The organism is Pantoea sp. EABMAA-21, from assembly GCF_030053335.1.
In the GTDB taxonomy this organism is placed as follows: Bacteria; Pseudomonadota; Gammaproteobacteria; order Enterobacterales; family Enterobacteriaceae; genus Pantoea; species Pantoea communis.
Genome location: NZ_JASGBX010000013.1, coordinates 57,672 through 164,294 on the forward strand (window position 1 = coordinate 57,672; position 106,623 = coordinate 164,294).

At 53.8% G+C, this 106,623-nt stretch carries 94 protein-coding genes (1 of these 94 cut by a window edge); 40 read left to right on the forward strand and 54 right to left on the reverse strand.

Annotated features, from left to right (window positions below; genetic code table 11):
• The 12 genes from QMZ65_RS18315 to serC form a co-directional block, all read right to left on the reverse strand.
• Positions 1-649: the 5' portion of a YcbJ family phosphotransferase gene (locus QMZ65_RS18315; protein ID WP_160832433.1), read on the reverse strand. 245 nt of this gene lie to the left of the window's left edge; only the first 649 of its 894 coding nucleotides appear in the window; it begins with the start codon at positions 647-649; the stop codon falls past the left edge of the window.
• 110 nt (positions 650-759) lie between these two features.
• Positions 760-1,509 carry a 3-deoxy-manno-octulosonate cytidylyltransferase gene (kdsB, locus tag QMZ65_RS18320; RefSeq protein ID WP_283216472.1) on the reverse strand — a complete coding sequence of 250 codons (750 nt, stop codon included), beginning with the start codon at positions 1,507-1,509 and terminating at the stop codon, positions 760-762.
• Positions 1,506-1,688: a Trm112 family protein gene (locus QMZ65_RS18325; protein ID WP_007887424.1), complete on the reverse strand. Its 183-nt coding sequence runs from the start codon at positions 1,686-1,688 to the stop codon at positions 1,506-1,508. Before QMZ65_RS18325 ends, kdsB begins: the two co-directional genes overlap by 4 nt.
• A gap of 94 nt (positions 1,689-1,782) precedes the next feature.
• Positions 1,783-3,000 (reverse strand): winged helix-turn-helix domain-containing protein, encoded by a 1,218-nt coding sequence (locus tag QMZ65_RS18330; RefSeq protein WP_283216473.1) that lies wholly within the window; start codon positions 2,998-3,000, stop codon positions 1,783-1,785.
• Between the two features lie 23 nt (positions 3,001-3,023).
• Entirely contained in the window at positions 3,024-4,025 is a 1,002-nt protein-coding gene (gene lpxK, locus QMZ65_RS18335; protein ID WP_097119322.1) for a tetraacyldisaccharide 4'-kinase, read from the reverse strand.
• Positions 4,022-5,770: a lipid A ABC transporter ATP-binding protein/permease MsbA gene (gene msbA, locus QMZ65_RS18340; RefSeq protein ID WP_097119323.1), complete on the reverse strand. Its 1,749-nt coding sequence runs from the start codon at positions 5,768-5,770 to the stop codon at positions 4,022-4,024. The genes lpxK and msbA overlap by 4 nt, the downstream gene beginning before the upstream one ends.
• A gap of 34 nt (positions 5,771-5,804) precedes the next feature.
• Positions 5,805-8,063, reverse strand: a complete 2,259-nt coding sequence (locus QMZ65_RS18345) for a DNA internalization-related competence protein ComEC/Rec2 (protein WP_283216474.1) — start codon at positions 8,061-8,063, stop codon at positions 5,805-5,807.
• Positions 8,064-8,263: 200 nt separating this feature from the next.
• A complete protein-coding gene (gene ihfB / locus QMZ65_RS18350; protein WP_003849360.1) occupies positions 8,264-8,548 on the reverse strand; it encodes an integration host factor subunit beta in 285 nt (94 codons plus the stop codon).
• A gap of 86 nt (positions 8,549-8,634) precedes the next feature.
• On the reverse strand, positions 8,635-10,308 hold the full coding sequence (rpsA, locus tag QMZ65_RS18355; RefSeq protein ID WP_034820570.1) for a 30S ribosomal protein S1: 1,674 nt from the start codon (positions 10,306-10,308) through the stop codon (positions 8,635-8,637).
• A gap of 122 nt (positions 10,309-10,430) precedes the next feature.
• Entirely contained in the window at positions 10,431-11,111 is a 681-nt protein-coding gene (gene cmk, locus QMZ65_RS18360; RefSeq protein WP_034820574.1) for a (d)CMP kinase, read from the reverse strand.
• A 197-nt stretch (positions 11,112-11,308) separates the two neighbouring features.
• Entirely contained in the window at positions 11,309-12,595 is a 1,287-nt protein-coding gene (gene aroA, locus QMZ65_RS18365) for a 3-phosphoshikimate 1-carboxyvinyltransferase (RefSeq protein WP_283216475.1), read from the reverse strand.
• Positions 12,596-12,676: 81 nt separating this feature from the next.
• The gene (gene serC, locus QMZ65_RS18370; RefSeq protein ID WP_097119326.1) at positions 12,677-13,762 is read right to left on the reverse strand and encodes a 3-phosphoserine/phosphohydroxythreonine transaminase; all 1,086 of its coding nucleotides are present in this window, start codon (positions 13,760-13,762) and stop codon (positions 12,677-12,679) included.
• A 313-nt stretch (positions 13,763-14,075) separates the two neighbouring features.
• On the opposite strand from serC, the gene ycaO reads away from it, so the two are divergent.
• The 4 genes from ycaO to pflA all read left to right on the forward strand — a co-directional run bounded on the left by ycaO (position 14,076) and on the right by pflA (position 20,302).
• Positions 14,076-15,836, forward strand: coding sequence for a 30S ribosomal protein S12 methylthiotransferase accessory factor YcaO (gene ycaO / locus QMZ65_RS18375; protein ID WP_097119327.1), 1,761 nt, complete (start codon positions 14,076-14,078; stop codon positions 15,834-15,836).
• A 354-nt stretch (positions 15,837-16,190) separates the two neighbouring features.
• Positions 16,191-17,051, forward strand: coding sequence for a formate transporter FocA (gene focA, locus QMZ65_RS18380; protein WP_283216476.1), 861 nt, complete (start codon positions 16,191-16,193; stop codon positions 17,049-17,051).
• Positions 17,052-17,118: 67 nt separating this feature from the next.
• Positions 17,119-19,401, forward strand: a complete 2,283-nt coding sequence (gene pflB, locus QMZ65_RS18385; RefSeq protein ID WP_097119328.1) for a formate C-acetyltransferase — start codon at positions 17,119-17,121, stop codon at positions 19,399-19,401.
• Between the two features lie 160 nt (positions 19,402-19,561).
• The gene (gene pflA / locus QMZ65_RS18390; protein ID WP_097119329.1) at positions 19,562-20,302 is read left to right on the forward strand and encodes a pyruvate formate lyase 1-activating protein; all 741 of its coding nucleotides are present in this window, start codon (positions 19,562-19,564) and stop codon (positions 20,300-20,302) included.
• A 48-nt stretch (positions 20,303-20,350) separates the two neighbouring features.
• Here the strand turns inward: pflA and QMZ65_RS18395 are convergent, their stop codons facing one another.
• Positions 20,351-21,502, reverse strand: coding sequence for an MFS transporter (locus tag QMZ65_RS18395; RefSeq protein ID WP_058961785.1), 1,152 nt, complete (start codon positions 21,500-21,502; stop codon positions 20,351-20,353).
• Here QMZ65_RS18395 and QMZ65_RS18400 point away from each other — a divergent pair.
• The gene (locus QMZ65_RS18400; protein ID WP_176505802.1) at positions 21,450-21,677 is read left to right on the forward strand and encodes a hypothetical protein; all 228 of its coding nucleotides are present in this window, start codon (positions 21,450-21,452) and stop codon (positions 21,675-21,677) included. The genes QMZ65_RS18395 and QMZ65_RS18400 overlap by 53 nt on opposite strands.
• Positions 21,678-21,814: 137 nt before the next feature.
• Here the strand turns inward: QMZ65_RS18400 and serS are convergent, their stop codons facing one another.
• From serS to lrp, 5 genes are all read right to left on the reverse strand, one after another.
• Complete coding sequence (gene serS, locus QMZ65_RS18405; RefSeq protein ID WP_058961786.1) at positions 21,815-23,107, reverse strand: serine--tRNA ligase; 1,293 nt, start codon at positions 23,105-23,107, stop codon at positions 21,815-21,817.
• A 96-nt stretch (positions 23,108-23,203) separates the two neighbouring features.
• A complete protein-coding gene (locus QMZ65_RS18410; RefSeq protein ID WP_283216477.1) occupies positions 23,204-24,550 on the reverse strand; it encodes a replication-associated recombination protein A in 1,347 nt (448 codons plus the stop codon).
• Between the two features lie 7 nt (positions 24,551-24,557).
• Positions 24,558-25,169 (reverse strand): outer membrane lipoprotein periplasmic chaperone LolA, encoded by a 612-nt coding sequence (gene lolA / locus QMZ65_RS18415; RefSeq protein WP_097119331.1) that lies wholly within the window; start codon positions 25,167-25,169, stop codon positions 24,558-24,560.
• Positions 25,170-25,344: 175 nt separating this feature from the next.
• Positions 25,345-28,812 (reverse strand): DNA translocase FtsK 4TM domain-containing protein, encoded by a 3,468-nt coding sequence (locus QMZ65_RS18420; RefSeq protein ID WP_097119332.1) that lies wholly within the window; start codon positions 28,810-28,812, stop codon positions 25,345-25,347.
• 119 nt (positions 28,813-28,931) lie between these two features.
• Complete coding sequence (gene lrp, locus QMZ65_RS18425; RefSeq protein ID WP_006118610.1) at positions 28,932-29,426, reverse strand: leucine-responsive transcriptional regulator Lrp; 495 nt, start codon at positions 29,424-29,426, stop codon at positions 28,932-28,934.
• A 520-nt stretch (positions 29,427-29,946) separates the two neighbouring features.
• On the opposite strand from lrp, the gene trxB reads away from it, so the two are divergent.
• From trxB to infA, 5 genes are all read left to right on the forward strand, one after another.
• The gene (gene trxB / locus QMZ65_RS18430) at positions 29,947-30,912 is read left to right on the forward strand and encodes a thioredoxin-disulfide reductase (RefSeq protein ID WP_045834092.1); all 966 of its coding nucleotides are present in this window, start codon (positions 29,947-29,949) and stop codon (positions 30,910-30,912) included.
• Positions 30,913-31,058: 146 nt separating this feature from the next.
• Positions 31,059-32,828 carry a heme ABC transporter permease/ATP-binding protein CydD gene (gene cydD, locus QMZ65_RS18435; protein ID WP_283216478.1) on the forward strand — a complete coding sequence of 590 codons (1,770 nt, stop codon included), beginning with the start codon at positions 31,059-31,061 and terminating at the stop codon, positions 32,826-32,828.
• On the forward strand, positions 32,828-34,558 hold the full coding sequence (gene cydC / locus QMZ65_RS18440; RefSeq protein ID WP_283216479.1) for a heme ABC transporter ATP-binding protein/permease CydC: 1,731 nt from the start codon (positions 32,828-32,830) through the stop codon (positions 34,556-34,558). Before cydD ends, cydC begins: the two co-directional genes overlap by 1 nt.
• A gap of 33 nt (positions 34,559-34,591) precedes the next feature.
• The gene (gene aat / locus QMZ65_RS18445) at positions 34,592-35,284 is read left to right on the forward strand and encodes a leucyl/phenylalanyl-tRNA--protein transferase (RefSeq protein WP_034820657.1); all 693 of its coding nucleotides are present in this window, start codon (positions 34,592-34,594) and stop codon (positions 35,282-35,284) included.
• A gap of 349 nt (positions 35,285-35,633) precedes the next feature.
• Complete coding sequence (gene infA, locus QMZ65_RS18450) at positions 35,634-35,852, forward strand: translation initiation factor IF-1 (RefSeq protein WP_002211347.1); 219 nt, start codon at positions 35,634-35,636, stop codon at positions 35,850-35,852.
• An 87-nt stretch (positions 35,853-35,939) separates the two neighbouring features.
• On the opposite strand, the gene clpA is transcribed toward infA, so the two are convergent.
• Together clpA and clpS are read right to left on the reverse strand one after the other, a co-directional pair.
• Positions 35,940-38,219 (reverse strand): ATP-dependent Clp protease ATP-binding subunit ClpA, encoded by a 2,280-nt coding sequence (gene clpA / locus QMZ65_RS18455; RefSeq protein WP_283216480.1) that lies wholly within the window; start codon positions 38,217-38,219, stop codon positions 35,940-35,942.
• A 55-nt stretch (positions 38,220-38,274) separates the two neighbouring features.
• Positions 38,275-38,595, reverse strand: coding sequence for an ATP-dependent Clp protease adapter ClpS (gene clpS, locus QMZ65_RS18460; protein WP_034820663.1), 321 nt, complete (start codon positions 38,593-38,595; stop codon positions 38,275-38,277).
• 322 nt (positions 38,596-38,917) lie between these two features.
• Here clpS and cspD point away from each other — a divergent pair, with 322 nt between their 5' ends.
• Positions 38,918-39,139, forward strand: coding sequence for a cold shock-like protein CspD (gene cspD / locus QMZ65_RS18465; RefSeq protein WP_038647847.1), 222 nt, complete (start codon positions 38,918-38,920; stop codon positions 39,137-39,139).
• 89 nt (positions 39,140-39,228) lie between these two features.
• Here cspD and QMZ65_RS18470 read toward each other — a convergent pair whose 3' ends face one another.
• Positions 39,229-40,869 (reverse strand): ATP-dependent nuclease, encoded by a 1,641-nt coding sequence (locus QMZ65_RS18470; RefSeq protein WP_283216496.1) that lies wholly within the window; start codon positions 40,867-40,869, stop codon positions 39,229-39,231.
• Between the two features lie 135 nt (positions 40,870-41,004).
• Between QMZ65_RS18470 and QMZ65_RS18475 the strand changes: the two genes are divergently transcribed.
• The 3 genes from QMZ65_RS18475 (at position 41,005) to ltaE (ending at position 44,801) form a co-directional block, all read left to right on the forward strand.
• Positions 41,005-41,901: a LysO family transporter gene (locus QMZ65_RS18475; RefSeq protein ID WP_166936476.1), complete on the forward strand. Its 897-nt coding sequence runs from the start codon at positions 41,005-41,007 to the stop codon at positions 41,899-41,901.
• A 110-nt stretch (positions 41,902-42,011) separates the two neighbouring features.
• Positions 42,012-43,733, forward strand: a complete 1,722-nt coding sequence (gene poxB, locus QMZ65_RS18480) for a ubiquinone-dependent pyruvate dehydrogenase (RefSeq protein ID WP_097119338.1) — start codon at positions 42,012-42,014, stop codon at positions 43,731-43,733.
• Positions 43,734-43,802: 69 nt separating this feature from the next.
• Positions 43,803-44,801 (forward strand): low-specificity L-threonine aldolase, encoded by a 999-nt coding sequence (ltaE, locus tag QMZ65_RS18485; RefSeq protein ID WP_166936479.1) that lies wholly within the window; start codon positions 43,803-43,805, stop codon positions 44,799-44,801.
• 229 nt (positions 44,802-45,030) lie between these two features.
• On the opposite strand, the gene QMZ65_RS18490 is transcribed toward ltaE, so the two are convergent.
• Both QMZ65_RS18490 and QMZ65_RS18495 read right to left on the reverse strand, forming a co-directional pair.
• On the reverse strand, positions 45,031-45,855 hold the full coding sequence (locus QMZ65_RS18490; protein WP_160832419.1) for an N-acetylmuramoyl-L-alanine amidase: 825 nt from the start codon (positions 45,853-45,855) through the stop codon (positions 45,031-45,033).
• Entirely contained in the window at positions 45,855-46,175 is a 321-nt protein-coding gene (locus QMZ65_RS18495) for a heavy metal-binding domain-containing protein (RefSeq protein ID WP_038647859.1), read from the reverse strand. Before QMZ65_RS18495 ends, QMZ65_RS18490 begins: the two co-directional genes overlap by 1 nt.
• Positions 46,176-46,272: 97 nt before the next feature.
• Between QMZ65_RS18495 and QMZ65_RS18500 the strand changes: the two genes are divergently transcribed.
• The 6 genes from QMZ65_RS18500 to artJ (QMZ65_RS18525) all read left to right on the forward strand — a co-directional run bounded on the left by QMZ65_RS18500 (position 46,273) and on the right by artJ (QMZ65_RS18525) (position 50,837).
• A complete protein-coding gene (locus QMZ65_RS18500) occupies positions 46,273-46,812 on the forward strand; it encodes a lipoprotein (RefSeq protein WP_097119341.1) in 540 nt (179 codons plus the stop codon).
• A 239-nt stretch (positions 46,813-47,051) separates the two neighbouring features.
• Entirely contained in the window at positions 47,052-47,780 is a 729-nt protein-coding gene (gene artP, locus QMZ65_RS18505) for an arginine ABC transporter ATP-binding protein ArtP (protein WP_097119342.1), read from the forward strand.
• Positions 47,781-47,795: 15 nt separating this feature from the next.
• Entirely contained in the window at positions 47,796-48,527 is a 732-nt protein-coding gene (gene artJ, locus QMZ65_RS18510; RefSeq protein WP_034820697.1) for an arginine ABC transporter substrate-binding protein, read from the forward strand.
• Between the two features lie 6 nt (positions 48,528-48,533).
• Entirely contained in the window at positions 48,534-49,247 is a 714-nt protein-coding gene (artQ, locus tag QMZ65_RS18515; protein WP_097119343.1) for an arginine ABC transporter permease ArtQ, read from the forward strand.
• A gap of 3 nt (positions 49,248-49,250) precedes the next feature.
• Entirely contained in the window at positions 49,251-49,919 is a 669-nt protein-coding gene (gene artM / locus QMZ65_RS18520) for an arginine ABC transporter permease ArtM (protein ID WP_283216481.1), read from the forward strand.
• Between the two features lie 186 nt (positions 49,920-50,105).
• The gene (gene artJ, locus QMZ65_RS18525; protein WP_097119345.1) at positions 50,106-50,837 is read left to right on the forward strand and encodes an arginine ABC transporter substrate-binding protein; all 732 of its coding nucleotides are present in this window, start codon (positions 50,106-50,108) and stop codon (positions 50,835-50,837) included.
• Between the two features lie 63 nt (positions 50,838-50,900).
• Here artJ (QMZ65_RS18525) and rlmC read toward each other — a convergent pair whose 3' ends face one another.
• From rlmC to QMZ65_RS18575, 10 genes are all read right to left on the reverse strand, one after another.
• The gene (gene rlmC / locus QMZ65_RS18530; RefSeq protein WP_283216482.1) at positions 50,901-52,037 is read right to left on the reverse strand and encodes a 23S rRNA (uracil(747)-C(5))-methyltransferase RlmC; all 1,137 of its coding nucleotides are present in this window, start codon (positions 52,035-52,037) and stop codon (positions 50,901-50,903) included.
• 48 nt (positions 52,038-52,085) lie between these two features.
• Positions 52,086-52,550: a YbjO family protein gene (locus QMZ65_RS18535; protein ID WP_034820707.1), complete on the reverse strand. Its 465-nt coding sequence runs from the start codon at positions 52,548-52,550 to the stop codon at positions 52,086-52,088.
• A gap of 73 nt (positions 52,551-52,623) precedes the next feature.
• Positions 52,624-53,469: a putrescine ABC transporter permease PotI gene (gene potI / locus QMZ65_RS18540; RefSeq protein WP_283216483.1), complete on the reverse strand. Its 846-nt coding sequence runs from the start codon at positions 53,467-53,469 to the stop codon at positions 52,624-52,626.
• Positions 53,466-54,422, reverse strand: coding sequence for a putrescine ABC transporter permease PotH (gene potH, locus QMZ65_RS18545; RefSeq protein WP_034820712.1), 957 nt, complete (start codon positions 54,420-54,422; stop codon positions 53,466-53,468). Before potH ends, potI begins: the two co-directional genes overlap by 4 nt.
• A 9-nt stretch (positions 54,423-54,431) precedes the next feature.
• Positions 54,432-55,565, reverse strand: a complete 1,134-nt coding sequence (potG, locus tag QMZ65_RS18550; protein WP_156102820.1) for a putrescine ABC transporter ATP-binding subunit PotG — start codon at positions 55,563-55,565, stop codon at positions 54,432-54,434.
• A 119-nt stretch (positions 55,566-55,684) separates the two neighbouring features.
• Positions 55,685-56,794, reverse strand: coding sequence for a spermidine/putrescine ABC transporter substrate-binding protein PotF (gene potF, locus QMZ65_RS18555; protein ID WP_097119349.1), 1,110 nt, complete (start codon positions 56,792-56,794; stop codon positions 55,685-55,687).
• A gap of 373 nt (positions 56,795-57,167) precedes the next feature.
• Positions 57,168-57,647 (reverse strand): type III secretion system chaperone family protein, encoded by a 480-nt coding sequence (locus QMZ65_RS18560; protein WP_283216484.1) that lies wholly within the window; start codon positions 57,645-57,647, stop codon positions 57,168-57,170.
• A gap of 86 nt (positions 57,648-57,733) precedes the next feature.
• Entirely contained in the window at positions 57,734-58,636 is a 903-nt protein-coding gene (gene rimK / locus QMZ65_RS18565) for a 30S ribosomal protein S6--L-glutamate ligase (protein ID WP_038647884.1), read from the reverse strand.
• Between the two features lie 17 nt (positions 58,637-58,653).
• Entirely contained in the window at positions 58,654-59,376 is a 723-nt protein-coding gene (nfsA, locus tag QMZ65_RS18570; protein ID WP_211728157.1) for an oxygen-insensitive NADPH nitroreductase, read from the reverse strand.
• A gap of 12 nt (positions 59,377-59,388) precedes the next feature.
• Positions 59,389-59,640 (reverse strand): DUF1418 family protein, encoded by a 252-nt coding sequence (locus QMZ65_RS18575; protein WP_097119351.1) that lies wholly within the window; start codon positions 59,638-59,640, stop codon positions 59,389-59,391.
• A 261-nt stretch (positions 59,641-59,901) separates the two neighbouring features.
• On the opposite strand from QMZ65_RS18575, the gene QMZ65_RS18580 reads away from it, so the two are divergent.
• A complete protein-coding gene (locus QMZ65_RS18580; protein WP_034820748.1) occupies positions 59,902-60,165 on the forward strand; it encodes a GrxA family glutaredoxin in 264 nt (87 codons plus the stop codon).
• A 33-nt stretch (positions 60,166-60,198) separates the two neighbouring features.
• On the opposite strand, the gene ybjM is transcribed toward QMZ65_RS18580, so the two are convergent.
• A complete protein-coding gene (ybjM, locus tag QMZ65_RS18585) occupies positions 60,199-60,570 on the reverse strand; it encodes an inner membrane protein YbjM (protein ID WP_034820751.1) in 372 nt (123 codons plus the stop codon).
• A 255-nt stretch (positions 60,571-60,825) separates the two neighbouring features.
• Here ybjM and QMZ65_RS18590 point away from each other — a divergent pair, with 255 nt between their 5' ends.
• From QMZ65_RS18590 to ybjG, 3 genes are all read left to right on the forward strand, one after another.
• Entirely contained in the window at positions 60,826-62,514 is a 1,689-nt protein-coding gene (locus tag QMZ65_RS18590; protein ID WP_097119352.1) for an aspartate:alanine antiporter, read from the forward strand.
• A gap of 202 nt (positions 62,515-62,716) precedes the next feature.
• Positions 62,717-63,478 (forward strand): phosphatase PAP2 family protein, encoded by a 762-nt coding sequence (locus tag QMZ65_RS18595; protein ID WP_409566167.1) that lies wholly within the window; start codon positions 62,717-62,719, stop codon positions 63,476-63,478.
• Positions 63,459-64,064, forward strand: coding sequence for an undecaprenyl-diphosphate phosphatase (gene ybjG / locus QMZ65_RS18600; RefSeq protein WP_097119354.1), 606 nt, complete (start codon positions 63,459-63,461; stop codon positions 64,062-64,064). The genes QMZ65_RS18595 and ybjG overlap by 20 nt, the downstream gene beginning before the upstream one ends.
• A 37-nt stretch (positions 64,065-64,101) precedes the next feature.
• Here ybjG and QMZ65_RS18605 read toward each other — a convergent pair whose 3' ends face one another.
• Entirely contained in the window at positions 64,102-65,307 is a 1,206-nt protein-coding gene (locus QMZ65_RS18605; protein ID WP_160832412.1) for a serine hydrolase, read from the reverse strand.
• Between the two features lie 276 nt (positions 65,308-65,583).
• Between QMZ65_RS18605 and QMZ65_RS18610 the strand changes: the two genes are divergently transcribed.
• Positions 65,584-66,240 (forward strand): HAD family hydrolase, encoded by a 657-nt coding sequence (locus QMZ65_RS18610; RefSeq protein ID WP_034820768.1) that lies wholly within the window; start codon positions 65,584-65,586, stop codon positions 66,238-66,240.
• Position 66,241: 1 nt separating this feature from the next.
• Here the strand turns inward: QMZ65_RS18610 and QMZ65_RS18615 are convergent, their stop codons facing one another.
• The 3 genes from QMZ65_RS18615 to QMZ65_RS18625 form a co-directional block, all read right to left on the reverse strand.
• Entirely contained in the window at positions 66,242-67,375 is a 1,134-nt protein-coding gene (locus QMZ65_RS18615; RefSeq protein ID WP_283216485.1) for a PQQ-dependent sugar dehydrogenase, read from the reverse strand.
• 105 nt (positions 67,376-67,480) lie between these two features.
• Positions 67,481-68,137, reverse strand: coding sequence for a DUF3313 domain-containing protein (locus tag QMZ65_RS18620; RefSeq protein WP_283216486.1), 657 nt, complete (start codon positions 68,135-68,137; stop codon positions 67,481-67,483).
• A 117-nt stretch (positions 68,138-68,254) separates the two neighbouring features.
• Positions 68,255-68,890, reverse strand: a complete 636-nt coding sequence (locus QMZ65_RS18625) for a carbonic anhydrase (RefSeq protein WP_058961964.1) — start codon at positions 68,888-68,890, stop codon at positions 68,255-68,257.
• Positions 68,891-69,220: 330 nt separating this feature from the next.
• On the opposite strand from QMZ65_RS18625, the gene rimO reads away from it, so the two are divergent.
• Positions 69,221-70,546: a 30S ribosomal protein S12 methylthiotransferase RimO gene (gene rimO, locus QMZ65_RS18630; protein ID WP_039336388.1), complete on the forward strand. Its 1,326-nt coding sequence runs from the start codon at positions 69,221-69,223 to the stop codon at positions 70,544-70,546.
• Here rimO and QMZ65_RS18635 read toward each other — a convergent pair.
• Complete coding sequence (locus QMZ65_RS18635; RefSeq protein ID WP_097119358.1) at positions 70,543-70,992, reverse strand: DUF4385 domain-containing protein; 450 nt, start codon at positions 70,990-70,992, stop codon at positions 70,543-70,545. The two genes, rimO and QMZ65_RS18635, sit on opposite strands and share 4 nt — an antisense overlap.
• A 114-nt stretch (positions 70,993-71,106) precedes the next feature.
• Between QMZ65_RS18635 and QMZ65_RS18640 the strand changes: the two genes are divergently transcribed.
• Positions 71,107-72,774, forward strand: coding sequence for a methyl-accepting chemotaxis protein (locus tag QMZ65_RS18640; protein ID WP_283216487.1), 1,668 nt, complete (start codon positions 71,107-71,109; stop codon positions 72,772-72,774).
• A gap of 140 nt (positions 72,775-72,914) precedes the next feature.
• On the opposite strand, the gene gsiD is transcribed toward QMZ65_RS18640, so the two are convergent.
• The 5 genes from gsiD to QMZ65_RS18665 form a co-directional block, all read right to left on the reverse strand.
• Positions 72,915-73,820, reverse strand: a complete 906-nt coding sequence (gene gsiD, locus QMZ65_RS18645) for a glutathione ABC transporter permease GsiD (RefSeq protein ID WP_160832408.1) — start codon at positions 73,818-73,820, stop codon at positions 72,915-72,917.
• Positions 73,821-73,830: 10 nt separating this feature from the next.
• Positions 73,831-74,751 carry a glutathione ABC transporter permease GsiC gene (gsiC, locus tag QMZ65_RS18650; protein ID WP_034820789.1) on the reverse strand — a complete coding sequence of 307 codons (921 nt, stop codon included), beginning with the start codon at positions 74,749-74,751 and terminating at the stop codon, positions 73,831-73,833.
• A gap of 49 nt (positions 74,752-74,800) precedes the next feature.
• Positions 74,801-76,336, reverse strand: a complete 1,536-nt coding sequence (gene gsiB / locus QMZ65_RS18655) for a glutathione ABC transporter substrate-binding protein GsiB (RefSeq protein ID WP_200570683.1) — start codon at positions 76,334-76,336, stop codon at positions 74,801-74,803.
• 64 nt (positions 76,337-76,400) lie between these two features.
• Positions 76,401-78,257 (reverse strand): glutathione ABC transporter ATP-binding protein GsiA, encoded by a 1,857-nt coding sequence (gene gsiA, locus QMZ65_RS18660; RefSeq protein WP_097119361.1) that lies wholly within the window; start codon positions 78,255-78,257, stop codon positions 76,401-76,403.
• Positions 78,258-78,266: 9 nt separating this feature from the next.
• Complete coding sequence (locus tag QMZ65_RS18665) at positions 78,267-79,232, reverse strand: isoaspartyl peptidase/L-asparaginase family protein (RefSeq protein ID WP_097119362.1); 966 nt, start codon at positions 79,230-79,232, stop codon at positions 78,267-78,269.
• 228 nt (positions 79,233-79,460) lie between these two features.
• On the opposite strand from QMZ65_RS18665, the gene moeA reads away from it, so the two are divergent.
• Positions 79,461-80,696 (forward strand): molybdopterin molybdotransferase MoeA, encoded by a 1,236-nt coding sequence (moeA, locus tag QMZ65_RS18670; RefSeq protein ID WP_283216488.1) that lies wholly within the window; start codon positions 79,461-79,463, stop codon positions 80,694-80,696.
• Positions 80,696-81,451, forward strand: a complete 756-nt coding sequence (gene moeB, locus QMZ65_RS18675) for a molybdopterin-synthase adenylyltransferase MoeB (protein ID WP_097119364.1) — start codon at positions 80,696-80,698, stop codon at positions 81,449-81,451. The genes moeA and moeB overlap by 1 nt, the downstream gene beginning before the upstream one ends.
• A 64-nt stretch (positions 81,452-81,515) precedes the next feature.
• Here the strand turns inward: moeB and QMZ65_RS18680 are convergent, their stop codons facing one another.
• From QMZ65_RS18680 to mntR, 8 genes are all read right to left on the reverse strand, one after another.
• A complete protein-coding gene (locus tag QMZ65_RS18680) occupies positions 81,516-83,108 on the reverse strand; it encodes an ABC-F family ATPase (RefSeq protein ID WP_097119365.1) in 1,593 nt (530 codons plus the stop codon).
• Positions 83,109-83,293: 185 nt separating this feature from the next.
• The gene (locus tag QMZ65_RS18685) at positions 83,294-83,695 is read right to left on the reverse strand and encodes an H-NS family histone-like protein (RefSeq protein ID WP_034820857.1); all 402 of its coding nucleotides are present in this window, start codon (positions 83,693-83,695) and stop codon (positions 83,294-83,296) included.
• Positions 83,696-84,129: 434 nt separating this feature from the next.
• A complete protein-coding gene (locus tag QMZ65_RS18690) occupies positions 84,130-85,611 on the reverse strand; it encodes a sugar porter family MFS transporter (RefSeq protein WP_283216489.1) in 1,482 nt (493 codons plus the stop codon).
• Between the two features lie 268 nt (positions 85,612-85,879).
• Positions 85,880-87,397: an efflux transporter outer membrane subunit gene (locus tag QMZ65_RS18695; RefSeq protein WP_283216490.1), complete on the reverse strand. Its 1,518-nt coding sequence runs from the start codon at positions 87,395-87,397 to the stop codon at positions 85,880-85,882.
• 1 nt (position 87,398) lies between these two features.
• Positions 87,399-88,967, reverse strand: coding sequence for a DHA2 family efflux MFS transporter permease subunit (locus QMZ65_RS18700; RefSeq protein WP_283216491.1), 1,569 nt, complete (start codon positions 88,965-88,967; stop codon positions 87,399-87,401).
• Positions 88,964-90,094 carry an HlyD family secretion protein gene (locus tag QMZ65_RS18705; RefSeq protein WP_058961954.1) on the reverse strand — a complete coding sequence of 377 codons (1,131 nt, stop codon included), beginning with the start codon at positions 90,092-90,094 and terminating at the stop codon, positions 88,964-88,966. The genes QMZ65_RS18700 and QMZ65_RS18705 overlap by 4 nt, the downstream gene beginning before the upstream one ends.
• Before the next feature lie 187 nt (positions 90,095-90,281).
• The gene (locus QMZ65_RS18710; protein ID WP_283216492.1) at positions 90,282-91,391 is read right to left on the reverse strand and encodes an SLC13 family permease; all 1,110 of its coding nucleotides are present in this window, start codon (positions 91,389-91,391) and stop codon (positions 90,282-90,284) included.
• A gap of 21 nt (positions 91,392-91,412) precedes the next feature.
• A complete protein-coding gene (mntR, locus tag QMZ65_RS18715; protein ID WP_034820884.1) occupies positions 91,413-91,871 on the reverse strand; it encodes a manganese-binding transcriptional regulator MntR in 459 nt (152 codons plus the stop codon).
• 265 nt (positions 91,872-92,136) lie between these two features.
• Between mntR and QMZ65_RS18720 the strand changes: the two genes are divergently transcribed.
• From QMZ65_RS18720 to QMZ65_RS18735, 4 genes are all read left to right on the forward strand, one after another.
• Positions 92,137-92,331 (forward strand): hypothetical protein, encoded by a 195-nt coding sequence (locus QMZ65_RS18720; RefSeq protein WP_045814029.1) that lies wholly within the window; start codon positions 92,137-92,139, stop codon positions 92,329-92,331.
• 305 nt (positions 92,332-92,636) lie between these two features.
• A complete protein-coding gene (locus tag QMZ65_RS18725) occupies positions 92,637-93,365 on the forward strand; it encodes a gluconate 2-dehydrogenase subunit 3 family protein (RefSeq protein WP_058961952.1) in 729 nt (242 codons plus the stop codon).
• Positions 93,365-95,143, forward strand: coding sequence for a GMC family oxidoreductase (locus tag QMZ65_RS18730; RefSeq protein ID WP_283216493.1), 1,779 nt, complete (start codon positions 93,365-93,367; stop codon positions 95,141-95,143). Before QMZ65_RS18725 ends, QMZ65_RS18730 begins: the two co-directional genes overlap by 1 nt.
• An 11-nt stretch (positions 95,144-95,154) precedes the next feature.
• Positions 95,155-96,423: a c-type cytochrome gene (locus QMZ65_RS18735; RefSeq protein ID WP_441339655.1), complete on the forward strand. Its 1,269-nt coding sequence runs from the start codon at positions 95,155-95,157 to the stop codon at positions 96,421-96,423.
• A 59-nt stretch (positions 96,424-96,482) separates the two neighbouring features.
• Here the strand turns inward: QMZ65_RS18735 and ompX are convergent, their stop codons facing one another.
• Positions 96,483-96,995 carry an outer membrane protein OmpX gene (gene ompX / locus QMZ65_RS18740; protein WP_045834179.1) on the reverse strand — a complete coding sequence of 171 codons (513 nt, stop codon included), beginning with the start codon at positions 96,993-96,995 and terminating at the stop codon, positions 96,483-96,485.
• Positions 96,996-97,401: 406 nt separating this feature from the next.
• On the opposite strand from ompX, the gene rhtA reads away from it, so the two are divergent.
• The 6 genes from rhtA (at position 97,402) to ybiO (ending at position 104,009) form a co-directional block, all read left to right on the forward strand.
• On the forward strand, positions 97,402-98,283 hold the full coding sequence (rhtA, locus tag QMZ65_RS18745) for a threonine/homoserine exporter RhtA (protein WP_502921536.1): 882 nt from the start codon (positions 97,402-97,404) through the stop codon (positions 98,281-98,283).
• A 294-nt stretch (positions 98,284-98,577) separates the two neighbouring features.
• On the forward strand, positions 98,578-99,081 hold the full coding sequence (dps, locus tag QMZ65_RS18750) for a DNA starvation/stationary phase protection protein Dps (RefSeq protein ID WP_038647945.1): 504 nt from the start codon (positions 98,578-98,580) through the stop codon (positions 99,079-99,081).
• A 320-nt stretch (positions 99,082-99,401) separates the two neighbouring features.
• Positions 99,402-100,148, forward strand: coding sequence for a glutamine ABC transporter substrate-binding protein GlnH (gene glnH, locus QMZ65_RS18755; RefSeq protein WP_038647947.1), 747 nt, complete (start codon positions 99,402-99,404; stop codon positions 100,146-100,148).
• Between the two features lie 85 nt (positions 100,149-100,233).
• Positions 100,234-100,893, forward strand: coding sequence for a glutamine ABC transporter permease GlnP (gene glnP / locus QMZ65_RS18760; RefSeq protein ID WP_038647949.1), 660 nt, complete (start codon positions 100,234-100,236; stop codon positions 100,891-100,893).
• Complete coding sequence (gene glnQ, locus QMZ65_RS18765) at positions 100,890-101,612, forward strand: glutamine ABC transporter ATP-binding protein GlnQ (RefSeq protein ID WP_038647952.1); 723 nt, start codon at positions 100,890-100,892, stop codon at positions 101,610-101,612. Before glnP ends, glnQ begins: the two co-directional genes overlap by 4 nt.
• 162 nt (positions 101,613-101,774) lie before the next feature.
• Positions 101,775-104,009, forward strand: coding sequence for a mechanosensitive channel protein (gene ybiO, locus QMZ65_RS18770; RefSeq protein ID WP_283216498.1), 2,235 nt, complete (start codon positions 101,775-101,777; stop codon positions 104,007-104,009).
• A 96-nt stretch (positions 104,010-104,105) separates the two neighbouring features.
• On the opposite strand, the gene rlmF is transcribed toward ybiO, so the two are convergent.
• Complete coding sequence (rlmF, locus tag QMZ65_RS18775) at positions 104,106-105,032, reverse strand: 23S rRNA (adenine(1618)-N(6))-methyltransferase RlmF (protein ID WP_160869720.1); 927 nt, start codon at positions 105,030-105,032, stop codon at positions 104,106-104,108.
• A gap of 234 nt (positions 105,033-105,266) precedes the next feature.
• Between rlmF and QMZ65_RS18780 the strand changes: the two genes are divergently transcribed.
• Entirely contained in the window at positions 105,267-105,896 is a 630-nt protein-coding gene (locus QMZ65_RS18780) for a flavin reductase family protein (protein ID WP_034820918.1), read from the forward strand.
• The last annotated feature ends 727 nt before the right edge of the window (positions 105,897-106,623 follow it).

Sequence of the window (106,623 nt, forward strand, 5' to 3'; positions counted from 1 at the left end):
TCGCTACCAGTTGGTCACTGCGTGCATCTTTCAGCATGCTGGATAAACGCAGGTTGCCGTGCATCAGCACGCAGGGATCGTCGAAGTCTTTGAAGAGATGAGTTAACTGCTGTCGGCTGCGGTACAGGATCTGCCGATCTTCCAATGTGAAAAATGGCGGTGACAGATAGCCCAACGTGGCCCACAGCACCTCGATGCGCTGGCGATACCAGGCTGGCCAGTTGTTTTCCTGGACACTATCAACCCTTCCCACTAATCCGTGGCTGTCGATACGGTGCCAGCCGAGTACACCCTCGACAATTTGCTCACACAGTTGCTCCCAGCGCACGGCGGTGCGCGCTGGCGCTTCGGCGGAGACGCCATTGAATCGCGCCATCAGTAGCATTTCATGTACCGGCGGCTGCTGACTCAGCACCAGGCCAAAAACCGCAGGTACTGTGACCAGTCCCTCATGGCCCAACATGGTGAGTTTTTTGGCTTCCAGCGCCGCACGGCCTTGATGACGAAAATACTTCGCCACCAGCGGCATCGGTTTACCGTCGTTGTCATAGAGTGCGTACAGCCGCGACTGCGCCTGTTCGCTAATGGTTTCGAGGCGGCTGATACCTTCACCCAGTATCAACGCCAGTTCTGAACGGAGCTGTTCCATGCGTTATCCTCCGCAGTCAATTGACTTCACTATCCTGGAGGTCATGGTGGCGCGAAACTTAGCGCCAGATCAAACTTTATGGCCAGCGCGAGCGGCTGGCCGGTCGGGCTTTACCCCTGCATGGCCGCACGAACACGGACCAGATCCTCTGGTGTGTCCACGCCAACACTTGGCACGGTTTGCGCTACGGCAACGTGAATCTTCTCGCCGTACCACAGCACGCGCAACTGCTCCAGCAATTCAATGTGCTCTAGCGGGCAAGGTTCCCACGCAATGTAACGACGGATAAAGCCAGCGCGATAGGCGTAAATGCCAATGTGACGCAGCAAAGTGTCACCAATCTGTTCGCGCGATTTCGCATAGCGCTCGCGATCCCATGGAATGGTGGCGCGTGAGAAATAAAGCGCATAGCCTTTCGCGTCCATCACCACTTTAACCGCATTGGGGTTAAACGCTTCTTCAGTGTCGGTAATCGGCACGGCTAATGTCGCCATCCCTGCATCAGCCTGCGCCAGATTATCGGCGACCTGACGTACGATTTCTGCCGGAATCATCGGCTCGTCGCCCTGCACGTTGACGATAATGGTGTCATCGGCAAACTGATATTTCTCAATCACTTCTGCCAGGCGCTCGGTGCCCGACTGGTGATCCGCGCGCGTCATGCACACTTCGCCACCGGCAGCGGTTACCGCTGCAGCAACCTCGGGGTGATCGGTCGCCACAATTACGCGATCGGCGCCCGACTCGCGTGCGCGCTCCATCACGTGTATCACCATCGGTTTACCGTGAATATCCACCAGCGGTTTGCCGGGCAGGCGCGTTGATGCATAACGCGCCGGAATGATGGCGACGAAACTCATGGATGGATCTCTTCAACAGACAGCGTACGCGCTTCCACTTCGAGCAATACCGGAATGCCATCGCGCACCGGGTAAGCCAGGCCGTCTGGTTTACAAATCAGCTCCTGCTGCTCTTTGTTGAAATACAGTTTTCCGTTGCAAACCGGACAGGCAACAATCTCAAGTAAACGGTGATCCATAATTTTCTCCTTTCAGCACCGATTTGTCAGGCGCCTAGCATACCATAGCGCACCCGAAGCACAGTGCGCCGGGCGCGGCATTATTACGATGAACTCAATCGTTGATAACCCAACGATGCGTCCAGGCAGCAAGCAGTTCGGCTGGGACATTTTCAACGATGACCTCATCGGCACCTTGCCACTGTGCAAAGCGACTGATGGCTTTTTGCACATCATTCATAAAGGCCTGGGTAACACGCACGCCGGGCTCAAGCCAAAATGCACGAATAATCAGCTGCTGTGCCTGGCGGTCCATCTTTGCATCAATACGCGCTTTGAGTGCACCTCGGTGTAACACCGGCAGAACAAAGTAACCATAGACGCGCTTCTCAGCAGGGGTATAGCACTCAATGCGGTAATCGAAATTAAACAACTCCAGAGCGCGCCGGCGATCCCATACCACCGGATCGAACGGTGACAACAAGGCCGTGTGGGTGGCGCTGGGCATTTTATCCAGCAGAGGTAACAAGCTCTTATGCAGCCACATCTCACCGAGCTGTTCTACCTCAACGCACACGATTTCGCCTTGTGCTTCGGCATCCTTAATCCAGGATTGCAGGGGTGCACGCTTCAGCCGATAGTAATCGGCCAACCAACTGGCACGAAAAATACCGAGACTGCGGGCACTGTGTCGTAGCATCGCCAGTACCGCATCAGATTCACTCACTGCATGCTGTTCGTCATCCCAATCAGGCATCACGCGGGTGCGCAGATCGTACACCCGCTGGAAGTTACGTCGTTCGACCACCATTAACTCACCTGCGCTGAACAAGTTTTCCAGATGCCGCTTGTAGGGTTTCCAGGCCCACCAGCCGGGTTTAGTGTGCTTATCACTGGTAAAATCAGCCGCGCGTACCGGGCCATTTTCGGCGATGTGATTGAGTAAGGCAGCGATTTCCTGCTGATGTTCGTTTACCCACTGCTCGTTATATTTCCATCCCAGCCGCTGCGGCTCCAGCATGCGATGGCGTAGCAACGGGTAATCTTCGAAGGGGATGAAACAGGCTTCGTGCGCCCAATACTCAAAAAGCGCACCGGAGGCCAATGTTTCTTCCAGCCACTGTGTGGGATAAGCGCCAAGGCGGCTGAACAGCACCAGATAAGGGCTACGGGCGACGACATTGATGGTGTCGATTTGCAGTAATGACATCTGCCGCACGCAGGCATGGATATCGGACAGGCGGGCGCGGCGGCTCGGTGGGCGTAACAACCCCTGAGCAGCCAGGTGTAAATGACGAGCAGTTTGGAGTGAAAGGGAAGATGTTGTGGTCATGACTCGATTCCCTTTGAGCAGGTTTAGCGCGAACGGGTGTCGCGCGCAGTCGTGCAGAGTTGGGTCACATCGGCGAGTAAAGCATCCAGGGACGCCCCCGACAGATCGGCATCAACCGGTAGATACCACCAGTTGTCACGTGCAAAACTACGGCATTTCACTGCGTCTTTTTCGGTCATCAGCAGGCATTGATGAGTCTGCGTCAAACGCTGTAACTCTTCTTTGCTATAAGCATGGTGATCGGCAAACGCGATTTCTGCCACCGGCTGGATGCCTTGCTGTTGCAACGTTTTGAAGAACCGCGGCGGATGCCCAATGCCGGCCATCGCCACCGTTTCTGGCAATTGATCGAGGTTGGCTGTCTCACCGTTCACCAGATTGATCGCCTTGCCGGGACGCAACGTCATGGCGATCTCACCGGCTTGCGCCTCTCCACCATTGACGATGATGGCATTGACGCTTTGCAGCCGGGATGCGCGCTCACGCATCGGACCTGCGGGCAGCCACCAGCCATTACCGAAGCGACGGACACCATCCACTACCACAATTTCACGATCGCGCTGCAACGCGTAATGTTGCAGCCCGTCGTCGGTAATAATCACATCCAGTTCCTGTGCGGCCAGCAGTCCTTCTACCGCCATACGGCGTTGAGGCGCGACGGCTACCGGCGCCTGAGTACGCTGCGCGATTAATACCGGCTCGTCGCCGGCTTGTGATGTCGGGGTATCGGCCGTCACCAGCAGTGGATAACGCTCAGCCTTTCCACCATAGCCGCGTGAGACAACGCCAACGCGCAGGCCACGCTGTTGCAGTGCCTGAACCAGCCAAATCACCACCGGCGTTTTACCGTTGCCGCCAGCCGTCAGATTACCTACCACAATCACCGGACAGGGCGCACGCCAGCTTTTACGCCAGCCACGCTGATAGCTGAGGCGAATCAAACTGCTGATTGCGCCATACAGCAAACTCAGTGGCCACAATAGCAGCCACAGTGGCGAGCGCCCGCTCCAGATGCGTTCAATCATTGACCAAACTGCAGTTTGTGAAGCTGTGCATAGGCACCCTTTTCGGCCAGCAACACGCTGTGCGTACCGCGTTCAACGATACGACCATCCTCAACGACCACGATTTCATCGGCTTTTTCGATGGTCGACAGGCGGTGCGCAATCACTAGCGAAGTGCGGTTTTTCTGCAGCTCATCCAGTGCGGCCTGAATCGCGCGCTCGGATTCGGTATCCAGTGCTGAGGTCGCTTCATCAAGGATCAGAATCGGGCAATCACGCAGCAATGCGCGCGCGATGGCGATACGTTGACGCTGGCCACCTGACAGCAACACGCCGTTCTCACCAATCACGGTATCCAGACCGTTATCCATCTTCTTAATAAAGTCCATGGCGTGCGCCATAGTCGCTGCCTGTTCAATCTGCTCGCGGGTGTATTCTCCATTGCGTGCATAAGCAATGTTATTGGCAATGGTGTCGTTGAACAGATGAACATTCTGAGATACCAGCGCCACCTGATTACGCAGCGAACGCAGGGTGTATTCACGCAGATCGTGGCCATCCAGCAGAATTTCACCGGAGTCGATATCGTAGAAACGGGTCAATAGGCTCGCCATGGTCGATTTACCCGATCCTGAGCGTCCTACCAATGCCACGGTTTTGCCCTCGGGCAGTGACAGATTGATATCACGCAGCGCCGGGACTTCACGGCCAGGATAGGTAAAGGTCACATTGCGGAATTCGACATCGCCTTTGGCACGCGTGATTTCACGCTTGCCATTATCGATTTCCTGTTCGCTATCCAGAATTGAGAACAAGGTCTGACAAGCAGCCATACCGCGCTGGAACTGGGCATTGACGTTAGTCAGCGACTTCAGTGGACGCATCAAGGCAATCATCGATGAGAACACCACAGTGATGGTACCGGCGGTGAGAGTTTCCATCACGCTGGGGAAACTGGCGGCGTAGAGCACAAATGCCAGTGCCAGAGAAGCAATCAGCTGAATGACCGGATCGGAAATGGAAGATGCCGAAACCAGTTTCATGCCCTGCTGGCGCATTTTGTTGCTCACCTGGGAGAAACGCTGTGCTTCAACATCCTGACCACCAAAGATCAGCACCTCTTTGTGCCCTTTCAGCATCTGTTCAGCACTGGTGGTGACTTGTCCCATGGTGTTCTGCATGTTTTTACTGATGCTGCGGAAGCGTTTGGACACTGTGCGAATCGCAAAGGAAACAATTGGCGCAAGGACAATCAAAATTAATGACAGCTGCCAGCTGTAGTAGAACATCATGATAAACAGGCCGATGATCGAGGCGCCTTCACGTACGACCGTCACCAGTGCACTGGAAGAGGACGAAGCAACCTGCTCGGAATCATAAGTGATGCGTGACAGCAATGTGCCGGTTGATTGCTGGTCAAAGAACGCCACGGGCATGCCCATCATGTGACCAAACAAGCGGCGGCGCATATTCATGACCACGTTGCCCGATACCCAAGAGATGCAATAACTGGAGATGTAGCTGGTCACGCCACGCACCAGCATCAGGCCAATCACCACCAGTGGCATCCAAAGCATGACGGAGCGGTCGGCCTTGCCGAAGCCATCATCCAGTAAAGGTTTCAACAGCGACAGCATTAAGGTATCGCCGGCCGCATTGAGAATCAGCGCCACCGCAGACACAAACAGTCCTGCTTTGTGCGGCGCAATCATCGGCCAGAGTCGGCGGAACGTCTGCCACGTTGAGAGATCTTTGTCTTGATGCATTATTTATTCACGCTGTTTGAAATAGCCGCTCATTCTACCTGGATTCACGTTTGACGCCAAACCACTGATGATACCAGCGAGGTTTTATTTGCTCCCTCAATCCCTTAATCTGCCATTCACCCTGCCGAATACCAATGTGGACCTGCCCGGATTGTGCCGTGTCATACCAGAGATAGCCCTGCTGGCGATAGCGTTCAACCACCGCTACGGCAGGCATGCGCCAGGCGTTATAGCGCGCCACCGACGCCACCGCGCCCTTTCCTGCAACACTACGTAACAGTAAAGGCCCCGAAGAGGTTCGGCTACCATGATGAGGGACCTGCATTAACGTGCTGGTGAGCTGGGTTTTCTCTAATGCCACCAATTTTCTTTCTGCTTCTGACTCAATATCCCCGGTGAGCAGCAGGCTGACAGCTCCATCGTCTACGCGTACGACACAAGAGTCATTATTTTGCCCTTGCGTATTCCCTGCGGGCGGCCAGAGTGCCGTAAAGGTCAGTTTGCCCCATTGCCACTGCTCTCCTCGCTGACAGGGTAAATGTCCCGCTTCACCCAATGCACTGCGGATCATCATATTGGGATTTGCCTGATGCAGTGAATTCAGCCCACCCCGATGATCCAGATGCTTATGACTTACCACCACCGTGTTTAGCTGTCGTCCCTTATACAGTAACCATGGCAGTATCACACGCGCGCCCGCATCATCTTCATTCCAGCGTGGACCCGCATCGTACAACACCACTTCATTACCCTGTGTAATCGCGATCGCCAGACCATGGCCCACATCCAGCACATCAATCTGCCAGTCATCTTGTTCAGACTGATGACGCCATAACAGAAATGCCAGTGCGCAGCCGCAGCAAAGCATCAGCGTGTTATTCAGCAAACCACTGCGCCACATAAATAAACCGCCCCATAGCAGGGCCACTGCCGGCAAGGCATCATTTAACGGCCACCATCCTGCTGGCAAGTATGCCAGGCCCTGCATCACCTGATTGACAGAAAAATCCGCCAACCGCCACAGTACCGAAGCGATGGGTTGTATGGGCAGCAAAAGCGCCAGCAGTATCAATGGCACGGTGAAAAGCGATACCACAGGCACCGCGATGAGGTTAGCGGCCAGTGCACTGAGGCTGATTCCCTGAAATAAAAAAATCTGCAGAGGAGCCATCAGTATCATCATGCCGAGCTGTAAGTGCAGCAATCTCAGCGGCAGCCAGCGCCAGGCCTGACGGTATCGATCCGGCAAGGCAAACCACTGGAACCAGATGATTAACATGGCGACGGCAAGAGCAGAGAGCCAAAAGCTTTCAGATAAGACGGTGAGGGGATCAAGCCAAAGCAGTACACCCATGCACAGTGTCCAAATCTGCCAGCCTGTTAACTGCCAGCCAGCGATTCTTATCGTTGTCCACATTAGTAGCGCGGCCAGCGCGCGCTGTGCTGGTGCATGGCTGCCCGACAGCCAGCAGTAGATTGTCGCGGTAATGATGCTCCCCATCAGTGGCAGCAGATAACCGATGGTGTGCGCAGGCTGCAGCAGCTGCAAGCCACGTACTATCATCCAGCCAACGCTGGCCGCTAGCGCAATATGCATACCGGAAATCGCCATTAAGTGTGCGGTTCCGGTCTCACGTAATAATTGTCGCTGGGTTTTGGTCATGTTCTCACGTTCGCCAAAAGCCAGCGCCTGCAAAATGGCCGGTTGTTGCAGGTGTTCAAAAAGAGGTTGATGATGGCGCATAACCTGCGTTCGCAAATTACAATCTACCGATTCCGCCAGCTGGTTAATGATTCTCCCCTGCAAAGGTGTGTGGTTTGCCAGCGCAAAACGTTGGGCATCAAACCCGCCTTCATTCAAGCGACCATGCACTGCACGCAAGCGTAAGGTCATTTTCCAGCGTTGCCCTGCACAATACCCCGATTCACCTGGCTCCGCATTGATACTGACAAACAACGGCGGGAACTGATATCGCTCACCCACACGGATAATCTGGGCTTTAAATTGCTGTTGATTTTCCTTCACATCAACAATACGCAGCGTCACTTCGGCTGGCGCCATTGAAAGCTGGTCAATCACATTCAGCATCTGTCTCGCTTCCAGTAGCGCCCACGCCAGAAGCAGGATACCCATGCCAATAAGACGCAGCCCATCCCAAGGCAGGGATGCCACAATAAGTGCTAGTAGCACCATCACAGCGATCATTTCCATGGTCGGTATTTGAGGTAACAAACCCAATGGTAGCGCCGCCAGGATCATGATTCTGGCTACTGCAATCCCTGTTATACGCATCACTTTTCTCCCGCAATGGGCACCAGTTTGCGTGCAATTGGCAGGAATAGCTTTCAGGAATGGGGAGAGCTGGATTGCGGATGCCAAACAATCGAAGTGGCTTTCATTGTTGATGTGGGTTTAGGAATCAGATTCACAACAACGAATTTTGAGCAAAAAAAACGACACCCAGAGGTGTCGCTTTGTCGTTCGGTAACGGCTTAGCCGTAGATATTTGCACGGTCACGCAATTCTTTGCCCGGCTTGAAGTGGGGAACGTATTTACCTTCCAGATCCACTTTATCACCCGTTTTCGGGTTACGACCAGTGCGCGGTGCGCGGTAGTGCAAAGAAAAGCTGCCGAATCCCCGGATTTCAATGCGCTCGCCCTGTGCCAACGTGGTGGCCATGTGCTCGAGCATCTCTTTAACTGCATCCTCAACGACTTTCGCCGGAATATGAGTATGCTGTCCAGCAAGTCTTTCAATAAGTTCTGACTTGGTCATGTAACCTCCGGTTAATCCTTAATGGGAAAGGTATGACAGCTTTTACCGAAACCGGACGACTTACATCGTCCGGTGCCTCGGGTCGATTACTCGCCTTTAGCCGCTTTGAACGCTTCAGCCATAGCGCTAGAGAAGTTGCTTTCTTCCTGTTTGGTGTTAACAGTGTTGATAGCTTCTTTCTCATCAGCCTGGTCTTTAGCACGAACAGACAGGCTTACAACGCGGTTCTTACGGTCAACGCCGGTGAACTTAGCTTCAACGTCGTCACCAACACTCAGAACCAGAGTTGCGTCTTCGATACGGTCCAGTGAAGCTTCTGAAGCGCGCAGGTAACCTTCAACGCCATCAGCCAATTCTACTGTAGCACCTTTAGCGTCTACTGCAGTTACTTTACCGTTAACGATAGCGCCTTTCTTGTTCAGGGTGATGTAGTTGTTGAATGGATCTTCAGCCAACTGCTTCACGCCCAGAGAGATGCGCTCGCGCTCTGCATCAACCTGCAGTACAACAGCAGCGATTTCGTCGCCTTTTTTGTACTCACGAACGGCTTCTTCGCCAGTCGCGTTCCAGGAGATGTCTGACAGGTGAACCAGACCGTCGATGCCACCGTCCAGGCCGATGAAGATACCGAAGTCAGTGATTGACTTGATTTTACCTTCAACGCGATCGCCTTTGTTGTGGGTCTCAGCGAACTGCTGCCATGGGTTGTTTTTGCACTGCTTCAGACCCAGGGAGATACGACGACGTTCTTCGTCGATGTCCAGAACCATAACTTCAACAACATCGCCCACGTTAACAACTTTAGATGGGTGAATGTTTTTGTTGGTCCAGTCCATTTCAGAAACGTGTACCAGACCTTCAACGCCTTCTTCGATTTCAACGAAGCAGCCGTAATCAGTCAGGTTGGTTACACGGCCAGTCAGCTTGGTGCCTTCTGGGTAACGCTTAGCGATAGCAACCCATGGATCTTCGCCCAGCTGTTTCAGGCCCAGAGATACACGAGTACGCTCGCGGTCGAACTTCAGCACTTTAACAGTGATTTCGTCGCCCACGTTGACGATTTCGCTTGGATGCTTAACGCGTTTCCAGGCCATATCGGTGATGTGCAGCAGGCCGTCAACGCCACCCAGGTCCACGAATGCGCCGTAGTCAGTGAGGTTCTTAACGATACCTTTAACTTCCATGCCTTCCTGCAGGTTTTCCAGCAGCTGATCGCGTTCAGCGCTGTTTTCAGATTCGATAACTGCGCGGCGAGAAACCACCACGTTGTTACGTTTCTGATCAAGCTTGATAACTTTGAACTCAAGCTCTTTGCCTTCCAGGTGCAGAGTATCGCGAACCGGACGAACGTCAACCAGTGAACCTGGCAGGAACGCACGAATACCGTTCAGCTCAACTGTGAAGCCACCTTTAACTTTGCCGTTGATAACACCGGTAACAGTTTCAGCTTCTTCGTAAGCTTTTTCCAGCGTGATCCAAGCTTCGTGACGCTTAGCTTTCTCACGGGACAGCAGGGTTTCACCGAAGCCGTCTTCAACTGCGTCAAGCGCAACGTCAACTTCGTCGCCAACCTGGATTTCCAGTTCGCCGGCTGCGTTCTTGAACTGCTCTGCAGGAATTGCAGACTCAGATTTCAGACCCGCATCAACCAGGACTACGTCTTTATCGATAGAGACAACAACGCCACGAACGATGGAACCCGGACGGGTTTCGATTTCTTTCAGTGATTCTTCAAATAGTTGAGCAAAAGATTCAGTCATATTGATAATCTTAGGATTCTTCAATTTAACGTCCACCTGACGTCATTGTCGGATGGGGTTGTTTCACATGCCCAGCACCGGATCCGTGGTACAGGGTTACTACAATTCAGTTACCGAATAGATTAAATGCCCAGCTTTTGGCGGGCATAATCAAGTGCCTTTTCAATCACTTGCTCAATGGACATACTGGTTGAATCCAGCACCAGAGCATCAGCGGCAGGCACTAAAGGCGCAATTGCACGATTACGATCGCGGTCGTCGCGTTCCTTTATCTCGGATAAAAGGCGATCAAAGTTAACATTAAAGCCCTTCTCCTGCAACTGTAGCATACGACGGTGAGCACGCTCTTCCGAACTTGCATCCAGGAAGATTTTTACCGGTGCATCGGGGAATACCACGGTGCCCATATCGCGGCCATCCGCAATCAAACCCGGCTCTTCACGGAATGCTCGCTGGCGACGCAGCAGCGCTTCACGCACGCGTGGGAAAGCAGCAACCCGCGAAGCCGTATTGCTCACCTCCTGCGTACGGATTTCACCGGTCACATCCTCACCTTCCAAAATGACCTGCATTTCGCCTTCAACAGACAAGAAACGCACGTCGAGGTGAGCCGCCATAGGCACTAATGCTTCTTCGGATTCAATATCCACCTGATGATGAAGTGCAGCCAATGCAAGTACGCGATAAATGGCACCAGAATCCAGCAAGTGCCACTGCAATGACTCCGCCATCGCTTTACACAAAGTCCCTTTACCTGCGCCACTTGGGCCATCAATGGTAATTACCGGGGCGATTGCCGTCATTGTTCTCTCCTGTTGCTGCGTGCTTATTATCAGCCTTCTTGGCTGTTTGAATGCGCGGCATTATACGCTGCCCGCGTCAGGTTAGTTACCCTTTAGCGTAGACAGCGCCAGAATTTTCGACAGATTCAGAAGAATTTCCGCCCAACAAGACCAGAAGAGAGCGAGGAAACCCGGCACAAGCGTACCGGGTAGCGTGATCAAGAGGTCTGGCTGATTTTCGCCAACTGCTGGAAGTAATCCGGGAAGGTTTTCGCCGTGCAGCCGGGATCAAGAATGGTGACAGGCGTGTCCGATAACGACACCAGCGCAAAGCACATCGCCATGCGGTGATCGTTATAAGTGCCAATATCCGCATGCTGAAGCTGAGCCGGTGGAGTGACACGAATAAAATCGTGACCTTCTTCTACTTCCGCACCCACTTTGCGCAATTCGGTCGCCATCGCCGCTAAGCGGTCAGTCTCTTTCACACGCCAGTTGTAGATATTTCGCATCAAGGTGGTGCCTTCCGCGAACAACGCCGTGGTGGCAATGGTCATCGCCGCATCTGGAATATGGTTCATGTCCATATCAATCGCGGTCAGAGAACCTCGTGTGCAGGCAATATAGTCATCACCCCACTCGATCACCGCACCCATTTTTTCCAGCACATCAGCAAAGCGGATGTCGCCCTGAACGCTGTTGCGGCCAATCCCGGTTACGCGAACCGTTCCACCTTTAATGGCGGCGGCGGCGAGGAAATAAGAGGCAGAAGAGGCATCGCCCTCCACCAGATAATCGCCCCGAGATTGATACTGCTGCTGGCCTTTCACCACAAAGCGCTGGTAGTTCTGGTTATCGACTTCGACACCAAAACAACGCATCAGGTGCAGTGTAATATCAATGTACGGCTTAGAAACCAGATCACCTTTGATGGTAATCACAGTGTCTTTCGGTGCCAGCGGAGCGGTCATTAGCAATGCGGTCAGGAACTGGCTAGAAACACTACCGTCCACACTGACATCGCCACCTACAAACCCGCCGTTCAGACGCAGCGGCGGATAATCCGTCTGCTCCAGGTAATCAATTTTGGCTCCGCCCTGACGCAACGCATCCACCAGATGACCAATTGGGCGCTCTTTCATGCGAGGTTCGCCAGTCAGCACAATCGACTGTTGACCCAGGCATAGTGCGGCAGCCAGCGGACGCATAGCAGTACCGGCGTTGCCCAGAAAGAGTTCCAGGGCCTGGTCACTGTGCAGCGGACCTGCATTTCCCACCACTTCGCACACGGTACGATCGGCAGAGAGCGTGTAATTGACGCCCAGCGCCTTCAGCGCATTCAGCATGTGTTTAACGTCATCGCTGTCCAGCAAATTGGTCAGGCGAGTCGTGCCGTTGGCCAGCGCGGCCAATAACAATGCACGGTTAGAAACGCTTTTTGAACCCGGTAAGTTTACCGTGCCGTCAACGCGAGCAATCGGTTGTAGAGTCAGGGAGTCCTGCATGTGAAACCAAATCTCCAGAAAAGACAAAACCCCGTTGTTTAACGGGGCCAGTGGCCAGCCAGGCTGGCCGATGATGAGTAATTAGCCGTGACGACGTTCGAAGTCGATCATGAACTCAGTCAGGGCTTTCACCCCTTCCAGCGGCATCGCATTGTAGATCGACGCACGCATACCGCCAACCACGCGGTGTCCTTTCAGTGCATGCAGGCCTGCCTGCAGAGACTCGTCCAGAAACACTTTGTCCAGCGCGGCATCAGCCAGCTGGAACGGCACGTTCATACGTGAACGGTTCGCAGCGGCAACATCGTTACGGTAGAAGCTGCTGTTATCAATGACGCCATAGAGCAGGTCTGCTTTCGCCTGATTGACCTTATCCATCTCAGCAACACCGCCCTTCTCTTTCAGCCATTTGAATACCAGACCAGAGAGGTACCAGGCAAAAGTCGGCGGTGTGTTGAACATGGATTCGTTTTCAGCCAGCACCTTGTAATCAAGGATAGAAGGCACATAACGCTGCGCTTTGCCCAGCAGATCCTCACGCACCACCACCAGCGTTAATCCCGCTGGACCGATGTTTTTCTGTGCGCCTGCGTAGATCACACCGTAACGGCTGACATCGATTGGGCGAGACATAATGGTTGAAGAAAGATCAGCCACCACGACTTTGTCACCAAAGTCAGGCTCTTCATCGATAGCAATACCATCAATGGTTTCATTCGGGCAGAAATGCACATAGGCAGCATCATCGTTGAGCTGCCATTCACGCATCGGTAACAAAGCACGTTTACCGTTAAGCGTGGTTTTGACGTCGATGGTGTTCGGGGTGCAATATTTTTCAGCTTCTTTGATCGCGCTGTGTGCCCAGTAGCCGCCATCAATATAGTCAGCGGATTTCGCATCACCTAACAGGTTACCCGGGATAGCTGCGAACTGCGCGCGAGCGCCACCATGGCAGAATAAAACTTTGTAGTTCGATGGGATCTTCAGCAGATCTCGAAAATCCTGTTCTGCGGCTTCAGCGACAGCAATGAACTCTTTACTGCGATGGCTGATCTCCATTACAGAGGTGCCTAATCCGTGCCAGTTTGTCAGTTCTTGTTCTGCACGACGGAGCACTTCTACCGGCAGCATCGCTGGGCCGGAGCTAAAATTATAAACCTGCGTCATTTCCCCTCACCACTGTCATATCGAACGGTTATGAATACCGTATCGGTTTTATCATTGCCTCCGAATGGCTGCAATCATTAATCCGATAGCGATCACAATTCCGGGGCGGGCTCCACCGCAGCTTATGTCATAAATGCAATAAGCCACGGAATTTTGTGAGGGAGATTCCCGATGTAAAATCAGAATGCTGCCAGGTGATGAAATAGCCATGACAATACCGCGATAAATTTAGACCACTGAATAGCGAAGCAGGCGCAAAACCCGTATCATTGCGCGCTTTACGCCCACCCCATCGACTTGAGAGAGCGCCAACATGACGCAAACGTTTATTCCAGGAAAAGACGCCGCACTGGAAGACTCCATCGCACGTTTCCAGCACAAACTGCAGGACCTGGGCTTCAACATTGAAGAAGCCTCCTGGCTGAACCCGGTTCCACACGTCTGGTCTGTGCATATCCGCGATCGCGACTGCCCGCTGTGCTTTACCAATGGTAAAGGTGCCAGTAAGAAAGCGGCACTGGCTTCGGCGTTAGGCGAATATTTTGAGCGTCTCTCAACCAACTACTTCTTCGCCGATTTCTGGCTCGGTCAGTCCATCGCCAACGGCGATTTCGTTCACTACCCGAATGAGAAGTGGTTCCCATTGACCGACGATGACAGTTTACCAGCAGGGATTCTGGATGCGCGTCTGCAGAAATTTTACGATCCAGAAGATAGTCTGAGCGCCTCAGATCTGATTGACCTGCAGTCAGGTAATGTTGACCGTGGTATCTGCGGCCTGCCATTTACTCGTCAATCCGACCAGCAGACGGTGTACATCCCGATGAACATCATCGGCAACCTGTATGTTTCTAACGGCATGTCTGCCGGTAACACCGCGAATGAAGCGCGTGTACAAGGCCTGTCTGAAGTCTTTGAGCGCCACATCAAAAACCGCATTATCGCTGAGTCAATTAGCCTGCCAGAAATTCCTGCTGAAGTGATGCAGCGTTACCCCGGCGTGATTGAGGCGATTGAACGTCTGGAAGCCGAAGGTTTCCCGATCTTCTCCTACGATGCTTCACTGGGCGGCAAGTACCCGGTTATCTGCGTAGTGTTGTTTAACCCGGCCAACGGCACTTGCTTTGCTTCATTCGGCGCGCACCCTGACTTTGGTGTGGCATTGGAACGTACCGTTACTGAACTGCTCCAGGGCCGTGGGCTGAAAGACCTGGATGTCTTCACCCCACCGACCTTTGATGATGAAGAAGTGGCTGAACACGCCAACCTGGAAACCCACTTTATCGATTCCAGTGGTTTAATCTCCTGGGACATGTTCAAAGATGATGCGGATTATCCTTTCGTCGACTGGAGTTTCTCAGGCAGCACGCACGAAGAGTTTGATACGCTGATGGCTATCTTCCGCGCGGAAGATCAAGAGGTTTACATCGCGGATTATGAGCATCTGGGCGTTTACGCCTGCCGTATCATCGTACCGGGCATGTCAGATATTTATCCGGCAGAAGACCTGTTATTGGCCAACAACAGCATGGGCGCGCCGCTGCGTGAAACGTTGCTGGCGCTGCCAGCCAGTGAGTGGGAACCGGAGGCGTATTTGAACCTCATCGAGCAGTTGGATGAAGAAGGTCATGACGACTTCACTCGCGTCCGTGAGCTGCTGGGTCTGGCGTCAGGTAAAGACAATGGCTGGTACACCCTTCGTATTGGCGAGCTGAAAGCCATGCTGGCATTGGCGGGCGGAGATTTGGATCAGGCTCTGATCTGGACGGAATGGACCATGGAGTTCAACCAGTCAATCTTCAGCGCTGAACGCGCCAACTATTACCGTTGCCTGCAAACCCTGCTGTTGCTCGCCATGGAGGAAGAACGCGATCCTCTGCAATATCATCGTGCCTTTGTGCGGATGTATGGCGAAAACGCCGTTGATGCCGCTTCTGCAGCGATCAGCGGTGAAGCACCATTCTACGGCCTGCAAGCGGTAGACCTGGATCTGAAAGCCTTCCCGGCTCATCAGGCCCTGCTGGCCGCCTACGAAAAACTGCAGGCAGCAAAACGTAACTATTGGTCAAAGTAATATTCACGGGCGCTTAGCGCGATATTTTTGCTAACGTTGAGAATGGCACTGATTAATCCCGGTGCCATTTTTTTTGCCTCAAATTGTCATACTCAACATTGAATATTGATAATTAACAATTCAGTTTCATTGATTAAACTGAATTAACATTAAGTCAATTTCAAAGACCCCCATTAAACTTATTTTGCATAAATTAAAAATTTTTTAGTTGTTATAATTCAAATTTTTACATGAAAATTCCTTAGCTTAACGCCTCGCTTACCCCGTACCTCCCTGCCATTTATGATCCACATCAATTCCTGACCTATACTCCTTTGTTAGTATCTTTACAGACAATTTCAGGAGAGCGTTAGTGTGAAAGCTGACAACCCTTTTAATGCATTATTACCCGCGGCCATGGCGAAAGTTGCTGAAGATGCCGGCGTCTATAAAGCCACTAAACATCCTTTAACCACCTTCTTCTTAGCCATCACTGCTGGCGTATTTATTTCTATCGCATTTGTTTTCTACATTACTGCCACCACCGGTAGTGGCGCGATGCCCTATGGTATTGCGAAACTGATTGGCGGTATCTGCTTCTCTCTGGGTTTGATGCTGGTTGTGGTATGTGGCGCGGACCTTTTCACTTCGACGGTTTTGATTGTGGTGGCGAAAGCCAGCGGGCGCATCACCTGGATGCAACTCGGTCGTCATTGGCTGAATGTCTATATCGGTAACCTGTTTGGTGCGCTGTTCTTTGTCGCGCTGATTTGGTTAGCAGGTGAACATATGGTTGCCAACGGTGCGTGGGGGTTGAACGTCCTGCAAACCGCCGATCACAAAATGCATCACACGTTTATTGAGGCCGTTAGCCTCGGCACACTGGCTAATCTGATGGTTTGCCTGGCCGTATGGATGAGTTACTCCGGCCGCAGTCTGTTTGACAAAATGTTTGCCATGATATTGCCGGTCGGGATGTTCGTTGCCAGCGGATTTGAGCACAGCATCGCCAACATGTTTTTAATCCCTATGGCCATTGTCATTCGCGACTTCGCCAGCCCGGAATTCTGGCAACTGGCCGTCTCCAGCGCCGCACAGTTCCCCTCTCTCAGCGTTGGCGACTTTATTGTTAACAACCTTATTCCCGTGACAATCGGCAACATTATCGGCGGCGGATTGTTAGTCGGTTTGACCTACTGGGTCATCTATCTTCGTGGTGATGAGCCGGTTCACTAAGCAATTGATACGGGCGTGCTCAAGGGCACGTCATCGTCAGAGTCTCCCTAAATAAGGCAGGTATATCATGTCCGAACTTAACGAAAAAATGGCGTCAGCCTGGGAAGGATTTAGCGCCGGCGAATGGCAGAACGGTGTCAACGTACGTGACTTTATCCAGAAAAACTACACCCCCTATGAAGGTGACGAATCTTTCCTCGCAGGCGCCACACCCGCCACCACTAAACTGTGGGACAGCGTGCTGGAAGGTATTAAGATTGAGAACCGCACCCATGCACCGGTTGATTTCGATACCGACCTGGCTTCTACCATCACGTCACATGATGCGGGTTATATCAATAAATCGCTGGAGACCATCGTAGGTCTGCAGACTGAAGCTCCACTGAAACGCGCCATTATACCGTTTGGCGGCATCAAAATGGTCGAGGGCTCTTGTAAGGTTTATGGCCGTGAACTCGACCCAGCCCTGAAAAAAGTCTTTACCGACTATCGTAAAACTCATAACCAGGGTGTGTTCGATGTCTATACCCCTGATATTCTGCGCTGCCGTAAATCCGGTGTCTTAACCGGTCTGCCAGATGCTTATGGTCGTGGTCGTATCATCGGTGACTATCGCCGCGTGGCGCTGTACGGCATCGATTATCTGATGAAAGATAAAGTGGCGCAGTTCAATTCACTGCAAAGCGATATGGAAAATGGTGTCAATCTTGAAGCCACCATCCGCCTGCGTGAAGAAATCTCCGAGCAACACCGTGCGCTTGGCCAGATTAAAGAAATGGCTGCCAAATACGGCTCTGATATTTCTCTGCCCGCTACCACAGCGCAAGAGGCTGTACAGTGGACCTACTTCGGCTATCTGGCCGCGGTGAAATCACAGAACGGCGCCGCGATGTCATTCGGTCGCGTATCCACCTTCCTCGATGTTTATATCGACCGTGATATTAAAGCGGGCAAACTGACTGAAGAAGGCGCGCAGGAGTTAATTGACCACCTGGTGATGAAACTGCGTATGGTACGTTTCCTGCGCACTCCAGAATATGACGAACTATTCTCAGGTGACCCAATCTGGGCAACCGAGTCTCTGGCCGGTATGGGTGTCGATGGCCGTACTTTAGTCACCAAAAGTACCTTCCGCTTCCTGAACACCTTGTACACCATGGGCCCATCACCGGAACCTAACATGACCATTCTGTGGTCAGAAAAGCTGCCGGTTAACTTTAAGAAATATGCGGCCAAAGTCTCTATCGATACGTCTTCATTGCAGTATGAGAATGACGATCTGATGCGTCCTGACTTTGATAACGATGACTACGCGATCGCCTGCTGTGTGAGCCCAATGATTGTCGGCAAACAGATGCAGTTCTTCGGCGCCCGCGCCAACCTCGCTAAAACACTGCTGTATGCAATCAACGGTGGCGTGGACGAAAAACTGAAAATGCAGGTTGGCCCGAAAGAAGCGCCAATCACTGATGAAATTCTGGATTTCGACACGGTGATGGCACGTCTGGATCACTTCATGGATTGGCTGGCTAAACAGTATGTCACTTCATTGAATATCATCCATTACATGCATGATAAGTACAGCTATGAAGCTTCACTGATGGCGCTGCATGACCGTGACGTCTATCGCACCATGGCGTGTGGTATCGCAGGCTTGTCAGTGGCGGCGGATTCCCTGTCTGCCATTAAATATGCCAAAGTAAAAGCCGTGCGTGATGCGGATGGTCTGGCCGTAGATTTCGAGATTGAAGGCGAGTATCCGCAGTTTGGTAACAACGATTCACGCGTCGATGATATGGCGTGTGACCTGGTTGAACGTTTCATGAAGAAAATTCAGAAACTGCAAACCTATCGTAATGCAGTACCTACCCAGTCGGTGCTGACCATCACCTCTAACGTGGTGTACGGTAAGAAAACCGGTAACACCCCTGATGGTCGTCGTGCAGGTGCGCCATTCGGTCCAGGTGCTAACCCTATGCACGGTCGCGATCAGAAAGGTGCCGTTGCCTCACTGACCTCTGTTGCCAAACTGCCGTTTGCTTACGCGAAAGATGGTATTTCCTATACCTTCTCCATCGTGCCAAATGCACTGGGTAAAGATGACAACGTGCGTAAAACCAACCTTGCGGGCCTGATGGATGGTTACTTCCACCATGAAGCCAATATCGAGGGCGGTCAGCACCTTAACGTCAACGTCATGAACCGTGAGATGCTGCTGGATGCGATGGAACATCCGGAGAAATATCCACAGCTGACCATTCGTGTTTCCGGTTATGCTGTGCGCTTTAACTCGCTGACCAAAGAGCAGCAGCAGGATGTGATTACCCGTACGTTCACTCAGTCCCTGTAATCCTCCCCTGAAATGTAAAGGCTCCTGCGGGAGCCTTTTCTCCACAAGTCTGTTTTGCCAGTTTGCTTTCGCTGGCAGCCTGGCAAAATCGACTTTAATCCAAGAGCACAACACAGATTGTGCCGCCTGTTGTTAAGGCTAACCCGGAGAATACATCGCAATGTCAACCATCGGTCGTATCCACTCATTCGAATCCTGCGGCACCGTTGACGGTCCCGGCATCCGTTTTATCACCTTCTTTCAGGGCTGCCTGATGCGCTGCCTCTACTGCCATAATCGCGATACCTGGGACACGCATGGAGGTAAAGAAGTCACGGTGGATGACCTGATGAAAGATGCGTTGTCGTATCGCCACTTTATGAATGCCTCTGGCGGCGGTGTGACAGCATCTGGAGGGGAAGCGATCTTACAGGCCGAGTTTGTGCGCGATTGGTTCCGTGCCTGCAAGGCGGAGGGCATTCATACTTGTCTGGATACCAACGGCTTTGTACGTCGTTACGATCCAGTGATCGACGAACTGCTGGATGCCACCGATCTGGTGATGCTCGACCTAAAACAAATCAATGATGATGTGCACCAGATTCTGGTTGGCGTCTCTAATCATCGCACCCTCGATTTCGCGCGCTATCTGCAGAAGAAAGGCAAACGTACCTGGATTCGCTTTGTCGTGGTGCCTGGCTATTCCGATGATGATGACTCTGCCCATCGCCTCGGCGAATTTACGAAGGATATGGAGAACGTCGAGAAGATTGAGCTGCTACCCTACCATGAACTGGGCAAGCACAAATGGATTGCCATGGGTGAAGAGTACAAGCTGGATGGGGTAAAACCACCCAGTAAAGAGACCATGGAACGGGTCAAAAGTATTCTGACAGGATATGGTCACGAAGTGATGTACTGACAAAAAAGGGAGCTTAACGCTCCCTTTTTTCATTTGTTCATTCAGATATTATGCATGTGCAATTGGCGTGGCGTGCTGATCGGCCTTACGCAGCAGCATCACCAGATACACTAACGCGACGGCCGCAATCATCACAAACAGCAATCGGTCAGAGTAATTTTGCATCAGCATCGATGTCATACCCGGCCCGACCAGGCTGCCGATGGTGTAGCTAAACAGCAGCGCCTGATTCATCGCAACCAGTTCATGGTGCGCAACGGTTTCACATGCCCATGACATCGCCACTGGATAGAGCGTGAAGCCAGCCAGCCCCAGCACAAACAGCGCAGGCGCCATGGCAGTATCGCCCAACATGGCAATCGCCCCTAAAATGACCACAAACACCTGAACGCGCAACACCATCAGACGGCCAAAGCGGTCGGCAAGACGTCCCACTGGCCATTGACCGACGATGCCTGAACTCACCAGCAACGCCATCCAGTAACCGACGTTAGCATCACTCATTCCCCGATGGGACAGATATAGCGGCATCAGTCCATACAGTGAGCCCAATACAATACCGGAAATAATGCAGCCGTTAATGCCCAGACGTGAGCTGCGACGGCGCAACATGGTCCAGATGCGACCGGTAGAAGCCTCTTCAGTCGCGGAGCTGGCATTAACACGCAGGAAGACCACCGGCAGCACGGCACAGACGATCAGCGCGGTAACCCATGGGATCACCTGCAGGAGCTCAGTCGAAACGCGACTCACCAGCAACTGACCCGCTACCGTGCCGAGATAGTAGATGATCATATAGGCAGCCAACAGTTGACCGCGATTACGCACTGTACCGCTGCACAGCAACGCACTCTCCACCACCACCCAGATCAGCGCGCAACCAACACCCGCAACAAAACGCAGCGCAGTCCAGCTGTAGAAGCCTTCTAACAACACCATTCCCATGGTTGCGACGGCAAACAGGGCGCTGGCCAGATAGAAACAGCGATTAAAGCCATAGCGGTTGATTAACCAGCCCGCCAGCAATGTCCCCAGCAGATTCCCGGTGTAATAGGCTGAGCTGGCCATACCCACCTGCCATGTCGGCAGTTGATCGTGAGTAAGCCAAAGCGGTACCAGCGTATTAAGCACAGCAATAGACACCGTCATGAGCATTAAGCCGCAGAGCAGCAACACGACGGGGCGTGACCAGGTAGACATAGGGATTAAAAACCAAAGAAATGGAGATAATTGCGCGCAGTTTGCCATTCGCTATTTTAAAGTCAACGGGCAAAAAATCACCACAGCACAATTTGCTGCTGAACAATTTATTATTTTTATCTTCAGCAGCTTAGAGGAGATATATCATCACCATAACTCATCGCTATCTTCATGAATTTATGGATTTTAGTGTTTTGAGAGACTCTGCTGACGATGACGTTTATTTCTGATTAATTCTTACTAAAAAATAATCGCTCGCTCCTGAAAATAAAAAACCCGGCATTGCCGGGTTTGACTATCAGAAAGCTGGGGTTAACCAATGATTTCCAATCCGCCCATATAGGGACGCAGCACTTCTGGTACTTCGATACGGCCGTCAGCCTGCTGGTAGTTTTCCAGCACCGCCACCAATGTACGTCCAACTGCCAGGCCTGAACCGTTCAGCGTATGCACCAGGCGAGGCTTCTTGTCGGTTTTACTGCGGCAGCGAGCCTGCATGCGACGCGCCTGGAAATCCCACATGTTGGAACAAGAAGAGATCTCACGATAGGTATCCTGCGCCGGCAGCCACACTTCCAGATCGTAGGTTTTGGCGGAACCAAAGCCCATATCACCAGTACACAGCAGCACCTTACGGTACGGCAGGTTCAGCAACTGCAGGACTTTCTCAGCATGACCAACCAACTCTTCCAGTGCGTCCATTGAAGTCTCAGGCGCAACAATGTGCACCATCTCAACTTTGTCGAACTGGTGCATACGAATCAGACCACGCGTGTCGCGTCCGTAAGAACCTGCTTCAGAGCGGAAGCACGGCGTGTGCGCGGTGAGTTTGATCGGCAGATTTTCTTCTTCCACGATCTCATCACGCACCAGGTTGGTCAGCGGCACTTCCGCCGTCGGGATCAGTGCGTAGTTGCTGCTGCCCGCTTCTTCACCCAAAGGCTTGGTGTGGAACAAGTCTTCACCAAACTTAGGTAATTGGCCCGTACCAAACAGCGTCTCATGGTTGACCAGATACGGCACGTAGGTTTCCAGATAACCGTGCTGTTGAGTGTGCAGATCAATCATGAACTGGCTGAGCGCACGATGCAGGCGAGCGATCTGCCCCTGCATCACGATGAAACGTGAACCGGTCAGTTTCACTGCAGCGGCAAAATCCAGCCCTTTAACGGCTTCACCCAGCTCAACGTGGTCTTTTACCGGGAAATCGAACTGGCGCGGCTGGCCCCAGCGGCTGACTTCCTGATTCTCGCTATCGTCTTTACCCAGCGGCACTTCATCGACCGGCAGGTTAGGCAGCGAGAGGGCAAAATCGCGGATGGTGTTTTGCAGTGTATCCAGCTCAACCTTCGCCGCATCCAGGCGTTCGCCTAGCACGTTCACTTCCTGACGCAGTGGCTCGATGTCTTCCCCACGCGCTTTGGCCTGACCGATGGATTTGGATCGGGAGTTACGCTCTGCCTGCAGATTTTCAGTTTCTACCTGCAGTACTTTACGACGCTCTTCGAGCGAACGCAGCGTTTCCACATCCAGTTTGAATCCTCGGCGTGCCAGTTTTTCAGCGACTGCGTCTGGCTCATTACGCAGCAGATTGGGATCGAGCATGCTTATCCTGTGTAATTAAGGTTGGTTGAACGAATGAAGGGATGCATCCCACTGGAATGCATTGAAATACTTGCTCACCTTACCGTAAGGCGTTTATCAGCGGTAGCGTTTTATCGGGCTATTTTGATCCTGTTCAGCCAACCAGGCGAGTTTTTCGCCGATTTTCCCTTCAAGCCCCCGATTGGTGGGTTGATAGTAGCGCGTTTGCGCCATTTCAGGTGGGAAGAACACCTCTCCGGCAGCGTAAGCATTGGGTTCGTCATGTGCATAACGATACTCTTTGCCCAGCCCCATCTCTTTCATTAATTTGGTGGGCGCATTGCGCAGGTGCTCTGGCACATCATAATCCGGGAATTCTCGTGCGTCGCGCATGGCCGCCTTGAACGCCGTGTAAACCGCATTACTTTTGGGCGCGCAGGCCAGATAGACGATCGCCTGTGCGATGGCGCGCTCACCTTCTGCAGGCCCGACGCGAGTGAAACAGTCCCAAGCCGAAATAGCCACCTGCATACCGCGTGGATCGGCGTTGCCCACATCTTCCGAAGCGATCGCCAGTAAACGGCGTGCAACATACAGCGGATCACCCCCGGCCGTGATGATGCGGGCATACCAGTAGAGAGCGGCATCTGGCGCCGAACCGCGCACGGATTTATGCAGCGCCGAAATCAGATCGTAGAAACGATCGCCTTTATTATCAAAACGCGCCGCCCTTTCTCCCGAGACTTCATTCAGCAGCTGTGGCGTCAGCTCACGCTGACCTTGCGCGTTGCTCTCTGCCATATCCGCCATCATTTCCAGCGTATTCAGCGCACGACGTGCATCGCCGTAAACCAACTCAGCAATCATGCGCCGGGTGTTTTCTGGGAGCAGAATGTCGCTGTTACCGTAACCCCGCGCACTATCCTCCATCGCCTGGGTGAGCACCTGTTCAATATCTTCCGTGGTGAGCGATTTCAGCAGATAGACACGAGCACGCGATAGCAGTGCCGAGTTGAGTTCAAACGATGGATTCTCGGTGGTCGCACCGATAAAGGTAATGGTGCCATCTTCAATATGGGGCAGGAATGCATCCTGCTGGCTTTTATTAAAACGATGAACCTCATCCACAAACAGGATGGTACGGCGGCCCAGTTGACGATTCTGCCGCGCGCGCTCGATGGCTTCACGGATCTCTTTCACGCCGGATGTCACGGCAGAAATTCGCTCGACATCCGCCTTGCCATAGTGCGCAATGATCTCTGCCAGTGTTGTTTTCCCTGTTCCTGGCGGCCCCCACAAAATCATTGAGTGCAAATGCCCGGCTTCAATCGCGCGCGGCAGCGGTTTACCCGCCGCCAGCAGATGCTGTTGCCCGATATACTGCTGCAATGTGCCTGGCCGCATACGCGCGGCCAGCGGCTGGAACTCATTTGAAGAGGCGAAATCCAGGGACAGGTTACTCACCGCGACCTCACTGACGTTGATCGTCCACCGTTACCCCTTTTGGCGGTGTAAAGGTGAACTTATCTGGGCTAATCGCACCGTTTTTCTGGCTCTTCAGCTGATAATCACTGTGTTGACCATCTTGCTCAATCGCACTGAATTTGTTGATGGTGCCGGATGTAGAGACGTTGATGGTGAATTGCTTCAGGTTGCCATCGCTGCTTTTTGGCGTCAGTTCGAAATTATCACCCTGCTGCTTGATGTTGTACTGCTGCCAGTCGCTTGGCTGATTTCGGGCAATCAGCATGAATGGCGTATTGCTGGTGGCGTTCTGCAGCAGGCTAACGCTGGCTTGCTCGACGAACGGATTATAGAACCACAGGTTTTTACCGTCGGAGATAATCACGCTTTCGTCTGGCGCGGTCATATGCCAGTTGAATAAGCTTGGGCGTTTAACCCACAGCTCACCTTCACCATCCTGTACATTTGCACCGCTGCCATCTGTCACTTTCTGGCTAAAGCTGGCATGGAAGCTGTTCACTTTGTTCAGACGCTGCTGCAAATCGCTCGACGCATCCGCCAATACCGACGAAGAAACAAAACCGGCCAGCAGGCCGCAGGCAATAACGCGTAATTTCATCTGATTCGATTCCTTATTCATGGTTTCCCGACACTTACTGCATTAAACGTAGTTGCCGCTCTGTCTGTTCGACAGAAGAAAAAGCCGAAAGCTCCCAACGATATGGGGATCGTTCTGCAGATAAACAACGGGCCAGTGTTAACTGGCCCAGAAGTAAGTCATGGCGTGCGCTAGATTACATCTCATGCGGCGGCGGTGATAGCACCTCGCGGTTACCATTATGGCCCGGTTCAGAGACAATACCCTGCGCTTCCATCTGTTCAATGATGCGCGCTGCACGGTTGTAACCAATACGGAACTGACGCTGAACCCCGGAGATAGAGGCGCGACGTTTCTCGACCACAAATGAGACCGCCTGATCGAACAGCGGATCAAGCTCTTCATCACCATCAAGACCGCCCGCTGTGCTCTCGCTCTCTTCACCCGCGGTAATGCTGTCGATGTATTGCGGACGTCCACGTGCTTTCCAGTCCTGCACCACCGCATGCACTTCCTGATCGCGCACGAAGGCACCGTGGACACGCACCGGCATTGAGGAGTTAGGCGGCATGTACAGCATGTCACCCATCCCCAGCAGTGATTCCGCGCCGCCTTGATCAAGAATGGTACGTGAGTCAATTTTACTGGACACCGTAAAGGCGATACGCGTTGGGATGTTGGCTTTGATCAAGCCGGTAATCACATCCACCGACGGACGCTGGGTTGCCAGCACCAGGTGAATACCCGCCGCACGCGCTTTCTGTGCCAGGCGAGCAATCAACTCTTCAACTTTCTTGCCCACCGCCATCATCAGATCGGCGAATTCATCGACCAACACCACGATATACGGCAGTTTTTCCAGCACTGGCGGCGTAGTGTCCATGCTGTCACCCGGCTTCCAGAACGGGTCTGGAATTGGACGCCCCATGGCAGCAGCCTGCTCAATTTTCTCGTTGTAACCGGCAAGATTACGCACGCCCAGCGCAGACATCAGTTTATAGCGGCGTTCCATCTCACCCACACTCCAGCGCAGCGCGTTCGCTGCATCTTTCATGTCGGTGACCACCTCAGTCAGCAAATGCGGAATGCCTTCGTAGACGGAGAGCTCCAGCATTTTCGGGTCGATCATGATAAAGCGCACTTCTTCTGGTGTGGCTTTATACAGCATGCTGATGATCATGGTGTTCACACCAACCGACTTACCGGAACCGGTCGTACCGGCAACCAGCAGATGCGGCATCTTCGCCAGATCGGCCACCACCGGCTGGCCCGAAATGTCTTTACCCAGCACCACTGACAACGGTGACGGGTTATCACGGAACTTGTCGCAATCCAGCACTTCGCGCAGATACACGGTTTGGCGATGTTTGTTCGGTAATTCCAGGCCGACGTAAGGTTTGCCTGGAATCACTTCCACCACACGCACCGCGACGGCAGAGAGCGAACGGGCCAAATCGCGCGACAGGTTAGAGATACGCGCGGCTTTCACGCCAGGAGCAAGATCCAGCTCAAAGCGGGTGATAACCGGGCCAGGCGAGATGCCCACCACCTCAGCCTTCACACGATAATCGGCCAGACGCGCTTCAACCAGACGTGCTGTCTGCTCAAGCGCGAACATATCCACCGGTTCCTCTTCCGAAGGCGGAGAGGTCAGCAAATCAAGCGTCGGCAGCGGCGTAGAAGGCTTTTCCAGCGGACGTTCATGACGAACCAGGAACGGATGGAACAGGCTATCTTGCGCAGGTGCGACCGGTTGAGGCGCTTCTGCTGGCGCAGCATAGCTTTCGGTCTCGGGCGATGACCATGGGCTATTGTGCTCATTCAGCGATGGCATGGCTTCCGGCTGGGGTGCTGCAGGTTGTTGCCACTGCGCAGGTGCTTCAGATTGCGGTGCGGCAGGCTGCTGCCACTGCGCAGGCGCTTCAGGTTGCCGTGCGACAGGCTGCTGCCATTGCGCAGGCGCTTCCGGCTCAGGCGTGGCAGCGATGGTAAACAATGGCTCGCTTGGGCCGTCATCGACCAAATCTTTCATTGGCGAAAAATCAAAGGCTGATGAAGTATCAAGGTTAAATACTGGGCCTTCATTGGTTTTTGATTGCTGATAGCGTTGTTGCTGCTGAGCGGCAAACTGATTAGCCAACTGCGCCTGATGTAAAGCCTCTTCATCTTCTTCGACTTGATGCTGTCCGGTCTCTGCATAACGCTGCTGTTGCTGAGACGCAAACGCTTCACGCAGTTGGGCTTCCTGCAACGCGGCATCCTCTTCATGATCCTGTAACGGTTCATGATAGGTCGCGGTCATTTCAGGCAGTTGCTGTTCGGCTTCTTCTCGCGCTTTGTCTTCCGCCATACGCTGTGACGGCAACTTAATGCCGTAAGAAGCCAGTTCACGACGTGTTGGCAGTTTAACTTTGTTCGGACGCGGCAATTCAGGGCCAATACCCTGCTTCACCTGCGGGTTGTAATCGCGCTCCGGCACCACATCGAAAGCGGGTGTATACGCAGAAGCCGTTTTCGCTGCAGCTGCCCCCACTGCTGCGGCTGCCGCAGTGTTCAGAGAAGCAGATGATTGAGCGGCATCCTGCCAGTTCCCCATGCGTGGCCCTTCATCGTCATCAACGGGTGAAAACGCTGAAGGTGCAGGTTCGCCCGGAACTTCAAAGCGATACAGCGGCGGTGCTGGTTGAATAACCGGTTCAGGCGCAGGCGGTACCGCAACAGGTGCTTCTGCCGCTCGCACTTCCGGGGTATGAACAACAGGTGCCGCTTCGGCTGGTGCATTGAACACGGGGGAAGGCACAACTGGCGCCTGGTGTGCTGCTTCGGCGGTCACAGCAATGGCTGCAGCTGTCGCGGCACTGGCTTTGGCTAGCAGAGGATCATCCGGCAGCTGTTCGGCGATAGGCTCAGCCACCTTACGTGGCTTAGCCAGTAGAACGTCATCATCGTCATCATGCGATTGCGCAGCACGCAGTTGAGGCGCAGCATGTTCGGCATGCTCTTCCTCTTCTTCGTACTCATCTTCTTCCTGCCAGGGTTCGTCATGACGAGAGCGGTTGCTGGCGAAGGTCAGCACGCCCATCACCACGCTCCCGATTTTTTCGGCGATCGTCAGCCACGACCAGCCTGTGTACAGGGTTATGCCTGCCGCCCAGACGCAGATCAGCGTTAAAGTACCGCCGGCAGAACTAAACCAGGGTGCCATCGCATTACTGACGAGGCTGCCAATCACACCGCCCGAAGCAAAGTACCAGATGTCATCGACGTTCAGCGCGGCTAGACCACAAGTGGTCACCACCAGCGCCAGCACGCCAATCAGGCGTAAGCCCACCGCAAAGTAATCGATGTAATCCTGGCGATCGCGCTGACGGAATGTAATCCAGCACAAACCAATGATGACCGGAGGTATGGCATACGCCATCACGCCGAAAATGAATAAGAGCGTATCCGCCAGCCATGCGCCGACACTACCACCCAAATTATGGATCGGTTCATGCCAGGCGGTCTGAGACCAGCTGGGATCGGAAGGGTTGAAGCTAACCAGCGACACCATCAAATAGATGGCGAACAGGGCCACAAGGATGAGCAACGCTTCCAGCAGCCTGCGTCCACTGCTCAGCGGTTGTAACGAAACGTCTTTATCTTCTGTATATTCCTGGCTCAAGAGAACTCTCCAGGTGCCTGTAAATTAAGAAGGCAACAGCGCCGGGCAAGCCCGACGCTGGTCCTGTATGAATTCACAGGAGTGTACCGAATTCCTGCAAGTTTTGCACCTGCCCTGCATTACCGGGTTTTGATCACCAGACGATTGCTCTGTTTGACCTCTTCCATCACCACGTAAGTACGGGTGTCGTTAACGCCCGGCAGGCGCAGCAAGGTTTCACCCAAAAGCTTACGGTAGGCGGACATGTCCGGTACACGGGTTTTCAACAGGTAGTCAAAGTCACCGGAAACGAGGTGACACTCTTGAGTTTCCTCAAGTTTTTGCACAGCGGCGTTAAATTGTTCAAACACATCTGGCGCACCACGATTCAGAGTAATCTCAACAAATACCAGCAGTGAAGCATCCAGATAATGTGGGTTCAGTTGTGCGGTGTAACCCAAAATGAAGCCCTGACGTTCCAGGCGACGCACACGCTCAAGACACGGCGTAGGTGATAAGCCAACACGTTTTGAAAGCTCAACATTAGAAATACGACCGTCTTTTTGCAATTCATTCAGAATGTTTCTGTCGATACGATCCAGATCTTTTCCGGGGCGTTTCTTATTGTCTACCATTATTATTGTCTCTCTTAATTCCTTCCCTTTACCTGCCACACCCTGAAAACGCTCATTGTTCAGGGCCTTACTGAAGTGAAGACGATAAGTCTGTGCAGTAACGCTTCCATCCGTATGACGCATGTTGTCTGTCCACATCATGCGTCATTACCAATGTCAGACTGAGTTTATCCGGCAAAAACGTGCAAAACAGAAATGAAATTCTGTTTTGAACCGCTAAATATTCTCCGCTTCTGGTAATGTTTTCGCAAAACAGCAGGCGATTGTCAAAGTAAAACATCCAAATTCAGTACAAGATGCCAGATAGAGTTCTGGGTTGCTGTTTTTAAATGAGAATTTTTATGCTGCTGCACCAGAATTTGCCGAGCATTGCCCCCTTTTGGCGCAATCGACGTGCAGAATTTGCACTCATCGACTACGCCGCTTGCAGCGATTGTTATCAAAATTGCTGAAACCTTTTTTTGCTGCGCTAATTTCCCTACAATCAAAAACTATGTTGTCGCAAAAAACTGAGGAACGCATGAGTACGGCCAAACACAGTAAGCTGCTCATTTTAGGCTCCGGCCCTGCCGGATATACTGCGGCAGTCTATGCCGCCCGCGCTAACCTGAATCCGGTATTGATTACCGGGCTGGAAAAAGGCGGTCAGCTCACCACCACAACTGAAGTGGAGAATTGGCCAGGCGATCCGAACGATCTGACAGGCCCGGCGTTGATGGAACGTATGCAAGAGCATGCCGAGAAATTCAACACCGAAATTATTTTCGACCATATTCATACGGTAGATTTGCAGAATCGCCCGTTCCGTTTAACGGGGGACAGTGGCGAATACACCGCTGACGCGCTGATCATTGCTACTGGCGCCTCCGCACGTTATCTCGGCCTGCCCTCTGAAGAAGCGTTCAAAGGCAAAGGCGTTTCCGCCTGTGCGACCTGTGACGGTTTCTTTTATCGCAATCAAGAAGTCGCGGTGATTGGTGGCGGTAATACCGCGGTGGAAGAGGCCCTTTACCTGGCAAATATCGCGGCGAAAGTCCATTTGATTCACCGTCGTGATAGCTTCCGTGCGGAAAAAATCCTGATCGATCGTCTGATGGATAAAGTGCGCAACGGCAACATCGTACTGCACACTGATCGCACACTGGAAGAAGTGGTCGGCGATCAGATGGGTGTCACCGGTGTGAAACTGCTTTCCACCAAAGGTGAAGAGCCGGAAACGCTGGATGTTGCCGGGCTGTTTGTGGCGATTGGTCATAGCCCGAATACTGCCATTTTCGACGGCCAGCTGGCGCTGGAAAACGGCTATATCAAAGTGCAGTCCGGTCTGCAGGGCAATGCGACCCAGACCAGCATTCCTGGCGTGTTTGCGGCGGGTGACGTGATGGATCATATTTATCGCCAGGCGATCACCTCTGCCGGCACCGGCTGTATGGCGGCGCTGGATGCAGAACGCTATCTTGACGGGCTTGTTAAAACCGATCTGTAACTTGTTAATAAGCTGATCATAATTGCAAAGAGGCGACCTGTTTAGGTCGCCTTTTTTATTGCCTGCATGCTAAAGTTCATGCGCTTACTATTTCCGGATACTTTATCCGGTTTTGCCTCTCTCCATCAGTGATCAAACGGCTTCGCATGGAAAAATCACGGCAGCAACATCTTCTTCGCTGGCTCCGCCAGCAACGTCTTCATGGCGCACGAAGTTTACGTGCCGCATCGCTATTCGGTTTTGCCGGTGCACTGGTGATTATTGCTCAAGCCTGGTTGCTGGCCTCGCTGCTGCAGAATCTTATTGTCGCCCAACAACCGCGCGGTACCCTGCTGACTGATTTCATCCTGCTGCTGTTGTGCTTTGCTCTTCGCGCAGGTCTGCACTATGCACGAGAAATGGCGGGTTACCGTGCTGGCGTTGCCATCCGTCGCGCTCTGCGCAAGCAGGTACTGGATAAGCTGAATGATTTAGGTCCTGCCTGGGTTCAGGGCAAACCAGCGGGAAGCTGGGCAACGCTGCTGCTTGAGCAAATTGAAGAGATGCAAGAGTATTACGCGCGGTATCTGCCACAGATGTCACTGGCCGTTTTTATTCCCTTCGCCATCCTGATAGCCATCTTCCCGATTAACTGGGCGGCAGGATTGATCCTGCTCGCGACCGCACCGCTGATTCCGATTTTCATGGCGATGGTCGGCATGGGTGCCGCCGATGCAAACCGTCGCAACTTCCTCGCACTGGCGCGTCTGAGCGGCGATTTTTATGACCGCCTGCGCGGGCGTGAAACCTTGCGCCTGTTCTACAGGGCTGCCGCTGAACAGCAGGCGATTGCTGAAAGCACCACGGATTTTCGTCAGCGCACCATGGAAGTGCTGCGCCTTGCTTTTCTCTCTTCCGCAGTGCTGGAATTCTTTGCCTCACTGGCAATTGCCGTGGTCGCGGTCTATTTCGGCTTCTCCTATCTTGGCGAACTCAATTTTGGTCATTACGGCACTGGCGTGACCTTGTTTGCTGGATTCCTCGCGCTGATACTGGCGCCTGAGTTTTTCCAGCCGCTGCGCGATCTGGGTACTTTTTACCACGCTAAAGCGCAAGCTGTGGGGGGCGCCGATGCACTGGATCGTTTTCTTAACGAAAGTCCGGAAATCCCAGCTTCCGCCTCCAGCCTGTCAGTCGCTTTCGATACCCCTTTAAGCCTTGAAGCACAAGATTTGGTGGTGATGACAGCCAAAGGTGAAGCGTTATCACAGCCGCTGAATTTTACGCTTAAGGCGAATAAACGCGTGGCGCTGGTGGGTCAGAGTGGAGCAGGTAAATCAGCACTGATGAACGTGTTGCTCGGCTTTCTACCCTATCAAGGATCGCTGCGGGTCAATGGGCATGAACTGCGGAATATCAGCCGTGAGAACTGGCAGCAGCATCTGGCGTGGGTCGGTCAAAATCCCCATTTGCCCGCGACCACGTTGCGCGAAAACCTGTCTCTCAACAGCAGCATGGATGAAGCAACACTGCGCAGCGTTTTGCAACAGGCGGGCGTGGATGAGTTTCTCGCCCGTTTACCGCAAGGCCTCGACACATCCATTGGCGATGGTGGAATGGGCCTTTCTGTTGGCCAGGCACAACGCGTCGCCGTTGCGCGTGCACTGTTGAAACCGGCACAACTACTGCTGCTGGACGAGCCCGTTTCAGGTCTTGATAGCCAAAGTGAACAGCATGTGTTGCGCGCATTAAACCAGGCCGCCACACAGCAAACCACCCTCATGATCACCCACCAACTTCACGATCTTGCCAGTTGGGATGAAGTTTGGGTGATGCAATCCGGGAAACTGGTGCAGCAGGGGCAGTGGCAACAACTGATTGCTCAGGACGGGCCGTTGCGTGCCATGGTGCAGCATCGCCAACAGGAGATTGTCTGATGAATCCACTATTGCCGTTTCTGCGCCTGTTTCGTCGTCATCCCTGGCGTTTAGGTCTGGGCATCGTGTTAGCCATTGCGACTTTGCTCGCCAGTATCGGCTTGCTCACCCTATCTGGCTGGTTCCTTGCCGCCTCATCGCTGGCTGGCGTGGCTGGCCTTTACAGTTTCAACTATATGTTGCCCGCAGCAGGGGTGCGTGGCGCGGCCATCACTCGCACTGCGTCGCGTTACTTCGAACGCTTAGTCAGTCACGATGCCACTTTCAGGGTGTTGCAGCATTTGCGTGTGTTCACCTTTAGCAAACTGATCGCACTGGCCCCCGAACAACTGGCCTGTTTCAGACAGGGCGAACTGCTTAACCGCTTTGTCAGTGATGTCGATACGTTAGACCATCTCTATCTGCGCGTCATTTCACCGCTGGTCGGCGCGGCGGTAGTGATAGTGGTAGTCACTTGCGGTCTGGCGATATTGGATGTGCCACTGGCGCTGCTGTTGGGCGGGATGATGTTGCTGACGCTTTTGCTCATGCCGCCGCTGTTCTGGCGATTAGGCACCTCAGCCGGGCATCGCATCGCCCAGCACCAAGCCAGTTGGCGTTTGCAACTGACGCAATGGGTAACCGGACTGGCTGAATTGCAAATTTATGGTGCTGCGGCCTTATGGCGTCAAAAACTGGATGCGGAGGAAATGCGCTGGCAGCAGGCACAGCAGCGTCAGCATCGTCTGCAAGCGCTGGCACAAAGCCTGTTATTGTTAACTAGTGGATCAACCGTCGTCTTGCTGCTGTGGATCTCCGCAGCGGGCGTGGGCGGCGATAGCGCACCTGGCGCATTCATCGCACTTTTCGTGTTCTGCGGCCTGGCGGCATTTGAAGCGCTGGCACCGGTAGCAGGCGCCTTTTTGCCGCTTTCGCAGGTCACTGGTGCGGCGCAACGCGTACAGGAAATCATTGAGCAAGCGCCTCTGATTCGTTTTCCATCCTCGACCGTGCCCTCTGATTCGGGCATCAGCCTGACGCTGGAAAAAATCACTTTCAGCTATCCGCAGCGACCGGAACCGGTACTCAGGCACTTCTCGCTGACACTGCGAACCGGTGAGCATCTGGCACTGCTCGGCCCCACCGGCTGCGGCAAATCCAGTTTGCTGGCACTGATCACGCGTGGCTGGCAGGCGCAGCAGGGTGACATTCGACTGAATAATATTCCCCTAGCTGAGTGGGACGAAAAAAGTCTGCGTCAACGTATCAGCGTGGTCACGCAGCGCGTGCATCTGTTTAGTCAGACGTTACGCGATAATTTACTGCTGGCACACCCTGCCGCCAGTGATGAACAACTGAATGCAGCACTGCATCAGGTTGGACTCACCCATTTGGCGGAACATGATGAAGGGCTCAACGCATGGATGGGCGAAGGTGGCCGCCCGCTGTCGGGAGGCGAACTGCGCCGCCTGGCCATTGCACGCGCCCTGTTGCACAACGGCGATCTATGGTTGCTTGATGAGCCCACCGAAGGCCTGGACGCCACCACCGAACAGCAGATATTGACGCTGTTGCGCCAGGTCAGTCAGGGTAAGACGGTTATCATGGTGACCCATCGCCTCAGCGGCCTGGCAACAATGGATCGTATTTGCGTGATGGACCAGGGACAGATTATTGAGTCGGGCACGCATGACGAATTAATCTCAAAAGCAGGACGCTATTGGCGTTTCCACCAGCGCTTTGCGCTATAGTCTTAGCGAGCAGCCCGAAGGGTAATTGACGCAATGAGACTGGTACAACTTTCACGGGATTCATTAAATTTTCCTCCGCCGGAGATGGCGCTGCGCGAGCCGAATGGATTATTGGCGATGGGCGGCGACCTCTCCCCTGCCCGACTGATGAACGCCTATCAGCGCGGCATTTTCCCCTGGTTTTCGCCCGGCGATCCGATTCTATGGTGGTCGCCCGATCCGCGTGCCGTGATGCTTCCTGAATCTTTTCATCTCAGCCGCAGCATGGCGCGTTTTCATCGCCGTTCACCTTTTCGCGTTACCATGAATCATGCTTTCCCGCAGGTACTGGAAGGCTGTGCCAGCGGCAGACAAGAAGGCACCTGGATTACCTTTGAGGTGAAACGCGCCTGGCTGCGTTTGTACGAGCTGGGTCACGCGCATTCGATTGAAGTCTGGAGTGATAATCGGCTGGTAGGCGGCATGTATGGTCTGGCGCTTGGGCAGATTTTTTGTGGCGAGTCGATGTTTAGCCGCCAGGAAAATGCGTCAAAAACTGCGCTGTGGGTGTTCTCTCAGCATTTTCTCGCTCATCAGGGACGCTTGATTGATTGCCAGGTGCTTAACCCACATACGGCTTCGTTGGGCGCCGTTGAAATCCCGCGTGTCGATTATTTACAGTACGTGCAAACACTGGCGTGGCAGCCTGTTTTAAGCGGTTGCTGGCAAACACAAACCCTTTTTTGACCCTGCTCGCAGATGTTTTGCACACAATTCCCGACAAAAGTGATACAATAAGCGAGTTTGGTATGTCGTCCGCGCTTCGCTGTGGCGAGCCGGAATTGCCAGGTTGGGAATCTCATCCATTTCCCGAAGCTGTTACCGTTGTGCACTTGATGCCAATTGCGACAACTTCTTAGCCCGCTAATCCCCCGCAGACGTCAATAAAAACACCCGAATTTTTCCGTAATGCACGCGCAATGGCGCGACGCACGGCGAAGCGTTGGCAAAATCGCCAACGGTTCTTTACATAAATCATGGAATTCGGCATTATCTTGCCGGTTCAACAGTTTGGTAGTTCACCCCAGAGGATTCGATGGCCAAAGAAGACAATATTGAAATGCAAGGTACCGTACTGGATACGTTACCTAACACCATGTTCCGCGTAGAACTTGAAAACGGGCACGTGGTTACCGCTCATATCTCCGGTAAAATGCGCAAAAACTACATCCGCATCCTGACGGGCGACAAAGTGACTGTCGAGTTGACCCCGTACGACCTGAGCAAAGGCCGCATTGTCTTCCGTAGTCGCTAAGTTGTTGTCCACATCTCGCGTTTGTGGCAATTAACTGAGCGCGAAAAAAAAGGCCGGATTTTCATCCGGCCTTTTCTTATCTGCAACTCAGTGCACAGTCCCTTCGGTTTTCCGTTTTTCCGCACTCAGGAAATGGTAGGTCAGCTGGTTTTTTTCTTTATCCAGCGCCACCGAGACTGAACCGCCATCCACTAATGAACCAAACAGCAGTTCGTTAGCCAGTGGTTTCTTCAGATTCTCCTGCACGGCACGTGCCATTGGACGGGCACCCATCGCTTTGTCGTAACCTTTATCCGCCAGCCAGTCACGAGCATCATCACTGACTTCCAGCGAGACGCCTTTTGCATCCAGTTGCGCTTGCAACTCGACGATGAACTTATCCACCACCTGATGGATCACCGCGGTATCCAGATGACGGAACCAGATAATGTTATCCAGACGGTTACGGAACTCAGGCGTAAAGATCTTTTTGATCTCTTCCATCGCGTCGGTGCTGTTGTCCTGCTGAATCAAACCAATCGACTTACGCTCAGTTTCGCGAACACCGGCGTTGGTGGTCATCACCAGCACCACATTGCGGAAGTCCGCTTTGCGGCCGTTGTTATCGGTCAGCATGCCGTTATCCATCACCTGCAGCAGCAGGTTAAAGACATCCGGGTGCGCTTTCTCGATTTCATCCAGCAGCACCACCGCATGCGGATGCTTAATCACCGCATCGGTGAGCAAACCACCCTGATCGAAACCAACATATCCCGGAGGTGCACCGATCAAACGGCTAACGGTGTGGCGCTCCATATACTCGGACATATCGAAACGCAGCAGCTCAATCCCCAGGGCCTTCGCCAACTGAACCGTCACTTCGGTTTTACCGACGCCGGTTGGCCCAGCAAACAGGAATGACCCCACGGGTTTGCGATCCTGACCGAGACCGGCACGGCTCATCTTGATCGCTTCAGTCAGTGCTTCAATCGCGTTATCCTGGCCAAACACCAGCATTTTCAGACGATCGCCGAGATTTTTCAGCGTGTCGCGATCGGTGGCTGACACACTTTGCTCTGGGATACGCGCAATACGTGCCACCACAGATTCAATATCCGACACGTTGACCGTTTTCTTACGCTTACTCACCGGCACCAGACGTGCACGCGCACCTGCTTCATCTATCACGTCAATCGCCTTATCCGGCAGATGACGATCGTTGATGTATTTCACCGCCAGTTCCACGGCTGCACGCACTGCCTTCGCGGTATAACGCACATCATGGTGAGCTTCATACTTCGGTTTCAGTCCGTTAAGAATCTGCACGGTTTCTTCGACAGAAGGTTCGGTAATGTCGATCTTCTGGAAACGACGCGCCAGCGCACGATCCTTCTCAAAGATGTTGCTGAACTCCTGATAGGTGGTTGAACCCATCACGCGGATTTTCCCACTGGAGAGCAACGGTTTGATCAGGTTAGCGGCATCCACCTGTCCACCGGACGCGGCACCCGCACCGATAATGGTGTGAATTTCATCGATAAACAGGATGCTACTGGTATCTTGTTCCAGCTGTTTGAGCAGCGCTTTGAAACGTTTTTCAAAATCACCACGGTACTTGGTACCCGCAAGCAGCGAACCGATATCCAGCGAGTAGATGGTGCAATCTTTCATCACTTCCGGAACATCGCCCTGCACAATGCGCCAGGCCAGCCCTTCCGCAATCGCGGTTTTACCCACGCCAGATTCACCCACCAGCAGCGGGTTATTCTTACGGCGACGGCACAATACCTGAATGGCACGCTCCAGCTCTTTATCGCGGCCGATCAGCGGGTCGATTCCGCCGACACGAGCAAGCTGATTAAGATTGGTGGTGAAGTTTTCCATACGTTCCTCCCCGCCTGCTTGCTCTTCGTTAACCGGATTCTGCGCATTGTTCTGCGGCTGGCCCGGCTCATCTTTACGCGTACCATGGGAGATGAAGTTCACCACATCGAGGCGGCTGACTTCGTGTTTGCGCAGCAGGTAAGCCGCTTGAGACTCCTGCTCGCTGAAAATGGCGACCAGCACGTTCGCGCCTGCCACTTCGCTGCGACCGGATGACTGGACATGGAATACCGCACGTTGCAACACGCGCTGGAAGCTGAGCGTTGGTTGAGTATCACGCTCCTCTTCACTGGCTGGCAGCACCGGCGTGGTTTGTTCGATGAAGGCTTCGAGTTCCTGTCGCAGAGCCACGATATCCACCGTACAGGCTTCCAGTGCCTCTCTGGCCGACGGGTTGCTAAGCAATGCCAGCAACAGATGCTCGACGGTCATAAATTCATGACGGTGCTCGCGCGCTCTGGCGAAAGCCATGTTTAAACTGAGTTCCAGTTCTTGATTGAGCATTTGGCACCTCCCCCAATTATCGCTCTGACGACCTTTCCCCTATATGGAGACGGGCTCAGGCTTTTTCCAGCGTACACAGCAACGGATGTTCATTCTCTCGTGCGTAATTGTTCACCTGGGCGACTTTGGTTTCCGCCACTTCTGCAGTGAATACACCACAAATCGCCTTTCCGTGGTAGTGAACTTTCAACATCAGTTGCGTTGCACGTTCAACATCATAAGAAAAGAACTTTTGCAGAACGTCAATAACAAATTCCATAGGTGTATAATCGTCATTATTCAGAATGACTTTATACATTGAAGGCGGCTTTAACCCTTCGCGTACTTTATCTTCGGCTAGATGTTCAAAATTAAGCCAGTCGTTTGTGTTTGCCATAATGTTCCGTCGAAATTCTGCGTTACGATTGCGCGCATTTCTGCGCCCATTCCTAAGTTTAACATGTCTGTCAAGCCACCTTTCCCTTAAGAAAAAACGGCCCTAAAAGCCCATGCGCGACCTGTATCACAAAATTTGCAATAGCGTTAACTGCCTCAAATTTTGATGAATTTCTCCCCGTGCGCCAGGGCCGTTTGCTTGACGATAAGGACCGTTTCTCTACATTCTACTTACACAAGCTGATTGAGTTTTAAACAAACTCGACTCACAGCTTCAATGACCTCACCTACTGTTCAAAATGTCTTGCGAGGGAAGTAAAAGCATGGAGACGGGTACTGTTAAATGGTTCAACAACGCCAAGGGCTTCGGCTTTATCTGTCCGATTGGCGGCGGCGACGATATCTTCGCACACTACTCCACGATTCAGATGGAGGGATACAGAACGCTGAAGGCCGGCCAGCAGGTTCAGTTCGATGTCCATGAAGGGCCAAAAGGCAATCACGCCAGCTTGATTGTGCCCTGTGAAGTCACGCAAGTCGCCTGACGCGCGCCTCTTCATTCATTCTGACCACTCCCGAAAAAAAATGCCAGCCGCAGACGCTGGCATTTTTCTTTTGCGGATTTTCCCGCCCCTCAATCTGCACGTCCGCGAGCTAACCACATCACGCGAGCAAACAGCTGATCCAGTAACGAGGGAATCGCCTGCGGCCCACGCTCTGCCGCCGCCATGGCTACCGCAATCGCCAATTCGGGTTTTGAGCTGTGATGAATCGCTTTAGTAATAATACGCCGCGCATTCATCGGCACGTTTAACGGCAGGTGCGCCATGTCGTGATAAACGTCGCTGAACCCCTGCTTATAGAGAAAATGTTCTATATCCGGAGCCGGGAACTGCGTCAGATGATCGTCTTGCTGCTCATGCTCCTGCAGTTGGCTCCGTGCGCTGGCTGCATACTTATTGCCCGCTTCGTCGCCGTCAGTCAACACATGCCAGGCAATGCCCATGCGTCTGGCAAACTTCAACAGCGGCTTAAGACCAGACTGCGCAAATTCGATGACTTTGACCCCTTCGGCCGCAAAATGGTAACCGCGCTGCCGTGCCAGTTCATTGATGATCCACACTTCCGTCTCCCCCTCCACCAGCAACCAGCAGCGGGCAAAGAGTGCCGAGGGGCGATTCACGCGGATATGAAAGCCAATACGGCGGCTCTCCTCAGCGCTCAATCCTTCAGGACCAATCCGCCATGCCGCAACGCGTGTAGGTTCACGCACCAGGCGACAAATATTCTCTAACGGCACCTGAGATAACAGCTCCCCCGAATTGGTGGTGGTGATTTTTTGCAGCGGCATTAAATCCAGCAGATTCCACGCCACTGACAGCATAATTGGATGCAGTCGCGTTTCCGGATCCTCCACCAGCAACAATGGATGAGCGCCCGGCGGCAGCGCTTCATTGCCGTGCGCCTGAATCAGTAAAGAGAACATGCGCAATAAAATGACCTGCCGACTGCGTGATTCCGTTCCCGCAATCAGGTGGTTAAGCTTGTCAAGTGAACGCCAGCCTTGCGAACCATCGCGTAATTCAGGTGCGACACGCGCCGCGCTGACCCCCGGTTGCTGCACAAGGAAGTAGTGCTCCAGCAATTGCTGCATGGTGTGCAAGCCCTGACGCAGTAAATCGTCGCTCAGATTCTGCGGCTGCACCACCAAATCCCGGGTTAATTTCTCGACTTCCTGTGACAATTCACTCAGCGTCGTGGCCCGGCGGTCCGCATCGGTGCTGCTGTGCCGTCCACGCCGGCCAAAGCGCGCATCGCGCAGTCTGAGCACGGGATAGAAGGCACGCAGATGGGCCAGCGCCGCCTCAGTGCCTTCCATCGCCAGCACATCGCCATTTTGGTCGATGAAGCGCCAGGTGGTTTTCACACCATGCTCGTTGCGGCGCGCACGGGTGCTGAAGCGGATAAAGCGCCCGTTTTCATCGCGCTGCCAGAAAGGCTGGAACACTGCTTCGTCATCGCCCGCTTGTGCTCGAAAGCGGAACACCAGTTGCAGCTGGCGCAGGCGTGCTTCCAGATCGCCCGGTGGGAAGTGAAAATCATGTTCGGTAAACTGATAAGGTTCAGTCGCAGGCGCCAGTAATAATGTCAGCGCATCCAGCAAGCTGGATTTACCCCAGGCATTTTCACCAATCAGCAGATTGGTATCAGTGAGCGGCAACGACAGCCGATTGATGCCACGAAAACCGCGAATATCGATATGTTCCAGAAACATCATGCTATCCCTTGAGTGCTTTGCCTGAGCATGGTTCGCCTCGTTAAGTTGGTCAAGTTAATGCACGGGTAAAAGGTTTACACTTCAACTGTTTTCCGTTAGCTTGCGGCCCTCTCCCACGGATGGAAACGCGCTATGTATGGCTTGATCATCATTCTGCTGCCACTGATTGCTGGCTATTTACTGCATGTGACCCGTGCCAATCTGCTGCGCGGCGTCGCCCGCATGCTGAGCGCACTGGTGTACATCATCCTGTTTTTTATGGGCACCAGTCTCGCTTTCCTCGATAACCTCAGCAGTAATCTGCTCACCATTTTTCATACCGCGTTGATCAGTATGTTGTGCATTCTCGCCTGTTCTCTGCTGGCTTTCTGGCTACTGGAGAAGCGCGTGCCGTGGCATCACCCGCACAAGCAGCAAGCCCTGCCTTCACGTCTGCACATGGCGCTGGAATCCCTCAAGCTGTGCGGCTCGGTACTGGGCGGATTCCTGTTGGGATTAAGCCAGTGGTCAATTCTGCGCCACGCATCAACCATCAGTGAATATGCCCTGATGCTGATGTTGTTCCTGGTCGGCATTCAACTGCGCAGCAGCGGCATGACCTTGCGTCAAATTACGCTCAATCGTCGCGGCATGCTGGTAGCCGCGGTGTCGCTGTGCAGCGCCTTAATCGGCGGAATGCTGGCCGCATTATGGCTCGATTTGCCAATCAAAACCGGCCTGGCGCTTGCCAGTGGCTTCGGCTGGTACTCGCTGTCCGGTATTCTGATGACCGAATCCTTCGGCCCGGTGATTGGCAGCGCGGCCTTCTTTAACGACCTGCTGCGTGAGCTGATCACCATCATGTTAATTCCGCTACTGATCAGCCGTCAGCGCAGCATGACGCTGGGATTGAGTGGTGCCACCTCAATGGATTTCACCCTGCCGATTCTGCAACGCACTGGCGGCATGGAGATTGTTCCAGCGGCGATCGTGCACGGTTTTATCATGAGCTTATTAGCGCCGATTCTTATCGCGTTGTTCTCCGCCTGACCGCAGAGCGCATTTTTTCACGGCTGCGCGTCGTCTCCATCGTCTACGCTTTCTGACTGACACGTTTCCGCCATCGGGATGGATGGCAAAACACCAGAAAGGAGCGAATGATGAAGCAAACTGTGGCAGCACTGTTGGCCAAAACCCTGGAAAATGCGGGCGTAAAGCGCATTTGGGGCGTGACGGGCGATTCGCTCAACGGGCTGAGCGACAGCCTCAACCGCATGGGAACCATCGAATGGATGCCCACGCGCCATGAAGAAGTGGCGGCTTTTGCTGCCGGCGCTGAGGCTCAAATCAGCGGCGAGCTGGCGGTATGTGCCGGTTCCTGTGGCCCCGGAAACCTCCATCTGATTAACGGACTGTTCGATTGTCATCGCAACCACGTTCCGGTACTGGCGATCGCCGCACATATCCCTTCCAGCGAAATCGGCAGCGGCTATTTTCAGGAGACGCATCCGCAGGAGCTATTCCGCGAATGCAGCCATTACTGCGAATTAGTCTCTAACCCAGAGCAGTTGCCGCAAGTGTTGGGGATTGCGATGCGCAAAGCCATCCTTAATCGTGGTGTATCCGTGATTGTCATTCCCGGCGATGTGGCGTTGAAACCGGCACCGGAAGGCGCACGCAGTGAATGGTATCCACCGCAGTTGCCACATATTGTGCCCAACGCCAGCGAGATTGCCCGCCTGGCTGAAACGCTGAACGACGCAGAAAATATTACCTTGATGTGCGGCAGCGGCTGTGCTGGCGCGCATGCAGAAGTGGTGAAGCTGGCAGAAACGCTGAAAGCGCCCGTGGTGCATGCCATGCGCGGAAAAGAGCACATCGAGTACGATAATCCTTACGACGTCGGCATGACCGGCTTAATCGGCTTCTCATCCGGTTATCACGCCATGATGAACGCCGACACGCTGGTGCTGCTGGGCACACAGTTCCCTTATCGCCCGTTTTATCCGGCTGATGCCAATATCATCCAGATTGATATCAATCCCGCCAGCCTTGGCGCACACAGCCATGTCAATATGGCGCTGATTGGGGATATCAAAGCCACATTGCAGGCGCTGCAGCCGCAGCTCAACAGCAAAAACGATCGTCATCATCTCGACAGCGCGTTGGAACACTATGTAGATGCGCGAAAAGGTCTGGATGAGCTGGCCACCGCCAATGATAAACAGGCGATTCATCCGCAATATCTGGCGCAGCAAATCAGCCATTACGCGGCTGAAGATGCCATTTTCACCTGTGATGTCGGCACGCCCACCGTTTGGGCCGCACGTTACCTGAAGATGAATGGCAAGCGCCGTTTGCTGGGATCGTTCAACCACGGTTCGATGGCTAACGCGATGCCACAGGCGCTCGGCGCTCAGGCAATCGATAAGCAGCGTCAGGTCGTGGCGCTGTGCGGTGATGGCGGCTTCAGTATGTTGATGGGCGACTTTATTTCGGTGGCACAACTGAAACTGCCGGTGAAGCTGGTGATCTTCAATAACAGCGTGCTGGGCTTCGTGGCGATGGAGATGAAAGCCGGTGGTTACCTTACCGACGGCACCGATCTGGAGAACCCGGATTTTGCCGCCATTGCCACCGCCTGCGGCATTAAAGGCATTCGCGTCGAGAAAGCCTCTGAACTCAACAGCGCGCTGGAACAGGCGTTTGCGCATGATGGCCCGGTACTGATCGATGCGATCACCGCTAAGGAAGAGCTGTCGATGCCGCCGCAGATCAAAGCCGAGCAGGCCAAAGGATTCAGCCTGTACATGCTGCGCGCGATTCTGAATGGACGGGGTGATGAGATTGTTGAACTGGCGAAAACCAACTGGCTGAGGTAAAACGGATAACCAGGCCAGATAACTCACAACGCGGGCGCTCAGCCCGCTTTTTTGTTTCAGGAGAGCGATGTGATCGATTTACGCAGTGATACCGTAACCCGCCCAAGTGCCGCCATGCTGGATGCGATGATGGCCGCCGAAACTGGCGATGATGTCTATCGTGACGATCCCACCGTCAATGCGCTGGAAATCGAGGCCGCCCGCCTGAGTGGCAAAGCCGCAGCGCTGTTCTTCCCGACCGGCACGCAAGCCAACCTGGTGGCGCTGCTGTGTCACTGCCAGCGCGGCGATGAATATATCGTCGGTCAACAGGCACATAACTACAAATACGAAGCGGGTGGCGCGGCGGTACTGGGCAGTATTCAGCCACAACCGATCTCGCACGCCGAGGATGGGTCGCTGCCGCTGGCGGATATCGTTGCCGCTATCAAACCCGATGATATCCACTTTGCGCGCACGCGCCTGCTGAGCCTGGAAAACACCCATCACGGCAAAGTGCTGTCGCAGAGCTATCTGGAACAAGCGTGGAAGTTAACGCGCGAACACAAACTGGCGCTGCACATTGATGGTGCCCGTATCTTCAACGCCGTGGTGGCGCAAAATGTTGAGCTAAAGGATATCGCGCGTTATTGCGACACGCTGACCATCTGCCTGTCCAAAGGACTCGGCACCCCGGTGGGTTCACTGCTGTGCGGTGATGAAGCCTACATTGAGCAGGCGCGTCGCTGGCGTAAGATGACCGGCGGCGGCATGCGTCAGGCGGGCATCCTGGCGGCGGCGGGTCTGTACGCGCTGAAGCACAACGTGGCGCGCCTGAAAGAAGATCATGACAATGCGGCCTGGCTGGCTGGGCAGCTCAGCGCCATAGGGGTTGAGGTACTGAATCAGCACACCAACATGTTGTTTGTGAAAGTACCGGCGGATCAGGTTGACGCACTGAAAAGCTGGATGCACTCCGGCGATGTGCTGATGAGCGTGGGTCCGGTCACGCGCATTGCCACCCACCTCGATGTCAGCCGCCAGGATTTACAACGTCTGGTTGCGCACTGGCAGGCGTTTTTAGCGTAACAGGCCGCAAAGTGTCTTGCAGGGACGGCTTTCGGGCCGTCCACAAGCTCACCAACGCGAGGCCCTGTTTCAGCCGCACCGTATTTCACCAGCAGCGCCCGAGCTATCGCCAGCGTTTCCGCATCGGCGATGCCATACACCGTCTCTTCACTGCGCTGCGCCGTATTTCGCCAGCAGCGCCCGAGCTATCGCCAGCGTTTCCGCATCGGCGATGCCATACACCGTCTCTTCACTGCGCTGCACCGTATTTCGCCAGCAGCGCCCGAGCTATCGCCAGCGTTTCCGCATCGGCGATGCCTCGATAATCCCGCGCACGGAAGTGCATCTGAAACGCCGCAATCAGCTTACGCTGCATTGTCGGGGTATTCGCTGAATTGACGTCATAACCATAGCGCTGCAGCACATCCAGCAGTTCGGCCTGATCGATGGGCGCATCCGCTGCGAGCCCATTGAGATAGCGCTGCACGGTGGCGCTATCGGGCCATGCGCCCAGCCCCTGCTGCGCCAACTGCTGCCACGGGAACAGGGGGCCAGGATCCTGTTTACGCTGCGGCGCGATATCGCTGTGCCCCACCAGATTTTCAGGCGTGATGGCATAACGCTGCGTGATATCTTTCACCAGCGCCACCAGCACGCTGATTTGCGCGGGCGTAAAAGGCTGCCACTCCACGCCGGTTAATGTTCGCGTGTAGCCACGATTGACGATCTCAATCCCAATCGACGTGTCATTGATACGGGTCGCACCGCGCCAGAAACTCGGCCCGGCATGCCACGCCAGTTCGCGCTCCGGCACCAGTTGCCAGATGACGCCCTGGCCGCCTTTTTGCGCCGGCTGCTGCGGGATCAAATAGTGGGCACTGACTTCACGATCGGTGAGCGTGGCCAGCGAGGATGGCAGATCTTCGGCGGTATAATGGATCACCACCACTTTAATGCGTGGCCGCGCACCCTGCGCCGGATGCGCGGTATCGACCCAGTAGCCGTTGCGCGGCTCAACAGACGACTGACAGGCACTCAGTAAAAACGCCAGCGCCAACAGAACAGCAAAACGCATCAGCGAATAATCACTGCGGTACCGGTCACACTGACCATCAGCATGCTGCTGTCTTTGCCCACGGTTTCATAATCGATATCAATGCCGACGACCGCATTCGCGCCCAGCGCCTTTGCCTGCTCTTCCAGCTCTTCAAACGCGATCTGTCGCGCTTTGCGCAGCTCTTTTTCATAAGCACCGGAACGACCACCGACGATATCGCGAATCCCGGCAAAGAAGTCACGGAAAATGTTGGCCCCGAGAATCGCTTCACCGGTAACCACACCGCAATATTCACTGATGCTGTGCCCTTCTAAGGTGGGCGTGGTGGAAAATTTCATTTTTCTCTCCTGAGGTGAACAGCTCGTACGGCGTAAAAGCAAGACTATACTCTATGCTAAAAATGACGCTTTGCCAGTGAACAATAAGGAAATCGAGATGAGAAACAATGCCTTTGCGCTGCTTGTTCCCGCTGCGTTACTGCTCAGTGCCTGTACCACCGTTGAACCAGTGATCAAGGATAACGGACCGCGCACTGCCAGCTGTGCCGACGGTGGCCCAGATAGCGTCGCGCAGCAGTTTTACGATTTGCGCATCAGCCAGCCCGGCCAGGGTCTGCCCGATAGCACCGCACTGGCGAAATATCGCCCTTACCTGAGCGATCGCCTGTATCAAAAACTGCTGAGCGCCAGCACGCAGAGCAGCAAACCTGCCTCATGGAGCCAGGGCGATCTGTTCTCCAGCCTCGCGCAGGGTCCAACATCCGCCGATGTTGCCAGCGCCTCAACCATTCCTAATCGCGATGCACGTAACATCCCACTGCGAGTCGATTTGAGCCGTGATGGCAAAAGCTGGCATGACGAGGTATTGATGATTCACGAAGGAACCTGCTGGGCGGTGGATGATATTCGTTACGTCGGTGACTGGCCGCACGCAGGCGGCGGATCGCTCAGCCAGCTGCTGGAAGAGAAGAAATAGCTGTTCAATTTTACAGCACTCAGTTCTAAACATAAGCGCGCCGCATCTTTGCGGCGTTTTTTGTTAATTTTTCATCAATAAATTGCAGCCAGCGAGCCCTTCCAGGCGTTGACCTGCGCGATATTGTGCTACGCTTTTGGGACTTCACTGCTGTTTAATAAATTTTAACCCACCACAATTGCATAACTATTCTGGTGACGTTAAGATTCGCGGCACTAATTACTATTCATTTTTTGCGCATGGGTATTCAACTAAACGCCATAAACTGTTTTTACGGTGCCCATCAGGCACTGTTCGATATCAACCTGGCTTGTCCGCAGGGAGAGACGCTGGTGTTGCTCGGGCCGAGTGGCGCGGGTAAAAGTTCGCTCCTGCGCGTCCTCAATCTGCTGGAGCAGCCGCGTTCAGGCAGCCTGCAGATTGCCGGGAATCACTTCGACTTCAGCAAAGCGCCGTCAGACAGCGCAATCCGTGAACTGCGCCAAAACGTGGGCATGGTGTTCCAGCAATACAATCTGTGGCCTCACCTCACCGTGGTGCAGAATCTGATTGAAGCACCGTGCCGCGTGCTCGGCCTCAGCAAAGACGCCGCGCGTGCGCGTGCCGACAAACTGCTGGAACGTCTGCGTCTGACCCCCTTTGCCGATCGTTTTCCATTGCATCTTTCTGGTGGCCAGCAACAACGTGTGGCGATTGCCCGAGCGTTGATGATGGAGCCGCAGGTGCTGTTGTTCGACGAACCCACCGCCGCGCTCGACCCTGAAATCACCGCGCAGATCGTCAGCATCATTCGTGAGCTGGCACAAACGCAGATCACCCAGGTGATTGTAACCCACGAAGTCGAGGTGGCGCGCAAAACCGCCAGCCGCGTGGTGTACATGGAGAACGGCCATATCGTTGAGCAAGGCGATGCCAGCCACTTTACACAGCCGCAAACCGAAGCGTTTGCACATTATCTTTCGCACTAAGTCAGGATGCATCTAATGAAAAAAGTCGTACTTGCTGCACTGCTTGCCGGTCTGAGCCTCAGCGCTTCTGCTGCGCAGACCCTGCGTTTCGCCACTGAAGCTTCATATCCTCCATTTGAATTTGTGGATTCTGACAACAAAATTCAGGGCTTCGATGTCGATCTGGCCAATGCGCTGTGTAAAGAGATTGATGCGACCTGTACCTTCACCAACCAGGCATTTGACAGCCTGATCCCCAGCCTGAAGTTCCGTCGTTTTGACGCCGTGATGGCGGGTATGGATATCACCCCAGAGCGTGAAAAGCAGGTGCTGTTCTCCAAGCCTTACTACGATAATTCCGCGATCTTTATTGCCCAGAAAGGCAAGCTGGCGAATGTGGATGCGCTGAAAGGTAAACGCGTTGGCGTTCAGAACGGCACCACGCACCAGAAATACCTGTCTGATAAACACAACGACATCACGGTTGTGCCTTATGACAGCTACCAGAACGCGGTTCTGGACCTGAAAAATGGCCGTATTGATGCGGTATTCGGTGACACCGCCGTGGTGAACGAATGGCTGAAACAGAATGCCAACCTCGCACCACTGGGTGAGAAAGTGACCGATAAAGATTACTTCGGTACCGGTCTGGGTATCGCCGTCCGTCAGGGCAACACTGAGCTGCAGGGCAAATTCAACACCGCTCTGGAGAAGATCAAAGCTGACGGCACTTACAAAACCATCTACAACAAATGGTTCCAGCAGTAATCTTTGATGAATGAAATGATTCCACTCGCAAGCGCCGCCGGCATGACCGTCGGGCTTGCTGTTTGTGCACTGATCGCCGGCCTTGTGCTGGCGATGATTTTTGCTGGCTGGGAAACCGTCCGCTGGAAACCGCTGGCGTGGATCGGTACCGGGCTGGTGACACTGATCCGTGGCCTGCCGGAAATTCTGGTGGTGCTGTTTGTCTACTTTGGTGCCTCACAGCTGCTACTGACCTTATCCGATGGCTTCCATATCAATCTGGGCTTGTTTAGCATTCCCGTGCAGGTTCAGATTGAAAACTTCGACGTCAGCCCTTTCCTGTGCGGCGTCATTGCCCTGGCAATGCTTTACTCGGCCTACGCCTCCCAAACGCTGCGTGGCGCGCTGAAAGCAGTGCCTGTCGGCCAATGGGAATCTGGCCAGGCGTTGGGTATGAAGAAATCGGCGATTTTTTTCCGCCTGATCATGCCACAAATGTGGCGTCATGCGCTGCCGGGCCTGGGCAATCAGTGGTTGGTGTTACTGAAAGATACTGCGCTGGTGTCGCTAATTAGCGTGAATGACATCATGCTGCAAACCAAAAGCATTGCCACACGCACCCAGGAACCCTTTACCTGGTATCTGGTGGCTGCGGCCGTCTACCTGATCATCACGCTGTTCAGTCAGGCGATACTGCGCCGTATTGAATCACGCACCACGCGTTTCGAGCGGGGGGCCTGACGCATGCTGGATTACTTACCCGAACTCCTGAAAGGGCTGCACACCAGCCTGACCTTAACCATTGCGTCACTGATTGCCGCGCTGGTGCTGTCGCTGCTGTGTACCATTGTATTCTCACTGAAAGTCCCGGTGCTCAACTGGCTGGTGAAAGGCTACATCACGGTGTTCACCGGCACGCCGCTGCTGGTGCAAATCTTCCTGATATATTACGGTCCCGGCCAGTTTCCCAGCATTCAGAACGTGCCGTGGTTATGGCATCTGCTATCACAGCCCTGGCTGTGCGCGCTGATTGCACTGTCGCTCAACAGTGCAGCCTATACCACTCAGCTATTTTACGGTGCAGTACGCGCCATCCCTTCGGGTCAATGGCAATCCTGCGCTGCGCTGGGGATGAACCGTAAAGACACGCTGCGTATCCTGCTGCCGTATGCGTTTAAACGCGCCCTCTCCTCTTACTCTAACGAAGTCGTTTTAGTGTTTAAGAGCACTTCACTGGCGTACACCATTACGCTAATGGAAGTGATGGGGCATGGGCAATTGCTGTATGGCCGCACTTATGACATCACGGTGTATGCTGCTGCCGGGCTGATCTATCTGGTGGTCAACGGTTTGCTCACGCTGATGATGCGTTTAATCGAAAAGCGCGCATTGGCATTCGAACACCGTAATTGAGTGTTGTAGTGGCGCGAAGTATCGCGTTTGTCTGAGGTGAAAGTGCTGCGGACAAACGCGTCATATCTCGCGCTGCTACGCCCCAATAATGCATGTAATTTTTTAATCATATTATTTGCATATAAATTCATTTGCTGGCATCGTGTAACCCGTTCTATCTCTGGCATGGTTTACAGGAGTCACATAATGAAAAAATGGATTGTTGCTGCGGCGCTGGCAACACTGGCAATGAATGCTTATGCTGCGGAAAAAATCCGCTTCGCCTCTTCTGCGACCTATCCCCCGTTTGAATCCCTCGACCACGACAACCAAATCGTTGGCTTCGATATCGATCTGGCAAAAGCCTTATGCCAGCAAATGAAAGCGGATTGCACCTTTACCAATAACGCGTTTGACAGTCTGATCCCTTCGCTGAAGTTCCGTCGTTATGATGCGGTTATCTCGGGTATGGATATTACCGCCGAGCGCAGCAAACAGGTCGATTTCACTCAGCCCTACTACGCAAATTCCGCGATTGTGATTGCACATAAAGGCCAGTACACCGACTTCAGCCAACTGAAAGGCAAGCGTGTCGGCGTGGAGAATGGCACCACGCATCAGAAATACCTGCTGGAGAAACATCCTGAAGTGATCGCCGTGGCCTATGACAGCTATCAGAACGCGATTCTCGATCTGAAAAATGGTCGCCTGAACGGCGTATTTGGCGATAGTGCGGTGGTCAATCAGTGGCTAAAAGCCAATGAAGACCTCAGCCCAGTGGGTGAACATATCACCGATACCGAATACTTCGGCACCGGCTTAGGCATTGCGGTGCGTAAAGGCAATGCAGCGCTGTTAAAAGAGATGAATGACGCGCTGGTGGCGTTGAAAGCCGATGGCACCTGGCAGCAAATCAACCAGAAGTGGTTCCCGGAATAAGCATTATGGAGCCTCGTGGCGTGCCACCTGACAGGTTCTGCACGTCCTCCGTTCAGGCGGTGGCTACGTGGCTCCACCCTTCTTAATCAGTAATGTCAGCACTTCAAAATGTGCGGTGTGCGGGAACATATCAAACAGCTGGACGCGGCTCACCGCGTAATCGGCCAGACGTGCAATATCCTGCGCCATCGTGCTGGGATTGCAGCTTGAATAGAGAATGTAGTCTGGCGCCATTTCACTGAGATAAGCACACAGCTCAGCACCAATCCCGCGACGCGGCGGATTGACCAGCACCAACTGTGGCACCTGCTCACGCGATTTGGCGAACTGGGTCGAATCCAGCGCGGCGAAACTCACCTTATCGAGTCCTAACTGTTCAGCCGACTGCTGCGCACAGGCAATGGCTTCCGCACTGATCTCAATACCGGTCAGCTGCATCTCGGGCGTGGCACAGTGCAAGCCGAAACCGCCCACGCCGCAGAACAGATCCCACATGCTGGACACCGGCAGCTCCGCGACCCAATCACGCGCCGTGGCATACAAATCGGCGGCGACCTGCGGGTTAGTCTGGAAGAAACTCTGCGGGCGAATATACAGCGGCACCTGATTGAAACACTCCGCCAGCGCTTGATCCGGCGTCAACGCAATCTCTTCATCCCCTTCCAGAATCGCCATATGCACCGGCTGGATGTTGGCGGAGATCACTTTCAGCTGCGGTAACTGCTGCTGCAGCCAGGGTAAGGCCGCGCGCAACTGCTCCAGCTTGCTGGTGGAACGCAGCACAAACCGCAGCATCATGCCACCTTGCGAACTCTCGGTCAGCAGCAGGAATTTCAGTTCACCGCGTTTACGCGCCACGTTGTAGGGCGTTAATCCGGCGCGGGCAATAAAAGGTTTCAGCACCTCGAACACCGGCGCAAAGCTGGCGGGATAGAGCGGGCAATCGCACAGATCAACCGGTTCGCCATCACGCGCCACCATGCCAAAAATCGGCCGCTCAACGCTGCCGCTCACCACCATTTTGGCTTTATTACGAAAACCTTGCAGTGCGGAGGTCACCGGCGGTAAATACTCGGCCACTGCGGTCTGCGACAGTAACTGCTCGAGCAGCGACTGCTTCTCGCTGAGCTGCTGCGGATAGGGTTTCTCCAGCCACTGGCACGAACGACAGCGACCGGCATCATAAAGCGCGCAATGCATGGAAAGACCTGTATTCAGAATCGGGTGAAAAATCGGGGGCAGATTGTATCACCGGGCGCGGAAAAATGCGCGACTGCTGGCCGGCACAAACAATAGCAGTAACACCAGCGCATCCGGCACTTTCTGCATCAGCGTGTGATGGATGATCTGTGCATTAGTTTCACCGGGAATACTGAAAATTTCCGGGTAGATCCACCCAACGGACGCCATCAGCATATAACCGAGCACGATAATTTGCGCCATCACATAACCCCATCGTCCGCGATTGCTACCGCGCAACAGGGTAAAGGCACAGCGTAGTTCAAACAGAAAGATCAGCTGACTGGCGATAAAAATTAGCGTGGAATCCCACGCCTGCGCGCTACGGTGGACAAAGTTAGCCATTTCGTCGTAACCCAGTTCATTGGCCAGCATCAGCACGCTGAGACAGCGCGTGGCAATAATGGCGATCCCCGCCACCATCACCGGTGCAGGCGTAGAATTTGCCATCGCGTTTTTGAGGGTTTCCGACATGGTTTGACTCCGTAACCATAAAAAAACGGGCCATTAAACCGGCCCGTTCTTATATTGGCAAATGTTACGGCTTTCAGCCACGTTTAGCTTTCTGAATATCGCGTAAACGTTGCTTTTCTTCGTGCGCCATAAAGCGCCAGGCGATGAAACCGACCAAGCCGACGACAAACAAAATCAACGAGGCTAACGCATTGATCTCTGGATTGACGCCGCGTCGCACGGTAGCAAAGATCGCCATTGGCAACGTGGTAGCGCCTGGCCCGGTGACGAAGCTGGCAATCACCAGATCATCGAGTGACAGCGTAAAGGCCAGCAGCCAGCCGGTGACAATTGCCGGAGCAATCATGGGTACGGTTATCACGAAGAATACTTTCAGCGGCGTCGCCCCGAGATCCATTGCCGCTTCTTCGATGGAACGATCCAGCTCGCGCAGACGGGAGTTGATCACCACCGCCACATAAGCGGTACAGAAGGTAACGTGCGCCAGCCAGATGGTGAGCATGCCGCGATCGCTCGGCCAGCCAAAGGTGTTGCCCATTGCTACAAACAGCAGCAGCAGTGACAACCCGGTGATCACATCCGGCATCACCAGCGGTGCAGTGAGCATAAATGCAAAACCGCTATGCCCACGGAAACGGCCGAAACGCACGATGATCACCGCCGCCATAGTGCCCAACACCACCGCCATGGCGGCCGAGAGCGCGGCGATAGTCAGGCTGAGGCCAACGGCATCCAGCATCGCATCGTCCTGGAACAGCACTTTGTACCAGTGGAATGAGAAGCTCTCCCACACGGTGACCAACTGCGAGCTGTTGAAGGAGTAAACCACCAGCAGCAGCATCGGCGCGTACAGGAACAGGAAGCATGCGGCCAAAATCGCCGTACGCCATGGAGAGCGAATGGTCGGTAACTGATTCATTCCTTCTCTCCTAACTCACGATTTTGATGCTTGTGGAACCAGATGATCGGCAGAATCAAAATCAACAGAATGATCACCGCCAGCGCTGAAGCCACCGGCCAGTCACGGTTATTAAAGAACTCCTGCCATAGAATACGGCCAATCATGATGCTGTCCGGCCCTCCCAGCAGTTCTGGGATCACGTACTCCCCTACCGCCGGGATAAACACCAGCATCGAACCGGCGATAATCCCGCCTTTGGTCAGCGGCACAATCACGCTAAAGAAGGTTTTAAGCGGACGCGCGCCCAGATCCAGTGAGGCCTCGACCAGCGAGTAGTCGATACGGGTTAGCGCGGTATAGATCGGCAACACCATAAACGGCAGATAGCAGTAAACGATACCGATATACACCGCGGTATTGGTGTAAAGAATCACCAGCGGGTGATCGATAACCCCCAGCCACATCAGGAAGCGGTTAAGAATGCCGTTGTTGTTCAGCAAGCCCATCCACGCGTACACGCGCACCAGGAACGAGGTCCAGGAGGGCAAGATCACCAGCAACAGCAGGATGGTGCGCATTGAAGGTTTGCTGTGCGCCACCGCCCACGCCAGTGGATATCCGATCAGCAGACAGATCACGGTAGAAATTGCCGCCACCTTGAGTGAAGTCAGATAGGCTTCGGCATACAGCGGATCATCCGTCAACGTGATGTAGTTACCGAGATTCAGCACCAGATTGAGCTGGTCATCGGCCCAGGTCACCAGATCGGTGTAAGGCGGAATGGCACGCGCAATATCGGCGAAACTGATCTTCAGCACGATCAGGAACGGCAGCAGAAACAGCAGGATCAGCCAAAGATAAGGCAAGGCGATCACCAGCTTGCGGCCATGCAGCATTTTAATGCGCGTGCCCCAGCGCTGCAGCGGTGTGCCCACCACTTCCGGCTCGCTGCGTTGAGAAATCTGGCTCATTACGCCTCCTTAAACCGTCAGAACCACACAGCTGTCGGCGTCCCAGCACAGGCGAACTTCATCACCCCATGTTGGCGCACCTTTGCGGTAGCGATGTGCATTCTGCAGCTGCGCGCTGATCATCTGACCGCTGCGCAGGCGAACGTGATAAATCGACAGGTCACCGAGATAGGCAATATGCACCACTTCGCCGACGGCAAAGTTGCAGCCATCCGCCGGCACCTCTTCGCACAGCATCACTTTTTCCGGACGTAAAGCGACATGCACGGGCACGTTATCGATGATAGAGACATCGGTCTGCACTTTAAGCGGATGTACCAGGCCCGGCGCATCAATGACCACGCCCTCTTCCGTGCGCTCACGCAGCAGGCCGTCAAACACGTTGACCGATCCAATAAACTCGGCACTATAGCGGCTGGTAGGATGCTCGTAGATCTCTTCCGGCTCACCAATCTGCACGAACTTACCGCGGTTCATGATGGCAATACGACCGGCCATGGTCATGGCTTCTTCCTGGTCGTGCGTCACCATCACGCAGGTCGCGCCGACGCGCTCCAGAATATCCACCACTTCATGCTGCATGCGGTCGCGCAGTTTCTTATCCAGCGCGCCCATCGGCTCATCCAGCAGCAGCAGTTTGGGGCGTTTCGCCAGGCTACGCGCCAGCGCCACGCGCTGACGCTGACCGCCGGAAAGCTGATGCGGTTTACGCTTAGCAAATTCCTGCATATGCACCAGCGTCAGCATTTCGGCCACGCGGCTGCTGATTTCGCCTTTCGGCAATTTATCCTGCTTCAGTCCAAAGGCGATGTTCTGCTCCACCGTCATGTGCGGGAACAGCGCGTAGGACTGGAACATCATATTGATCGGGCGCTGATAAGGCGGAACGTGCGACAGGTCTTGCCCATCCAGCACAATCTGCCCGCTGGTCGGTGGCTCAAAGCCCGCCAGCATGCGCAGCAAGGTCGATTTACCACAGCCGGAAGCACCCAGCAGGGCAAAAATCTCACCTTTATAAATGGTCAGGCTGACATCATCTACGGCGTGCTGGCCGTCAAAAGATTTGGTCAGGTTGCGAATTTCCAGCAGCGGCGTTAACGCCTTAGCCGTTTTATTTGGGGGGCGGGGAATCGCGTCGTTCACTAACATTTCTCCGGCGCTAAGCGGTGTAGCGCGGCACAGCCAGCCGCTAAAATGGCACAACAGAGGCCATCACCGCACCTCTGTTGTCGTCTTCAGGTAAGTAATCCGTTTAGAACGAATTACTTACCACTTTTTACTTTAGTCCATGCACGGGTGCGCGCACGATCCAGTTTCGGATCCTGGACTTTGAGCACAAACAGCTTGGCCATCGCATCCGGCGTTGGGAAGATGCCCGGATTGTTACGCACATCCGCATTAATCAATGGCAGTGACGCCTTGTTGCCGTTGGCGTAGTTCATCTTGTTAGAGACATCCGCGATCACTTTTGGATCCATGATGTAGTTCAGCCACTGATAGGCTGCGTCGAGGTTTTTCGCGTCTTTCGGAATCGCCATCATGTCGAAGAAGGCCAGAGCGCCCTCTTTCGGCACGCTGTAACCCAGGTGCACGCCGTTGTTGGCTTTGGCTGCACGATCTTTCGCCTGCAGGATATCGCCAGACCAGCCGATCGCCACACAGATGTTGCCATTCGCCAGGTCGTTAATGTACTGAGACGAGTGGAAGTAGCGGATATTAGGACGCAGCTTCAGCAGCAGATCGGTCGCGGCGCCGGTGTAATCTTTGGCGTCTGAACTGTTTGGATCTTTGCCGAGGTAGTTCAGCACGGTGGCGAAGATCTCTTCCGGCGCATCGAGGAAGGAGACACCACAGCTTTTCAGTTTTTCCAGGTTTTCAGGCTTCAGCACCAAATCCCAGCTGTTGACGGGCGCATCAGTACCCAGCGCGGCTTTTACCTTATCGAGGTTATAGCCGATACCGGTGGTACCCCACAGATACGGAATCGCATATTTGTTACCCGGATCGTGCTGCGCGACTTTCGCCATCAAATCAGGATCGAGGTTTTTATAGTTTGGCAGCTTGCTCTTATCCAGCTCCTGGAAAACGCCGGACTGTAGCTGGCGAGCAAGGAAGCTGGAAGATGGCACCACAACGTCGTAGCCGGTAGAACCCGCCATCAGCTTACCTTCCAACACTTCGTTGGAATCGAACACGTCGTAGACCACTTTGATACCGGTCTGCTTTTCAAAATTCGGCACGGTGTCGGCCGAAATATAATCGGACCAGTTATAGACGTGCAGCGTTTTATCCTCTGCCTGAGCACTAACGGCCGTCGCCATCAGTACACCTGCAACCACACCTGGCAACCATTTTTTACGTTGGTTGATCATGTTTTACTTCCTCCTGAGGGGGTCATCACAACGCTGCATACACGCGATCCGGACGTTGCGTTTTTTCTGTTTAATCACAGACACACAATGAATCAATATTCAGCGGGAGTTTAATAGCAAAAACCTATAGTTGTGCTGAGGTTGCATGTCTCAAGCAGCCCCGCAAGAATAGCCCCCCTGCTTAAGGCGTGCCAGATCCCAGCGTAAAAAACGCCTTTTTGCGATATTTTATGCATGTTTCTGCTATGCGGTTTGGCACTAGCGGCATAAAGCACGACTAATATCTGGCAATAAAGGGCAAAATGCAGAATAAAAAGTGGTAGGGCTAAAATGAAAACTGCCGCAAAAAGCGGCAGTTAGCGAGGCGGGGAACTCAGTGCAGCATCGCGTGGCTGCTGGAGCTGGATTGGCGCTCCTCTTCTTCGCCCATCATCAGCAAATTATTGGCAAAGGCTTCCATGATCACCATGGAAACGCCCTCTTCACTTTGCTTCATAAAGTGCGAGAACTGACCAAACGTCAATCCGGCAGTGGTACTGATCGACTGGCAGACAATCAGCTTGGGCAGATTGTCATCCTGGATATCGATAAAGGCCTTCACCGTAAGCGAACTGGCATTAATCTGCGATAAATCGCCGACCAAAGGAATCAATGCTGTGGGTTTCACTTCCGCGAGGGCCGAGAAGAGGATGACGTTGTCCACCAGGTCGATTTTTGCATCAAACACCCCGTCAAAATTCTGCATGTGCGGCAGGTGCAGTGCCTGGCAGGCATCGCATTCGAACCAGGTGATATTTTGTTGATCCAGCCAGCGACGCAGGATGTCGATGTCAGGAACGACCAGTGAATCCATCGTTATGTCCTGTGGGGTGAAGAAATAAGCGCCTTAGCTTACGGAAAAAGTCTAACTGATGCCACGAAAACCACGTAAAAGCGCGCCTAGCCCCCGGTTTTAAGACGATAGCCGGGGCAAGCATGCGCTTCTACCCAATGAATCATCATGGAAGCGATGTCGAGGCCGGTGGTGCCTTCGATGCCCTCAAGCCCTGGCGAGGCATTGACCTCCATCACCAGTGGACCGCGATTGGCGCGTAAAATATCCACCCCTGCGATTTCCAGCCCGAGCGTGGATGCGGCTTTCACGGCGATTTCGCGCTCTTTTTCGGTGATGGTCACCGCGTGCGCTTTACCGCCACGATGAAGATTTGAGCGGAAATCCCCCTCTTTCGCTTCACGCTCAATCGACGCTACCACTTCATTGCCGATCACCAGGCAGCGAATATCTCGCCCCTGTGCCTCTTTGATAAACTCTTGCACCAGAATGTGGGCGTTTAGGCCACGAAAGGCATCAATCACGCTCTCCGCCGCCTGGCGCGTTTCCGCCAGCACCACGCCAATCCCCTGCGTGCCCTCTACCAGTTTCACCACCAGCGGCGCACCACCGACCATGGCGATCACATCCTGGGTATCATCAGGCGAAGAGGCGAACCCGGTGATCGGCATATCAATGCCTTCGCGCGCCAGCAGCTGCAGCGATCGCAGTTTGTCACGCGCCCGGGTGATGGCCACCGATTCATTCAGCGGATAGCTGCCCAACATCTCGAACTGGCGCAGCACCGCCGTGCCGTAAAAGGTGGTCGCCGTGCCAATACGCGGGATAACGGCATCAAAGTGGCCCAGCGGTTCGCCACGATAATGCACCGCGGGCGAATCGGAGTTGATGTTCATGTAGCAGGAGAGCGGATCGATCATCTGCACCTGATGGCCACGCTCTTCCGCGGCGTCGCGCAGGCGCTTACACGAGTACAGCGTTCCATCACGCGTGAGAATGGCCATCTTCATTGCAGAATTCCTTGTGCTTAGCGCGTTGCCCAGCCCTGTTGATGCAGATAATCCAGCATAAACGGACGCGTTTCTTTGATGATCAGGCGTTGAATCAGTTCGCTCCAGGTTTCCGAACGCTGGTTGCTGTCACGTTGCTGGTAATAAGCCGTGATTTGGTTATCGTACTGGTCCAGCACGCTTTTATCGACAGATTGATAACGATTTTCATGCACCAGCATCGCCGCTGGCATACGCGGTTTCACGTCTGGAGCAGAGGCTGGATGGCCGATGCAGAAGCCAAACAGTGGCAGCACAAATTTCGGCAGTTCCAGCAAATTGGTGACTTGCGCAATACTGTTACGGATACCACCAATAAACACGCCACCCAGCCCCAGCGATTCCGCCGCGACCATGGCGTTTTGTGCCATTAATGCGGTATCGACACAACCCAACAGCAGTTGCTCGGCGCGTCCGAGATGCGCATCCGGGCAAATCTGCTGATGACGATTAAAGTCGGCACAAAACACCCAAAACTCAGCGGCGGCACTCACCCATGGCTGCCCGCCGGTGAGTTGCACCAGTTGATCACGCTTTTCCTGGTCGGTAATGCGAATAATCGAGGAGCATTGTAAAAAACTGGAGGTCGAGGCCGCTTGTGCTGCAGCAATGATCGCGCTGCGCTGAGCATCATCAATGCCCTGCTCGGTAAAGGCGCGAATGGAACGGTGGCTGCACAGTAAATCGATGGTCGGCGTCATAATCTTCTCCGGTTACTTCTTTTTGTGGTTGTGATTGAACAACTGCGGTGCCATCGCTTGCGCGGTACGCCACATCATCAGCCAGGCGGCAGGCAGCATCAGCGCAATGCCAAGGAAAAAAAGCAGCGTCGCCAGCGACTTCTGCGCCATAAAATCAGGTGCCGCAATCCAGTTATTAACCAGTAATAGCGCACCAATCACCGCGAGCACGCCAAGCACTTCCAGCAGCAAAACCGGTTTCGGCAACGTGGCCAGATTACGCATGGGCGATTTCCTCAGTTGCTCAATAGGTCAGTCGCATTTTAGACCCGAATAATTCGCTCTGCAGCAAGGCATGGCTATCACCAGCAGCTTAACTGAAGCCAAACGCGTCTGCGGAGTGAAGTATGATGGACATAGATTGCGGTCATTAGAGTAACAGGCATTTTCTTCTTTGCTTAAGCAGGATGGGCGGGCATGATGTTAGCCATTATTCACGCTGTAATGTGAAACTGGTCACAAAACAGCAGCGGAAGGAGAGAAGCAATGATTGCAGTGATTTTTGGCCGTTCAAGCTGCCCATACTGCGTACGTGCGAAAGAGTTAGCCACCAAGCTGACCAGCGAGCGCGATGATTTCAACTATCAGTACGTCGATATTCAGGCGACCGGCATCACCAAGGCCGACTTGGAAGCACGTGCCGGCAAACCGGTAACCACCGTGCCGCAGATTTTCCTTGATGACCAGCACATCGGTGGTTACACCGAATTTGCGGCATGGACCAAAGAAAATCTGGGTGTTGAAGCCTAAGCAAACGGGCCTGCGGGCCCGTTTTTGATCGTGCTATTCGGCACGCATCGCCAGCATAATCCTCATCAGGCGGATCAGTAACGCCCCGCATCCAGCCCAAAACAGCGCACTTAAACTCCATGCAACAATCAGCAGCCAACTGTGCATCTGCGTGACGGTGAGCCACATCCAGGCCATACCCAAAAGCGTGCCCACCACGGCGACCCACAGTGTACTGACCAGGGGACTATCCGGCTGCAACAGCGCCATTAACATGCCCGGCAATAAAAACAGCAATAATTCAGGCTGTCCGCGCATCGCTTGTTCCGCGGCAACGGCCCAAAAATGGTGTGCAAAAATAAACACCAGCGTATAAAGCATCATACCCAGAACCGATGCTGGCCAGCGATTATTGCGCTGCAACATAACCATCCTCAACTTTGTTGTTAACAATATTGAAACGTTTACTGCCCTGATGCGCACAAGTGGAAATAAAAAGAAACAGCCGCTGGCAGAAGGATTAAAAACTGCTGATAGCTGAGGAAGTTATTTATGATTAGAATGACGCCGTTTTAAATAATGGTCTGCACCTTCCTGGCGGCAAGGACATTCACAGCTGCCACAAGATAGCGAAAAAAGGCCCTTTCATCAACTTGTTACAGGTAAAGAAGAAGTTAAACCGTGAACATTAACGTCGCAGAATTGTTAAGCGGAAATGACGTTCTGTTATTATTTGTCGTCTTAGCCCTGGGGCTGTGCTTAGGCAAATTACGTCTCGGCTCGGTACAGCTAGGAAATTCCATTGGTGTCCTCGTTGTTTCATTGATTTTAGGTCAGCAGCACTTTGCGATAAATACCGACGCACTCAGTCTCGGCTTTATGTTGTTTATTTTTTGTGTCGGTGTTGAAGCCGGACCTAACTTTTTCTCGATCTTTTTCCGCGACGGTAAAAACTACTTCCTTCTTGCCATTGTTATGGTGGTCAGCGCCCTGCTCGTTGCGTTGGGACTCGGCAAAGTGTTCGGCTGGGATATTGGTCTCACGGCAGGCATGCTGGCCGGTTCCATGACCTCCACGCCGGTGCTGGTGGGCGCGGGTGACACGCTGCGACAAAGCATCAGTGACAACCATCAGCTCAGCATGATGCAGGATAACCTCAGCCTCGGTTACGCCCTCACCTATTTGATTGGTCTGGTCAGCCTGATCTTTGGCGCGCGCTATCTGCCTCGTCTGCAACATCAGGACTTACCCACCTGCGCGCAGCAGATTGCACGGGAACGTGGTCTGGATGCTGACAGCCAGCGCAAAGTATTCCTGCCTGTGATCCGCGCCTATCGCGTTGGCCCGGAACTGGTGGAATGGAGCGGCGGTAAAAATCTGCGCGAGCTGGGCATTCATCGCCAGACCGGCTGCTACATTGAACGCCTGCGCCGTAACGGTATTCTCGCCAGCCCGGATGGGGATGCGATGCTACAACTCGGCGATGAGATCTCGCTGGTGGGCTATCCCGACGCACACGCACGCCTCGATGCCAGCTTCCGTAACGGCAAAGAGGTGTTCGACCGCGATTTGCTCGACATGCGCATCGTCACCGAAGAGATTGTAGTGAAGAACCACAATGCGGTGAATAAACGCCTGAGCCATCTGAAACTCACCGATCATGGTTGTTTCCTTAACCGAGTGATTCGTAGTCAGATTGAGATGCCGATTGATGACAGCATCATGCTGAACAAAGGCGATGTATTGCAGGTGAGCGGTGAAGCGCGCCGTGTGAAAAGCCTGGCGGATCGCATCGGCTTTATTGCGATTCACAGTCAGATGACCGATCTGCTGGCCTTCTGCGCCTTCTTTATCATCGGGTTGATGATCGGCATGATCACCTTCCAGTTCAGCAACTTCAGCTTTGGCATCGGTAACGCCGCCGGTTTGCTGTTCGCGGGTATCATGCTCGGCTTCCTGCGCGCCAACCATCCGACCTTTGGCTACATTCCGCAAGGGGCGCTGACCATGGTGAAAGAGTTCGGTTTGATGGTGTTTATGGCAGGTGTCGGCCTGAGCGCCGGTAGTGGCCTGCAACATGGCCTTGGCAGCGCGGGCGCCTTGATGTTGCTCAGCGGTCTGCTGGTGAGTCTGATCCCGGTGGTGATTTGCTATCTGTTTGGTGCCTACGTGCTGCGTATGAACCGCGCGCTGCTGTTTGGTGCCATCATGGGCGCTCGCACCTGTGCCCCGGCCATGGAGATTATCAGCGATACCGCACGCAGTAGCATTCCGGCACTCGGCTATGCAGGAACTTATGCGATTGCTAACGTTTTGCTGACGCTCGCCGGCACGCTTATTGTGATAATTTGGCCGCTTTTGCCTTTTTAAAAATATTTTTACTGCGTTCAGAACTTTCTATTTGGGGCGCAGTCTGAATAAGTGCCACTGCTTTTCTTTGAAATCCCCAAATTGTGGAGCCCGCCGGTCACTGACTTGCGGGTTTTTTTATGCCTGCAATTCCTGTTGCTTAAGGTTCTACTAAGCGTAAATTGCGACCCTGCCACTCTGGTTTCGCTATTTTCCAATATTCATGCAACTTTCATCAAAGTTAAACACTCCAACAACCCACGATAAGATTAAGAGCCCGACTATTTATTGTTTGTCTGGTCGCTTTTACGCTATCAACTTTATTTTACTGGCAATTTCAGCACTGGTGTTTATGTGGTGGTCGCGCCACGAAAGCCTGGATATCGCGATCAGCCAGCAGTGGTTTGACCCACAGACGCAGACGTTTCCATGGCAACACAACCGCTGGCTGGATCTGATCAATCATCGCTTGTTCAAGGATGTGATCATCGCTGGAGCGGTATTGATGTTGTTACGAGGTGTGCAGAAGCGTGATGGCCGCCGCGTGTTGGTGGCCCTGCTATTTGGTATGGGGCCGCTAGTGGTGGGCATCCTGAAGGCGCACAGCGCGCACTCCTGTCCGTGGGATTTGGCGATGTTTGGCGGTAAGGCAGCCAGTTTTGTGCTGCTGGATCCCACTCCGGTCAATAGCGGTCCGGGGCAATGTTTCCCTGGCGGTCACGCTTCCAGCGGCTTTGCCCTGATGGCGCTGTTCTTCCTGTGGTGGCCCGAGCGTCCGCGCCGCGCCGTGCTGGCGCTGTTGTTCGGTATCGCGGTGGGCTTACTGATGGGATACGGACAGGTGATGCGCGGTGCCCACTTTTTCTCTCACAACTTGTGGGCTGGCTGGTGGGTGTGGCTGAGCCAGGTGCTGATTTTTGCTGGTGTTTCTTTTTGGGTAGACAAGATGAGGAAAAGCAAACGTGATGGAAGCGCTCAACCATAGCCTGTTTCTATGGATCAACGCCACGACGGATTCACCGCCATGGTTGATTAATCTGGCGACCTTTATCGCCAAAGATGTGATTGCCATTGTCCCGCTGCTGATTGTGGCCTTATGGTTTTGGGGGCCGCGCGATCAGGTGCAATCTCAACGCGCGCTGGTACTGAAAACCGGCATGGCGCTGATTTATGCATTAAGCATTTCATGGTGTGTCGGCCAACTGCTGCCACATCCGCGCCCGTTTGCCATTGGCTTCGGACATCAATTCCTGGCACACGCCGCCGATGACTCTTACCCCAGCGATCATGGCACCACTATTTTCACCTTTGCGCTGGCGTTTATCTTCTGGCACCGACTGTGGTCAGGGGTGATTTTACTGGCGGTCGGCAGCACCATTGCCTGGTCGCGCGTCTATCTGGGCGTGCATTGGCCAATGGATATGCTGGGCGGATTTTTGGTGGGCTTGCTGGCGTGTCTGGCTTCGCATATGGCGTGGCAGCTGTATGGCGACCGCATGCTGGCTTTCACCCATCAGGTGTATCGCACGCTGTTCGCTACGCCGATTAAGAAAGGCTGGGTGCGCGGATAATGCTAAGGGCGGCCCGATCGGGTCGCCCTTATGCTGATTAGCTAAACCACTTCCCAAACCAGCCGTTAAATTTCATCATAATGAAATCCCAGATACGGCCAATAAATCCGCCCTCCGGCACCGCTTCCATCACCACCAGCGGACGCTGATCCACGGTTTTGCCATCCAGCTGGAAATCAATAGTCCCCACCACCTGATTCTTCTCCAGTGGCGCTTCCAGCTGCGGTGAGTTCAGGGTGAAACTCGCCTTGAGGTTTTTCATCTGCCCTTTCGGCACGGTGATCGCTGCGTCTTTCGCGACACCGAGATTGACCTGACTCTGCTCACCGAACCACACGCGCTGCTGGGCAAAAGGCTTATCGCTTTTAATCGGTGTCACTGTCTCGTAGAAACGGAAACCCCACGTGAGGAGCTTCTCACTTTCACGGAAGCGGATCGCATCGGTTTGCGTACCCAGTACCACTGAGATCAAACGCATGTCTCCGTCCACGGCGGACGCGACCAGGTTATTACCCGCGCCCGAAGTGTGTCCGGTTTTAATCCCATCCACCTTCAGGTTACTGCTCCACAACAGGCGGTTACGGTTCATCTGCTTGATGTGATTAAAGGTGAACTCTTTCTCACTGTTTAACGCATACTCTTCAGGTACATCGCTGATCAAACGCTGGCCGATAATCGCCATATCGCGCGCGGTACTGTATTGCCCATCGGCATCCAGCCCGTGCACGGTCATAAAGTGGGTATTCTGTAATCCAAACGCCTTAACGTAGTTGTTCATCAGACCGATAAACGAGTCCTGGCTACCGGCGACATAATCGGCCAGCGCGATACAGGCATCATTGCCTGACTGAATCACCACGCCCTTGTTGAGTTCAGAGACCGGAATACGGTCACCCGGTTTCAGGAACATCAGTGAAGAACCGCGCAGCTTCGGGTTGCCGGTTGCCCATGCATCCTGGCCGATAGTGACCAGGTCATCGTTGTGGATCTTGCCGGCTTTTAGCGCCTGGCCGACCACGTAGCTGGTCATCATTTTGGTCAGGCTGGCGGGGTCCAACCGCTGGTCGGCATTGGACTCAGCCAATATCTTGCCGCTGTTGTAGTCCATTAAAATCCAGGCTTTGGCCTCAATTTGCGGTGCAGCAGGCGCCTGTTCAGCCTGAGTGGTGATGGGAAGGAAAAGCACTAATAATGAAGTGGCAGCCAGCGGCCGCAAGGCAGAAATGACGGAGTTTTTTCTCATGAGCGTGACCAGATTGTCCTTGTTAAATCATGGTTTTCTAGCAGGTAAGACATGTCTTAATAAAAGCTACACGCTTACCACCTGCGAACAAAACCGTCCAACCGTAAAGTTTTATAGAGTTTATTAGAGTAACCCTGGCATCAACCCCGACCCGCTGCCACTTTTACTGTTACGCCGTAGTGGAAAAAGTGAGAGAAATTCCGATTTTTCGCAGAACGGTTAAGCCAGTCACAAAATTCCGCTAACCTGATGCCAATCAGCCCGAGGAGAACCACGATGGACTTAGCCGTTTTCGATCTGGACGAAACCCTGATTTGTGAAGACAGTACCAGCCTGTGGCTGCGCTGGCTGGTCTCACAGGGATTTGCCCCCGAAGCACTCATCTCTCAGGAACAAGCCTTAATGGAGAAATACCATGCCGGCACCCTGTCGATTGAAGAGTATATGAACACCACGCTTTCCCCGCTCGCCGGTATGGCGACCCTGACGGTTGAGGGTTGGGTACGGCGTTTCATCCATCGCGATATTCTGCCACGCGTCTTCCCCGCCGCACGGGAACGCATAAACTGGCATCAGCAACGCGGCGACACCGTGATGATCATTACCGCCAGTGGCGATCATCTGGCGGTGCCGATTGCGCAACGTCTGGGTGTACACGGCGCGTTGGCGATTGGCGTAGAAGTGGTTGACGAGCGCTACAGCGGCCAGATTTATGGCACCGCCACCTATCGCGAGGGGAAAGTCACTCGTCTGAGTGACTGGAAGGCTTTGCAACAGGATAAGCGCTTTGAAAAAACCTGGGCTTACAGCGACTCCATGAACGATTTACCCTTGCTCAACCATGCTGATCACGCCTGGGTCATTAACCCGGATGCGCTGCTGCAGCAGGAAGCGCAGCAGCGGGGTTGGGAAGTATGCAGCTGGGTGCGTTAAGTTAACCACGCGAGGCGCTGGCGGGTTCCGCCAGCCCGACTTTTAGCAGCTTACCGTTGGCTTCGTCGGTGAGCACATAGAGATAACCATCCGGCCCCTGACGCACATCGCGAATACGTTCACCGCGATCCTCCAGCAGTCGCTGCTCTTCGACCACTTTCTCGCCGTTCACCCGCAGGCGAATCAGGCTTTTTTCCTTTAATGCGCCGATAAACAGCGAGTTTTTCCACTGCGGGAAACGTGCGCTGTTGTAAAACGCCATCCCGCTGATGGCTGGTGACACTTTCCACCAGAACTGCGGTTGTTCCGTGCCCGCCACGTGCGTGCCCTGCGCTTCCGGCACTTTCTGCCCGCTGTAATCAATGCCGTAGGTGGCCAATGGCCAGCCGTAGTTTTTGCCTTTCTGCGGGATATTCACTTCATCGCCGCCGCGTGGGCCGTGTTCACTCTCCCACATTTGCTGCGTCCACGGATTGAAAGCTAATCCCTGTGGATTGCGCATGCCGTACGACCAGATTTCTGCCCGCGCGTCTTTGCGCTGGATAAAAGGATTGTCTGCCGGGATTTCACCGTTCTGGGTCAGGCGCACGATTTTTCCTGAAAGCTTGTCGAGCTGTTGGGCGCTGAGGCTGGAAAAGTTGTCGCCAAAGGCAATGTAGAGATAGCCCTGACCATCAAATGCGAGGCGAGTTCCCATGTTGGCGCCGCTAGAGAGCTTGGGTGTCTGCTCCAGCACCACTTTGAAGTCGCTCAACTGGCGATTATCGTCGCTGAGTCGCCCGTAGCCGACCACCCCACCCGCTCGCCCCTCGGCATCTGCCGTGGTGTAACTGAGCCACACGCGGCGGCTTTGGGCGAAATCCGGTGCCAGCACCACATCCAGCAAGCCGCCCTGACGATTTGCCCACACTTTGGGTACGCCGCTAATGGGTTGCGACAAGCCTTTTCCCGGCTGCCAACTGCGGAGTTGCCCGGAGCGTTCGGTTATTAACAACGTTTGATTGTCAGGCAGAAAAGCCACTGACCACGGATGATCAAGTTTGTCCTGTAGTACCTGAACCTGAACATCAGCAGCCAGGGTCGAATGGGCATAACTCAATGCGCCAAGCAACAGCGCGACAGGCAGTAAACGCATGGGATTCTCCTTTATCACGGTCTGCCGTTAAGGGTAGTCAGCCCGTAAGAAAGGATGTGCAGGATTTACAAAACATTAAGCCCGACATCATGCCGGGCAACGAGATTAAGGCGCGGAGAAGGCCACGACATCACGAATCATTTCGTCTATGCCCGGACGAAGATCGTTGAGCGTAATTGGCGTACTGTTGTTCGGCAGGGATTTACCAAAGGCTTTGCGCACAACTTTGATCATTGGCTTACCGGTCTGCGCATCGACCGCTTCCACCTCGAGGAACAGCGCACTGTTTTGCGTACGGTGGCCAGTGGCCGCCATGGTGCTCGCTACAACTGCCGCAATCGGCACCACTTCGTAGAACTGCATCCCTTCGTTTTCTGCCGTCACGGCGGTGATGGCGCTTTTCACCCTGAGCGTATGTGCACCAGGCTTGCCCACCACCGGTTTACGTTCTGCGACCGCGCGTTTTAACTGACTATCGGTGTACTGACGGATTTGATCCAATGTTTGCTGGCTGATGCGTTCAGTCGGTCGCGCGGCGGGATAGTAAACCACGGGTTCGAACACCACGTTGGTGTAATCCACGCTGTGATAATCCGGCGAGATCCAGCGCAATGTCGGTTTACCGCTGGGTGACTGTTCAGATTTTAACTGGCTGTAATCGCCGAGAAAGCCGGAAAACTGCTGTTTATCCGCAACATGAGAGGTACAACCTACCGCCAGCATAGCCAGCGTTAAAGCAGGAATATAAAGACGAAATCGCATGAGAAAGCCCTTATAAGAGGTAAATCGCTTCTCAAGTGTAGAGCGCACGCTGCGCTTTGGCGGGAAATTTTCACAGAATGGGAGAAGAAACCACCTGCATTGCAGGTGGTTAGGGAATCACTCGAAGCAGGTCTCAGGATTCTCAGACAACGAAATGAACCTTTCGCCGCCTTTGGTCAGGGCAATAATGCCGCCGCTCTCAATATCATAAACCCACCCATGCAGACGCACTTTGCCTTTACGCAGCGCCACCGCTACCGAAGGGTGTGTTTTGATATTGTTCAGCTGAGCAATCACGTTCTCTTTGACCATTTCATTGAGACGGGTTTCCACCGCTTCATAATTGCGCTCTTCCACCACAGCTTTAGCTGCATTGGCGTAGTGCAACCAGTGATCAACCGCGGGCATGCTTTCTAAATCCGCATTAGACGCGATGGCGTTCATGGCACCACAGTTGGAGTGACCGCAAATGATGATCTCAGTCACACCCAGCGCAACGACCGCGTATTCAATCGTCGCGGAGACACCACCCGGTTCGGGACCAAACGGCGGCACAATATTACCGGCGTTACGGATCACGAACAGCTGGCCTGGCTCGGATTGGGTGACTAATTCAGGCACCAGACGGCTGTCTGAGCAGGAGATAAACAGGGCTTTGGGATTCTGGTTTGACGCCAGACTTTTGAAAAGATCCTTCCTTTCAGGGAACACATTCTGTTGGAAATTCAGAAAACCTTTAACGATCTCTTGCATTTGTCTGCTCTCACTTTATCCGCATCTGCGCTGGCGGTACGATCTGCACCGTCAGCACGCGTTCAAATTCTTCAGTGCGGTGAATAACTTACAATCACCAACCGAACATTTAAGCAAAACAGGCTGGATTACACAACTCGGATCACCGTTAACGGTTCACAGTCGTCAGCCTTATCGGCGACGATTTGAACGGATAACGGCTCCATTAAGCATAGCGGGAAACGCCCATTACGCGGTTAAGGAGATTCTTACATCACCTATACATTTTCCCTCGCAACCTCTGTACAATCCCCCGCCTATCCACACTAATTATGATGAATTATTATCCTTATGAGCCATGTCAAAAATCCGCCGCGCGTAGGCTTCGTCTCACTCGGCTGCCCAAAAAACCTCGTCGACTCAGAACGCATCCTGACGGAACTGCGTACTGAAGGCTACGATGTGGTGCCACGCTACGATGATGCGGAGATCGTCATCGTTAACACCTGTGGATTTATTGATAGCGCCGTACAGGAATCACTGGAAGCGATCGGTGAAGCGCTGAACGAGAATGGCAAAGTGATCGTCACCGGTTGCCTGGGTGCCAAAGTGGATCAGATCCGCGAAGTACATCCTAAGGTACTGGAAATCACCGGCCCGCACAGCTACGAGCAAGTGCTGTCGCACGTTCACACCTATGTGCCAAAGCCGGAACACAACCCGTTCCTGAGCCTGGTGCCCGAGCAAGGCGTTAAGCTGACGCCACGCCACTACGCTTACCTGAAAATTTCTGAAGGCTGTAACCATCGCTGCACCTTCTGCATTATCCCGTCCATGCGTGGCGATCTCGACAGCCGTCCGATTGGTTCGGTGCTGGATGAAGCCAAACGTCTGGTGGAAGCCGGCGTGAAAGAGCTGCTGGTGATCTCGCAAGACACCTCGGCTTACGGCGTGGATGTGAAGCACCGCACCGGTTTCTGGAACGGATCCCCGGTGAAAACCAGCATGGTCAGCCTGTGCGAACAGCTGGCGAAACTCGGCGTGTGGGTGCGTCTGCACTATGTCTACCCGTATCCGCATGTGGATGACGTGATTCCGCTGATGGCCGAAGGCAAAATCCTGCCGTACCTCGACATCCCATTACAGCACGCCAGCCCGCGCATCCTGAAGCTGATGAAGCGTCCTGGTGCGGTTGAACGTACGCTGGAGCGCATCAAACGCTGGCGTGAAATTTGCCCGGAACTGACGCTGCGTTCGACCTTTATCGTCGGCTTCCCCGGCGAAACCGAAGAAGATTTCCAGATGCTGCTCGACTTCCTGAAAGAAGCGCGTCTGGATCGCGTTGGCTGCTTCCAGTACAGCCCGGTTGAAGGCGCGACGGCCAACCAACTGCCGGACCAGGTGCCGGAAGAGGTGAAGCAGGAGCGTTTCGATCGCTTCATGCAATTGCAGCAGAAAATCTCCAGCGAACGTTTGCAGGAGAAAATCGGCCGTGAAGTGTTGGTGATCATCGATGAAGTGGATGAAGAAGGCGCGGTGGGTCGCAGCATGGCCGATGCACCTGAGATCGACGGTGCGGTGTATCTGAATGGCGATCGTCAGGTGAAAGTCGGTGATGTGGTGCGTGTCAAAGTTGAACACGCCGATGAGTACGATTTATGGGGTACGCGCGTTTAACCGTGCAGCTGCTGGTGCGCACGTTTGCGCGCCAGATAATCGGTGTCCGATCTCAGCCGATCCCAGCATGATTTGAAGATGGCCGCCGCAGCGGCCTTTTCTTTTTCTGTGGTACGAGGTAGCTCGTTACCGTCTGCATCATATTTGCGTCCGCCTTTGTGATTACTGTAGCGACGCGCGCGGGTATAGCCCATCTGAATAAATTTTCGCGCCATATCCATGCCGACAAAGTCGTCCTGTGCACGATAGTCCTCAAACAATTGCATAATCTGAACGGAAGATTCCTGAGCCAGTTCCACGGTACGGAAGCGCCAGAACGGCAGAATTTCGCTCTTGTAAGGCTCCACCATTAATACCCCCTGCTCACCGCGCCCAACCTGATAAAGGTCTGGCCGCTGTCGGAAATCGATATTCTTAAAGTCTTGTTCGTAATCAAAGGGTTTCACTGCATTTCTCCTGCACGACATTATCACTTACTGCAATTATTTTTTTGCGGCTCTTAAGCAATGCGCTTTTACACCGATAACTTCACTACTAGCCTACTTTGCTCTGAGAAAATCATGTTGACGAAAATGAAAATTGTGACTGCCATCATATTGATGCTGTTGGTATTCACCGCTATGCAGGCCATCTCCGGCTCGCTGTTTTTATCTTCCCTGATCGCTGGCCAGCATAATTTCACCGCCAGTAACCAGCTATCACATCAACAACGTGAGTTCTCCGATAGCTGGCAAACGCTGGTGAAAACGCGCGTTATCATCAACCGCGTGGCGATTCGCATTCTGAAGAATCAGACCGATGATGCTTCACGCGCTGCCATCAGCAAGCTGCTGGTTTCCGCGGGCGCCTCGCTTGATGAAGCGAAACAGCACTTTGACCGCTACAAAAGTGTCCCACGGATTGCGGGGCAAAGTGCGGCAGCCGCCGAGCTTATCGAAAGCAAATTCGCGAACTATTACCAACTGCTGAATCAATCCGCGACCTTTCTGAAAGCCAACAACTACGCCGCTTATGGCGAGCTGGATGCACAGCAAGCGCAGGATGATTTGGAAGCGGCTTACAAGCAGTGGCGCGGTGACAACGTTCAGTTAATCAATACACGCGCTGCAGATAACGATAGCACTTATCAGCATATGCTGGTGATGGTTGCTGTGATGGCAGTGATTGTGGTGCTGTTGCTGCTGGTGGTTTGGCTGCTGGTTCGCCGCATCCTGTTGGCGCCGATGAAGCAAGTTCAGCAGCAGATGGAGCGCTTTGCCGATGGCGACCTCTCCGCCAGTTTGAAGATTGAAGGACACAGTGAAATGGCCGCCATTGCCGCGAGCCTCAATCATATGCAGCAAGCACTGCTGGGCACGATCAACAATGTGCGCGACAGTGCCGATGCCATTTTCGGCAGTGCCAGCGCGATCGCCAACGGTAACAACGATCTCTCCTCCCGCACGGAACAACAGGCCGCCTCGCTGGAAGAGACCGCTGCCAGCATGGAAGAGCTGACCGCCACCGTTAAACAGAATGCCGATAACGCACGTCAGGCGACCCAGCTGGCGAAAACCGCATCGGAAACCGCTGACAAAGGTGGGAATGTGGTGGACGGCGTGGTGAAAACCATGCGCGACATCGCCGACAGTTCGAAGAAAATCGCCGACATCACCAGCGTGATCGATGGCATTGCTTTCCAGACCAATATTCTGGCGCTGAATGCTGCCGTTGAGGCCGCTCGCGCCGGTGAACAAGGTCGTGGCTTTGCTGTGGTCGCGGGTGAAGTCCGTAGCCTGGCGCAGCGCAGTGCACAGGCAGCGAAAGAGATTAAGCTACTGATTGAGGGCTCCGTGCAGCGCGTTAATTTAGGTTCACAACAGGTGAGCAGCGCCGGCGATACCATGCAGGAGATCGTCAGCGCGGTAACGCGCGTGACCGATATCATGGGCGAAATTGCGTCGGCCTCTGACGAGCAGAGTCGCGGCATCGATCAGATTGGTGTGGCAGTGAACGAGATGGATCGCGTAACGCAGCAGAACGCCACACTGGTGCAGGAATCCGCTAACGCCTCGGCTTCGCTGGAGCAGCAGGCCAGCAGCCTGTCTTCGGCGGTGGCGCGCTTTAAAACCGGGACGCGTGCAGTGATGGCACCGGTGACAAACACGGTGAAAGCCCCTGTCGCAACCACACCACGCGCCCTTCCGGCTACCGGTGTGCAGAGCAACGATAATTGGGAAACTTTCTGAGTTAACGGAAAAACCAGGTCGCCATCAATGGCGACCTTACCGTTTCAAACGCAGTCATATAGCTTGAGCATAAATAGTAATCCCACTTTGTACGAGTGGGATTCCGTAGGGTGCGCACTTACGCGCACCGATTTGATATTTCAGGTCTTTAACTTCGGATCCAACGCATCCCGCAGTCCATCACCCAACAGATTGAACGCCAGCACCGTCAGGAAAATAGCCAGACTCGGGAAGATCGCCACATGCGGCGCAATCACCATATCGGCACGCGCTTCATTGAGCATCGCGCCCCATTCCGGCGTGGGTGGCTGAGCGCCCAAACCCAGGAAAGATAAACTCGCTGCCGTGATGATCGATGTCCCGATGCGCATGGTGAAATAGACCACAATCGACGACACCGTACCGGGCAGAATGTGACGCATAATAATCGTCCAGTCGGACGCGCCGATGCTGCGGGCTGATTCAATAAAGGTTTGGTGTTTCAGCACCAGCGTGTTGCCACGTACCAGGCGAGCAAATGCTGGGATACTGAAAATCGCCACCGCCACAATCACGTTGCTCATACCGCTGCCCATGATCGCCACCACCGCAATCGCCAGCAGAATACCGGGGAAAGCAAACAGCACGTCACAGATACGCATGGTAATCCGATCCCACCAGCCTTCGTAATAACCGGCCAGCAACCCCAGCAGCGTACCAATCAGCGCACCGATCGCCACCGAGAAGAAACCCGCAATCAGTGAGATGCGTGTGCCGACCAGCACGCGACTAAAAATGTCACGCCCTAGCGAATCCACGCCAAACCAGTGCATCATCGACGGCCCATCATTTAGCCGGTCGTAATCAAAATAGTTTTCCGCATCAAACGGGGCAATAAACGGAGCGATAAACGCCACCACAATTAACAGCAGCACAAATAAGCCCGCCATCATCGCCACATGTTGATGGCGAAAGCGGCGCCAGAATTCACGCCACGGCGTACGTACCCGGGTTTCCGTCATCATCGGCATGGTTTTCAATGCCGCTGCGCGTCGCCAGTTCTTCAAGTGCGACTCCTTACCTGTAACGGATGGCCGGGTTGATCGCCGCATACAACATATCGACAATCAAATTGATCAAAATAAACTCCAGCGAGAACAGCAGCACCTCGGCCTGAATCACCGGGTAATCACGCATCTCCACCGAATCCACCAACAGACGGCCTAAACCTGGCCAGTTGAACACCACTTCCACCACAATCGAGCCGCCCAGCAGGAAACCAAACTGCAGACCCATCATGGTCACCACCGGAATCATCGCATTGCGCAGACCGTGTTTCACCACCACCAGCGACTCACGTACCCCTTTGGCGCGCGCGGTGCGCATGTAATCTTCCTGCATCACCTCGACAAACGATGCGCGGGTAAAGCGTGCCATCACCGCCGCCACAGCTGCACCCAGGGTTATCGACGGCAGAATATAGTGTTTCCAGCTGTCGGCACCGACCGTTGGCAGCCAACCCAGCTCAACAGAGAACACCTGCATCAGCAGCATGCCTAAGGCGAAAGCGGGAAAAGAGATGCCAGACACGGCCAGCGTCATACCGATGCGATCGGGCCAGCGGTTGCGCCAGACGGCGGAGGTAATGCCGATGGTCATACCGAAAATCACCGCCCACACCATGCTGGTGAGGGTCAGCCACAGCGTCGGGAAGAAGCGCGCGGCTATCTCTTCCGAGACCGGGCGTTTCGACACCATCGACTGGCCAAAATCCCCCTGCAACGCATTAAGAATAAAGTGCCAGAATTGCTGGATCAGCGGCTGATCGAGACCGAGTTCCTGACGCACCAGCGCCACCACCGAGGCATCCGCTTCCGGACCCGCAATCAGGCGCGCCGGATCGCCCGGCAGCAGGTGGACAAACAAGAACACCAGCACCGCGACAATCAGCAGCGTGGGGATCAACCCCAGTAGTCGTTTGAGAAAATAGTTGAGCATGCAAAATCCTGCGCAGCAGCGGCCAGCCTCGCAAGGCTGGCCGCGCCTGTTACTTCAGATCCGCCTCATCAAAATTGAATGAGGTGTCGGGCATGACATAAAAACCGGTGAGGTTTTTATTGTTCGCGGAGAGCAACTGCTCAACCACCAGCGGAATCCACGGATGGTCGTTCCAGATACGATCCTGAGCGTCTTTGTACAGTTTGGCTTTCTGCTCACGATCGGTGGTTTTCAGTGCATCGCTCAGATCTTTATCCACTTGCGGATTGCTGTAGAACGCCGTGTTAAAGATGGCTGGCGGCCAGGAGGTGGTGGCAAACAGCGGCGTCAGTGCCCAATCTGCTTCACCGGTCGAAGCCGACCAGCCAGTGTAGAACATGCGCACACCGCTCTCATTCTGCCCTTTGCTCTCGACTTCTGCGGCACGCTGACCGGCATCCATCGCGGTGACTTTCACCTTCACGCCGACCTGCGCCAGCTGCTGCTGAGTGAACTGCAACACTTTTTGCGCGGTGCTGTGGTTGTGAGATGACCACAAGGTGGTTTCGAAACCGTTCGGGAAGCCTGCTTCTTTCAACAGCTCACGTGCTTTGGCCGGGTCATATTTAATCGCTGGATATTTCTGCGCAAAATCAATCGCCGGCGGCACGATGCCGGTGGCTGGCGTGGCATAACCAGCAAACGCCACTTTAACCAGCGCCTCACGGTTAATGGCGTATTCCAGCGCTTCACGCACTTTTGGATTATCAAACGGCTTCTGCGTCACGTTGAGGCTGATGTAACGCTGCATAATCGATGGCGTGGTGACGACGTCGAGTTTGCTGTTGCCCTGCAGCAATTTAGCCTGCTCAAACGGTACCGGGAATGCAAAGGTCGCTTCGCCGGTCTGCAACATCGCCGCACGGGTGTTGTTGTCTACTACCGGGCGGAAAGTGATGCTGTCCAGCTTCGGATAGCCTTTCTTCCAGTAGCCATCCCACTTCTTCACTTTGACGAAGTCGGTCTGATTCCAGGTAACGAACTCATACGGACCGGTACCCACCGGATGGAAGCCAATGTCCTTACCGTATTTCTTCAGGGCGGTGGGCGAAATCATCACTGCCGCCGGGTGCGCCAGATTGTTGATGAAGGCCGAGAACGGCTGCTTCAGCGTAATCTTCACCGTGGTCGGATCCACCGCTTCGGTGCTGGCCACATACTTGAACAGGTTGTAACGCTTGAGATGATTATCCGGGTTGCTAGCACGGTCGATGTTGGCCTTGACCGCTTCCGCGTTGAAATCGGTGCCATCCTGGAACTTCACGCCCGAGCGCAGTTTGATAGTGTAAGTTAAGCCATCGCTGCTCGCCTGATAGCTTTCCGCCAACACGTTTTGCAGCTTCATGTCTTTGTCGAAGCCGAACAGTCCCTGATAGAACGCCTTGGCCACCGACTGCGACAATGTGTCATTGGCGTCGTACGGATCCATAGTGGTAAAGGTTGACGCCACAGCAATCACCGCGTCCTTCGCTGCCCACGCTGGCATCGCCAGCGCTGAACTCAACAACCCGGCAGTGATAACCCCTTTTCGCATAATGTGGTGCATTGTTATCGTTCTCCTGTAATCCCTGTCATGCGCGACATCCGTGGATGAAGCGGTTGCTTGCTGCTCAGGCACCGCTAATGGCGTGGCGGGCAACAAAATGCCCCGGTGCCACTTCCAGTAACGGTGCCACTTCTGGCTCATCACCCAAGGGGCGGATCGGGCTGGGGATTTCATCCACCATTAACGCCCGCTCGCGATGACGGTGCGCCGGATCGGCGACCGGCACCGCGGCCATCAGTTTTTTCGTGTAAGGATGGCGCGGCTGCTCAAACACCGCCTGGCGCGGCCCCATTTCCACAATCTGTCCGAGATACATCACCGCCACGCGATGGCTGATGCGTTCTACCACCGCCATATCGTGAGAAATAAATAAGAAGGCGATGCCAAACTCGCGCTGCAAGTCGAGCATCAGATTGATAATTTGCGCCTGAATCGAGACATCCAGCGCCGAGACTGACTCATCGGCAATCACCACTTTAGGGTTCAGGGCCAATGCGCGAGCGATGCAGATGCGCTGGCGCTGGCCGCCTGAGAACTCGTGCGGATAGCGTTGCGCATGCTCCGGCAGCAAACCGACGCGCTCCAGCAGCCAGGCTACACGCTTCTCCGCCTGGCGCCGATCCATGGTTTTGTGCACCAGCAGCGGTTCCATAATCGAGAAACCCACCGTCAGGCGCGGATCGAGGGAGGCGTAAGGGTCCTGAAAAATGAACTGAATATCGCGGCGCAGCGAAGCCAGCGCGTTGCCCTGCAACGCATCAATACGCTGACCATTAAAAGTAATCGTGCCGCCCTGGCTGGCGACCAGGCGCAGCAGCGATCGACCGGTAGTGGATTTTCCGCAGCCGGATTCGCCGACCAGCGCCAGCGTCTCGCCAGCATGCAGATCAAAGCTGACCTTCTCCACCGCATGCACACGGCGTTTCACGCGATTCAATAACCCACCACGAATATCAAAGCGCGTCACCAGGTCGCGTACCTGCAAAATCGGCGGTTCATCGCTGCGCACCGTATCCTGCGGTTTGGCAATCTCTTCACGGCCATTGGTGTGCAGTAAGGGGAATTTAGCGGGCAGCGGCTGGCCGCTCATCGCTCCCAACTTCGGCACGGCCGCCAGCAAGGCGCGGGTGTAAGGCTGTTGCGGCGCATCAAACAGCTTCTGCACCGGCGCACGCTCAACCACATCGCCGCGATACATCACCTGTACGCGATCGGCCATCTCCGCCACCACGCCCATATCGTGAGTGATAAAAATCACCCCCATCTGCATCTCTTTTTGCAGCACGCGGATCAGCTGCAGAATTTGCGCCTGGATGGTCACGTCCAGCGCGGTAGTAGGCTCATCGGCAATCAACAAAGCAGGTTTGCATGACAGCGCCATGGCAATCATCACGCGTTGACGCATGCCGCCGGAGAGTTGATGCGGAAAGCGCGATAACACATTGTGGGCTTCAGGTATGCGCACCAGATCCAGCATGCGCCGTGCTTCGGCCTGCGCTTGTTGGTGGCTTTTGCCCTGATGTAAACGGATGGATTCGGCGATCTGCTCGCCCACGGTAAACACCGGGTTAAGCGAGGTCATCGGCTCCTGGAAAATCATCGCCATATCGGCACCGCGCACTTTGCGCATCTGGCTGGTGGTAGCGCGCATCACATCCAGCACCTCGCCGTTACGTCGACGCAGTTGGATCTCGCCACTGACATCGCCGCCCGCCTGCTGAATCAAGCGCATCAGCGCCAGCGAGGTGACCGATTTGCCCGAACCGGATTCGCCCACCAGTGCCAGCGTTTCCCCACGATGCAAATCCAGTGACAGGTTACGCACCGCTTCGGTGATTCGCCCTTCATGCTCAAACCGTACGTTGAGGTCACGCACCGCCAAAACCTGCTCGGGTGCAAACTGCTGATGCTGCTGCGTCATGCCTGCTCCTTAGCTATCGCGGTAAATCGCTACCTCGACTTCGCCACCGACGTAGGCGAATCCCCGATACATCCCTTCACTGTTAAAGGGCAGCACCACATTGCCGTGCCTGTCGACGGCAATCAGCCCACCGCTGCCTTCCAGCTCCTGGACTTTGTCATGAATCACGTTGGCAGTGGCTTGCTGCAGGCTACGGCCGCCGTACTCCATCTGTGCAGAAACGTCATACGCTGCCAGAGTACGAATAAACACTTCACCGGTGCCGGTGCAGGAAACCGCCACGGTCTCATTATTAGCGTAGCAGCCCGCGCCGACGAGCGGCGAATCGCCCACGCGGCCGACCTGCTTGTTGGTCATACCGCCGGTTGAGGTCGCAGCGGCCAGATTACCCTGAAGATCGAGCGCCACCGCACCCACGGTACCGAATTTGCGATCGGGGTCGAGCGGATCGTCGCTGTGGCTTTGCGCAGCGCCGTCATGATCGAGCACCATCTGCTGGCTGCTCAGCGCACGCTGTAGCTGTTCCCAGCGTTCAGGCGTGGAGAAGAAATCCGGCGCAACCTGTTCCAACCCCTGTTCTGCGGCAAAGGCTTCTGCTCCCGCACCGATAAACAGCACGTGCGGGCTGTTTTCCATCACTTTACGCGCCGCCAGAATCGGGTTACGAATGTGATTCACGCCCGCCACCGCACCGACATCCAGAGTGCGGCCATCCATAATGCTGGCATCCAGTTCGTGAGTGCCTTGATGGGTAAACACCGCGCCTTTGCCTGCGTTAAACAGTGGGCACTCTTCCAGCAGCCGCACCGCCTCGGTCACCGCATCCAGCGCGCTGCCGCCCGTGGCCAGAATCTGCTGCCCTGCGGTAACGATTGCGTGCAATTGCTGACGATATTGCTGCTCTTTTTCGGCGCTCATAGCGGCACGCGTGATTGCGCCCGCACCGCCGTGAATTGCGATAACTGCTTTAGCCATAACCGGTACCCTGTCAGGAAATCAGAACCAAAAACACTGATTTAGAATGGTTTTCATCTTTTTTAGGCAATTTTCGACTATAGAAAGGCACTCCCGGCTTGTAAAGCAGAAAGTGTATCTCCGGTCATAACCTTTTATTGTGGATTATGCTTTTTTAGTCACATGTGACTCGGCAGACAAATGTCACCATAATAGGCAGCAACTGAAATTCATCACGCAGAGACTGACATGGAACCTTTCACCGCAGGATTAATCTCCCTCGAAGACGCGCAGCAAAAAATGCTGCAACAGCTCACGCCCATTAGCGATTGCCTCAGCGTCTCGCTGTATGAGGCTGCAGGTCGCATCACCGCCAAACCGGTGACGTCTCCACTGGATGTGCCGCCGTTTGATAACTCCGCGATGGATGGTTATGCCGTACGTCTCAGCGAGATCGTGCCGGACCGCGAATTTCCGGTCGCAGGCAAAGCTTTTGCCGGCGCGCCGTTCAACGGCGATTGGCCCGCTGGCAGCGTGATTCGTATTATGACCGGTGCGCCGATTCCAGCAGGCTGCGATGCCGTGGTGATGCAGGAGCAAACCGAACAGCGTGCGGACGGTATCGTCATCACCGCTGAAGTGCGCGACGGCCAAAACATTCGTCGCATCGGCGAAGATATTCAGGCGGGCAAACAGGTGCTGGAGGCGGGTGTTCGCCTCGGAGCCGCCGAGTTGCCGCTGCTGGCTTCACTGGGGATTGCCGAAGTGAGCGTGCTGCGCAAACTGCGCGTGGCGATTTTCTCTACCGGCGATGAATTGCAGGCGGTGGGCCAGCCCTTGGCTGACGGTCAAATCTACGACACGAACCGCTTCACCGTATCGCTGATGCTTAACAAACTGGGCTGCGAAGTGATCGATTTGGGCGTGATTGCGGACGATCCCGAGGCGCTGCGCAAGGCATTCAGCGAAGCCGATCGTCAGGCGGATGTCGTGATCAGCACCGGTGGCGTCTCCGTCGGCGAAGCGGATTTCACTAAAGCGATGCTGGAAGAGTTAGGCGTGATTACCTTCTGGAAGCTGGCGATGAAGCCGGGCAAACCGTTCGCCTTTGGCCGCTTAGCCAACAGCTGGTTCTGCGGGCTGCCCGGCAATCCGGTGTCTGCCGCCGTGACCTTCTATCAGCTGGTGCAGCCGTTACTGGCCACCCTCACCGGGCAGACCACGCGCATTATGCCGCTACGTCAACGCGCTCGTGCCACTCAGCGTTTGAAGAAATCGCCTGGACGCCTCGACTTCCAGCGCGGCATTCTCAATCGTGGTGAAGATGGCGTGCTGGAAGTGCGCAGCACCGGTGCCCAGGGTTCGCACGTGTTTAGCTCTTTCGCTCTTGCCGACTGTTTTATTGTGCTGGATCGCGATCGTGCGGATGTGGAACCTGGCGAATGGGTTGAGGTTGAAGTTTTCAATAGCCTGCTGGAGGGCTAATGAGCGTCGAACTGAGCGATGAGGAGATGCTGCGTTACAACCGTCAGATCGTGCTGCGGGATTTTGATTTTGACGGTCAGGAGAAGCTCAAAGCGTCGCGGGTACTGATTGTGGGTCTCGGCGGGCTTGGCTGTGCCGCTGCGCCCTATCTGGCTTCGGCCGGTGTGGGCCATCTTACCTTGCTGGATTTCGACAGCGTCAGCTTAAGCAATCTGCAGCGCCAGATTCTTCACAGCGATGCCACCCTCGGCCAGCCCAAGGTGGAATCTGCGCGTCAACGGCTGGCGGCGATTAACCCGCATTGCCAGCTCGAACCGATTGATGCACAGCTGGATGATGCTCAACTCAGTGCCCTGATCGCGCGCCATGATGCGGTGCTCGATTGCACGGATAACGTTGATGCGCGTGAGCAGATCAATCGTTTGTGTTACCAGCACAAGGTGCCGCTGATTTCAGGGGCGGCCATTCGTATGGAAGGCCAGCTCAGCGTGTTTACCTGGCAGCCGGGGGAACCCTGTTATCGCTGCATTAGCCGCTTGTTTGGCGATCAGACATTAAGCTGCGTGGAAGCCGGCGTGCTGGCGCCGTTGGTCGGTGTCATTGGTGCGATGCAAGCTTTAGAGGCCATAAAAGTGCTGACCGCGTTGGGGCAACCAGCACGTGCACGCCTGTTGATCTACGATGCGATGAGTGCAGAATTTCGTAGCATGAAGGTGATGCAGGACAGGCATTGCGAAGTGTGCGGGAAACCATGATTTCCCGAAAATAATAACGGCGCGATCCTCCGCGCCGTTATTACTGTCATTCAATCATTTATAATTAAACAATACCCTGACTACGCAGATAATCTTCGTAGTTGCCGGTAAAGTCGATAATGCGATCACCCTTCATCTCCATCACGCGGGTTGCCAGTGAACTGACAAACTCACGGTCATGCGAAACGAAAATCAGCGTGCCTTCGTAACCTTCAAGTGCCAGGTTAAGCGATTCAATCGATTCCATATCGAGATGGTTGGTCGGTTCATCCATGATCAAGATGTTCGGCTTCTGCATCATCAGCTTGCCAAACAGCATGCGGCCTTTCTCACCACCAGAGAGCACTTTAGCAGGCTTCTTGATTTCATCATGACCAAACAGCAGACGGCCCAGAATACTGCGCACCGCTTGCTCGTCGTCACCTTCCTGCTTCCACTGACTCATCCAGTCGAAAACACTCAGGTCATCGGCGAAATCTTCTGCGTGATCCTGCGCATAATAACCAATCAGCGCATTCTCGGACCATTTCACAGTGCCGCTGTCAGGCGTTAATTCGCCGACCAATGTTTTCAGCAACGTGGTTTTACCGATACCGTTGGCACCGAGAATGGCCACTTTCTCGCCAACTTCAACCATCAGATTAAGCTTGCTGAACAGCGGTCCGTTATCGAATCCTTTCGTCAGTGCCTCAACTTCCAGCGCATTACGGAACAGCTTCTTATCCTGATCAAAACGGATATAAGGGTTCTGACGACTGGAAGCTTTCACTTCATCCAGCTTAATTTTATCAATCTGCTTGGCACGCGAAGTCGCCTGACGCGATTTAGAGGCGTTGGCACTAAAACGGCTAACGAATGATTGCAGGTCTGCAATTTGCGCTTTCTTCTTCGCGTTATCAGAAATTAAACGTTCACGCGCTTGCGTCGCCGCGGTCATATATTCGTCATAATTTCCTGGATACACGCGCAGTTCGCCGTAATCCAGATCCGCCATGTGCGTACACACCATATTCAGGAAGTGACGGTCATGCGAAATGATAATCATGGTACTGTTACGTTCGTTTAGCACCTGCTCCAGCCAACGAATGGTATCAATATCCAGGTTGTTCGTCGGTTCATCGAGTAGCAAAATATCCGGGTTTGAGAATAATGCCTGCGCCAACAGCACACGCAATTTCCAACCTGGTGCGATTTCGCTCATCGGACCGTAATGCTGTTCCACCGGAATGCCCACGCCCAGCAATAATTCACCGGCACGAGATTCCGCGCTGTAACCATCCATTTCGCCGTATTCAACTTCCAGGTCGGCAACTTTATAGCCTTCCTCTTCGCTCATTTCTGGCAAAGCATAAATACGGTCGCGCTCTTCCTTCACCGCCCATAATTCGGCGTGACCCATAATCACCGTATCCAGCACGCTGAATTGCTCAAAGGCAAACTGGTCCTGACGTAACTTACCGATACGCTCGTTAGGGTCGAGTGAAACATTACCGTTGGTCGGTACCAGGTCGCCGCCCAGTATTTTCATGAAGGTCGATTTACCGCTGCCGTTCGCACCGATTAAACCGTAACGATTACCGCCGCCAAACTTAACGGAGATATTCTCAAACAGCGGCTTACTGCCGAACTGCATAGTAATATTGCTGGAAACTAACACGGCATTGACCTTTGTTACGCAGTGGAGGAAAAAACAGCGGGCATTATGCCAGAAAGCAGCACCGGGACGCCACCTCTGCGCCTGCAGGCAGCGAGCGAAGGCGCTAAACGCGTTGTTGCAAATAGAGAAATAAAAAAGCCGAAGACAACGTGGTCTTCGGCTCCCGCTTACAAGGATTGTGTCGATTATTTGATCAGGAAGCTGTCCAGGCTTTTACCAGAGTCCAGCGCTTTCTTAATCGCTGCTGGGGTACGGCCCTGGCCGGTCCATGATTTCTCTTCACCGTTCTCATCGGTGTAAGAATATTTAGCCGGACGCGGTGCACGCTTCGCGCGTTTTTTACCGGTTTCCAGCGCACCCAGCAATTCGTTCGGGTCAATACCGTCAGCCAGCAGCATTTCGCGGTATTTAGACAGCTTTTCTTCTTTCTCGCGATTCTGCGCTTCTTCTGCATGAACTTCGTCGCGGCGCTCAGTCACCACCACGGTTAATTTCTCCAGAATCTCTTCCAGATCGGTCAATGGCAGTTCACGAGCCTGCGCACGTAATGTGCGAATGTTGTTCAGAACTTTAAATGCGTCACTCATCACAAGGTCCTTGCTTAAGGGGGGTTTAAATAAACTGTAGTGGCAAGATTACCCAATTCAAATAAAAAAATAAATTAATTTATGCGGACGGATAATTCCTAACTGATTAACGTATTCACAATTTGAGCGATATCCCCAGCGAGAAGCTTTAATTAACGGTGAATTAACAACAGCACTTTAGTACCACCGACTGGAACTGGTACCGATTTCAGAGGTTATTCCCGGCTGATAAACAAGCATTTAGCGGTTAATGCCTTGCCTGGCTGATGTGTGTTAGCAGATTAATGAAGATTAATGTTATGGCCGAAAATCTATTTTCACAGGTGATTATTCTATTCTGACAGTTGAGACCACAATCGCATTTTTATCCCCACTTATCGATAAAAAGCCAGTGCATGCACCGGCTTTTACCCTCATAAAAACGTCACCTCAGGTTACGAGCTTTTCTTCACAGCGTGCGTCAACTGCGGTTGCGGTTCTTCATTTGACAGCCAGTCGTGCAAATAATGCTCGATCTGTTCCAGTGAACGATTTCGTGTTTCCGGTACAAAGCGAACCACAAAAATGGCTCCCCCTATTCCGATTAGCGCAAAAATAAAGAACGCTCCCGATAAACCCACCGATGCCAACAGGATTGGGAACATCAGCGAGATAAGGAAATTAGCGATCCACATTGCAAACACGGCGCCGCCCATAAATATCCCACGCAGACGTGTAGGGAAAATTTCAGACAATAGCAACCAGGTCACGGGTGAGAGTGCACCTTGCTGGAAGCTCAAAAACATCAGCATTCCCAGCAACACTATATAACTGCGCAGAACATCAGGTTGACCATTTACCGTCTCCGGCATGAAATAACTGACGGCACCAATAAATACCAGACAGGCGGTACAGCCAAACTGTCCTAACATCGTCATGGTACGGCGCCCAATGCGCCCCAGCAGCCAGATACCGACGAAAGTCATTAATACTGAAATAACGCCATTGGCGATGGTGGCAATTAATGCTGCGCTATCGCTCATGCCCACGGCTTTTAACATGGTCGGAGCGTAATACATGATGGTATTCACCCCGGTTAACTGCTGTATGACCGCAATACCCACGCCAATCAAAAATAATTTAAACAGCCAGGGTTGACGAAGTTCACGCAGGCGTGGGCGCGTTTCATGTTGTTCTTCAGCTAAGGTTTCTTCTATTTCCGTGAGTTCCCACTCAACATCTTGTTTAGCTCGCGTGCGTTCCAGCACCTGACGCGCTTCTGCTAACCGCCCTTTCATCGCATACCAACGCGGTGAGTCGGGCATAAACAGCATGCCGAACCACAGCAGCACGGCAGGCACCGTCGCTACCGCCAGCATCCAACGCCAGGTGGTATCACCGCCCCATACCGCGTTAAAACCGGCGTTGGAGATGTAAGCCAACATCTGCCCGGAGACGATCATCAGTTCTTGCATGGTCACTAACTGGCCACGTTTGTTGGCGGGCGCCATCTCCGCGATGTACACCGGGACTGTCGCTGACGCGCCCCCCACCGCCACACCCAATACCAGGCGGAAGAAAATCATCCATTCAACGTCAGGTGCTAACGCGGTGCCGATTGCGCCAATAGCGAAAATCACCGCCAGCACCAGAATGATTTTTCTCCGCCCGGCCGCGGCGGCAAAGTGGCCTGATGCCAGGGCACCAAAAGCCGCGCCAAACAGCAGGCTGCTGGTGACCAACCCCGTGGTAAAGGGTGTCAGATGGAGATCGTTGCCCATAAATAACAGTGCGCCAGAAATCACACCGGTGTCATAGCCGAACAGCAACCCCCCTAAGGTGGCAATCATTGCTATCACCTTCACAAAGGGTTCAGTGCGCGTGCTGCTGTTCGGCCCTGATGCTTTGTTGGGGGTAAGGTAGTTTTCCCGCGGCATAATCCACTCCTTAACAGTAAGAGAAGATTTAAAAATAGTTTATTTCAACCAACAGGAATAATTATGAAATTTAAATTTTGCGCTACAGATCATAAACCCCGCATTTACATGCGGAGCAGATCACAAAAAGGGGCTTTACTGCGTGTAAATCGGTGAAGAGTGATCAGAGGGGAATTTGCATTTAGTCCAAAATGAAAACTTTCGTTTCAAAATGGGCGAATTGTGATGCCTGATGCTGGGGCAACCCGCAGACTGCCCCCTTTTACGACTAAGGCACCGTGGTGGCAGGGCCAAACACAGAATATTCCGGCAGATTAACGTTTTGATAAGGTTCCCAGCCGCCGCCCAGCGCTTTGTACAACGCGACTAAATCCAGTGCACTCTGCATTCGTGCCTGTGTCGATTGTGCTTCTGCCTGCGCTAACTGACGCTGTGCGTCCAACACATCCAGGAAGCTGGAAATCCCCTGCTTGTAGCTATCACTGGCGAGATCAAATGCTCTCTGCAATGCGCCAGTGGTTTCATCCAGAGCTGCCACCTGCTGCTGATCGGCGCGATAACTGACCAGGGCATTCTCGACATCCTGCAAGGCAGTCAGCACCGTCTGACGATATTCAAGCGCTGCATTGGCCTGCTGCGCGCGTGCCAGTTTCACGCTGGAGACCAAACGCCCGCCCTGAAAAATCGGAATGGAGAGCGAGGGCCCGATACTGTAGAAATGGCTGCTCCAGTCATCCAGATAGCTGGCATCGGTGTTGCGCACCCCGAGTTGACCCGTCAGTGACAGGCTGGGGAACAGATCCGCCACCGACACGCCAATGTTGGCAGTCTGCGCATGCAGATTGGCTTCCGCCTGGCGAATATCCGGACGTCGTCGCGCCAACGTGGATGGAATCCCCACCGCCACCATTTTCGGCAACGGCGGTAACGCTTTACTGCTCATCAGCTCGTTATCCAGTGCGCCCGGCGTTTTGCCCAGCAATACCGCTAAACCATTCATGGCCTGACGTTCCTGCGACTGATAGCCCGGCAATTGCGCGTTCAGCGAGGCAAGTTGTGCGCGCGCATTTTCCACATCGGTGAGCGGCGCCATGCCGTTACGCTGCTGGCTTTGCGTCAGTTCCCAGGTTTGCTGCGCCACATCGATTTGCTGCTGCAGAGTATTGAGTACCGCTTGCGCGCCGCGCAATTGCAGATAGGCACGTGCCACTTCTGCTTCGAGTGACACCAGCGCATCATTGCGTTGTTCGATGGCAGCCTGCTGCTGCGCATCTGCGGCTTCCATCTGACGGCGCACTTTGCCCCACAGATCAAGCTCCCAGCTGGCGTCAAAGCTGCCTTGATAAAGGGTGACAGAATGATCGAGGCCGTTCAGTTGATTGGCGACGTCACTGTCCACCTGATCGTAAACCCCGTTGGATTTCAGTATGCCTTTTAGGCCCAACTGCTGACGTGTGACTTTAGCCGAGCCATTGAGTGACGGAAAAAGCCCGCCGCGCGCCTGCGCCAGTTGCTCACGCGCGCCAGCAATGCGCAACACCGACTGCTGCAGGGATAAGTTACCGGCAATGGCGCGTTCAATCAGGCTATCCAGTTGTGGATCATTAAAGCTTTTCCACCACAGCGGGTTGGTGGCCGCCGATTGCGGTTTTGAGGCTTCCTGCGACGGCAAATCGCGATAGCTGCCCGGCGTCTGCGCATGGGGTGGCTGATAATCAGGGCCCACAGCGCAACCCGCCAGAAGCAGAGACAGCGCCAGCAAACTCAAGCGCGGAGAGGTGATCATCTTAGTGTGCTCCTGCACTGCCTTCGCTCTTGATCGGCGAAAGCAACCAACAAAATGGAATCAACAGCAAGGCCACAATACTCAGGCCCATAAATACGTCGATGTACGCCAGGATTCGTGCCTGTGCAATCATCTCTTTGTACAGCTGACCGGTCGCCAGCGTCAGGGGATCGCCCACCGCAGACGTAAAGTCGCGAATCGACTGCGCCCAATGCTGCAAAGTGAGATTGAACGGCTCGTTGAGCGGCGTCATGTTATGCACCATACTCGCCGACCGCGCCTGCATACGCTCAGTGATCCCCGCCGTTGCCAGTGAAATACCGATCGATCCCGCCACATTACGGAACATGGTAAACAATGCCGATGCATCCGCATTGAGCCGTTGCGGCACCGTAATAAAAGCAATGGTCGTCAGCGGTACAAACAGGAAACCCAGCCCTATCGATTGCGCACTGCGCATTAATACCAGGGTGGTAAAATCAACGTTCGGCGTCAAGGTCGTGGAATAGAAGAAGGCGCTGGCGAGACAGCTAAAACCGAAAGCAATGATGTAGCGTGTTTGCACAATCGGCATCAACTTCAGCACCAGCGGAATGGTCAGGACGATCAATATCGCACCGGGCGAGAGTACCAGCCCCGACCAGGTCGCGGTATAGCCCAGATCCTGCTGCGCCAGTTGTGGAAGTACTACCGAACTGCCGTACAGAATCATCGCCATGCCTGCCATCAGCAAACCGGCCACCCAGAAGTTACGATCTTTCATGACCGTGATATCTACCACTGGTTTACGTGCATACAGCAGCCAGTAGACGGCGCCGACAATGCCGATCACCGCCAGCATGCAAAACAGGCGAATAAAGTGCGAGGCGAACCAGTCTTCATCTTCACCACGGTCAAGGAACACCTGCAAACAGCCGAGTCCAAGAGTGATCAAGCTGATACCGATGTAATCGATCTTCAGCTTGCCCTTCGCCCATTTACGCTCCCACGGTGGATCTTCCAGCAGTTGATAGATAGCCAGCACCGTTAATATTCCGACCGGGATGTTAATGAAGAACACCCAGCGCCAGCTGTAGTTATCGGTGATCCAGCCGCCGAGTGTTGGGCCGATCACTGGCGCGACGATAATCGCAATCGAGGAGAGACCAAAAGCTTTGCCACGATCTTCCGCTTTAAAGTAATCGAGGAGCACCGATTGCTGCACCGGCTGCAAACCGCCGCCGAAAAAGCCCTGCAACACGCGGAACAGAATGATTTGCCATAGCTCAGTGGCGATACCGCACAGGAACGAGCAGATGGTGAACATGACAATACAGATCAGGAAGAACTGTTTACGCCCAAACAAGCGGCTAAAGAAGGCGGAAATGGGCAACACAATGCCGTTAGCCACCAGATAGGAAGTCAGCACCCAGGTGGATTCGTCGTAACTGGAAGAGAGTGAGCCGGCAATGTGCGGTAGCGCCACGTTAACGATGGTGGTGTCGAGGATCTCCATAAACACCGCCAGCGTCACCGTGATGGCGACCAGCCAGGGATTGCTGGCCGGACGCCAGCTTTCGCTCGCACTCATTCTACGGTGACCTTCGGCTCAACCGACAGGCCCAGTGGCAGCGGATGATTCGGATCCAATCCTTTATCGATGACGATTTTCACCGGCACGCGCTGCACAATTTTCACGTAGTTACCGGTGGCGTTTTCAGCCGGGAAGGTGGAGAAACGCGAGCCGGACCCCATCTGCACGCTATCAACGTGCCCTTCCAGCTTCATATCTGGCCAGGCGTCGATACTGATATCCACTTTGTCGCCGGGATTCATCCGCGCCAGTTGGGACTCTTTGAAGTTGGCATTGATCCAGATATCCGGCGACACCAGTGAAAACAGTGCCGTGCCAGCCTGTACCAGCGTACCGACCTGCACGTTGCGCTTGGTGACAAAGCCATCGTAGGGGGCGCGCACTTGGGTATAAGAGAGATTCAGTTCGGCGGTATTGAGCTGAGCCTGCGCCTGCTCAACCTGCTGCTGACGCGCTTCTACGTTGGTTTCCTGCTGACGAATCTGCAATTGCACCTGTGAAGCCACTTCGACCTGCGCTTTGGCGCTTTGCAGTTGTGCTTCAGCGGATCGCAGCTGCGCGGCTGCGGTATCGATGTTGCGTTGTGACGTCGCGCGCGGATCCACGCCGCGCTGACGACGATAGTCCGCCTGCGCATTTAAAAGATTGGCCTGCGCTTTGGCTTGATCGGCTAACGCCTGATCGCGCTGCGCAGGATACTGCACGCGTGACAGCGCTAACTGTGCCTGCGCCTGATGCAGTTGCGCCTGAGCCAGGCCAAGCTGGGCTTTAGCCTGATCGCGTTGGGCACTGGTATCGCGTGGGTCGATCTCCACCAGCAAATCGCCCTGCTTCACCCGCTGGTTATCTTTCACCAGCAGTTTCACCACATAACCGGCCGCTTTTGGTGCGATGGTCACGGCATCACCTTCGGTAAAGGCATCATCCGTGGATTCAATGTTGCGCGTGGTAAACCAGAACCACAGGCCCACCAACAGCATGATCACCACCACGATGGCGAGAATGACCAGTGGCTTTTTGCCGGGGCGTTTACGTTGTGGTTCGTTGTTGTCTTGACTGGAGTCTGAAGCGTGCTGCGCATCCTGCTGCTCGCGTGCGGGCGGCTGATTGTGGTTATCACTCATAGGTTATCATCGCTGGCTGTGATCCCGATCCACGGGCAAAAACGGTCAACTTAACCTTAGATCGAAAATTGACAAATGCCAGTACAACTTTACACAAGCCAACAATCAACGCATTTTCTGCCACTAAGTGCGATAACGCGCTGAATAATCAGCGCGTCAGCTCATCGGGCAGAACAAAATGGCAGGCTTAGTGTAGCCAGCGCAACAGCAACCAGCCACACAGCATCGACCACGCCAGCATGGGTAAAGAAAACAGGTGAAAGCGCCACCAGACTTTGCTGTCTTGCGCCATACGCAGCGCAATCAGGTTAGCCAATGAACCCGGCAGCAAGCCAAATCCACCAATGTTGACGGCCCAGGCGAGCACCTCTGAAGGCGGCACTTTTTGCAGCAACAGGATGGTGGCTGGCACATTACTGATCACCTGTGAAAGACCTATCGCCAGCAAGTATAAACCGCCTTCACTCAACTGGCTTATCGCGGCGAAATGCGGTTGTAGCAGGGGAAGATGCATCAGTAAAAACACATCGATGAACATCGCGACAAATACCAGCAACAAGCTCCAGTCAATACTGATCAATACGCTGCGCGCCATAATCAGGAAGCAGCCTGCCACCAACAACAGCGCCCATCCGGTCATTTTCAGCTCTAAAGCCACAATAAATATCAGATACAGCAGCACACTGATGATAAATAATGGTTTTTCCCATTGATGCGCTTCGCTTTGCGCGTGCTTTTGGATGGTTTGTTTAGGAAAACTCCACCAGGTGAGCGCCATCAGGCTGATCATCAACACGGCAACTAACGGTGCCATTTGCAAGATAAAGCCCGGCACGCTGAGCGTGCCGTGGCTCCATAACAGAATGTTTTGCGGATTACCCACCGGCGTCAGCAGCGATCCGGCATTTACCGCCAGCGCTTCAAAAATAATCAGACGAGAAATCGGCAGACGCGAGAATTTGCGTAGCGTCAGGGTCAGCGGCACCAGAATAAACAGCGCCACATCGTTGGTGAGAAAGGTGGAAAGCAGCGCAGCGGCACACACCATAAACAGTGCCAGTGTACGCTCATGTTGAAAGCGCTGCACCAGACGCGCGCCGAGCACATCAAAATAACCGCTGTTTTCCAACCCTTTGGTTAGCATCAATAGCCCGGTGAGCGTCATGATAGTGTGCCAGTCAACGGCGGCAGGCAATTGCGACCAACGATACTCTGCCTGCGGCAATAAAATCACACCCAACAGCAACAGCAAATGCAAAATACGATCACGCATTAAGGAACGAAGCACGATGGGCATGATGGCGGAAGACCTTGTAAGTTAGCGGCTCTCGTAAAACTTCTGGAAGACGGCGAGGGTTTCATCACTGACGTGATGTTCCAGGCCTTCAGAATCCCGGCGGGCAGTTTCCGGGCTGACACCCAACGCCAGCAGGAAAGTTTCAACAATATGGTGGCGTACGCGGCTCGCTTCAGCCAGCTTTTCACCTTCAGGCGTCAGAAACACACCGCGATAAGGAACCTGTTCCACCAGACCGGTGGTGCCTAAACGCTTCAACATTTTTGCCACGGTGGGCTGTGAAACGCCGAGGCGCGCGGCCATATCGACCTGGCGGGCTTCACCAAATTCACGAATCAAATCAGAGATTAACTCTACGTAGTCATCAATAAGTTCACGTCGATGCGCTTCGCGCACCTGGCGAAATCCTTCGACATGCTCCTCTATATCTTTAAGCGGCCCCTGGGGCGTATTGGTGGCGCTCTTTGCACGACGACTCATTCAGCTTCCTCATTATTATCTGCCGCACTTTATCTGCGGTGCGGGCCTGGCTGCGCTCATTGTAAACCAGGCACAAATAAGCACAAATTTTTCCTAAATAGTGTTGGCTAAAGAGTATAGCCAGTGCTATCTTTGTTCGTAATGTAAGCGAATAGCTTATTTAGGAGGCAACGATGAACGCACCCTATCTGCTGCTACTCCTTTTCCTGCTGTTTATCGCAGGTTTGTGCTTACTGTTACGTCGTTATTCATTCGGGAGGTGAACATGACCACCATGAAAAACTGCCTCGACTGTGGCAAATGCTTCCAGGTTGAGCAAAGCAAACCGGCTTTTGAGCTGAAATCGCTGCTGTGCCTGTTTAAACGCTCGCCTTTTGCCCTGCGTCTGATGCTGATTGAAAAGCTGACCGGCAAACAGCTGACCGAGCGCCCTTGCCCCAATCTCATCTGGCGCGGCTGATTCATCCATAAATTTCTTCTCAGGATCCGTTTCCTCAACGGATCCTTTGCACGATCTCACATTTTGTTACCTTTTTAGTCCTACTCTTTCTATTGTTATTGAACGAATTTCCGATCCCTGCGCTCACTGTGGCTGAATCGCTTCAGGCACTGACATAACTTTACCTTCAATAACGCTTAAACGATTAGGCTGCTAACTTTTAGCTTGCAACCTGTTGTGACGTCTGATTAATCTCCTCATAACAAAAAATTACATATTTATAACAAAATCAACCCAGGGTGGGTTTTTCGTAAGGAAGATTAGCAATGTCACTTAAAAAGCCTGAAGAGCAACCATCGGGCAGGAGACGATTTTTACAAAAATCGCTCTCGCTCATTCCCCTCGCCGCCGCAGCCAGTTCCGGTGTGGTGTCACTCTCCTCCCCCGCTGCCGACAAGCCGCAAGGCGTGTTATCCGACTATGTTCCCGCTTACTTCAACGATAAAGAGTGGAAATTTCTGCTCGCCGCGCTGGATCGCCTGATCCCTGCCGATGCCAACGGTCCTGGCGCCGTCAGTGAAGGTGTACAGGTGTTTATCGATAAGCAGATGGAATTGCCCTACGGCTATGGTCGCTTGTGGTACATGCAAGGCCCGTTCGCCGATTCGATTCCGGAAATGGGTTACCAATCCCATCTGGTGCCACGCGATACCTATCGGTTAGGCATCGCCTTAGCTGACCAGCACTGTCAGCAGCAGTACCAAAAAGATTTTTATCAACTGGAAACGGCGCAACAGGAAGAGGTTTTGCGTGCGCTGGAAGCCGACAAACTGCATAACGATGCCATTCACGGCAAGCTGTTTTTCGAGCAACTGCTGGAGAACACCAAAGAGGGTTATCTCGCCGATCCGATTCACGGCGGCAACCAAACGCTGGCCTCGTGGAAAATGATCGGTTTCCCCGGTGCACGTGCGGATTTCGTCGATACCGTACAGCAGCCTAATAAACCCTACCCTCTTGGCCCAGTCAGCATTTCCAGTAAAAGGAGCGTGTAATGGCGGCAGTAAAAAAAGCGCCCGTCGATGTGGTCATCGTCGGGTTCGGCTGGACCGGTTCGCTCATGGCGATGGAACTGGCCAGTTCTGGTTTGAATATTGTGGCACTGGAGCGCGGCGAAAATCGCGATACCTACCCCGACTTCTCCTATCCGCGTATTGCCGATGAACTGACTTACGGCATTCGTTTAAAACTGTTCCAAAATGCCTCGAAAGAGACCGTGACGGTTCGTCACACTACGCAGGAAACCGCGCTGCCCTATCGCCGATTCGGTTCCTTCCTGCCCGGTGATGGTGTGGGCGGTGCCGGTACCCACTGGAACGGTCAGCTGTGGCGTCCGCTGGAAGCGGACTTAAAAATGCGCAGCACAGTCATCGAAAAATACGGTGCTGACTTCATTCCTAAAGACATGACGGTGCAGGATTACCCCTTCTCTTATGCCGAGATGGAGCCCTACTTCGATAAGTTTGAGAAAATTTGCGGCGCGGCCGGTCAGGTCGGTAACCTCAACGGTGAAACCGTCGAAGGCGGTAACCCGTTCGAATCTCCGCGTAAAAATGGCTATCCCACCAAGCCGTTAAAAACGCTGTATGCCGGCGAATTATTCTCTAAAGCCGCAAAGCAACTGGGCTATCACCCCTTTGAGTGCCCTGCAGCCAACACCACCGAACCCTGGACCAACCCTTACAACGTGCAACTTGGCGTGTGTAACTACTGCGGTTATTGCGAACGCTTCGGCTGTTTCAACTACTCCAAAGGCTCCCCGCAAAGCTGTGTTATCCCTGCTCTGAAGCCGTTTAGTAACTTTGAGTTGCGCACGCAGGCGCACGTGATTCGTGTCAATACCGACAGCAGCGGTAAAAAAGCCACTGGCGTCACCTATATCGATGCGCAAGGTAATGAAGTCGAGCAACCGGCTGACCTGGTGATCCTCAGTGCCTTCCAGTTGCACAATGTGCGCTTACTGCTGTTGTCAAAAATCGGTAAGCCATACGATCCACAAACCGGTGACGGCGTGGTGGGCAGAAACTATGCCTACCAGATGACCGGCGGTATCAAGCTGTTCTATGACAACGACAATTGGTTCAATCCATTTGCCGCCACGGGTGCCACCTCCACCGTTATCGATGATTTCAATGCGGAAAACTTCGATCACAGCAAAGTCGGCTTCGTTGGCGGCGCCACGATATCTGCGGCCTTCTCCGGTGGACGTCCCATCCAGCAGATGGGCATCCCTAAAGATGCGCCGCGTTGGGGTTCCGGCTGGAAACAGGCCATCAAAGATAATTATCTGCACAACATGAACGTCGGCTCGTCAGGTTCAGTGATGCCGTATAAGCAGTGCTATCTCGACCTTGATCCTACGTACCGTGATATCTACGGCCAACCGTTGCTGCGTATGACCTTTGACTGGCAGCAGAATGAACTGAAGATGACCAACTTCATCAAAGGTAAGGCCGAGGAGATCGTCAAGGTGATGAATCCTAAGCACTATGAAGTGGGCTTCAAAACCCTCAACAGCCATTACGATGTCCGCCCTTACCAATCAACGCACACTACCGGTGGTGCAGTGATGGGCGACGATCCGCGCACCAGCGTGGTGAACAAGTTCCTGCAAAGCTGGGATGTACCGAACGTATTCGTTACGGGCGCATGCTGCTTCCCGCAAAACCTGGCGTACAACCCAACCGGGATTGTCTGTGCCACCGCATTATTCGCGGCGGATGCGATTCGCAACCGCTATCTGGCTAACCCTGGTCCGCTGGTTCAGGCCTGATAAGGAGCGTTATAGTGAAATTTTCCGCACTCTTTTTCGCTCTCGGCGGCGCACTGATCAGCCACGCCGCATCGGCCGCGACCGATGCCTCGGTTAAGCAAGGCGAGTATCTGGCCAAAGCGGGCGATTGTGCCGCATGCCATACCGCAGCAGGTGGGCAACCTTTCGCCGGTGGGCTCAAAATGAGCACGCCGATTGGCGCCATATACTCCACCAACATTACGCCAGATAAAACGCACGGCATTGGCGACTACAGCTACGACGACTTCGTCAAAGCGGTACGTGGCGGTGTGGCGAAAGATGGCAGCTCGCTCTACCCCGCCATGCCGTTCCCGTCGTATGCCAAAATCAGCGACAGCGATATGCACGCGTTGTATGACTACTTTATGCAGGGTGTGAAACCGGTGAGTCAGGAAAATCGCAAAAGTGATATCCCCTGGCCGCTCAGCATGCGTTGGCCGCTGGCGTTTTGGCGCTGGACCTTTGCCGATGACCGCACTTACGCTCCTGTAGCCGGTCAATCGGCACAGTGGCAACGCGGTGCTTATCTGGTGCAGGGGCTTGGCCACTGTGGCTCATGCCATACGCCTCGTGGCATCGGCTTCCAGGAGAAAGCCATGGATCAGAACAGCAAAGGCTATCTGACCGGCGGCACGCTGGAAGGCTGGCATGCGCCAGATCTGACCGCCAGCCCGGCAGCGGGTTTGGGCAGTTGGTCTGAGCAAGATATCGCCACCTTCCTGAAAACCGGCGCGAATAAGCAAGGCGCTGCCTTTGGTTCGATGACGGATGTGATCGCGCACAGTACCCAGTATCTCAGTGATGAAGATCTGAATGCGATTGCCGTTTATCTGAAGTCTTTACCGGCTGCGGATAACACCGCTGCACCACAGGTCAGCGATGCGACGTCGCAAGCGCTGTTCAAAGGGGATGTCAGCCAGCCAGGTGCGCAGGTGTACGTGGATAACTGCGCTGCCTGCCATCGTACGGACGGTAAAGGCTATGCTAGTACCTTCCCGGCGCTGGCACACAATCCGGCCTTGTTGAGTGAAGACCCGTCATCAGTGATCAGTGTGATTCTGAAAGGCGGCCAGCGTGCGATTACGCAACAGGCGCCGACCGGTTTCACCATGCCAGATTTCGCCTGGCGCCTGGATGATCAGCAGGTCGCTGATGTCGCTAACTTTATTCGCAATGGATGGGGTAACAAAGCGGCGCCGGTAACGGCCGATCAGGTGAAGAAGATCCGCGCCACGCTTCCTCCCGCCCCGCAAAAGTAAGCATAAAAAAACGGCCCGTAAAGGGCCGTTTCTTGTGCAACTCTGGTCTAAGCAAAAACTTAGAAGCTGTAGCCTACGCCAGCAATCCAGGTGCCTACGTCTACGCTACGGATACGGCTCTGCTCGTAACCCACGTCAACTGCAACGTTCTGGATTGGGTTGAACTGCATGCCTGCGCCGTAAGAGAAGCCAACGTCGCTTGAATCAGTTTTGTACTGTGCAGCAGCGTCAGTTGCCTGGTATTTACCGTAACCGATACCCACAACGCCGTAGATGCTTGCCCAGTCGTTCAGACGGTAAGCAGGACCACCGGTGATGCCGTAGTACTGGCCTTTGTTGTAAACGCCAGCGTCAGTGCGGTCTTTCTCGGTGTAGGTGAAAGAACCGATCCAACCCAGTGGGTTAGTACCATCTTCGTAACGGTATTTCAGGTTGAAGCCGTTTGCTTTGTTAGCAACGCCCTGATAATCGCTCTGCGCGTAACCAGCAGAAACGGTGCTCTGCGCCATGGCTGAACCTGCTGAAACTGCCAGTACACAAGCCAGTGCTGAAAGACATGCAATTTTTTTCATAAACCACCTCAAATGTGAATATACTTCTCTCCTGACAACGCTGAAAATATAACAAAAATTAGTAAGAAACTCTGCCCGCTATTTGTTGTCTAACAGATTGTTTGGTGTAACAGAAAGTTAATGAAGTTTCCTATGTCATTCATTTTACTTATAAAAAGCGTCATCTTTCTGCAAGAATATTTCGGGCTGCAAATAATGCCTTTAAGGATATTCCTAAACTAACCTGACATTTCTTTACTTAAATGGCCCGAAAAACGGTTATTTTCCAGGCGGTCACTGCATTTATTTTCCCTCTTACACTCCTCCTTATTTCCTGAAGATTCCTTTACACTGACGTTTTGTTGCTGTGTTGTTAATCACTACAGGATTGAATTACAGGATGTCTACGCCTCTGACGAACACCAGAATGGCCCCGGTTTTGTTCCCGATTGCCGTGCTACTGATTGCTATGCTCTCGCTTCAGGGCGGTGCTTCCCTGGCAAAATCGCTGTTCCCCAGCGTGGGGGCGCCGGGCATCACCGCACTGCGCCTCGGATTGGGCACCCTGATTTTGTGCGTCATCTTTAAGCCGTGGCGTTTACGATTTACCTCTGCACAGCGCAAACCGCTCTTAATCTACGGTCTGGCCCTGGGTTGTATGAACTATCTCTTCTATTTATCCATTCGCACCGTGCCGCTGGGCGTTGCCGTTGGCCTGGAGTTTCTCGGCCCTTTGACCCTGGCATTGGCCGGTGCGCGCCGTCCGCTCGATTTCCTTTGGGTGCTTCTGGCGGTCACCGGTTTGTGGTTTCTGCTGCCGATTGGTGATGGCATCAGCCATATCGATCCGCTGGGTGCGCTGTTAGCAGTGGGGGCCGGTGCCTGCTGGGCGGTCTATATTCTGGCAGGGCAACGCGCCGGTGCGGAACATGGTCCAGCAACCGTTGCCATGGGATCGTTGATTGCCTCGGTGATCTTTGTTCCGCTTGGATTAACCTTTGCGGCACCCGGCATCTGGCACTGGGAAATTCTGCCCCTGGCGCTGATTATCGCCCTGCTCTCCAGTGCGATTCCTTATTCACTGGAAATGATGGCTCTGACCCGCCTGCCCGCTCGCATTTTTGGCACGCTGATGAGCCTGGAACCCGCGATGGCAGCGCTTTCAGGGATGTTGTTCCTCGGAGAATTGCTGACGCTGAAGCAGTGGGTTGCGCTGCTGGCCATTATTGCCGCTTCAGCGGGTTCGACCCTCACCATGAAACAGAAGAGTGCCAAAATAAGCGAAGTGGATATTAATAATCCGCAATAAATAATGCCAAATTCAGCCTGTTGGCTTCAGGCTGAATATATAAGCATTCTCATTCTCTTTTTTCTCATCACCGCCTTCACTTTTGTTATTATTTTGCAACATCATTGATAAGTAATTAACACATAACATAATTCATTGATATAAATGAAAAATAAATAAAACGCTCAAATCCCGCACAACATTAAGGTTTATCTATTCCTGTCATCGGTTTAAACAATCCGGCACAGCCAAAAACTACTGCTATACTTATTCCCGTGCTTGATTAGGACAACCATCAATTAGAGGATATTAATGATGAGTACCGCAAAACTGGTTAAAACTAAATCGTCTGATCTCATTTACACCCGTAATGATGTTGCTGATAGCGATAAGAAAGCGACCATCGAGGTGCTCAACCGTCTGGTAGTGGAGTTTATTGATCTGTCACTGATCACTAAGCAGGCGCATTGGAATATGCGCGGCGCCAACTTTATCGGTGTGCATGAAATGCTGGATGGCTTCCGTACTGCCATCACCGATCATCAGGACACCATTGCAGAGCGTGTTGTACAGCTCGGCGGCGTGGCGCTGGGTACCACTCAGATCGTCAACGACAAGACGCCATTAAAAAGCTATCCGCTCAACATCCATACCGTTCAGGATCACCTGAAAGCGCTGGCCGATCGTTACGCGATTGTCGCGAACGACACGCGTAAGGCCATCAGTGAAGTCAGTGATGAAGATACCGCTGATATTTTCACGGCGGCATCGCGTGATTTGGATAAATTCCTGTGGTTTATCGAATCCAACATCGAATAATGCACGTTACAGCGAAGGCGGGTTATCCCGCCTTTTTTTATGTCTGTAACATTTTGGTGCTTTTTTTGACGTCGTTAACAAAATCTTAATCCTGCCTTTCCCTTGCTAAGCCCTTGGTGCACACTGTGCCTGCACCACAACAGCACGACGCACTATTTTGGTGATCCATATTAGTGCAGACTTTTCGACTATAGCAAAATCGCTTCAGCCAGGCCCTGCATCCTGCTGATTTCGACCAAAATGAAAAGTTGGCATAATTTTTTCATATGAATAGCCGTACATCAGGCCATCAGGTCTGAAGGGTAATAAGGAAAATAATGATGAAGTCTTTGATTAAAGTCTCCGTGGCCGCGCTGGCGCTGGCCTTCTCGCTTTCTTCCACTGCAGCAGATAAGAAACTGGTTGTTGCGACCGACACCGCTTTCGTTCCTTTTGAATTCAAACAGGGTAACGAATATGTTGGTTTCGACATCGACCTGTGGGCCGCTATCGCCAAAGAACTGAAGCTGGACTACACCCTGAAGCCAATGGATTTCAGCGGCATTATCCCAGCACTGCAAACCAAAAACGTTGACGTGGCTCTGGCCGGTATCACCATTACCGACGAGCGCAAAAAGGCTATCGACTTCTCTGACGGCTACTACAAAAGTGGTCTGTTGGTGATGGTGCGTGAGAACGAAAACAACATCAAAGGCATCGACGATCTGAACGGCAAAGTGGTTGCGGTGAAGAGCGGTACCGGTTCTGTTGATTACGCGAAAGCGCACATCAAGTCTAAAGATCTGCGTCAGTTCCCGAACATCGACAACGCTTACATGGAGTTGGGTACCAACCGTGCTGACGCCGTGCTGCACGATACGCCAAACATCCTGTACTTCATTCACACCGCCGGTAAAGGTCGCTTCAAAGCGGTTGGCGAGTCTATCGAAGCTCAGCAGTATGGTATCGCCCTGCCTAAAGGCAGCGATGAACTGCGTAACCAGATTAATGGCGCGCTGAAAACCCTGCGCGACAACGGCACTTACAACACAATTTATAAAAAATGGTTCGGCAGCGAGCCAAAATAATTCCGGCCTAAGCCGATTTTTCCAGCAGGGAGCTTAGTCTCCCTGCTTTTTACATTTCCATTGCAACAGATTTTGGAGTTACACCATGGAGTTTGACTGGAGCGTCATTTGGCCAGCCCTGCCGATTTTGATCGAAGGCGCCAAAATGACCCTGATAATTTCCGTACTCGGCTTAATTGGCGGGTTAATCATTGGTTTAGTCGCCGGTTTCGCGCGCGCGTACGGCGGATGGATCGCCAATAATATCGCGCTGGTGTTTATCGAGCTGATCCGCGGTACGCCAATCGTGGTGCAGGTGATGTTTATTTACTTCGCCTTGCCGATGGCCTTCCCGGACCTGCGTATCGATCCGTTTACCGCCGCCGTGGTCACCATCATGATTAACTCCGGTGCCTATATCGCGGAAATCACGCGTGGTGCCGTGCTGTCGATCAACAAAGGCTTCCGTGAAGCAGGTCTGGCGCTGGGTCTTTCCCGCCGTGAAACCCTGCGTTACGTCATCATGCCGTTGGCATTGCGTCGTATGCTGCCACCGCTCGGTAACCAGTGGATCGTGAGTATCAAAGATACCTCGCTGTTTATCGTGATCGGCGTGGCGGAACTGACCCGTCAGGGCCAGGAAATCATCGCCGGAAACTTCCGCGCGCTGGAGATCTGGAGTGCCGTTGCCATTATCTATTTGGTTATTACGCTGGTGTTGAGCTTTGTACTGCGCCGTATTGAGAAGAAGGTGAAAATCCTGTGATTGAATTTAAAAACGTCTCTAAAAACTTCGGCCAGACCAAAGTCCTGCACGACATCAATCTGAAGATCAATCAGGGTGAAGTGGTGGTGATTATCGGGCCATCTGGCTCAGGTAAATCGACCCTGCTGCGCTGCATCAACAAGCTGGAAGAGATCACCACCGGAGACCTGATCGTTGATGGCATGAAAGTTAACGATCCTAAAGTCGACGAACGCCTGATTCGCCAGGAAGCGGGCATGGTATTCCAGCAGTTCCATCTTTTCCCGCAGATGAGTGCGCTGGATAACGTGGCTTTCGGCCCGATTCGTGTGCGCGGTGCGAAGAAAGACGATGCACAGAAACTGGCACGTGAACTGTTGGGTAAAGTCGGCCTTGCCGAGCGTGCGCACCACTTCCCAGCTGAACTGTCCGGTGGTCAGCAGCAGCGTGTTGCCATCGCTCGTGCGCTGGCGGTGAAACCGAAGATGATGCTGTTTGATGAGCCAACCTCTGCACTCGATCCAGAACTGCGCCATGAAGTGCTCAAGGTGATGCAGGATCTGGCCGAAGAAGGCATGACGATGGTCATCGTAACGCACGAAGTGGGCTTTGCTCAGAAAGTGGCTTCGCGCCTGATCTTCATTGATAAAGGCACCATCGCGGAAGATGGCAACCCGGATGAGTTGATCACCAACCCACCGAGCGATCGTCTGCGCGAGTTCCTGCAGCACGTGTCATAAATGACGAGGCGGCTGTAAAGCCGCCTCTTCTTCCGTAAAGAAATTTCCTTTCAGAATCTTCACCTTCCATCACTGACTATACTTTTTCTCTTGTGCCGTTGTGCGTTGCTCAAGGAGAAGGTCATGTCGTTTGCCCGCCCATCATGGTGCCTGACCATATGGATGCTGCTCTGTCTGTTCCTCGTTCCCACCGCAGACGCGGTCAATCTGTCGCAGGCCGCCGTCGCCGCTCAGCAAACGTCAACGCCCGCTTCCAGCACCACCGCTGCAGGTGAACCTACGCTGGAAGATAAAAAAGCCGCTTATGCCGCGCTGGCCAATATTCTGGAGAATAACGATTCGCGTCAGGAACTGATCGATCAACTTCGTCAGGCCGCCACCAGCAAAGCCAATAATGAACAGCCGGTATTGGCTCCGCCGCAGGCCGATCAGGAAGATCCCACGGTACTGGAGAGCGTCACCAACGTCACACGCGAATACGGAGGAGCCGTTGCCTCGCAGTTTGTCCGTTTGCACGACAACATCGTTAACGCACCGCACAAATCGTTTAATCAGCAAACCTTCTTCAATGCCCTGAAGTATTTCGCCGGGCTCGCCGCTGCCGTTTTTGCTTTCTACTGGTTCACGCGGCTGTTGATGTATCCCGTGTGGCAGCGCATGGGCCGATGGGGGCGCAATCATAATCTGGATCGCACCAAGTGGCTGCATCTTCCTGCCACCATTATCGTCGCCTTTCTTCTCGACTTAGTGCTTCTGGCGCTGACGCTGTTTGTTGGTCAGATTATCAGTGACAACTACCACAACAATAACCGCACCATTGCCTATCAGCAGGGGCTATTCCTCAATGCCTTCGCGTTGATTGAGTTTTTCAAAGCGGTGTTGCGATTGATATTCTGCCCACGCTTCCCCACCCTGCGCTTCTTTCATCTTTCCGATGTGCGTGCCGCTTACTGGAACACACGTCTTAGCTGGCTCAGCGGCATCATCGGTTATGGTTTGCTCGTGGTAGTGCCGATTGTCGGCAATCAGGTGAATATGCAAATCGCTGCGTTGGTGAATGTGTTGATCATGTGCATCATGACTGGCTGGGCGCTGTGGCTGATTTTCCGCAATCGACGCAACATCCACGACGAGTTGTCGCGTTTGGCCGATCGCAGTATGAGCTTCTTTGCCTTGTTTATCCGCGCCTTCGGTATGGTGTGGCATTGGCTGGCGAGTGCCTACTTTATCGCGCTGTTCCTGTTCTCGATCTTCAATCCGGGTGACAGTCTGAAGTTTATGATGTCGGCCACGGTGCGCAGCATGGCGATTATTGTTATCGCCGCGCTGATTTCCGGCATGCTAACGCGCTGGATTGGCAAAACGCTGACGCTGTCGCCGGATCTGCGCCGTAACTATCCGGAACTGCAAAAACGCGTCAATGATTGGGTCAAAGCGCTGCTAAAACTGGCGCGTGTGATCACCGTGTTCGCCACGCTATTGCTGCTGCTCAACGCCTGGAATCTGTTTGATCTCTGGCACTGGCTCACGCTGGGAGCCGGGCAGAAAATGGTGGATGTGCTGATTCGTATCGTGATGATTTTGCTGCTCTCCGCCATCGGCTGGACGCTGCTGGCCAGCCTGATCGAAAGCCGTCTGGCTTCGGATTCACACGGAAGGCCGATGCCCAGCGCACGTACGCGCACCTTACTGACGCTATTCCGTAATGCGCTGGCGGTGGTGATCAGCACCATCACCATTATGATTCTGCTGTCAGAAGTGGGTGTTAACATCGCGCCGCTGCTGGCGGGTGCCGGGGCGCTCGGCCTGGCGGTGTCGTTCGGTTCGCAAACACTGGTGAAGGATATTATCACCGGTATCTTTATTCAGTTTGAGAACGGCATGAATACCGGCGATTTGGTGACCATTGGCCCGATCACCGGCACGGTGGAGCGCATGTCAATTCGCTCCGTCGGCGTGCGTCAGGATACCGGCGCATATCACATCATTCCGTGGTCTTCGATTACCACTTTCGCCAACTTTGTGCGCGGTATTGGCTCGTTTGTCGCCAACTATGATGTAGACCGCAATGAAGACACCGAGCGTGTGAATACGACCTTGCAGGCAGCGGTGAAGGAGTTGCTGGAGAATCCGGATATTCGCGGCATGGTGATTGGCGAACCGAGTTTTTCCGGACTGGTGGGCCTGACCAACCAGTCCTTTACCGTGCGTGTGTCGTTCACCACCCAACCGCTGAAGCAGTGGACAGTGCGTTTTGCGCTGGATGACAAGGTGAAGAAGCATTTTGATGCCGCAGGGATTAAAGCGCCGCATCAGACGGTGGAAGTGATGCAGACCGGCAACGATGTGGGTTCCGCGGCCACGCTGGCAGCACTGCCGCCGCCCAATCCATCGTAGACTCGCCCAGGGAGCGGAACTGGGCTGCCAGATTCGCTCCCGCATTTTGGGCTAAGCTCGCCCCTGTATCCTGACGGATAAGGGCAAACGGTGGGTTCAGCGCGCGAAGCGTTTAGTGCGCGCGGCTGGCGGCAGGAATGTCCAGGCGATAAAGCGGCTCTGTTTCTGCCCCTGTGCCATCTCGATGATGCGCACTTCCTCAACCTCGAGATCGCGCAACTGATCGCGCAACGCAGGCAGGTTCTCTTTGCGCGAAACCAGTGAGGTAAACCAGACAATACGATCGGCATAGGCCACGCTTTCATCGATCATCTTACCCACGAACTGACGCTCGCCGCCCTCGCACCACAGCTCCTTGTGTTGACCGCCAAAGTTGAGCGGTGCATTTTTACCTAAGCCCAGATTGCGTGTTTTACGCTGACCGACCATCGCTGCTTCCTGCGCCGAACCATGGAATGGCGGATTGCAGAGCACGGCATGATAGCGTTCATTTTTGTGCACCACACCGGCGAAAATGGCGGACTCGTCTTTCTGACGACGCAGACGCACGCCGCGCTGCAAGCCGGGATTGCTCGCGACAATCTGGTTTGCCGCCGTGATGGCTTCCGCCGTAATATCGGTGCCGGTAAAGCGCCAGCCGTACTCCGCATGCCCGATCAATGGATAAATAAGATTGGCCCCGCAGCCGATATCCATCACATCGACATCGCGTGGCACTTTGCCGCCGTTGTCACTGGCCAGCAAATCTGCGAGCGCATGCACATAGTCAGCACGGCCCGGTACGGGTGGCGTCAGGTAGCCTTCCGGTAGTTGCCAGTTCAGGTTATAAAACAGCTTAATCAGCGCCTGATTGAGTAGCATTACCGCTTCAGGATCGGCAAAATCCACCGACAACTCGCCGTAGCCATTTGGACGGACTTTCACCGCCAGCGGCGGATGAGCCGCGGTCAGAGCAGCAAAATCATAACGGCCCTGATGGCGATTACGGGGATGGAATGGCGAGGTGGCGGTTGGCTTGTTCATAGATTCTCCGGATAGTAGCGCGGGCGTAAGATACGCTGGATGGCGGCATCGCACAATCCGCTTACACGATTATCTGTATTGCATTTAAACCTGATATCCCAAAATTGAGTCCAAAATAATTCGTGCTGCAGCAAGCTGTCGTTATGGTCATCCGCTAGCGTTTCCTGATGATAGCGACAGGAATGCCATAACACCGTTGCGGTGCGAAGTTTAACAGACGAGCCAGGAGCGCTAATGCGACAACGTTATACTTATCAGCCAAGGAGCGGGCATGGTTTGCCACACGATCCGCTGAACGCCATTGTTGGTCCTCGCCCGATTGGCTGGGTGAGTTCGCTGAGCGCCAGTGGCCAGCGCAACCTGGCCCCGTACAGTTTCTTTAACTGCTTTAACTATCATCCGCCGATTATTGGTTTTGCCAGTAGCGGCTGGAAAGACAGTGTGCGCAATATCAGTGAAAGCAAAGAATTCGTCTGGAATCTGGCCACGCGCCCGCTCGCCGAAGCGATGAATGAAAGCTCGGCTTCTGTGCCGCCTGAACAAGATGAGTTCGCACTCGCGGGATTGACACCCATCGCTGCCTCGCACGTGAACGTCAGTATGGTGGCAGAGAGCCCGGTGAATTTTGAGTGCCGCCTGACTCAGCTGATTCGCCTGCAGGATGTGCAAGGCACTGAACTGGAGAGTTGGCTGGTGTTGGGTGAAGTGGTGGCAATTCATATTGATGAAGCGCTGCTGGAAGATGGCATTTATCAGACCGCCAAGGCACAGCCTATTCTGCGAGCCGGCGGCCCATCGGCGTATTACGGCATCAGTGAGGATTTGCGGTTTGATTTGGTGCGCCCGGATGCGCGCCGCGGTTAAATTGTGTGGGTTGGCGGTTGCGGTTGGACTGCGGGTTTGAATGCAGTTTTAAACCGAGGTTTGGATTGCAGGCTGAAATACGGGTTGGCTTAAAATCGAGTTAACGCTTGCTGGGGGCGCAGGGGGGCTAGCGTCCTCGCGCCGCTGACGCGGTTCCCTCACTTCGTTCGTCTGCCTCACGGAACGGCGGGGATGGCACATCCCTGTGCCGCCCCGCCTTTCCCCCGCGTCCTGCGGGCTATCCTGGCAGACTCACTCAGCTCGGCGCTGCGGATTGCCTGCCCCCCTGCGCCCCCAGCCTGCTCATAAACTTTCGTGCGTTTTGTTAAAGGCACTTTCATTCCCATAAGCTTCAGTGTGTTTGTCACCAAGCTTATTTCTGTCCATAAGATTGAATTTGTGATGCTAATGAGAGCATCAGCCGACTCATAAACTTCAACCAGTAAGAACTCACATCGGCTCACAAACTTGAATGCGAGTTGAAAAATACCGCACAAGTGTTAGTGGCCGTAGCACCTCTGATGCTGCAAGGGCTATCCGCAGCGCTGAGGCTTTTACATTGGGCCAGGAGATCCAAGCAGGGATGGTTCAAATCTTCCAGTCTGCTGATGAGCTCAAGTAAATGCTGTTGAAAGGGGCACAATATTTAAGGCCGTAGCACCTCTGATGCTGCAAGGGCTATCCGCAGCGCTGAGGCTTTTACGTTGGGCCAGGAGATCCACGCAGG

Bases quoted from the DNA above. Each gene is read 5' to 3' on its own strand.
- kdsB (WP_283216472.1), bottom strand. From the start codon at position 1,509: ATGAGTTTCGTCGCCATCATTCCGGCGCGTTATGCATCAACGCGCCTG.
- QMZ65_RS18325 (WP_007887424.1), bottom strand. From the start codon at position 1,688: ATGGATCACCGTTTACTTGAGATTGTTGCCTGTCCGGTTTGCAACGGA.
- QMZ65_RS18330 (WP_283216473.1), bottom strand. From the start codon at position 3,000: ATGACCACAACATCTTCCCTTTCACTCCAAACTGCTCGTCATTTACAC.
- lpxK (WP_097119322.1), bottom strand. From the start codon at position 4,025: ATGATTGAACGCATCTGGAGCGGGCGCTCGCCACTGTGGCTGCTATTG.
- msbA (WP_097119323.1), bottom strand. From the start codon at position 5,770: ATGCATCAAGACAAAGATCTCTCAACGTGGCAGACGTTCCGCCGACTC.
- QMZ65_RS18345 (WP_283216474.1), bottom strand. From the start codon at position 8,063: ATGCGTATAACAGGGATTGCAGTAGCCAGAATCATGATCCTGGCGGCG.
- ihfB (WP_003849360.1), bottom strand. From the start codon at position 8,548: ATGACCAAGTCAGAACTTATTGAAAGACTTGCTGGACAGCATACTCAT.
- rpsA (WP_034820570.1), bottom strand. From the start codon at position 10,308: ATGACTGAATCTTTTGCTCAACTATTTGAAGAATCACTGAAAGAAATC.
- cmk (WP_034820574.1), bottom strand. From the start codon at position 11,111: ATGACGGCAATCGCCCCGGTAATTACCATTGATGGCCCAAGTGGCGCA.
- aroA (WP_283216475.1), bottom strand. From the start codon at position 12,595: ATGCAGGACTCCCTGACTCTACAACCGATTGCTCGCGTTGACGGCACG.
- serC (WP_097119326.1), bottom strand. From the start codon at position 13,762: ATGACGCAGGTTTATAATTTTAGCTCCGGCCCAGCGATGCTGCCGGTA.
- ycaO (WP_097119327.1), top strand. From the start codon at position 14,076: ATGACGCAAACGTTTATTCCAGGAAAAGACGCCGCACTGGAAGACTCC.
- pflB (WP_097119328.1), top strand. From the start codon at position 17,119: ATGTCCGAACTTAACGAAAAAATGGCGTCAGCCTGGGAAGGATTTAGC.
- pflA (WP_097119329.1), top strand. From the start codon at position 19,562: ATGTCAACCATCGGTCGTATCCACTCATTCGAATCCTGCGGCACCGTT.
- QMZ65_RS18400 (WP_176505802.1), top strand. From the start codon at position 21,450: ATGAGCATTAAGCCGCAGAGCAGCAACACGACGGGGCGTGACCAGGTA.
- QMZ65_RS18395 (WP_058961785.1), bottom strand. From the start codon at position 21,502: ATGTCTACCTGGTCACGCCCCGTCGTGTTGCTGCTCTGCGGCTTAATG.
- serS (WP_058961786.1), bottom strand. From the start codon at position 23,107: ATGCTCGATCCCAATCTGCTGCGTAATGAGCCAGACGCAGTCGCTGAA.
- lolA (WP_097119331.1), bottom strand. From the start codon at position 25,169: ATGAAATTACGCGTTATTGCCTGCGGCCTGCTGGCCGGTTTTGTTTCT.
- lrp (WP_006118610.1), bottom strand. From the start codon at position 29,426: ATGGTAGACAATAAGAAACGCCCCGGAAAAGATCTGGATCGTATCGAC.
- trxB (WP_045834092.1), top strand. From the start codon at position 29,947: ATGAGTACGGCCAAACACAGTAAGCTGCTCATTTTAGGCTCCGGCCCT.
- cydD (WP_283216478.1), top strand. From the start codon at position 31,059: ATGGAAAAATCACGGCAGCAACATCTTCTTCGCTGGCTCCGCCAGCAA.
- cydC (WP_283216479.1), top strand. From the start codon at position 32,828: ATGAATCCACTATTGCCGTTTCTGCGCCTGTTTCGTCGTCATCCCTGG.
- aat (WP_034820657.1), top strand. From the start codon at position 34,592: ATGAGACTGGTACAACTTTCACGGGATTCATTAAATTTTCCTCCGCCG.
- infA (WP_002211347.1), top strand. From the start codon at position 35,634: ATGGCCAAAGAAGACAATATTGAAATGCAAGGTACCGTACTGGATACG.
- clpA (WP_283216480.1), bottom strand. From the start codon at position 38,219: ATGCTCAATCAAGAACTGGAACTCAGTTTAAACATGGCTTTCGCCAGA.
- clpS (WP_034820663.1), bottom strand. From the start codon at position 38,595: ATGGCAAACACAAACGACTGGCTTAATTTTGAACATCTAGCCGAAGAT.
- cspD (WP_038647847.1), top strand. From the start codon at position 38,918: ATGGAGACGGGTACTGTTAAATGGTTCAACAACGCCAAGGGCTTCGGC.
- QMZ65_RS18470 (WP_283216496.1), bottom strand. From the start codon at position 40,869: ATGTTTCTGGAACATATCGATATTCGCGGTTTTCGTGGCATCAATCGG.
- QMZ65_RS18475 (WP_166936476.1), top strand. From the start codon at position 41,005: ATGTATGGCTTGATCATCATTCTGCTGCCACTGATTGCTGGCTATTTA.
- poxB (WP_097119338.1), top strand. From the start codon at position 42,012: ATGAAGCAAACTGTGGCAGCACTGTTGGCCAAAACCCTGGAAAATGCG.
- QMZ65_RS18490 (WP_160832419.1), bottom strand. From the start codon at position 45,855: ATGCGTTTTGCTGTTCTGTTGGCGCTGGCGTTTTTACTGAGTGCCTGT.
- QMZ65_RS18495 (WP_038647859.1), bottom strand. From the start codon at position 46,175: ATGAAATTTTCCACCACGCCCACCTTAGAAGGGCACAGCATCAGTGAA.
- QMZ65_RS18500 (WP_097119341.1), top strand. From the start codon at position 46,273: ATGAGAAACAATGCCTTTGCGCTGCTTGTTCCCGCTGCGTTACTGCTC.
- artP (WP_097119342.1), top strand. From the start codon at position 47,052: ATGGGTATTCAACTAAACGCCATAAACTGTTTTTACGGTGCCCATCAG.
- artJ (WP_034820697.1), top strand. From the start codon at position 47,796: ATGAAAAAAGTCGTACTTGCTGCACTGCTTGCCGGTCTGAGCCTCAGC.
- artQ (WP_097119343.1), top strand. From the start codon at position 48,534: ATGAATGAAATGATTCCACTCGCAAGCGCCGCCGGCATGACCGTCGGG.
- artM (WP_283216481.1), top strand. From the start codon at position 49,251: ATGCTGGATTACTTACCCGAACTCCTGAAAGGGCTGCACACCAGCCTG.
- artJ (WP_097119345.1), top strand. From the start codon at position 50,106: ATGAAAAAATGGATTGTTGCTGCGGCGCTGGCAACACTGGCAATGAAT.
- rlmC (WP_283216482.1), bottom strand. From the start codon at position 52,037: ATGCATTGCGCGCTTTATGATGCCGGTCGCTGTCGTTCGTGCCAGTGG.
- QMZ65_RS18535 (WP_034820707.1), bottom strand. From the start codon at position 52,550: ATGTCGGAAACCCTCAAAAACGCGATGGCAAATTCTACGCCTGCACCG.
- potI (WP_283216483.1), bottom strand. From the start codon at position 53,469: ATGAATCAGTTACCGACCATTCGCTCTCCATGGCGTACGGCGATTTTG.
- potH (WP_034820712.1), bottom strand. From the start codon at position 54,422: ATGAGCCAGATTTCTCAACGCAGCGAGCCGGAAGTGGTGGGCACACCG.
- potF (WP_097119349.1), bottom strand. From the start codon at position 56,794: ATGATCAACCAACGTAAAAAATGGTTGCCAGGTGTGGTTGCAGGTGTA.
- QMZ65_RS18560 (WP_283216484.1), bottom strand. From the start codon at position 57,647: ATGGATTCACTGGTCGTTCCTGACATCGACATCCTGCGTCGCTGGCTG.
- rimK (WP_038647884.1), bottom strand. From the start codon at position 58,636: ATGAAGATGGCCATTCTCACGCGTGATGGAACGCTGTACTCGTGTAAG.
- nfsA (WP_211728157.1), bottom strand. From the start codon at position 59,376: ATGACGCCGACCATCGATTTACTGTGCAGCCACCGTTCCATTCGCGCC.
- QMZ65_RS18575 (WP_097119351.1), bottom strand. From the start codon at position 59,640: ATGCGTAATCTGGCCACGTTGCCGAAACCGGTTTTGCTGCTGGAAGTG.
- QMZ65_RS18580 (WP_034820748.1), top strand. From the start codon at position 59,902: ATGATTGCAGTGATTTTTGGCCGTTCAAGCTGCCCATACTGCGTACGT.
- ybjM (WP_034820751.1), bottom strand. From the start codon at position 60,570: ATGTTGCAGCGCAATAATCGCTGGCCAGCATCGGTTCTGGGTATGATG.
- QMZ65_RS18595 (WP_409566167.1), top strand. From the start codon at position 62,717: ATGCAACTTTCATCAAAGTTAAACACTCCAACAACCCACGATAAGATT.
- ybjG (WP_097119354.1), top strand. From the start codon at position 63,459: ATGGAAGCGCTCAACCATAGCCTGTTTCTATGGATCAACGCCACGACG.
- QMZ65_RS18605 (WP_160832412.1), bottom strand. From the start codon at position 65,307: ATGAGAAAAAACTCCGTCATTTCTGCCTTGCGGCCGCTGGCTGCCACT.
- QMZ65_RS18610 (WP_034820768.1), top strand. From the start codon at position 65,584: ATGGACTTAGCCGTTTTCGATCTGGACGAAACCCTGATTTGTGAAGAC.
- QMZ65_RS18615 (WP_283216485.1), bottom strand. From the start codon at position 67,375: ATGCGTTTACTGCCTGTCGCGCTGTTGCTTGGCGCATTGAGTTATGCC.
- QMZ65_RS18620 (WP_283216486.1), bottom strand. From the start codon at position 68,137: ATGCGATTTCGTCTTTATATTCCTGCTTTAACGCTGGCTATGCTGGCG.
- QMZ65_RS18625 (WP_058961964.1), bottom strand. From the start codon at position 68,890: ATGCAAGAGATCGTTAAAGGTTTTCTGAATTTCCAACAGAATGTGTTC.
- rimO (WP_039336388.1), top strand. From the start codon at position 69,221: ATGAGCCATGTCAAAAATCCGCCGCGCGTAGGCTTCGTCTCACTCGGC.
- QMZ65_RS18640 (WP_283216487.1), top strand. From the start codon at position 71,107: ATGTTGACGAAAATGAAAATTGTGACTGCCATCATATTGATGCTGTTG.
- gsiC (WP_034820789.1), bottom strand. From the start codon at position 74,751: ATGCTCAACTATTTTCTCAAACGACTACTGGGGTTGATCCCCACGCTG.
- gsiB (WP_200570683.1), bottom strand. From the start codon at position 76,336: ATGCACCACATTATGCGAAAAGGGGTTATCACTGCCGGGTTGTTGAGT.
- gsiA (WP_097119361.1), bottom strand. From the start codon at position 78,257: ATGACGCAGCAGCATCAGCAGTTTGCACCCGAGCAGGTTTTGGCGGTG.
- QMZ65_RS18665 (WP_097119362.1), bottom strand. From the start codon at position 79,232: ATGGCTAAAGCAGTTATCGCAATTCACGGCGGTGCGGGCGCAATCACG.
- moeA (WP_283216488.1), top strand. From the start codon at position 79,461: ATGGAACCTTTCACCGCAGGATTAATCTCCCTCGAAGACGCGCAGCAA.
- moeB (WP_097119364.1), top strand. From the start codon at position 80,696: ATGAGCGTCGAACTGAGCGATGAGGAGATGCTGCGTTACAACCGTCAG.
- QMZ65_RS18685 (WP_034820857.1), bottom strand. From the start codon at position 83,695: ATGAGTGACGCATTTAAAGTTCTGAACAACATTCGCACATTACGTGCG.
- QMZ65_RS18690 (WP_283216489.1), bottom strand. From the start codon at position 85,611: ATGCCGCGGGAAAACTACCTTACCCCCAACAAAGCATCAGGGCCGAAC.
- QMZ65_RS18695 (WP_283216490.1), bottom strand. From the start codon at position 87,397: ATGATCACCTCTCCGCGCTTGAGTTTGCTGGCGCTGTCTCTGCTTCTG.
- QMZ65_RS18700 (WP_283216491.1), bottom strand. From the start codon at position 88,967: ATGAGTGCGAGCGAAAGCTGGCGTCCGGCCAGCAATCCCTGGCTGGTC.
- QMZ65_RS18705 (WP_058961954.1), bottom strand. From the start codon at position 90,094: ATGAGTGATAACCACAATCAGCCGCCCGCACGCGAGCAGCAGGATGCG.
- QMZ65_RS18710 (WP_283216492.1), bottom strand. From the start codon at position 91,391: ATGCCCATCGTGCTTCGTTCCTTAATGCGTGATCGTATTTTGCATTTG.
- mntR (WP_034820884.1), bottom strand. From the start codon at position 91,871: ATGAGTCGTCGTGCAAAGAGCGCCACCAATACGCCCCAGGGGCCGCTT.
- QMZ65_RS18720 (WP_045814029.1), top strand. From the start codon at position 92,137: ATGACCACCATGAAAAACTGCCTCGACTGTGGCAAATGCTTCCAGGTT.
- QMZ65_RS18725 (WP_058961952.1), top strand. From the start codon at position 92,637: ATGTCACTTAAAAAGCCTGAAGAGCAACCATCGGGCAGGAGACGATTT.
- QMZ65_RS18730 (WP_283216493.1), top strand. From the start codon at position 93,365: ATGGCGGCAGTAAAAAAAGCGCCCGTCGATGTGGTCATCGTCGGGTTC.
- ompX (WP_045834179.1), bottom strand. From the start codon at position 96,995: ATGAAAAAAATTGCATGTCTTTCAGCACTGGCTTGTGTACTGGCAGTT.
- rhtA (WP_502921536.1), top strand. From the start codon at position 97,402: ATGGCCCCGGTTTTGTTCCCGATTGCCGTGCTACTGATTGCTATGCTC.
- dps (WP_038647945.1), top strand. From the start codon at position 98,578: ATGAGTACCGCAAAACTGGTTAAAACTAAATCGTCTGATCTCATTTAC.
- glnH (WP_038647947.1), top strand. From the start codon at position 99,402: ATGAAGTCTTTGATTAAAGTCTCCGTGGCCGCGCTGGCGCTGGCCTTC.
- glnP (WP_038647949.1), top strand. From the start codon at position 100,234: ATGGAGTTTGACTGGAGCGTCATTTGGCCAGCCCTGCCGATTTTGATC.
- ybiO (WP_283216498.1), top strand. From the start codon at position 101,775: ATGCTGCTCTGTCTGTTCCTCGTTCCCACCGCAGACGCGGTCAATCTG.
- rlmF (WP_160869720.1), bottom strand. From the start codon at position 105,032: ATGAACAAGCCAACCGCCACCTCGCCATTCCATCCCCGTAATCGCCAT.
- QMZ65_RS18780 (WP_034820918.1), top strand. From the start codon at position 105,267: ATGCGACAACGTTATACTTATCAGCCAAGGAGCGGGCATGGTTTGCCA.